The sequence below is a fragment of the Prochlorococcus marinus XMU1406 genome (genome assembly GCF_017696055.1).
In the GTDB taxonomy this organism is placed as follows: Bacteria; Cyanobacteriota; Cyanobacteriia; order PCC-6307; family Cyanobiaceae; genus Prochlorococcus_A; species Prochlorococcus_A marinus_W.
Window position 1 is genome coordinate 113,287 of record NZ_JAAORG010000003.1, and the last position, 115,343, is coordinate 228,629.

The 115,343-nt window shown below is 30.7% G+C and carries 121 protein-coding genes, 4 tRNA genes and 1 other RNA gene (2 of these 126 only partly in view); 60 read left to right on the plus strand and 66 right to left on the minus strand.

The window, feature by feature from the left end; translation table 11 throughout:
* From HA149_RS06935 to HA149_RS06960, 6 genes are all read right to left on the minus strand, one after another.
* On the minus strand, positions 1-255 hold the beginning of the coding sequence (locus HA149_RS06935; RefSeq protein ID WP_209114291.1) for a CotH kinase family protein. Its footprint begins 2,325 nt before the window's first position; 255 of the gene's 2,580 nt are visible here — the first part of the coding sequence; it begins with the start codon at positions 253-255; its stop codon lies beyond the left edge, outside the window.
* An 11-nt stretch (positions 256-266) separates the two neighbouring features.
* A complete protein-coding gene (locus HA149_RS06940; protein ID WP_209114293.1) occupies positions 267-971 on the minus strand; it encodes a DUF4956 domain-containing protein in 705 nt (234 codons plus the stop codon).
* A 114-nt stretch (positions 972-1,085) separates the two neighbouring features.
* The gene (locus tag HA149_RS06945) at positions 1,086-1,880 is read right to left on the minus strand and encodes a hypothetical protein (RefSeq protein WP_209114296.1); all 795 of its coding nucleotides are present in this window, start codon (positions 1,878-1,880) and stop codon (positions 1,086-1,088) included.
* 68 nt (positions 1,881-1,948) lie between these two features.
* Positions 1,949-3,103 carry a hypothetical protein gene (locus HA149_RS06950; RefSeq protein ID WP_209114298.1) on the minus strand — a complete coding sequence of 385 codons (1,155 nt, stop codon included), beginning with the start codon at positions 3,101-3,103 and terminating at the stop codon, positions 1,949-1,951.
* A gap of 77 nt (positions 3,104-3,180) precedes the next feature.
* Complete coding sequence (locus HA149_RS06955) at positions 3,181-3,714, minus strand: D-glycero-alpha-D-manno-heptose-1,7-bisphosphate 7-phosphatase (RefSeq protein ID WP_209114300.1); 534 nt, start codon at positions 3,712-3,714, stop codon at positions 3,181-3,183.
* A 151-nt stretch (positions 3,715-3,865) separates the two neighbouring features.
* A complete protein-coding gene (locus tag HA149_RS06960; protein ID WP_209114302.1) occupies positions 3,866-4,066 on the minus strand; it encodes a hypothetical protein in 201 nt (66 codons plus the stop codon).
* A gap of 320 nt (positions 4,067-4,386) precedes the next feature.
* On the opposite strand from HA149_RS06960, the gene HA149_RS06965 reads away from it, so the two are divergent.
* Positions 4,387-5,403: an NAD-dependent epimerase/dehydratase family protein gene (locus tag HA149_RS06965; RefSeq protein WP_209114304.1), complete on the plus strand. Its 1,017-nt coding sequence runs from the start codon at positions 4,387-4,389 to the stop codon at positions 5,401-5,403.
* A 189-nt stretch (positions 5,404-5,592) separates the two neighbouring features.
* On the opposite strand, the gene HA149_RS06970 is transcribed toward HA149_RS06965, so the two are convergent.
* The 5 genes from HA149_RS06970 to HA149_RS06990 form a co-directional block, all read right to left on the minus strand.
* The gene (locus tag HA149_RS06970) at positions 5,593-6,492 is read right to left on the minus strand and encodes an NAD-dependent epimerase/dehydratase family protein (RefSeq protein WP_209114306.1); all 900 of its coding nucleotides are present in this window, start codon (positions 6,490-6,492) and stop codon (positions 5,593-5,595) included.
* Between the two features lie 46 nt (positions 6,493-6,538).
* Positions 6,539-7,282 (minus strand): adenylyltransferase/cytidyltransferase family protein, encoded by a 744-nt coding sequence (locus tag HA149_RS06975; RefSeq protein ID WP_209114308.1) that lies wholly within the window; start codon positions 7,280-7,282, stop codon positions 6,539-6,541.
* Positions 7,246-7,755, minus strand: coding sequence for a hypothetical protein (locus HA149_RS06980; RefSeq protein WP_209114310.1), 510 nt, complete (start codon positions 7,753-7,755; stop codon positions 7,246-7,248). The genes HA149_RS06975 and HA149_RS06980 overlap by 37 nt, the downstream gene beginning before the upstream one ends.
* A complete protein-coding gene (locus tag HA149_RS06985) occupies positions 7,752-8,699 on the minus strand; it encodes a hypothetical protein (protein ID WP_209114312.1) in 948 nt (315 codons plus the stop codon). Before HA149_RS06985 ends, HA149_RS06980 begins: the two co-directional genes overlap by 4 nt.
* A gap of 81 nt (positions 8,700-8,780) precedes the next feature.
* Positions 8,781-9,602 (minus strand): glycosyltransferase family 2 protein, encoded by an 822-nt coding sequence (locus tag HA149_RS06990; protein WP_209114314.1) that lies wholly within the window; start codon positions 9,600-9,602, stop codon positions 8,781-8,783.
* Positions 9,603-9,789: 187 nt separating this feature from the next.
* Here HA149_RS06990 and gmd point away from each other — a divergent pair, with 187 nt between their 5' ends.
* The 5 genes from gmd to HA149_RS07015 all read left to right on the plus strand — a co-directional run bounded on the left by gmd (position 9,790) and on the right by HA149_RS07015 (position 15,391).
* Entirely contained in the window at positions 9,790-10,911 is a 1,122-nt protein-coding gene (gene gmd / locus HA149_RS06995; protein ID WP_209114316.1) for a GDP-mannose 4,6-dehydratase, read from the plus strand.
* Positions 10,912-10,918: 7 nt separating this feature from the next.
* The gene (locus tag HA149_RS07000; protein ID WP_209114318.1) at positions 10,919-11,740 is read left to right on the plus strand and encodes a glycosyltransferase; all 822 of its coding nucleotides are present in this window, start codon (positions 10,919-10,921) and stop codon (positions 11,738-11,740) included.
* A 180-nt stretch (positions 11,741-11,920) separates the two neighbouring features.
* Entirely contained in the window at positions 11,921-12,802 is an 882-nt protein-coding gene (gene rfbA, locus HA149_RS07005; protein WP_209114320.1) for a glucose-1-phosphate thymidylyltransferase RfbA, read from the plus strand.
* Between the two features lie 107 nt (positions 12,803-12,909).
* Positions 12,910-13,932 carry a dTDP-glucose 4,6-dehydratase gene (rfbB, locus tag HA149_RS07010; protein ID WP_209114322.1) on the plus strand — a complete coding sequence of 341 codons (1,023 nt, stop codon included), beginning with the start codon at positions 12,910-12,912 and terminating at the stop codon, positions 13,930-13,932.
* A gap of 130 nt (positions 13,933-14,062) precedes the next feature.
* Complete coding sequence (locus HA149_RS07015) at positions 14,063-15,391, plus strand: exopolysaccharide biosynthesis polyprenyl glycosylphosphotransferase (protein WP_209114324.1); 1,329 nt, start codon at positions 14,063-14,065, stop codon at positions 15,389-15,391.
* Positions 15,392-15,396: 5 nt separating this feature from the next.
* Here HA149_RS07015 and HA149_RS07020 read toward each other — a convergent pair whose 3' ends face one another.
* The 3 genes from HA149_RS07020 to HA149_RS07030 all read right to left on the minus strand — a co-directional run bounded on the left by HA149_RS07020 (position 15,397) and on the right by HA149_RS07030 (position 18,417).
* Positions 15,397-16,470 (minus strand): alpha-1,2-fucosyltransferase, encoded by a 1,074-nt coding sequence (locus tag HA149_RS07020; protein ID WP_209114327.1) that lies wholly within the window; start codon positions 16,468-16,470, stop codon positions 15,397-15,399.
* Positions 16,467-17,279 carry a glycosyltransferase gene (locus tag HA149_RS07025; protein ID WP_209114329.1) on the minus strand — a complete coding sequence of 271 codons (813 nt, stop codon included), beginning with the start codon at positions 17,277-17,279 and terminating at the stop codon, positions 16,467-16,469. The genes HA149_RS07020 and HA149_RS07025 overlap by 4 nt, the downstream gene beginning before the upstream one ends.
* Before the next feature lie 277 nt (positions 17,280-17,556).
* Positions 17,557-18,417: an NAD-dependent epimerase/dehydratase family protein gene (locus HA149_RS07030; protein WP_209114331.1), complete on the minus strand. Its 861-nt coding sequence runs from the start codon at positions 18,415-18,417 to the stop codon at positions 17,557-17,559.
* A gap of 106 nt (positions 18,418-18,523) precedes the next feature.
* Between HA149_RS07030 and HA149_RS07035 the strand changes: the two genes are divergently transcribed.
* The 4 genes from HA149_RS07035 (at position 18,524) to HA149_RS07050 (ending at position 22,223) form a co-directional block, all read left to right on the plus strand.
* Positions 18,524-19,192 carry a hypothetical protein gene (locus tag HA149_RS07035; RefSeq protein ID WP_209114333.1) on the plus strand — a complete coding sequence of 223 codons (669 nt, stop codon included), beginning with the start codon at positions 18,524-18,526 and terminating at the stop codon, positions 19,190-19,192.
* Positions 19,193-19,583: 391 nt separating this feature from the next.
* Positions 19,584-20,408 (plus strand): glycosyltransferase, encoded by an 825-nt coding sequence (locus HA149_RS07040; protein WP_209114335.1) that lies wholly within the window; start codon positions 19,584-19,586, stop codon positions 20,406-20,408.
* 162 nt (positions 20,409-20,570) lie between these two features.
* The gene (locus tag HA149_RS07045) at positions 20,571-21,401 is read left to right on the plus strand and encodes a class I SAM-dependent methyltransferase (protein ID WP_209114337.1); all 831 of its coding nucleotides are present in this window, start codon (positions 20,571-20,573) and stop codon (positions 21,399-21,401) included.
* A gap of 93 nt (positions 21,402-21,494) precedes the next feature.
* Entirely contained in the window at positions 21,495-22,223 is a 729-nt protein-coding gene (locus HA149_RS07050; RefSeq protein WP_209114339.1) for a DUF5672 family protein, read from the plus strand.
* 98 nt (positions 22,224-22,321) lie between these two features.
* Here HA149_RS07050 and HA149_RS07055 read toward each other — a convergent pair.
* Positions 22,322-22,394, minus strand: a tRNA-Ala gene (locus tag HA149_RS07055).
* A 647-nt stretch (positions 22,395-23,041) separates the two neighbouring features.
* Between HA149_RS07055 and HA149_RS07060 the strand changes: the two genes are divergently transcribed.
* Complete coding sequence (locus HA149_RS07060; RefSeq protein WP_209114341.1) at positions 23,042-23,809, plus strand: class I SAM-dependent methyltransferase; 768 nt, start codon at positions 23,042-23,044, stop codon at positions 23,807-23,809.
* A gap of 54 nt (positions 23,810-23,863) precedes the next feature.
* Here HA149_RS07060 and HA149_RS07065 read toward each other — a convergent pair whose 3' ends face one another.
* Entirely contained in the window at positions 23,864-25,027 is a 1,164-nt protein-coding gene (locus HA149_RS07065) for a DegT/DnrJ/EryC1/StrS family aminotransferase (RefSeq protein WP_209114343.1), read from the minus strand.
* A 234-nt stretch (positions 25,028-25,261) separates the two neighbouring features.
* On the opposite strand from HA149_RS07065, the gene HA149_RS07070 reads away from it, so the two are divergent.
* The 3 genes from HA149_RS07070 to HA149_RS07080 all read left to right on the plus strand — a co-directional run bounded on the left by HA149_RS07070 (position 25,262) and on the right by HA149_RS07080 (position 28,879).
* On the plus strand, positions 25,262-26,278 hold the full coding sequence (locus HA149_RS07070) for a GDP-L-fucose synthase family protein (RefSeq protein WP_209114345.1): 1,017 nt from the start codon (positions 25,262-25,264) through the stop codon (positions 26,276-26,278).
* A 167-nt stretch (positions 26,279-26,445) separates the two neighbouring features.
* Positions 26,446-28,101 (plus strand): ABC transporter ATP-binding protein, encoded by a 1,656-nt coding sequence (locus HA149_RS07075; protein WP_209114348.1) that lies wholly within the window; start codon positions 26,446-26,448, stop codon positions 28,099-28,101.
* Positions 28,102-28,111: 10 nt separating this feature from the next.
* Positions 28,112-28,879: a hypothetical protein gene (locus tag HA149_RS07080; protein ID WP_209114350.1), complete on the plus strand. Its 768-nt coding sequence runs from the start codon at positions 28,112-28,114 to the stop codon at positions 28,877-28,879.
* Between the two features lie 9 nt (positions 28,880-28,888).
* On the opposite strand, the gene HA149_RS07085 is transcribed toward HA149_RS07080, so the two are convergent.
* Both HA149_RS07085 and HA149_RS07090 read right to left on the minus strand, forming a co-directional pair.
* Entirely contained in the window at positions 28,889-29,866 is a 978-nt protein-coding gene (locus HA149_RS07085; protein ID WP_209114352.1) for a hypothetical protein, read from the minus strand.
* Between the two features lie 2 nt (positions 29,867-29,868).
* Positions 29,869-31,314 (minus strand): hypothetical protein, encoded by a 1,446-nt coding sequence (locus tag HA149_RS07090; RefSeq protein ID WP_209114354.1) that lies wholly within the window; start codon positions 31,312-31,314, stop codon positions 29,869-29,871.
* Between the two features lie 342 nt (positions 31,315-31,656).
* Between HA149_RS07090 and HA149_RS07095 the strand changes: the two genes are divergently transcribed.
* Positions 31,657-33,231: a GumC family protein gene (locus HA149_RS07095; protein ID WP_209114356.1), complete on the plus strand. Its 1,575-nt coding sequence runs from the start codon at positions 31,657-31,659 to the stop codon at positions 33,229-33,231.
* A 197-nt stretch (positions 33,232-33,428) separates the two neighbouring features.
* On the opposite strand, the gene lexA is transcribed toward HA149_RS07095, so the two are convergent.
* From lexA to HA149_RS07125, 6 genes are all read right to left on the minus strand, one after another.
* Complete coding sequence (lexA, locus tag HA149_RS07100) at positions 33,429-34,046, minus strand: transcriptional repressor LexA (RefSeq protein ID WP_209114358.1); 618 nt, start codon at positions 34,044-34,046, stop codon at positions 33,429-33,431.
* Positions 34,047-34,103: 57 nt separating this feature from the next.
* Positions 34,104-35,030 (minus strand): ornithine carbamoyltransferase, encoded by a 927-nt coding sequence (gene argF, locus HA149_RS07105; RefSeq protein ID WP_209114360.1) that lies wholly within the window; start codon positions 35,028-35,030, stop codon positions 34,104-34,106.
* A gap of 28 nt (positions 35,031-35,058) precedes the next feature.
* Positions 35,059-36,921: an ATP-dependent zinc metalloprotease FtsH gene (ftsH, locus tag HA149_RS07110; protein ID WP_209114362.1), complete on the minus strand. Its 1,863-nt coding sequence runs from the start codon at positions 36,919-36,921 to the stop codon at positions 35,059-35,061.
* A 102-nt stretch (positions 36,922-37,023) separates the two neighbouring features.
* Positions 37,024-38,130, minus strand: a complete 1,107-nt coding sequence (gene ribD, locus HA149_RS07115; protein ID WP_209114364.1) for a bifunctional diaminohydroxyphosphoribosylaminopyrimidine deaminase/5-amino-6-(5-phosphoribosylamino)uracil reductase RibD — start codon at positions 38,128-38,130, stop codon at positions 37,024-37,026.
* A 15-nt stretch (positions 38,131-38,145) separates the two neighbouring features.
* The gene (locus tag HA149_RS07120) at positions 38,146-38,646 is read right to left on the minus strand and encodes a DUF3122 domain-containing protein (protein WP_209114366.1); all 501 of its coding nucleotides are present in this window, start codon (positions 38,644-38,646) and stop codon (positions 38,146-38,148) included.
* Complete coding sequence (locus tag HA149_RS07125; RefSeq protein ID WP_011863384.1) at positions 38,621-38,872, minus strand: hypothetical protein; 252 nt, start codon at positions 38,870-38,872, stop codon at positions 38,621-38,623. The genes HA149_RS07120 and HA149_RS07125 overlap by 26 nt, the downstream gene beginning before the upstream one ends.
* Positions 38,873-38,955: 83 nt before the next feature.
* Here HA149_RS07125 and cbiT point away from each other — a divergent pair, with 83 nt between their 5' ends.
* Positions 38,956-40,230 carry a precorrin-6Y C5,15-methyltransferase (decarboxylating) subunit CbiT gene (gene cbiT / locus HA149_RS07130; protein WP_209114368.1) on the plus strand — a complete coding sequence of 425 codons (1,275 nt, stop codon included), beginning with the start codon at positions 38,956-38,958 and terminating at the stop codon, positions 40,228-40,230.
* Positions 40,231-40,243: 13 nt separating this feature from the next.
* Here cbiT and HA149_RS07135 read toward each other — a convergent pair whose 3' ends face one another.
* On the minus strand, positions 40,244-41,152 hold the full coding sequence (locus tag HA149_RS07135; protein WP_209114370.1) for an NAD(+) kinase: 909 nt from the start codon (positions 41,150-41,152) through the stop codon (positions 40,244-40,246).
* Between the two features lie 71 nt (positions 41,153-41,223).
* Positions 41,224-42,231 (minus strand): phenylalanine--tRNA ligase subunit alpha, encoded by a 1,008-nt coding sequence (gene pheS / locus HA149_RS07140; protein ID WP_209114372.1) that lies wholly within the window; start codon positions 42,229-42,231, stop codon positions 41,224-41,226.
* 68 nt (positions 42,232-42,299) lie between these two features.
* On the opposite strand from pheS, the gene surE reads away from it, so the two are divergent.
* Positions 42,300-43,109 (plus strand): 5'/3'-nucleotidase SurE, encoded by an 810-nt coding sequence (gene surE, locus HA149_RS07145; RefSeq protein WP_209114374.1) that lies wholly within the window; start codon positions 42,300-42,302, stop codon positions 43,107-43,109.
* Here the strand turns inward: surE and HA149_RS07150 are convergent.
* Complete coding sequence (locus HA149_RS07150) at positions 43,089-43,622, minus strand: DUF3611 family protein (protein WP_209114376.1); 534 nt, start codon at positions 43,620-43,622, stop codon at positions 43,089-43,091. The genes surE and HA149_RS07150 overlap by 21 nt on opposite strands.
* Positions 43,623-43,690: 68 nt before the next feature.
* Here HA149_RS07150 and HA149_RS07155 point away from each other — a divergent pair, with 68 nt between their 5' ends.
* The 5 genes from HA149_RS07155 (at position 43,691) to HA149_RS09610 (ending at position 46,354) form a co-directional block, all read left to right on the plus strand.
* Complete coding sequence (locus HA149_RS07155) at positions 43,691-44,614, plus strand: bifunctional riboflavin kinase/FAD synthetase (RefSeq protein ID WP_209114378.1); 924 nt, start codon at positions 43,691-43,693, stop codon at positions 44,612-44,614.
* Between the two features lie 7 nt (positions 44,615-44,621).
* A complete protein-coding gene (locus HA149_RS07160) occupies positions 44,622-45,677 on the plus strand; it encodes a thiamine phosphate synthase (RefSeq protein ID WP_209114380.1) in 1,056 nt (351 codons plus the stop codon).
* Positions 45,667-45,876, plus strand: coding sequence for a sulfur carrier protein ThiS (gene thiS, locus HA149_RS07165; RefSeq protein WP_209114382.1), 210 nt, complete (start codon positions 45,667-45,669; stop codon positions 45,874-45,876). Before HA149_RS07160 ends, thiS begins: the two co-directional genes overlap by 11 nt.
* 111 nt (positions 45,877-45,987) lie before the next feature.
* Positions 45,988-46,155 carry a hypothetical protein gene (locus HA149_RS07170; RefSeq protein ID WP_209114384.1) on the plus strand — a complete coding sequence of 56 codons (168 nt, stop codon included), beginning with the start codon at positions 45,988-45,990 and terminating at the stop codon, positions 46,153-46,155.
* Between the two features lie 67 nt (positions 46,156-46,222).
* Positions 46,223-46,354, plus strand: coding sequence for a hypothetical protein (locus tag HA149_RS09610; protein WP_280634154.1), 132 nt, complete (start codon positions 46,223-46,225; stop codon positions 46,352-46,354).
* A gap of 4 nt (positions 46,355-46,358) precedes the next feature.
* On the opposite strand, the gene larB is transcribed toward HA149_RS09610, so the two are convergent.
* From larB to era, 4 genes are read right to left on the minus strand one after another with little or no spacing between them, the layout of a single operon-like run.
* A complete protein-coding gene (larB, locus tag HA149_RS07175; RefSeq protein WP_209114386.1) occupies positions 46,359-47,015 on the minus strand; it encodes a nickel pincer cofactor biosynthesis protein LarB in 657 nt (218 codons plus the stop codon).
* Positions 47,012-47,458 carry a TIGR03792 family protein gene (locus HA149_RS07180; protein ID WP_209114388.1) on the minus strand — a complete coding sequence of 149 codons (447 nt, stop codon included), beginning with the start codon at positions 47,456-47,458 and terminating at the stop codon, positions 47,012-47,014. The genes larB and HA149_RS07180 overlap by 4 nt, the downstream gene beginning before the upstream one ends.
* The gene (gene trmD, locus HA149_RS07185; protein WP_209114390.1) at positions 47,455-48,675 is read right to left on the minus strand and encodes a tRNA (guanosine(37)-N1)-methyltransferase TrmD; all 1,221 of its coding nucleotides are present in this window, start codon (positions 48,673-48,675) and stop codon (positions 47,455-47,457) included. Before trmD ends, HA149_RS07180 begins: the two co-directional genes overlap by 4 nt.
* Positions 48,676-49,587 carry a GTPase Era gene (era, locus tag HA149_RS07190; RefSeq protein WP_209114392.1) on the minus strand — a complete coding sequence of 304 codons (912 nt, stop codon included), beginning with the start codon at positions 49,585-49,587 and terminating at the stop codon, positions 48,676-48,678.
* Positions 49,588-49,625: 38 nt separating this feature from the next.
* Between era and HA149_RS07195 the strand changes: the two genes are divergently transcribed.
* On the plus strand, positions 49,626-50,153 hold the full coding sequence (locus HA149_RS07195) for a hypothetical protein (RefSeq protein WP_209114394.1): 528 nt from the start codon (positions 49,626-49,628) through the stop codon (positions 50,151-50,153).
* A 54-nt stretch (positions 50,154-50,207) separates the two neighbouring features.
* Here the strand turns inward: HA149_RS07195 and HA149_RS07200 are convergent, their stop codons facing one another.
* The 5 genes from HA149_RS07200 to HA149_RS07220 all read right to left on the minus strand — a co-directional run bounded on the left by HA149_RS07200 (position 50,208) and on the right by HA149_RS07220 (position 56,037).
* Entirely contained in the window at positions 50,208-50,945 is a 738-nt protein-coding gene (locus HA149_RS07200; protein WP_209114396.1) for a Bax inhibitor-1/YccA family protein, read from the minus strand.
* Between the two features lie 74 nt (positions 50,946-51,019).
* Positions 51,020-51,976: a PhoH family protein gene (locus HA149_RS07205; protein WP_209114398.1), complete on the minus strand. Its 957-nt coding sequence runs from the start codon at positions 51,974-51,976 to the stop codon at positions 51,020-51,022.
* 36 nt (positions 51,977-52,012) lie between these two features.
* Positions 52,013-52,378: a 30S ribosomal protein S16 gene (gene rpsP / locus HA149_RS07210; protein WP_209114400.1), complete on the minus strand. Its 366-nt coding sequence runs from the start codon at positions 52,376-52,378 to the stop codon at positions 52,013-52,015.
* Positions 52,379-52,432: 54 nt separating this feature from the next.
* Positions 52,433-53,884 carry a signal recognition particle protein gene (ffh, locus tag HA149_RS07215; RefSeq protein WP_209114402.1) on the minus strand — a complete coding sequence of 484 codons (1,452 nt, stop codon included), beginning with the start codon at positions 53,882-53,884 and terminating at the stop codon, positions 52,433-52,435.
* Positions 53,885-53,931: 47 nt separating this feature from the next.
* Complete coding sequence (locus HA149_RS07220; protein WP_209114404.1) at positions 53,932-56,037, minus strand: IMS domain-containing protein; 2,106 nt, start codon at positions 56,035-56,037, stop codon at positions 53,932-53,934.
* Positions 56,038-56,150: 113 nt separating this feature from the next.
* Here HA149_RS07220 and pdhA point away from each other — a divergent pair, with 113 nt between their 5' ends.
* Positions 56,151-57,224: a pyruvate dehydrogenase (acetyl-transferring) E1 component subunit alpha gene (pdhA, locus tag HA149_RS07225; RefSeq protein WP_209114406.1), complete on the plus strand. Its 1,074-nt coding sequence runs from the start codon at positions 56,151-56,153 to the stop codon at positions 57,222-57,224.
* A 1-nt stretch (position 57,225) separates the two neighbouring features.
* On the opposite strand, the gene HA149_RS07230 is transcribed toward pdhA, so the two are convergent.
* Together HA149_RS07230 and HA149_RS07235 are read right to left on the minus strand one after the other, a co-directional pair.
* Positions 57,226-58,167: an RpoD/SigA family RNA polymerase sigma factor gene (locus HA149_RS07230; RefSeq protein ID WP_209114408.1), complete on the minus strand. Its 942-nt coding sequence runs from the start codon at positions 58,165-58,167 to the stop codon at positions 57,226-57,228.
* Positions 58,168-58,307: 140 nt separating this feature from the next.
* Complete coding sequence (locus tag HA149_RS07235; protein ID WP_209114410.1) at positions 58,308-59,873, minus strand: NAD(P)H-hydrate epimerase; 1,566 nt, start codon at positions 59,871-59,873, stop codon at positions 58,308-58,310.
* Between the two features lie 48 nt (positions 59,874-59,921).
* On the opposite strand from HA149_RS07235, the gene mnmA reads away from it, so the two are divergent.
* Positions 59,922-61,076, plus strand: a complete 1,155-nt coding sequence (gene mnmA / locus HA149_RS07240; protein WP_209114413.1) for a tRNA 2-thiouridine(34) synthase MnmA — start codon at positions 59,922-59,924, stop codon at positions 61,074-61,076.
* Here the strand turns inward: mnmA and HA149_RS07245 are convergent.
* Positions 61,069-62,556 carry an acyltransferase gene (locus HA149_RS07245; protein ID WP_209114415.1) on the minus strand — a complete coding sequence of 496 codons (1,488 nt, stop codon included), beginning with the start codon at positions 62,554-62,556 and terminating at the stop codon, positions 61,069-61,071. The genes mnmA and HA149_RS07245 overlap by 8 nt on opposite strands.
* Before the next feature lie 86 nt (positions 62,557-62,642).
* On the opposite strand from HA149_RS07245, the gene HA149_RS07250 reads away from it, so the two are divergent.
* The 3 genes from HA149_RS07250 to sodX all read left to right on the plus strand — a co-directional run bounded on the left by HA149_RS07250 (position 62,643) and on the right by sodX (position 64,129).
* Positions 62,643-63,215 (plus strand): FKBP-type peptidyl-prolyl cis-trans isomerase, encoded by a 573-nt coding sequence (locus HA149_RS07250; protein WP_209114417.1) that lies wholly within the window; start codon positions 62,643-62,645, stop codon positions 63,213-63,215.
* Positions 63,216-63,293: 78 nt separating this feature from the next.
* The gene (gene sodN / locus HA149_RS07255) at positions 63,294-63,767 is read left to right on the plus strand and encodes a superoxide dismutase, Ni (protein WP_209114420.1); all 474 of its coding nucleotides are present in this window, start codon (positions 63,294-63,296) and stop codon (positions 63,765-63,767) included.
* Positions 63,768-63,799: 32 nt separating this feature from the next.
* Positions 63,800-64,129, plus strand: a complete 330-nt coding sequence (gene sodX, locus HA149_RS07260) for a nickel-type superoxide dismutase maturation protease (protein WP_348535646.1) — start codon at positions 63,800-63,802, stop codon at positions 64,127-64,129.
* Here sodX and HA149_RS07265 read toward each other — a convergent pair.
* From HA149_RS07265 to HA149_RS07280, 4 genes are read right to left on the minus strand one after another with little or no spacing between them, the layout of a single operon-like run.
* The gene (locus tag HA149_RS07265; RefSeq protein WP_209114423.1) at positions 64,126-64,797 is read right to left on the minus strand and encodes a hydantoin utilization protein A; all 672 of its coding nucleotides are present in this window, start codon (positions 64,795-64,797) and stop codon (positions 64,126-64,128) included. The two genes, sodX and HA149_RS07265, sit on opposite strands and share 4 nt — an antisense overlap.
* Before the next feature lie 55 nt (positions 64,798-64,852).
* Positions 64,853-65,740 (minus strand): indole-3-glycerol phosphate synthase TrpC, encoded by an 888-nt coding sequence (trpC, locus tag HA149_RS07270; protein ID WP_209114426.1) that lies wholly within the window; start codon positions 65,738-65,740, stop codon positions 64,853-64,855.
* A 5-nt stretch (positions 65,741-65,745) separates the two neighbouring features.
* On the minus strand, positions 65,746-67,191 hold the full coding sequence (lpdA, locus tag HA149_RS07275) for a dihydrolipoyl dehydrogenase (protein ID WP_209114428.1): 1,446 nt from the start codon (positions 67,189-67,191) through the stop codon (positions 65,746-65,748).
* A gap of 11 nt (positions 67,192-67,202) precedes the next feature.
* On the minus strand, positions 67,203-68,060 hold the full coding sequence (locus tag HA149_RS07280) for a TrmH family RNA methyltransferase (protein WP_432421772.1): 858 nt from the start codon (positions 68,058-68,060) through the stop codon (positions 67,203-67,205).
* A 174-nt stretch (positions 68,061-68,234) separates the two neighbouring features.
* On the opposite strand from HA149_RS07280, the gene murA reads away from it, so the two are divergent.
* The 4 genes from murA (at position 68,235) to HA149_RS07300 (ending at position 72,650) form a co-directional block, all read left to right on the plus strand.
* A complete protein-coding gene (murA, locus tag HA149_RS07285; protein ID WP_209114430.1) occupies positions 68,235-69,599 on the plus strand; it encodes a UDP-N-acetylglucosamine 1-carboxyvinyltransferase in 1,365 nt (454 codons plus the stop codon).
* 538 nt (positions 69,600-70,137) lie between these two features.
* A tRNA-Leu gene (locus HA149_RS07290) sits at positions 70,138-70,219 on the plus strand.
* A gap of 5 nt (positions 70,220-70,224) precedes the next feature.
* Positions 70,225-71,400: an aspartate aminotransferase family protein gene (locus HA149_RS07295; protein ID WP_209114432.1), complete on the plus strand. Its 1,176-nt coding sequence runs from the start codon at positions 70,225-70,227 to the stop codon at positions 71,398-71,400.
* Between the two features lie 11 nt (positions 71,401-71,411).
* Positions 71,412-72,650 carry a bifunctional folylpolyglutamate synthase/dihydrofolate synthase gene (locus tag HA149_RS07300; RefSeq protein ID WP_209114434.1) on the plus strand — a complete coding sequence of 413 codons (1,239 nt, stop codon included), beginning with the start codon at positions 71,412-71,414 and terminating at the stop codon, positions 72,648-72,650.
* Here the strand turns inward: HA149_RS07300 and HA149_RS07305 are convergent.
* A complete protein-coding gene (locus HA149_RS07305; RefSeq protein WP_209114436.1) occupies positions 72,640-73,986 on the minus strand; it encodes an FAD-binding oxidoreductase in 1,347 nt (448 codons plus the stop codon). The two genes, HA149_RS07300 and HA149_RS07305, sit on opposite strands and share 11 nt — an antisense overlap.
* 38 nt (positions 73,987-74,024) lie before the next feature.
* Positions 74,025-75,260: an amidohydrolase family protein gene (locus HA149_RS07310; protein ID WP_209114438.1), complete on the minus strand. Its 1,236-nt coding sequence runs from the start codon at positions 75,258-75,260 to the stop codon at positions 74,025-74,027.
* 129 nt (positions 75,261-75,389) lie between these two features.
* Between HA149_RS07310 and HA149_RS07315 the strand changes: the two genes are divergently transcribed.
* From HA149_RS07315 to ftsZ, 6 genes are all read left to right on the plus strand, one after another.
* Positions 75,390-75,462, plus strand: a tRNA-His gene (locus HA149_RS07315).
* 71 nt (positions 75,463-75,533) lie between these two features.
* Complete coding sequence (miaB, locus tag HA149_RS07320; protein WP_209114441.1) at positions 75,534-76,928, plus strand: tRNA (N6-isopentenyl adenosine(37)-C2)-methylthiotransferase MiaB; 1,395 nt, start codon at positions 75,534-75,536, stop codon at positions 76,926-76,928.
* 11 nt (positions 76,929-76,939) lie between these two features.
* Positions 76,940-78,007: a D-alanine--D-alanine ligase family protein gene (locus HA149_RS07325; protein WP_209114443.1), complete on the plus strand. Its 1,068-nt coding sequence runs from the start codon at positions 76,940-76,942 to the stop codon at positions 78,005-78,007.
* A 10-nt stretch (positions 78,008-78,017) separates the two neighbouring features.
* Positions 78,018-78,428 (plus strand): hypothetical protein, encoded by a 411-nt coding sequence (locus HA149_RS07330; protein ID WP_209114445.1) that lies wholly within the window; start codon positions 78,018-78,020, stop codon positions 78,426-78,428.
* The gene (locus HA149_RS07335; protein ID WP_209114447.1) at positions 78,425-79,150 is read left to right on the plus strand and encodes a cell division protein FtsQ/DivIB; all 726 of its coding nucleotides are present in this window, start codon (positions 78,425-78,427) and stop codon (positions 79,148-79,150) included. The genes HA149_RS07330 and HA149_RS07335 overlap by 4 nt, the downstream gene beginning before the upstream one ends.
* Before the next feature lie 179 nt (positions 79,151-79,329).
* Positions 79,330-80,445, plus strand: coding sequence for a cell division protein FtsZ (gene ftsZ / locus HA149_RS07340; RefSeq protein WP_209114449.1), 1,116 nt, complete (start codon positions 79,330-79,332; stop codon positions 80,443-80,445).
* Positions 80,446-80,457: 12 nt separating this feature from the next.
* On the opposite strand, the gene ffs is transcribed toward ftsZ, so the two are convergent.
* An RNA gene (ffs, locus tag HA149_RS07345) (signal recognition particle sRNA small type) lies at positions 80,458-80,554 on the minus strand.
* A 47-nt stretch (positions 80,555-80,601) separates the two neighbouring features.
* Between ffs and panB the strand changes: the two genes are divergently transcribed.
* Complete coding sequence (gene panB / locus HA149_RS07350; RefSeq protein ID WP_209114451.1) at positions 80,602-81,375, plus strand: 3-methyl-2-oxobutanoate hydroxymethyltransferase; 774 nt, start codon at positions 80,602-80,604, stop codon at positions 81,373-81,375.
* Positions 81,376-81,677: 302 nt separating this feature from the next.
* Positions 81,678-81,890, plus strand: coding sequence for a DUF3721 domain-containing protein (locus tag HA149_RS07355; RefSeq protein WP_245154715.1), 213 nt, complete (start codon positions 81,678-81,680; stop codon positions 81,888-81,890).
* A 165-nt stretch (positions 81,891-82,055) separates the two neighbouring features.
* On the opposite strand, the gene hemW is transcribed toward HA149_RS07355, so the two are convergent.
* Complete coding sequence (hemW, locus tag HA149_RS07360) at positions 82,056-83,285, minus strand: radical SAM family heme chaperone HemW (RefSeq protein WP_209114453.1); 1,230 nt, start codon at positions 83,283-83,285, stop codon at positions 82,056-82,058.
* A gap of 96 nt (positions 83,286-83,381) precedes the next feature.
* Here hemW and HA149_RS07365 point away from each other — a divergent pair, with 96 nt between their 5' ends.
* The 7 genes from HA149_RS07365 to HA149_RS07395 all read left to right on the plus strand — a co-directional run bounded on the left by HA149_RS07365 (position 83,382) and on the right by HA149_RS07395 (position 88,448).
* Entirely contained in the window at positions 83,382-84,491 is a 1,110-nt protein-coding gene (locus HA149_RS07365) for a PIN/TRAM domain-containing protein (protein WP_209114455.1), read from the plus strand.
* A gap of 40 nt (positions 84,492-84,531) precedes the next feature.
* The gene (locus HA149_RS07370; protein WP_011376956.1) at positions 84,532-85,194 is read left to right on the plus strand and encodes an ATP-dependent Clp protease proteolytic subunit; all 663 of its coding nucleotides are present in this window, start codon (positions 84,532-84,534) and stop codon (positions 85,192-85,194) included.
* A gap of 24 nt (positions 85,195-85,218) precedes the next feature.
* Positions 85,219-85,830 (plus strand): ATP-dependent Clp protease proteolytic subunit, encoded by a 612-nt coding sequence (locus HA149_RS07375; protein ID WP_209114457.1) that lies wholly within the window; start codon positions 85,219-85,221, stop codon positions 85,828-85,830.
* Between the two features lie 110 nt (positions 85,831-85,940).
* The gene (ilvC, locus tag HA149_RS07380) at positions 85,941-86,930 is read left to right on the plus strand and encodes a ketol-acid reductoisomerase (RefSeq protein WP_209114460.1); all 990 of its coding nucleotides are present in this window, start codon (positions 85,941-85,943) and stop codon (positions 86,928-86,930) included.
* Positions 86,918-87,946 (plus strand): adenosylcobinamide-phosphate synthase CbiB, encoded by a 1,029-nt coding sequence (cbiB, locus tag HA149_RS07385; protein ID WP_209114463.1) that lies wholly within the window; start codon positions 86,918-86,920, stop codon positions 87,944-87,946. The genes ilvC and cbiB overlap by 13 nt, the downstream gene beginning before the upstream one ends.
* Positions 87,947-87,987: 41 nt before the next feature.
* Positions 87,988-88,233: a chlorophyll a/b-binding protein gene (locus tag HA149_RS07390; RefSeq protein WP_209114465.1), complete on the plus strand. Its 246-nt coding sequence runs from the start codon at positions 87,988-87,990 to the stop codon at positions 88,231-88,233.
* Between the two features lie 2 nt (positions 88,234-88,235).
* The gene (locus HA149_RS07395) at positions 88,236-88,448 is read left to right on the plus strand and encodes a hypothetical protein (RefSeq protein ID WP_079292620.1); all 213 of its coding nucleotides are present in this window, start codon (positions 88,236-88,238) and stop codon (positions 88,446-88,448) included.
* Here the strand turns inward: HA149_RS07395 and HA149_RS07400 are convergent.
* The 4 genes from HA149_RS07400 to HA149_RS07415 all read right to left on the minus strand — a co-directional run bounded on the left by HA149_RS07400 (position 88,443) and on the right by HA149_RS07415 (position 89,779).
* Positions 88,443-88,700 (minus strand): hypothetical protein, encoded by a 258-nt coding sequence (locus HA149_RS07400; protein WP_209114467.1) that lies wholly within the window; start codon positions 88,698-88,700, stop codon positions 88,443-88,445. The genes HA149_RS07395 and HA149_RS07400 overlap by 6 nt on opposite strands.
* Positions 88,701-88,758: 58 nt before the next feature.
* The gene (locus HA149_RS07405; protein WP_209114469.1) at positions 88,759-89,001 is read right to left on the minus strand and encodes a hypothetical protein; all 243 of its coding nucleotides are present in this window, start codon (positions 88,999-89,001) and stop codon (positions 88,759-88,761) included.
* Between the two features lie 54 nt (positions 89,002-89,055).
* Positions 89,056-89,313, minus strand: a complete 258-nt coding sequence (locus HA149_RS07410) for a hypothetical protein (RefSeq protein WP_245154716.1) — start codon at positions 89,311-89,313, stop codon at positions 89,056-89,058.
* A 190-nt stretch (positions 89,314-89,503) separates the two neighbouring features.
* Entirely contained in the window at positions 89,504-89,779 is a 276-nt protein-coding gene (locus HA149_RS07415) for an HU family DNA-binding protein (protein ID WP_002806330.1), read from the minus strand.
* A 73-nt stretch (positions 89,780-89,852) separates the two neighbouring features.
* Between HA149_RS07415 and HA149_RS07420 the strand changes: the two genes are divergently transcribed.
* Entirely contained in the window at positions 89,853-90,092 is a 240-nt protein-coding gene (locus tag HA149_RS07420; RefSeq protein ID WP_209114473.1) for a hypothetical protein, read from the plus strand.
* Positions 90,093-90,404: 312 nt separating this feature from the next.
* Entirely contained in the window at positions 90,405-92,438 is a 2,034-nt protein-coding gene (locus tag HA149_RS07425; RefSeq protein ID WP_209114475.1) for a glycogen debranching protein, read from the plus strand.
* Position 92,439: 1 nt separating this feature from the next.
* On the opposite strand, the gene HA149_RS07430 is transcribed toward HA149_RS07425, so the two are convergent.
* Positions 92,440-92,510: transfer RNA gene (locus tag HA149_RS07430), tRNA-Gly, on the minus strand.
* Between the two features lie 112 nt (positions 92,511-92,622).
* Here HA149_RS07430 and HA149_RS07435 point away from each other — a divergent pair.
* From HA149_RS07435 to plsY, 5 genes are read left to right on the plus strand one after another with little or no spacing between them, the layout of a single operon-like run.
* A complete protein-coding gene (locus HA149_RS07435) occupies positions 92,623-93,969 on the plus strand; it encodes an MFS transporter (protein ID WP_209115347.1) in 1,347 nt (448 codons plus the stop codon).
* Positions 93,970-93,978: 9 nt separating this feature from the next.
* Positions 93,979-94,734: an MlaE family ABC transporter permease gene (locus HA149_RS07440; RefSeq protein ID WP_209114477.1), complete on the plus strand. Its 756-nt coding sequence runs from the start codon at positions 93,979-93,981 to the stop codon at positions 94,732-94,734.
* Between the two features lie 4 nt (positions 94,735-94,738).
* Complete coding sequence (locus HA149_RS07445; RefSeq protein WP_209114479.1) at positions 94,739-95,143, plus strand: DUF3119 family protein; 405 nt, start codon at positions 94,739-94,741, stop codon at positions 95,141-95,143.
* 35 nt (positions 95,144-95,178) lie between these two features.
* Positions 95,179-96,189 carry a DUF3086 domain-containing protein gene (locus tag HA149_RS07450; RefSeq protein WP_209114481.1) on the plus strand — a complete coding sequence of 337 codons (1,011 nt, stop codon included), beginning with the start codon at positions 95,179-95,181 and terminating at the stop codon, positions 96,187-96,189.
* Between the two features lie 5 nt (positions 96,190-96,194).
* Entirely contained in the window at positions 96,195-96,788 is a 594-nt protein-coding gene (gene plsY, locus HA149_RS07455; RefSeq protein ID WP_209114483.1) for a glycerol-3-phosphate 1-O-acyltransferase PlsY, read from the plus strand.
* Here the strand turns inward: plsY and pyrF are convergent.
* From pyrF to HA149_RS07475, 4 genes are all read right to left on the minus strand, one after another.
* Entirely contained in the window at positions 96,772-97,500 is a 729-nt protein-coding gene (pyrF, locus tag HA149_RS07460) for an orotidine-5'-phosphate decarboxylase (RefSeq protein ID WP_209114485.1), read from the minus strand. The genes plsY and pyrF overlap by 17 nt on opposite strands.
* A gap of 6 nt (positions 97,501-97,506) precedes the next feature.
* Entirely contained in the window at positions 97,507-98,745 is a 1,239-nt protein-coding gene (gene tyrS, locus HA149_RS07465; RefSeq protein WP_209114487.1) for a tyrosine--tRNA ligase, read from the minus strand.
* A 19-nt stretch (positions 98,746-98,764) separates the two neighbouring features.
* Complete coding sequence (locus HA149_RS07470; RefSeq protein ID WP_002807348.1) at positions 98,765-99,088, minus strand: DUF1825 family protein; 324 nt, start codon at positions 99,086-99,088, stop codon at positions 98,765-98,767.
* A 259-nt stretch (positions 99,089-99,347) separates the two neighbouring features.
* On the minus strand, positions 99,348-99,758 hold the full coding sequence (locus HA149_RS07475) for a hypothetical protein (RefSeq protein WP_209114489.1): 411 nt from the start codon (positions 99,756-99,758) through the stop codon (positions 99,348-99,350).
* Between the two features lie 189 nt (positions 99,759-99,947).
* On the opposite strand from HA149_RS07475, the gene HA149_RS07480 reads away from it, so the two are divergent.
* Together HA149_RS07480 and HA149_RS07485 are read left to right on the plus strand one after the other, a co-directional pair.
* The gene (locus HA149_RS07480) at positions 99,948-100,559 is read left to right on the plus strand and encodes a hypothetical protein (protein WP_209114492.1); all 612 of its coding nucleotides are present in this window, start codon (positions 99,948-99,950) and stop codon (positions 100,557-100,559) included.
* Positions 100,560-100,583: 24 nt separating this feature from the next.
* Complete coding sequence (locus HA149_RS07485; RefSeq protein ID WP_209114494.1) at positions 100,584-102,056, plus strand: leucyl aminopeptidase; 1,473 nt, start codon at positions 100,584-100,586, stop codon at positions 102,054-102,056.
* Between the two features lie 11 nt (positions 102,057-102,067).
* Here HA149_RS07485 and msrA read toward each other — a convergent pair whose 3' ends face one another.
* From msrA to purC, 7 genes are read right to left on the minus strand one after another with little or no spacing between them, the layout of a single operon-like run.
* Entirely contained in the window at positions 102,068-102,670 is a 603-nt protein-coding gene (gene msrA / locus HA149_RS07490; RefSeq protein WP_209114497.1) for a peptide-methionine (S)-S-oxide reductase MsrA, read from the minus strand.
* A gap of 12 nt (positions 102,671-102,682) precedes the next feature.
* Entirely contained in the window at positions 102,683-103,861 is a 1,179-nt protein-coding gene (gene lpxB / locus HA149_RS07495) for a lipid-A-disaccharide synthase (RefSeq protein WP_209114500.1), read from the minus strand.
* Positions 103,858-104,700, minus strand: a complete 843-nt coding sequence (lpxA, locus tag HA149_RS07500; RefSeq protein WP_209114503.1) for an acyl-ACP--UDP-N-acetylglucosamine O-acyltransferase — start codon at positions 104,698-104,700, stop codon at positions 103,858-103,860. The genes lpxB and lpxA overlap by 4 nt, the downstream gene beginning before the upstream one ends.
* Before the next feature lie 4 nt (positions 104,701-104,704).
* Positions 104,705-105,163: a 3-hydroxyacyl-ACP dehydratase FabZ gene (gene fabZ / locus HA149_RS07505; protein ID WP_209114506.1), complete on the minus strand. Its 459-nt coding sequence runs from the start codon at positions 105,161-105,163 to the stop codon at positions 104,705-104,707.
* Between the two features lie 17 nt (positions 105,164-105,180).
* Complete coding sequence (gene lpxC / locus HA149_RS07510) at positions 105,181-106,017, minus strand: UDP-3-O-acyl-N-acetylglucosamine deacetylase (RefSeq protein WP_209114510.1); 837 nt, start codon at positions 106,015-106,017, stop codon at positions 105,181-105,183.
* On the minus strand, positions 106,018-108,150 hold the full coding sequence (locus HA149_RS07515; protein ID WP_209114512.1) for a BamA/TamA family outer membrane protein: 2,133 nt from the start codon (positions 108,148-108,150) through the stop codon (positions 106,018-106,020).
* A gap of 45 nt (positions 108,151-108,195) precedes the next feature.
* Positions 108,196-108,924 carry a phosphoribosylaminoimidazolesuccinocarboxamide synthase gene (purC, locus tag HA149_RS07520; protein ID WP_209114514.1) on the minus strand — a complete coding sequence of 243 codons (729 nt, stop codon included), beginning with the start codon at positions 108,922-108,924 and terminating at the stop codon, positions 108,196-108,198.
* A gap of 133 nt (positions 108,925-109,057) precedes the next feature.
* Here purC and purD point away from each other — a divergent pair, with 133 nt between their 5' ends.
* Both purD and HA149_RS07530 read left to right on the plus strand, forming a co-directional pair.
* Positions 109,058-110,389 carry a phosphoribosylamine--glycine ligase gene (gene purD / locus HA149_RS07525; RefSeq protein ID WP_209114516.1) on the plus strand — a complete coding sequence of 444 codons (1,332 nt, stop codon included), beginning with the start codon at positions 109,058-109,060 and terminating at the stop codon, positions 110,387-110,389.
* A 4-nt stretch (positions 110,390-110,393) separates the two neighbouring features.
* Positions 110,394-112,460, plus strand: coding sequence for a HAMP domain-containing sensor histidine kinase (locus tag HA149_RS07530; protein ID WP_209114518.1), 2,067 nt, complete (start codon positions 110,394-110,396; stop codon positions 112,458-112,460).
* Here the strand turns inward: HA149_RS07530 and kaiC are convergent.
* The gene (gene kaiC / locus HA149_RS07535; RefSeq protein WP_209114521.1) at positions 112,457-113,986 is read right to left on the minus strand and encodes a circadian clock protein KaiC; all 1,530 of its coding nucleotides are present in this window, start codon (positions 113,984-113,986) and stop codon (positions 112,457-112,459) included. The genes HA149_RS07530 and kaiC overlap by 4 nt on opposite strands.
* A gap of 60 nt (positions 113,987-114,046) precedes the next feature.
* Positions 114,047-114,364, minus strand: a complete 318-nt coding sequence (kaiB, locus tag HA149_RS07540; RefSeq protein ID WP_025913788.1) for a circadian clock protein KaiB — start codon at positions 114,362-114,364, stop codon at positions 114,047-114,049.
* Positions 114,365-114,509: 145 nt separating this feature from the next.
* On the opposite strand from kaiB, the gene rplU reads away from it, so the two are divergent.
* Both rplU and rpmA read left to right on the plus strand, forming a co-directional pair.
* Complete coding sequence (gene rplU, locus HA149_RS07545; RefSeq protein WP_209114523.1) at positions 114,510-114,950, plus strand: 50S ribosomal protein L21; 441 nt, start codon at positions 114,510-114,512, stop codon at positions 114,948-114,950.
* A 9-nt stretch (positions 114,951-114,959) separates the two neighbouring features.
* Positions 114,960-115,220 carry a 50S ribosomal protein L27 gene (gene rpmA, locus HA149_RS07550; protein ID WP_011863458.1) on the plus strand — a complete coding sequence of 87 codons (261 nt, stop codon included), beginning with the start codon at positions 114,960-114,962 and terminating at the stop codon, positions 115,218-115,220.
* Here the strand turns inward: rpmA and HA149_RS07555 are convergent.
* A protein-coding gene (locus tag HA149_RS07555) for a class I SAM-dependent methyltransferase (RefSeq protein WP_209114525.1) crosses the window boundary here: on the minus strand, positions 115,213-115,343 show its 3' portion. Its footprint extends 544 nt past the window's final position; the window shows 131 of its 675 coding nt (coding positions 545-675); the start codon falls outside the window, past its right edge — the gene reads right to left on this strand; it ends in the stop codon at positions 115,213-115,215. The two genes, rpmA and HA149_RS07555, sit on opposite strands and share 8 nt — an antisense overlap.

A 115,343-nucleotide genomic window follows, 5' to 3' on the forward strand; every position in this document is an offset into this window, starting at 1 on the left:
GAAAGTATCAAAAAAGTAACTTGTAAAATCACTTAAATATAAGTCTTCATATCGCTTATCGAATTTTGAATATATTTCACTAATCTTTAGTTTTACATAGCCTCTATTATCTATTACTAATCCAATAAATATTGTTCCTTGTAATACAACCAAAATAAAAGATGCATTTTTTAATAATGGTAAAAAAGATAATAGTTTTTTTTTAACGATTTTAAATCTATTTTTATTATTTGATTTGCGCCTTGAAGATTTCATTTATAATTATTTTAACTCTCAGGCCTATTATAAAAAGTAATTGATGCATCTTTAAATTCTTCCCTTATTTTGAATAAAATTTCATTTAGGTTTTTATGATCATCAATATGTATTGAAATATTTAATACTAAATTATCTTGTGAATAAGAACTTAGATTTTTTATAGAATAGACTTCTGTATATTTATCAAGCAAACTGCACAATTTAGGTAGATCTTTCGTTGAAGATAAAGTTAGCGATATGCTATCTAAGAAATTAGAGGATGAGCTTGAATTTTTACTTTTATTATTTATTTTAAAAGCATAAATTGCTACTACTGAACCAGTAATTGCAATTAAAACTGCAAATAAATATTGTGAAGCTCCTATCGCTATACCAATGCAGATAGATAATAGAACGAATGCAAGGTTATATGGTTCTTTTATAGCAGTTCTAAACCTAACTACAGATAATGCACCTACCAATCCAAGAGATAAAGCTAATGAAGATTTAACTACAGCTATTAAAGAGGCTACAGAAATAGTTACCATTAATAAAGTATTTCCAAAAGCAGATGTTGAAGAGTATGAATTTGAATATTTTTTAAAAATAAATCTAATATAAAAACCAGCCAGAACTGAAAGGCCTAATATTAACAAAGAGTCTGAAAACCCCACTACAATAGATTCAGTAATAGCTTTGTTTCTTATCAAAGTTTCACTAAATTCTGTATTCATTCAAAAACTTAAAACTAATAGATATCCTAATTGATTAGTTGTTAGTAAAACACTTATTAATTTAAAATTTTAATAATCCCAGATTTCAATTTAATTAAATACATAAAAAAAATATTAAAAAATTTCATTTCTTTTTAAAACATGCTTAATATTTTTATTAAAAGCTCTTTTATTAATTTTCAAACCTTTTGATATGTCAACGATACCTGTACCAAGATAATGACCAAAAGATGAAATATCTATTTTAGGAGACTCAATATATCTCCACAATTTGACCATATTTAAAAATTTTATATCATCAAGAATTAAATATCTCTTTTTATTTTCTAAATTAGAATTACTTATATTTTTACATAGTTCGTATTCAAACTTACCATCCTTAGGGCCATCAGCATAAATTATTTCTGAATCATTAAAAAGATTTAGATATTTATCAAATATAAATTTAGATGAAAGATCAACAAGATCTTGTGAAAATTTTCTATTCTCAAAATCTTCAATTGAAAGATGAGTGTCCTTAAATTTATTCCATTTAATCAAATCAAATGTTTTGATTTCCGTTAATTGATCTGAATAGTCCAGCATTACTCTTGAAGACATACCGGTAAAGGTTCCAATATCTAAAAGAGATTTTGGTTTAATAGTATTTACGATCCCAGATAGTATTCTATATGGCTCTCCAGGAAAAATATTAAAATAAAAACTATTTTTAATTCCTTTTTCTTCTATTTCATTTTTAAAAGCAAAATCTAAAGCTTTAGATATGAGAGGAATCAAACTTTTACCCTCTAAAGCAGCACGATCATCATCAATTGAAAAATTTAAAGTATGAATAAAAGAATCTTTATCAAAACTTCTAATATCTCTATAGTAAGAATAATATCTTTTTAAATTTTTAAAAATATCCATGATTATTTTATTTAGTCAATATTACTATAATTTAAAATAAATTTTAAAAATATTTAATTTTTTAAATGTTAATCTATTTGTTTGAAAGTCTTTTTCTTAAAATCATTCACTAAAGTATTAGTCTTATCATTCTTTAAAGAACATATCAAGGCAAAACAAATCGGGAAAGTTGGGATGATTTTGCGATCACTATTATAATTACCTAATCCAAATAACATAAGAACCATTATTAAGCAAAATAATAAGTTCTTGGTTAGAGGAGAATAAGGAAATTTTGAAATTTTAAAATCTTTAATGTTAAACAGATTGAAAAAAATAAATGAAATCAAAATCACAAAGATTAATCTTATAAATGCAAATAAATTGCTGCCATCAAATAAACCTAAAATTCTTGATGGATATAATATTCCAAAAATTGCAACAAAAACTCTTCCAAAAATTTGTATTACAAAAGTAAATGGTTGATCAAAATATTTTTCAAGTAATAAAGTTATAACTTGTGAATCTTGGTTAAGTAATCTATCAGAACCCGTATAAAATTCAGGTCTTATAAAATAAAATATTATTGTACTTAAGTATAGAATTGAATATCTAATAACATCTTTATTAAATAAAAGAAATACTATAGCAAATAAAGATATAGCTAAATAAATATCTCTAATAAAAACAGAAAAAATAAGAATTAAAAGATAAATAATAATTTCATTTCTATTTTTTAAAGCACTTTTTGACAAAGATTTCAAAAAAGATAATCTTACAAGAATACAACTTGCTAGAAAAGTGAAAATTTCTTTATTCGGGCCAATTAAATAAATTAAAATAGATGGGAATATATAATTTAAAATTAGAGCATTACTTTTAAATCTTTGAAGTTGATAATTATAAGATTTATCCAGAATATAATAAGAAAAATAAACGATAATAAGATTAAATAAAATTGATCCATATAACGCCCACCCCCCAAAAAAATCGTTCAAAAATAGGCTTATAAAAGTTATTCCATAAGTTCCAAATAACGATCCCAATCCACTCTCAAGATATCCAAGATACACATCTTCAAAAGTCTGGATTTCATACTTCAAATTTAAATAGTTTACTGAGTCGCCACCAAAAAATGTAGAAATAGCATCATTATAAAAAACATCATATGCAAATAACGCCGCCAGAAAAAATGATAAAAATGTAATAAGAGTTAATACGAATAATAATTTTGATATTTTCATTTCACAGAATATTTATCCTAACATTACAAGAATATTTTATTTTTAAAAACATATTTTGATTTTAATATTAGTTAAAATTAATAATTTATTAGATATTTTTTAGCTTCAGCCAATTTTCTTATATTAATTCCAAATTTGTTTTTAAAAAGAGTTCCTAAGCATATAATTTTACCTACTCCTGCTCTATTAGCTGCTACTAAATCTTTTTCATTGTCGCCAATCATAATAGAATTTTTAATATCCAATTTAAAATCTTTCTTGGCATTTAAAAACATACCAGGTTTTGGTTTTCTTAGATCAGAATCAATCTTATATTTTCCAATCCCATAAATAGGATGATAGGGAGAGTAATAAAAGTAATCAATTCTTGAATTATTAATTAAAAATTGCTCTTTCATCCAATTTGATAATTCTAGAAAATCATTTTCTTTATAAAATCCTCTTGCTATGCCTGCCTGATTAGTAACCACAAGCACATAATAATTTTTGTGATTTGCTTCTCTAACTAAATCAAAAATTCCATCTATAAAATCAATATCTTCTTTTTTATAGACATAATTATAGTCTTTATTAATTACCCCATCCCTATCTAGAAAGAGTGCTCTTTTCATAATGTATAAATCTTTTTATGGAGTTTGTGCTTTTTCATAATCTTCAGAAGTTCTAATATCAATAAATTCATCGCTTGCTGAATATAATACGAAATTCTCTTTTTTAATTAGAGAAGGGAGCACCTCATTTTCTAATGAAAAACTATCTAGGTCAGGTAATTACTTTAATAATATCATTTTTAAATAAATAACAACCTTCATTTGTAATTCCATGAAAAGATGATTTTTCTTGATTAAATTTCTTAATTTCTCTTTTATCAGAAACTATTAATCTGATCTGGGCAAAAGCATATTTATCGATTCTACCATTGAGGAGAATGCCAACTAATATCACAAAATGGAAAAATATCATTGCCTAGCCTGCCAAAACCAATCTAAAAGGAGCTCTTGAAATTGATTTAATTATTATTAACCATATTATTTTTTTGGTCGAGAAATTAAGCAAAGTAAATTCTTTTTTTTGGATTGAATTAATAAATCTTAAAACATTTTTGATTATTCACTAAATTAAGAATTTCACAAGTAAAAGAAACTAATTTAAAAAACTTTTTAAAAAGTTTTTAAAAGTTGTATTTTCACAATAAATTAATGTAAGATTATTTAATTGTAATTTTTAAATATTACTAAAACTACAAGATTAAATTTATAATAGAATAATAAAAACTTTATAATATGAAAAAAGTATTTATTACAGGAATAGCAGGTTTTTTAGGTTCTCATGTAGCAGATGAGTTCATTCATCAAGGTTATGAGGTTGCTGGGAATGATAATTTAATTGGCGGATATGAGGATAATGTTCCAAAAGATGCTTCTTTTTATCCATTTGATTGTAGAAGTGAGCAATTAACAAGAATTTTACATGACTTCAAGCCTGAACTTCTTATTCATACAGCTGCGACTGCTTATGAAGGATTAAGTGTTTTTTCCCCTAGTTTCGTAACTTCAAATATTTACGAAGCATCGGTATCTGTCTTTAGTGCAGCCATATCAAGCGGTGTTGAGAAAATAATAAACTGTTCATCGATGGCAAGATATGGGGCTATTAAAATACCCTTTACAGAAGAAATGGAGCCAAAGCCTCAAGATCCTTATGGAATTGCAAAGTATGCCGCGGAAAAAACATTAGAGTGCTTAGCAGATGTTCATTCGATTAAATATGTAACGTTAGTTCCACACAACATTATTGGGCCAAGACAAAAATATGATGATCCATACAGAAACGTTGCTTCAATAATGATAAATAGATGCCTTCAAGGTTTACCTCCTATTATTTATGGAGACGGTAACCAAACTCGATGTTTTTCATTTATTCAAGATGTTCTAAACTGCCTTATGACTGCATGCACTGATGATACGTCAGTGGGAGAAGTTATAAATGTTGGGCCAGATGAAGAAGTCGTTACGATAAATGAGTTAGCCACTAAAATCTGTGAGATAACAGGTTTTAATAAAAATCCTGTATATCTTGCCGCTAGGCCTCAAGAAGTAAAGCACGCAATTTGTTCATCCAACAAAGCTAGAAAATTTTTAGATTATGGAACAAAAGTATCGTTAGAGGATGGATTAGTTTCAATGGTAGATTACATTAAAAAAAGAGGTGTTTCTAAGTTTAATCGTCATATCCCTGTAGAAATCATTTCAGATCTTACTCCAAAAACATGGATATCAGATCGAATGAATCTCAAATAATAAAAAACCTTTTTCAACTGCAATAACCTTTTAGTTTAAAAATAATGTATTACTATAAAACAAAAATATGTATAAATTCTATTAGAAATAAAACTTTCACAGATCATGAAATTGTTATAAGTGCTCAAAATTACGGAAAATGAAGCTACCTTTGATTAATTTTTTTTAGGAAATAAAATTCTGATAAATTCAAATCAAGTAAGGTTTTACCCAATCTTTTAAATTCATTTTTGGTGACCAATCAAATAAATTTCTTATTTTTTCAATATTAGCTAATGTAATTCTTGCCTCCCCCTCTCTTGGAGGGATATGTTCTATATTATTATCAATCATTTGGGCAATCTCATTTATCGAAATATTTTCACCAGAGCCTACATTAAATACTTCTCCAAAAAACTTTTTATCTATATCTTTTGTTGCCGCTTTAATATTTGCTTCAACCACATCCCCGACATAAATAAAATCTCTTCTTTGCTCGCCATCGCCCACAACAGTCAATTTCTGACCAGCTTTTTTTTGTCTTAAGAATATTCCTATAACCGGAGCATATTGGCCTCTAGAAGGAGCTCGTTCTCCATAAACATTAAAATATCTAAAGATTATTGTGGGCAATTTATACATATCAGAGTACATTTTACAAATCTTTTCTGCAGATATCTTCGAAACTGAATAAGGATTTAGGCAGTCATCAGGTTGAGTCTCGACGTTTGGTATAGGATTTGAACCATATCCCGAAGATGTAGATGAATATATCACTCTTTTTACGTTACTCTCCCTAGAACATTGCAATACTATATTTGTTCCTAAAATATTAATTTCAGCTGCTTTTATTGGGTTTAATATTGCAGGACCAATTCTTGATTCAGCAGCCATATGAAATACATAATCAACAGAATTAAAAAGATTTTTAATCTCTTCATAATTAGTTATGTCTGCTTTTACATTTATTGCATCTGGGTTCCAATAAAACATCTCATTATCAGCGAATTCATTATCTACACACACTACTGAATGACCTATTGACAAAAGTTTATCTACTAAATTTGAACCAATGAATCCAGCCCCTCCTGTAACAAGTGATTTGATCATATGATCTTCTTTCTCAAATTAATTTACTTTAGTTTTATTATATAACCTATATTTTTGATAAAGATTTAAATATCATTTTTTTTAATCTAGTTGTTGAAAAGTTATGTTTTCTATTCAGCCAAATTATTTCTATTGGATTATCCTTACCGGTGTAACCTCCATCCTTATAGTCTTCCCCTAAAAACCTAACATCGTAATTCTTTAACATCTCAAGAAATTCATTTTCTAAATTATAAATTTCAATATTATCTATATATCTTATAGACATTAAAATTTCCATTCTTTCTTTTACTGTTTGCACAGGTTTTAACTTATTTGGTCTTTCAAGAGAAGGATCCTGATGTAAGGCTACAGTCAAATGATTACAATTTTGCTTTGCCTCTTTAAACATTCTTATATAACCAGGATGAAGAATATCAAAAGCTCCTGCAATGATCCCTTTTCTTTGGGGCATGAAATCATTAATCCAATCTTTAGCTTTTATATATTGGTCACCCACAAAATAATCTGATTGGATAGCTTTTGCAAACGTTAATTCATCATATTTACATTCAAATTTATCCAATTGATAAAGTGTTAGTTTTTTTAAATCATCAGAAGAAAATCTTCTCAGTATTATTTGGTTACCTTCATTATGTAATTTATTAATTGCCTCTATCATAAATTTGCAAGGCCTACTTTTATTAAATTGATATTGCCTATTATTATTTAAAGGTGTTTTAAAAATTGACTCATCAATATCAAAACAATATTTCATACGACTCCATGAAGAAATATCTGATGAATACATTCAACTATTCCATAGTCAAAGCTATCTACATGAAAGTCCCATAATGCATTTTTAGATATAGATCTTAGGGTATTTTCCTTACTAAAACCAGTTAATATTCCATAAGGGAGGTTATTATCTTCGCAATAATTTACACAATTCAAAATATTTTTAGATTCTCCTCCTGAACTAATTAATATTGATAAAGTTTTATCATCAGAATGATATTCTAGGAATTTTTGATATGCCTTTTCCATCCCAAAATCATTGATGAAACATGTAAGCATAGAAGGATCAGAAAATACAAGTGATTTTTTATTATGGAACTTAATATAGTCTTGCGAAATATGAGATGCGACTGCGTTACTTCCACCGTTTCCTAATATTATTATTTTAGAGAACTTTTCCCATACAATATTGAAATCATGGAATTCTTTATTAAAATCAATTTTATTAAGCGCTGAGATATAAGCTTTAAAAGGATTTTTTTTCATAAGGTATGACCTCTTACTCCATCAGTTGCTACTGAAATTTTTACTTTATCAAAAGGAATATTTAATTTATTCTTTTCTGAAAAAACAAGGAAAAATCCTCCATTACCAGCTCCACATAACTTATGGGCAATAATTGAGTTATTATTAGTGATTTCTTTATCCATTTCTTTGATAATATCATTAGAAGATATTATTTCAGAAGTATTTTTTTTCTGAATCCAACTCACGTTAAGAAGTTCTAGAAATTTATCAAAATTCTCTTTTTTAAATTCACTATATGCTTGTTCCAGCGTATCTAGCAAAGGTTTTGATTTCTCAATATTCTCACTTATATCTTTAAGAACATTTCTTGAATTCCTTGTTACACCTGTAAAAATCAGATGGGCATCATAATAATTAAAAAAATTGGTTTCAAGGAATTCATATTTTATTGATTTGTCATTAAAAAACTCTATCCTCTTTAATCCTCCAATACCGCATCCATATGGATCTTGATATCCGCAATAAGGATTAATTTGTAACTCTAATTTATAGGCTAAGTCACAAATTTCCATTGGAGTCATTTTTATTTTTTTATATAGAGATATAGCTTTGATAAGACTAATAATATAAGAGGAAGAAGATGCTAATCCACTTCCCTGGGAATATGAATCACTATTTAGAGAAACAGTTAATGGTTCAATATTAAAATATTCAAAGACTAATCTAACTGGATCATTTATGATTTTTGAGATAGAATCTATTTCCTCTCTTTTGGAATAATTAACTATAAACTTTCCTCCATAAACGTTATATCCCAGCATATCCTTATGCAGAGATATATAAGTTTTTAAATTAGAGGCGAAACTAATAACAGAGCCATAACCATATTTTTTCACAAAAAAAGGATTGTCAGTTGATCCTCCGAACAAAGATATTCTCAAAGGACAAGAAGCTACATACATTCGAAAATATTCTTCATAATGAAATCGTATATTATTTAGTAATCTTTAACAATCAAAGAGTGTTTAATGAGAATAATCTTATTAAAAAAGTTTAATTTTGGAAAGCAAATTAATTAATGAAAAACGTAATCTTGGATTGGTATTACACCTGAAAAGATCATATAAATTTGGAGGATACTCTTTTTTAGACCATGCACTATATTCTGCAGAATAAAGATCTTTATATTTTAATCTAAAATATTTACATGCCTTTTTATAATTAATAAAATTCTTGCTAGTTAAATTATTTTCTTGTTCCCTATGATGAAAACCAAAATAATCAATATGATGAAGCGAGATTCCCCCGCAAATTAGTCTTATCCATAAATCCCAATCTTCAAAACCAAAGCTCATTTTTGAATCATATTTATTTTCTGAAATTATTTTTGTAGGGATGAGTGCACAAACAGGCAAATAGTTTGCATATCTAATTGTATAAGGCGTTGGTTTTCTTACAACTAATTTCCTATCATAATTGCCAAATGATTTCCAATTAGTATAGAAAAGACAATTTTCGAGTTCTTTTTTATTAAATTTAGAATAAAAATTTGCAATAAATAAGGGATCAATAAGGTCATCTGCATCTAGAGGAAGGATATAATCACTTTCAATGCTTTCGATACCAGTATTCCTTGCCCCAGGCAACCCCATATTTTCTTGATTAATAATTTTTACATCATATTTTTTATCAATAAACTCTAGAGATAAAAGACTATTTTCATTGTTAGAGCCATCATTTACTATCGTATGAATTACCTCAACTTTATTAACATCAAATTGCTGATTTTTAACTGACCTTATTGTCTCCATAAGATATTTATGAGCATCATTATAAGTAGTAGTAATAATATTTATTCGTTTCATTTATTAAATATCCTCATTAATATTTTTAAAAAGTTTTTTCCTATAAAAAAATATACACCATAGTAATTATCTATAAATAAAAACTTTAAAAAGTTATGAGTTTTTACAAAATTTTTTCTATATTTCTTGATTTAGTACTGTTGAACAATATAGGATTAATTTATCATGCTCCTGGAACAGTTTTATAATGAAAAAAGCTTTAATTACTGGGATAACGGGCCAAGACGGTAGTTATCTTGCTGAGCTTTTGCTAAATAAAAATTATGAGGTTCATGGAATAAAAAGGAGAAGTTCTTCTTTTAATACAGGACGCATTGATCACTTATACCAAGACCCACATCAGGTAAATCCAAGTTTAGTATTACACTATGGTGACTTGACAGATAGCACTAATTTATTAAAAATTATTCAAAAAATCCAACCGGATGAGATTTATAATTTAGGTGCCCAAAGTCATGTATCAGTTAGCTTTGAAAGTCCTGAATATACTGCAAATAGTGATGCATTAGGTGCACTAAGATTATTAGAGTCTATAAGAATTCTGAACTTACAAGATAGAACAAAAATATATCAAGCCAGTACGAGTGAGCTATATGGGAAAGTTAGGGAAACTCCTCAAAGCGAAAAAACACCTTTCTATCCGAGAAGTCCCTATGCAGTTGCAAAACTATATGCATACTGGATTACAATAAATTATCGTGAAGCCTATGGGATTTACGCATGTAACGGAATCTTATTTAATCATGAGAGTCCAAGAAGAGGGGAAACATTTGTCACAAGAAAAATAACAAGAGGGTTGGCAAGAATTAATTATGGTTTAGATAATTGTATTTATATGGGTAATATTGATTCATTAAGAGATTGGGGTCACGCCAAAGATTATGTCTATATGCAATGGCTTATGTTACAGCAAGAATATCCTGATGATTATGTTATCGCGACAGGGAGGCAAGAAAGTGTGAGGACCTTTATAGAACTAACAGCGAAAAAAATTGGATGGTCTAATAATAAAAACTCTCCTGCAATTTTATGGGAAGGCGAGGGAATTAATGAAATTGGAAGAAGAGCTGATACTAATGAAATAGTAGTTAGAATCGACCCAAGATATTTTAGACCTGCAGAGGTTGAAACTTTATTAGGTGATGCATCAAAATCACGATCAAAGTTAGGTTGGAAATCAACAACTTCTCTAGAAGAACTAATTAAGGAAATGATAGATTTTGATTTAAAAGAAGCAGAAAAAGAATTCTTTTTAAAGAAAAAAGGATTTGATATTTACACCTCAAACGAGAATCCTCCAAACACCTAATTTTATAATGTATGACGTATCAATAATTATGGTGGTTTATGATGGCGACGATACAAACCACTTTGAGGAAGCTCTAGTTTCTCTTTACCCAAATAACAACTTTTACAATGAGATAGTTCTTGTTATAAATGGAGAAATTTCAAAAAAAAAGAAAAAAATAATTGAAAAATTAAAAGATGATTTGAAAATTAAACCAATTTTTTTAAAAACAAATATTGGTCTAGCGCAGGGTCTAAATATTGCTTTAAAAAACGTAAAAAATGAATGGATCGCAAGATTTGATAGTGATGATATAAATTCTCAAGATAGATTCTATAAGATTCAAAAATACATAAATAAATATGGAAGAGATTTTGATGTAATGGGTACATTTATAAGTGAGTTTGAATTTACTTTAAAAGATAATAAAAAATATATTAGAAAAGTCCCCTTATATTTGGATGAAATTAAGAAGAGATTAATTTACAGAAGTCCTATGAATCATGTTTCAGTATTTTTCAAAAAAGAAATTTTTGATAAAGGTAATTTTTACCCCTTAATTGACGGTTTTGAAGACTATGCATTATGGGCTAAATTAATTAGCAAAGGTTATAAATTTAAAAATTTCCCGGAAATAACTGTTTATGTTAGAACCGGTGCAAACATGGTCAAAAGAAGAGGAGGATTCAAATACATTTTAAAAGAATTTAAATTAAGATTTTTTCTCACGAAATATATAAATCTTGCTAATTGGCCAATAAATTTCCTTGTTTTGTTTCTACGAATATTTGCTTTTTCACTAAGTAAAGAAATTAAAAAATTTATTTATATATTTATTAGAAAATTCTAATAATTTTCAAAAAATGCTAAGACTTTTTCAGTTATTAAATTAGACGAATACATAATTAATTTTTTTAATTTAATTTTGAAGTCTTTGTAATAAACAATTTTTATTATCTTTAAATTTAATATAAAATAACAAGTATAATTCATGAATAATTTAAAAAAATAAAATATTTCTATTAAAAATATGACCATCAATAGAAAAGGTATAATACTAGCAGGTGGAAATGGGACGAGACTTAGCCCACTGACGAAAGCCGTAAGCAAACAACTTTTACCTATATATGACAAGCCAATGATTTTTTATCCACTTTGTACATTAATGCAAGGTGACATTAGAGAAATTTTAATAATTTGTAAGCCAGAAGATAAATCATCTTTTAAAAAAATACTTGGAGACGGTTCTAATTTTGGCTTAAATATAAAATATGCCCTCCAAAAGTATCCAGGAGGTCTTGCAGAAGCCTTCCTTATAGGTGAAAAATTTATTAGTGATCAACCAGTGACTTTAATCTTAGGCGATAATTTGTTTCACGGATCTTCATTATCTAAACAGATGAAAATCATAACCAAACAGAAAACTGGGGGGACGATTTTTGCTTATCAAGTAAAAGATCCTGAAAGATATGGAGTTGTTGAGTTTGATAACAATGAGAATGCTTTAGAAATAATTGAAAAGCCTTCGAACCCAAAAAGTAATTATGCTATTACTGGATTATATTTTTATGACGGCTCGGTTGTAAAAAAAGCCAAATCATTAAAACCATCAAAAAGAGGAGAGCTTGAAATTACTGATTTAAATATGCTCTATTTAAAAGAAAAATCTCTTAAAGTTGAAATTTTTGATAAGGGAGTTGCATGGCTTGATACAGGTAAGTATGATTCGCTTTATGAAGCCTCTGGATATATATATGCGCTTCAAGAAAGGCAAGGACTCAAAATATCTTGCCCAGAAGAAATCGCATGGAATAAAGGTTGGATTTCAGGTGAAAAGTTTTACGAAATTGCAAAAAATTATGGAGATAATGAATATGGTGAATATTTGATGGATTTATACAGAAAAATTTAAAACTCCAAAAAGCTTAGTAAACATGAATTTAGAAGTTGTTATTACATTTAAAAGAAACTTTTATAATATAAATAAAAATACCATATAATAAATTTTAAAATTTCAAAGTGGATATTTCATTACTTATTACTGGAGGAGCTGGATTCATAGGAAGTAATTTCGTGAAATATTTAAGTAATAACTTCCCTGAAGATAAAATTGTAGTAATTGATAAATTGACATATGCAGGACATAAAAAAAACATTAAAGAATTAATTGATAATAATAAAATTTCATTTTTTAAGGGAGATATTTCAAATACAAAGTTGATAACAAAAATATTGGAAGAATATAAAATCACTCATATAGCTAATCTTGCGGCAGAAAGTCATGTTGACAATTCTATAGAAAACCCCTCTGATTTTATAGAAACCAATATATTAGGCACCTATAATTTACTCAATGTTTTTAAAAATTATTGGAAAAAAAAAGGAAAACCAACTCATTATCGTTTTCTACAAATAAGTACCGACGAAGTTTTCGGAAGTCTCCAAAAAAATGAAAAGCCTTTTTGTGAAAGCACTCCATATAATCCTAGATCTCCTTATTCAGCAAGCAAGGCATCCTCTGATCATCTTGTAAAAGCCTGGTTTAACACATACAATCTTCCATGTATTGTAAGTAATTGTTCTAACAATTATGGACCTTTTCATTTCCCTGAGAAACTTATCCCTTTGACAATAATAAATATAATTAGAGGAAATTCTATTGAAATATACGGAGATGGTGAAAACATAAGAGATTGGCTTTATGTTAGTGATCATTGCAATGCCCTTTGCAAAATTTTAAAGCAAGGAATACCTGGTAAAAGTTATTGTATTGGAGGAAATAATGAAATAAGTAATTTAGATTTAGTTAATCACATCTGTAATATTTTTGATAGAAAGCAAAAAATCTCTATTAAAAATTCAAGTACTAAGCTAATTAAATTTATAAAGGACAGGCCTGGACATGACAAAAGATATGCAATTAATTCTTCATTATTAATGAAGGAACTAAATTGGGAACCAAAAATTGAATTAACTAAAGGATTAGAAAAAACAATTAATTGGTATTTAGAAAATGAAGATTGGTGGTCAACTTTTAAATAAATAAAATTTAAATAGAATGAAAAAATTTTTTTATTAAAAATTTTATAATTTTTGGCAAAAATAAAAATTTGGACTATAGTTAAGAGTTGAAAACAAAAACAAATTACCTATATTTCTAAAACTTTTAGGAATGATTTTAGGAAAATTAAGTTACCCCTGGCTTAGATATAGAAAGAAAATTATTTTTTCTTTTATATTTGATTTTTTTTTATATTTTTTATTTTTTGCGCATATTATTTTTGATGGGACAATAAATTCAGAATATAGGATCATACTATTTTTCAATTTATTTTTTTGGACATCTCTTAGTTATATTTTTGGAAGATATGATTTTATTAAAGAATCTATATTAAGAAGAATACTAATTCATATAGTATTATTGACATTTTGTTTTGCTTTTTACAATATATCAATTAATTACTCTTCAAATTTTTCTGAAATTTCTCTTATAAGGAAATTTACAATAACTTTTACAATTTATGTTTCCTTTTGTTTTCTCATAACAAATTTTTTAAATCAATATTTCCATAAATATATTTTCAAAAAAAATAATTTCTTTTTTATAGGTAATGAAGAGAAAGCAAAATTAGTAATAAAAGAATTTAAAAATCAGAGCTCGAATTATATTATCAAACCTATTAATGAAATAATGAAAATAGATAAAAAAAACGTTAATGGAATCATAGTTGATAATCCTGAAGAAGTTGTAAAAGAAATAACAAAAAAATTAATTTTTTTTCAAAATATAGGTATTGAAGTTATAACGACCTTAAATTGGTGTGAAATGTATCTTCAAAGAATACCTAGCTTTGCAATAACTAACTCAGATATAATTAAAGGACTTTTTAAAACTGAGTTTCAAAGTATAGAAATGAGGATAAAAAGATTAGGAGATATTCTTTTAGCTTTAATTTTATTAATTATAACTTTTCCAATAATCCTAACTTCTATGATCTTAATTTTTTTAGATGATAGAGGGCCAATTTTTTATACTCAAAAAAGAGTAGGCAAAAATGAAAAGATTTTTAGCATTATTAAATTAAGATCAATGAGAGTAGATGCAGAAAGAAAAGGGCCTCAATGGGCCAAAGAAAAAGATCTAAGGATTACTAAAATTGGTACTCTTTTAAGGAAATTAAGATTTGATGAATTGCCACAACTTATTTCAGTAATAAAAGGAGAGATGAGCTTAATTGGCCCAAGACCTGAAAGACCATCTATTGATAAAGAATTAAAAAAAAGTATACCTCATTATTCTCTTAGATATTCCATAAGGCCTGGATTGAGTGGTTGGGCTCAAGTTAATTATCCATATGGTGCATCAATAAAAGACTCAAAAAACAAATTAAGTTATGATCTTTTTTACATAAAAAATAGATCTTTTATTCTAGATATTCTTATTTTAATTAAAACTATAAAGCTTATATTAAATGCAAAAGGCTCAACACCAAAAAATTAAATTTTTTATTGAGAATATTTATTTGTAATTTGATAAAAATTTCTTCTCAAAAGCCAAATTTTCAAAGTTAAAAATCTTCTAATTTTATCTTTTAAAGTTGCCTTATCATCTTTTTTTATTCCAATTTTATTTCCAATCCATGTATTTTTTACATCTTTAATTTTTAAAAACTTCCTCTTAGAAAGCATTGGTTTTGAAGGCGGGATTAAATCTTTATTTGAGTTAAAAACAGTCTGATAGTAAGTTATATTTTTAATAATTTCTCCGTTATTATTAACAAAATTAAATTTTTCATAGAAATTACAAGGTCCCTGCCAAAAATGATTTTCAGTAATTCTTTTGGATGATCCCCAACCATATGGAGCTAAAACGAGATTTTTTGTATTAGATAAATAAGCAGGAAAAAAGGCGAAACTACTATGTGAAATTATTAAAAAGTTTGCATTTTGCAAATTCATAAAATCTTCAGCTATCCCACCTTTTATGATCTCAAAATCAGGTAAAATCAGTTTTGAGAATTCATAATCATCAGATATAATTTTAAATCTAATATTTGGATAATCTTTTTTTAGAGTAGATATACATCTGTAAAAATACTTTAGATGTACACAAGGCGTTTTAAAAAGACCCAAAGTATCTCCTCCTCTAACATTTATTAAACATAAATCAGCTGGTAAATTTTCTAATCTTAAGTTATTACTAAAATCAAAATAATCTTTAAGTATTTTTGGAGTATTAATAAGAGTAGTTGATTGATAGTTTCCTTCTATCTCAATATATTCATACATATCAAACAAATCTAGAAATTTCTCATTTTCTCTAAAGTATAGAAATTCATTAAATTTTGTATTTATAAAAGGGAAGGGATTAAACACATACCATTCTTTTTCTAAAAGACTAGGATCGAACATTTGCACTTCAGTAAAAAATTTATCTGTTAACAAATCTTTTGCAAAAAATTGATCAATATTTCTTATAACAAGTTGCCTTGATTTTTGTTTAGCAATAAAAATTCCCGAAGCAATAAGCCATAATTGGTTGCCTAAACCTTGGCCATCTTTTAAGTCAACTAAAATCATTTATTGTCCAAACTCAATTTAAAGTCATTAATAATTAATGAAATATTCATCTCAAGAAAATTAATAGATTTTTTAGAAAAAATATAGTTATTTTTTTCCAAAGAAACTTTTGAATAATATTTAGGATATTTTTTTTGGAAGTATTTCTTAAATTCTGAATTTTTGTTTAATTTATTCAATACATTATCATTGTAATTCCTATTGTAGAAACCAGTAAAATTTGAGAACAATCCAATACAATCATCGAGCATTAAACGTATTATTAAATCTGCATTTTCAAAACCTTCTAAAATAGTTTCATTATATTTATAATTAGATGCTAATTCCAAAGGCATAAGTAGGGTTTTAGGAATATATTCAAAAAATTTTTTATTAAATTTATTAAGGTTATTTAGTTTAAAAAATTTGTTAGATTTACCAAATTTAGCCCAGTTAGAATAAGCAAAAGCTTTATTAGATTTACTTTTAATTAATTCTGTAATAAGAACATTCACAAAACATGGATTAATCACATCTTCAGAATAAAGAGGTACAAAATAGTCACAATTAAGAAGATTAATGCCTCTATTCAATGCAGAAGAAAGTCCTTTTTTTTCTTGTCTAAAAAGTTTAATTGATTTAATTTTACTTATCCTATCTAAAAATTCCAAACTTTCTGGATTATTAGTACCGTCATCTATTATGAAATGATCAATTAGAATATTATCTTGATTTAGTACTTGTCTTTGTACAGATAAAATAGTATCAAGTAGATAAAGACTTGGATTATGGGTAGGAGTTATTACAGAAACCTTTTTATAATTTGACATAAGATTTTATTTTTTTTTAAATAATATAACCATATATATTATTGATAATAATTATTTACTCTATTTTAATAAGGTTATAACTATAGAAAAAATTAGAAATCCTTAATAAATTTTTTTATTTTCTTTTTAATAGTACTAACAATAATCACACAATAAAAAAATAAAAACTTCATAAAAAGAATCATAAAGAAATTAAATAAAATTGACTATAGATATTATGTTCTAAGAATTGCTAAATCTTTTTTAAAGATATTCGAAATACAGTAAAAATTTATTTTTAAGTAAAAATCGAATTATATTTATTACTGCACAAATCTTGAATAGTTTCTTGAAGAGAATAATTTTGCTTAAATCCAAGTTTTAATAGCTTTGAATTATCCATCCAAAAGTCTTTTATATTTGAGGCACTATTTAATCTTGGAACTTCTCTATTAATAATTATAGAATTTGAATTTAATAAATCTCTACCTAAATAAATAATTTCTTTGATTTTTGTAGGTTTTCCACTGCTAATATTATAAATCTCATTGTAATTACCTTTATCACAAATTAATTGAATAGCATCGCAAACGTCATCTACATGCATAACATCTCTTAATTGATTTCCATTGTGGTATAAAAAAACATCCTTATTATTTTTTAATAGATTAATCATATATGTAATGGCATTTTTCTTGAGTGAATTTTTCTTATCGCCTCCGCCAAGTACATTACACAAACGTATTATCCTATATTTTAAATTATATGTTTCGCAAAATGTAATTAATAAATCTTCAGCTGTCTTTTTTGTAATTGAATAAAAACCTTTTGGTTTGCAAAAAGTCTCCTCAGTTGCAGGTAATGCACAATCGCCATATACAAACCAAGAACTTATGAAATTAAATACTATATTTTCATCTCTGCAATTATCAAGAACCTCACAAAGAATAGACAAATTTGTTTCTACATCTAATTTTATATCCTCAAAAATATTAAAATTATGGACTGTACTTATTAAGTAAAGAATATTATTAGTCTTAGGTATCCTTTCATCTCTTGTTTGTAAAATTATATTTTTATTGAATTTTCTGCAAAAATTGCTGCCAACAAATCCTGTACCACCAAACACACTATATTTTGAATTTATTTTTTTTTCCAAAATTAAATTTTACTTTTATGATAAGATTTAAAATACGTTTTACATTTTTTGAATAAAAATCTATATATTTTGATAATCTTTATTTATTTCCTTAATTTTTCATATAATGACTTATTGGTCTAAGTATAATCAAGAACTTAAAGAACTTGCAAATAAACTAATAGTTCATAATGAAAAAAATAAATTTAATTTTATAGAAGAAGGTTTTTATAATCATGTTCATGATATTTTGTTATTAGCAATATTAAAGTTTGATGATAACTCTGAAATAAAAGTTTTAGACTATGGCTCAAACATTTTGCCTTGGAGTAATGTAATAAACAAAATAAATACTAGTCAATTAAAAATAACTATATTTGATCCTTTTATAAAGAGTAAGAACAAAATAGATATTTCAAATAATTTTGACTTAACAATAACAAACGAAGAAAAAGATTTTAAAAAAGAAAAATTTGATCTACAAATTTTTGGATCATCATCTCAATATATTGATAATTTTTTTGATAATTTAAATCTTTATCTTTATTCAAGTAGATTTATTTTTTTTACTCATACCCCTTTATCAATAAATAAAACTTTTGTTTCTAATCAATATACTGGTTTCAAGGGCAAACAAATAATTAGATCTTATGATGAGTTAATTAGTTTTATGAAAGAAAATAAATATGAGATCATCTTTAAATCAATCTTACCTTCTCAATATGCAAGTGTAGATAAAGATAAAATAAACCAAACGATATATGCAAATTTATTATTTAAAAAATTGGATAATTAATTTTTTATTTTTCTCTTATTAGTGATTTGAATTCTTTATGAATTTAGGGTACCTAAATTTCATTAATTAATTAAATGTTCTCAATATGACTTAAAAAAATAATTAAGAGATTTAGAGGATGTTCAAATTTTTTTTCAAGAACATAAATTATGAAATTAGATAATTTATTTCTTATAGCTCAATAATAATAAGTTTTGATGATAAGGTAAATTATGGAAATCTTATTAAAATCATTTTCTGATGGATAATCAAATAAAATTTAGTTATTAATCAACCATAAAAATGAAATTATCATAATAATTTCTTACCAAAAGCATTTTTTGTATTTCGTTAGAAATTTATCAAGAAATTAAAAATATACAAATGATATAGTTTTACAAAGCATTAAAACATGAATTCAAAATATTTTTTTTCAATAGCAATTCCCTTTTACTATAGGAATGAATATTCTTTATATCAACTTGTTAGATGTGTTCAATCTATAAAGAATCAAAACTTTGAAGATTATGAGATAATTATAAGTACACAGAATAATTTTAATATCTTAAAGGAAGATCTCAAGTTAAAGGGTACAACCATAATAAATGCAGAGAAAATAGGAGGTTCTATCCAAGAGAATGTTAACAATGCAATTAGATTCTGTAATGGGAAGTGGATTAAAATATTATTTTCTGATGATTATTTTTTTGATCAATATTGCCTAGATAAATTACACGACTCTCTGATAATCAATAAATGTGCTTGGGCGATAAATAATGCACTACATGTTAATGAGTCTTCGAATAAAATTTACAGGCCAATAAAAGCTTATTATCAAAAAAATATATTAACTTTAAACACTATTGGATCTCCAAGCTCATTAACAATATTAAACAAGGATGTACCACTATTCGACCCGATGACTTGGATGCATTTAGATGCTGATTACTATCAAACACTTTTCAACAAATTTGGCAGTCCATTAAGTATATCCAATGTCTTCGTAGTAAATGAGATTCATTCCGATCAGTTCAGTAGTTTACTTAGAGGGAAAAGATCTGATGAAACAAAAAAGCTAATAAGAAAAGAATACAAATATGTGTATAAAAAACATTCTTATACTCAACCTCCTTTTATTGTTGTACTTTATTTACATTTAAAGATGAGGGTTGAGCAAAGATTTTACAATTTCATATTTAAGATCAGGCGATATTCTTGGTTTTTAGAAATTGATTAGCTTTGTGATCTAAACGACTGCTCATTATACTTTTTACATTTTTTAAATAAAAAACAGCTTCTAGATTCTAAATTGATTCAAATTTAGTAGTAAATATTTAAAAATGGCGTTGATATGATTAAATTTTGATGATACTATAATCAATTATTATAATTAAAACTTTTGGAACCCTGGGTACATGAAATTCTAGCTTGTCCTGTAACTAAAAATAAAGAGAATAAATCTTATTTTTCAGTTTTAAATGGCGTAATAGATGCTAGAGTTTTGATGAAGAATACAATTGGCTATTCAACTTGGAAGTATGGTCAAAATATCTATGAAGACGATGTAAATAACGAAGACCTTAAAAATGAACACTATCTCACTGAAATAAGAAATGATAGAGTGATCTATGAGAAATTTAAATTATCAGGCCGCATTCTTGATGTAGGAGGAGGTATTGGTACACTTAGAGAGTTTTTAGATGAAACCGACGAATATATTTCAACAGATCCTTTTATTAACATAAAAGATATTCAGCCTAAGGCAAAATTAGAATCCTATAAATGTCTCTCCAAAAATTTAAACTTAATATATGCAAATGCAGAGTTTCAACCATTCATTTCTAATTCATTTGATTGGCTACATTTAAGATCGATGCTTGATCATGTACATTCTCCAGACTTAGCATTAATGGAAGCATGGAGACTTTTAAAGCCAGGAGGACATTTGCTAATTGGGATATCCATTGAAGGGAGTAAAGAAGGCAATAACAAAATTATAAGTGAAGTGATTCATGAGTCTAAGCAAATAATAAAAGTACTTCTAAATCTAGTTGGTATAAATAAATGGAAGAAGGATGTGCACGTATTTCACCCTACTTTTAAAGGGTTAATGAAAATTATCAAAGACAATGGTTTTATTGTTGAAGAAGAATATGCCCAGCCTTGCTGGGGGGGTAGAGTTTGGTATATCTCTGCAAGGAAAGGATCCAGAATACCAGGTAACTTTTAATTTAGCTTTTATTTGTGCACATTATTTATCTATTTGAATACACCCTTTTACTCATAGTAATCAGTAAAATAGAAGACTTAGGATTATTTGAAAATGAGTAAAAATAAAATTCCTCTTCAAATTATTGCGATAAGTGATCTTAGACTAAAGAAAACTTTAACGTCTATTAACAGGACATTAAAAGCTCTTAATGCATCTTCTGCAATGCTTTTAACCTCAAAAGTAGATAGCTTTGATTTCTCTTGTAAAGAGTATAGTCAAATTCAGTTAGTAAAGATTAAACCTATTAATAGTCATGATGATTACAATTATTTTGTAATATATGAACTTTATAAATATATTAAAGAAGACAAGTGCTTAATAGTGCAGTGGGACGGTTCGGTAATGTGTAAATGGATGTGGAGTGACTCTTTCCTTTTGTATGATTATATTGGTGCACCATTTATACAAGTAAAAAAAGATCCTTCCTATTGTTTAGACAAGTATGGAGTATTTCAAAATGTAGGAAATGGGGGATTTAGTCTTCGATCAAAAAGGTTATTAGAAGCGCCCACAAGATTAGGACTAAAGGATGATAAAGATTTTACAAATGCGCACGAAGACGGTTTTTTTTCTGTTTTACATAGAGAGACACTTGAAGCTCAAGGATATCAATGGTCACCAGTTAATGTGGCTAGAAGATTTTCGCAGGAAAAGCCTAGAAACTTCCTTGATTTTCTAAGGCCCTCCTTTGGATTTCACGGAAAAATTTATTCAATACCTGCTAAGTTTTGGTTTTTTGCTTCAACAATTCTAGATTTTTTTTCTAGTAAGTTTAATTAATTCTAATATTTCCTTGATTTTATTTATACACTAAAATACATGGCATATTCTTATGTATTATGGTTCAAACTAATAGGTATAACGACTGAAATATCTGATGGAGCCAAGCGGACTCGAACCGCTGACCCCCTGCATGCCATGCAGGTGCTCTACCAGCTGAGCTATGGCCCCAAATCGTAAAACGTCAGTTATATCAATCTATTTAAAGATTTATTTAGTAACTTCCGTAATTCCTATAGTACTTTATAGAGTTTGATTCTTGAAATCTGCACCTTAAAAATGTACCTAGAGATTTACAAGTTGTAGCATGCTTTCTGGTTCTGTTTTAAAGAAATTCCGCATTTACTTTAAAAATCAGATCAGTCATAAGGAAAGAATCCAAAGAAAAATCAATCACTAAAGTAACCCCCGATACTCAGAAAATCAAGGTAGGACTGATGCAAATATGAACCTACCTTTGAATGCTAAAAATATAATTAAATGTATAACTGCTATAAAACAATTCAATAATTTAATGAACCAACAAGAATTATTTCTAAAAAATATTTTGAGGTATCATTCTCTCTGAAACTTTATTATTTAATAATGGATACAAAGGTCAAATTGATTGCAAAAATATTTCCTACCTTTAAATTATTTTATGACCTAATAATTCGTTGGCACTTTTAAAATAATTACAAAACTTATTAGCCTTTAAATTCTTTAAAAACAAATTTTTAATTATCAACAAAATCTAATAATTATTAATTTTGTTTTAATGTGCTTTAGAAGTTTAGTACTGTGGTTAATAGCAAAATAAAAGCCCTAAACATTTACGAATGGGAAATTATCTAAAAATTCTCTCAATGGGGGGGGCAATCTCTAAAAGAAAAAAAAGATCAAAATTTGCGAAAATATTTCTTAGAGGTGTCTCACCTCAATTTGAATTTGATTCTCTTTATCTAGTAAAAATTATTAATTTATTTATTAAAAATAATAATAATTCAAGTTATTTAAATAAAAAACCAAAAGCCATTAATATTTATGATATTGGATGTGGACCATGTAATTATTTTTTTTCTAATACATACAAAGGTGTTAAATTAAACTATACAGGTATTGATATAAATTACACTTTTAAAGATCATATAGAGAAACTTGGAGGTTCAATTATTAAAGCAAATCTTGAGAATAAACTCTCAATGATCGAATCAAATTCAGCGAATATTATCATATGCTCTCACGTTATTGAACATATTAAAAATACAGAAAGTTTCATTTCAGAGATGTATAGAATATTAAGTCCTGAGGGCTTAATATTTATTAGAACTCCTGATATTGAAAAAGTTAAATTTGAATTTTATGATGACTATACACATGTGAGGCCTTATACTCCCAATTCATTAAAAAATTGTTTATTAAGTAATAATTTTGAAGTAATTTATTCCAAATCAATAACACCATTAAAAAGTGTTTCTGAAATTATAATAAAAAATTTACCTATTAAAATAGAACGAATATTACTATATTTTTTGGGTTTTTTATCATTATTTATATTTAGAAAAAGAAGAGAAGTTGAATTACTAGCAACTAAAAATTTTGAGTAATTGATCTCATTTCAATTTATAAAAAAGAAAAATAAAAAAAATTTAAAGTAAATATTAATACTGCCATTCATTTATATATTGACATATTTCCATAGCTTGATTAATAGAAACCTTGTGATGTATTGGTAAAACCAAATACTTATCCTCTAAATAATCCATATTAGGTAAATCTTTTTTTCTACTCCCAAATACAGAATAACGATCATTTCTATAATGAACCTGTGCAGTCTCCACTCCTTTTTCCCTTAGTTTATTCATGAGATCAATTCTTCCATTTTCTACAATTATTGTGCATAACCATGGACATATTGAAGTTCCATTTTTATCAGGTGTATTAATTAAATTTATTTGCTTATTAGAGATATTTTCTAAATAAATTTCAAAAATACTTTTTCTATGATTAACAAGTTTTTCAAAATATTTCAAAGAAGATATCCCAAGGCATGCTGCAATATCTGTCATCTGGTATTTATAACCTATCTCAAAAACATCATTTTCCCATATACCTTTTTGTTTCTCGCTTCTATCTATACCGAACCAGCGCAATCTTTTTGCTAGAGGTAAATCCCCATAATTTTTCAAAACAAGCATTCCTCCATCAGAAGTACTAATTGTTTTAATGGCTTGAAATGAAAAAACGGTAAAATCACAATATTCTGAAATGGGTCTGCCTTTGTATAAAGTTCCAATCGATTGAGCGCAATCTCCTATTAATTTAAGTTGATATTTTTCGCAAATTTTATTCAATTTTTCATAATCTGCAGGTACTCCACCGTAATCGACAGCTACAATAGCTTTAGTTTTCTCTGTAATTCTATGCTCAATATCATCAACATTTATATTCATTGTTAGTGGATTTATGTCTGCAAAAACAGGTTTTGCTTTGATGTAGAGAAGAGGCAAATTAGTTGCAGTACATGTAAAAACTGGAGTTATAACTTCATCTCCTTCTTTGATTCCAGACAAAATATAAGCCAAATGCAAGCCATCAGTACCACTTCCAACTGCAACAGGAAAATTATTTGGTACAATTTTTTTCTGAAACTGTTTTTCGAATAAATCAACTTTGGGTCCCTGGCCAATCCACCTTGAATTAAGTGAATCCTCAACTTCCTTAAATGCTTCGGGAGCAACAAATGGATAAAATAAAGGTATTCCTTCTTCCGGATTAAGTATTGGGAATTCATTCATTGGTTGATTTTTTGCTTCAAAACCCATTTCTCTTATTTTTATTTAAAATTTAATTAAGTATTACCTTTAAAATATTATACAAACTAACATAATATTAAAAGATAATTAAGCCAAAGTAAAAAGATAATTATTTAAAAAACTTTCTACTTATCTTTGTATTTTTATTTACTTAAAGAAATTATTAATAATTAATTCAGATTTTAAAAGAATAATTTTCATATCAATTACAATCACATCAATCCAGATTATTCAAATACTTATATGAATCTAATAAATAAGTCAGAAAAGATATTTGTTGCTGGACATAATGGAATGGCAGGTAAAGCAATTTGTAGGGCTTTAATTAAAAAGGGGTATGGGCAAAAAGAATTAAATGGCGAATTAATTACTGAGACTCGGAAATCTCTAAATTTATTGGATCAACTAGAAGTCTCTTCATGGTTTGAACAAAAAAAACCAACTATAGTAATTCTTGCTGCAGCAAAAGTGGGTGGGATAGGAGCAAATAATAATTATCCTGCTGATTTTCTACTTGAAAATATTAAAATTCAAACAAATGTTATTGAATCAGCTTTTAAAACAGGAGTTAAAAGACTTTTATTTCTTGGTAGCAGCTGCATCTATCCAAAATTTTGCAATCAACCTATTTCAGAGGAAGAACTTTTATCGGGTACACTTGAACCAACTAATGATTCATATGCCATAGCAAAGATTGCAGGCATAAAACTCTGTGAGGGATTAAGAGAACAATATGGTTTCGATACTATAACTTTAATGCCTACAAATCTATACGGTCCTGGAGATAATTATAGTTTTAATAGTAGCCATGTTTTTGCAGCGCTAATAAGACGTTTCTATGAAGCCAAAATAAAAAACGAAAAAACTGTAAATTGTTGGGGTACAGGCTCACCAATGAGAGAATTTCTTCATGTAGATGATTTAGGCGAAGCAGTATTATTTGCTCTAGAGAAATGGGATCCAGATCATTTTAACTCGCCTAAAAAAGAAAACGGTGACAAACTATATTATTTAAATGTTGGCACAGGTAAAGATATTTCAATCAAAGATCTTGCCGAGAGTATTTCATCAAAATTTGGATTTAATGGGGAAATTTATTGGGAAAAGAATAAACCTGATGGTACTCCAAGAAAATTACTAAATGTTGAAAAGATGAAAAAAATAGGGTGGGAATCAAAAATTGAATTAGAAGATGGAATCAAAAAAACCTGCAAAATATTTTCTGATAACTATACCAATGGTTCCTTGAAGCTAGATTAGTGTTATTATTTATTGGTTATTATGAAATTCAAATTAAATATTACTAATTTTATAGATAAATGAAAAATATACTTTTTATTTTATCGAAATTAAAAAAACAAACGTTTATTAAACTTTTATATTTTCTATTTATTTTAATAATAACAGCCTTATTTGAGACCTTCAGCGTGAGTTCAATTTCTCCTCTCCTAAAAGATCTTTCAAGCAGCAATGCATTAAATACACAATCCTCATTAGAAATATATCTGGCAAATAACATATTAATCAACTTTGACTCAATAACCATAAAGCTCTTCATTTTCGTTTCAGCAGTAATTCTAGCTGGGGTAACAAGATTACATAATTTATGGATAATGACGCGTGTATCAGCTCAGATTTGCCATGAAATTGCAATGAATTTATATAAAAAAAATATTTTCCAGAGTTATGAAAATCATATTAAAAAGTCAAGTGATTATTTAATTAATGTATGTACAAGGGAAATGGAGAGAGTTAGGGAAAGTATTGATGGAATATTTAACATAACCACTTCGATAACAATTTCAGCTTCTTTGTTATTTACTATTTATAAAATAAACGGGAGTATTATTTGGATAATAATGTTTATATTTTTAATAATATATTTAGTTTATTATTTTTTTTCTATAAGATTTACAAATAAATATGGCAAAATAATTACAAGATCGGGTACTAAACAAATAAATATTTTACAAGAAACTTCTTTTGGATTTCTTGATATTATTTTATACGGATTAAAAAACAAATATATTGATAAATATAATAATAATGAAAAATTATTAAGGGAAACATATGGAAATATTAATTTCATAGGTCTTTCTCCAAAATTTATAGTAGAGCCAATTGTAATTGTTAGCTGTCTTTTAATATCTTTTATATTTGCAAAAAAATTAGATTCAGGATATGAAAATTTCTTACCCTCACTTGGCGTATTTGCAATTGGCGGTCAAAAGTTATTACCTTCAATAAACCAATTTTTTGCATCATATGCTGCCATACAAGCAAATAATTCAGCTTTCAATTCAGTTATTGCAAATTATAAAAAAATATCTCAACCTAAAAATATTTCAGTATCTTCAAAGAATCAATTTGAGTTCAATAAGAATATACAAATAAAAAACTTAAGTTACTTTTATGGCAATCATAATGAAATTACCATAATTGATGATATTACATTTGAAATAAACAAAGGTGAGAAAATTGGAATTGTAGGCAATACAGGTTGCGGTAAATCAACACTAATTAAAATCATGATGGGCATATTAAATCCATCAGGAGGAGAAATCTATATTGATAATAAATTACTATTTCCTTATGATAAATCTGAGATTGATATCGAAGAATGGTATAGAAAAATAGCTCATGTCCCACAAGATATTTTTCTAATGGATGCAAGTATTATGGAAAATATTACTTTTAAGAATGATCTAAGAATAGAAGATTTAAAAAAGCTTAGAAAAATCATAAAGGTAGTTAATTTAGAAAATTTTATAAACGAATTAAACGATGGAATATATACAAAAGTTGGGGAAAGAGGTATCAGATTAAGCGGAGGTCAGAAACAAAGAATTGGTATAGCTCGTGCCTTATTTAAAACCAAAAGTATTATTTTCTTGGATGAGGCAACAAGTGCTCTAGATACAAAAACAGAAAAAAAAATTATAAAAAATATTGAAGAAAACTATCCTGACTTAACAATTCTATCTATTGCGCATAGATTAACTACACTTAATAATTATGATCAAATATTTGAATTGAGATCAGGGAAAATTGAAAAATTTAATCTTAGAAAGAATTTAGATTAAAAAATTTAAAATGAATTTAAAAAATAAAAATCTTTCTATCAAATTAAATTATTTACCAGAGGTTTTCTTAATGGGAGGATTGGGAAACCAATTATGGATAATTTCATATGCTTATCAATTAACTATAAATTATGAAAAAGTTTTAATTAATGAATCTTGGTATAAGAATTATTCCATATTTTTTTTTAGTAGAAAAAGAGTCAGAAGAAATGGATATTGCCATATTTTCAAAAATCTTTCTCAAAATTTGAGTTTTTTTAATTCTCCATTTTCTCTTTTGAAATATAGATTTTTTAAGTCATTTAATTCTAAATCCTTTAAAAAGAAATTTGATTACTTTCAAGATCATAAAAATATAAGTTTAGATTTTAAAAAAAAGATTTCTAAATTATTAATATCTTCTTTAAGTGAAAAACAGAAAAACAAAATAATCCTCCAATTTAAATCAATAAATAAAATGAAATCTATTCATTTCAGAATTGGCGACAAAGGTCTTCCAAAAGAATCTGAAATAAAATATATTAAATCTCTACTAAAAAAAATAAATCAAAAAGACAAATTTTTATTATTTTCAGATTCCCAAAAAACTGCGATAGACTTTTTAGTAAGGTTTATCAATAATCAACTAATCATAATTGATTGTGAAGATGAAGTATATGATCTAATAATATTAGCTCTATGTAATGAATGTATTATTCTAAGGGAAAGCACATTTTCTTATTGGGCAAGAATATTATCGAACGAAATAAGAAAAGAGATTAACTTTTTAAGTAATTAAATATTTAATTTACCTAAAAAAATTAAAAAATTTAAGAATAACTTTATTAAGAAATTTCTTAAATTTATTTGAACTTTTTTCTTTCAATAATTTAGCCTTAGGCAATGAACTATTTATTATGGCAATTTTATATTTATCTGAATAAAACTCCTCAAACTTTATTAATTTTGTAACCGTGCCAGTAGATCTCATAAATATATCTTCTCCTGAAATAATTTTCTCTTCGAGCGAAAGCATTATATGAAAATTATTATATTCTTGATGAGTCCAATTTTTTATTTTCTCTTTTAGTTTTTCTACTCCACCCATATTAGTTAGATGGTAGCCATTAATTGTTGGAAGAGTAATAGTATTTATTCTTTTTGATTTATCTTTTATCCTAAACCAATTTAATGATTTAATTTTCAAATCTTTTGAATAACCTGCTATGGATCCCTCCCAATTTGAATCATGAAAAATATTCGGATAGTACCAAAATTCATGCTGTTTCAAAGATATTGGTTTTAATTTATTACCTGAAAAATAATTATGAACTTCATTTAAGTTATCGGGAAGTTCATCAGCATCAGAAAAAATTATTAAATCATTTGAATCTGTGTATCTATCAATGTAAATAGAGCAAGCTTCTCTTTGAAAAGAATCTAAAAGAAGATTTATTTTAGACTTGTCATAGTGGTTATGATCGATCATGATCTTCTTCAAGTAACTTGATTCTTTCTTTGAAAAATTATTATTTTTTTTAGAAAGATTATCTAGTAAGTGATCATAGTTTAAAAAATTTTCATCTCTAGAAATTATTTTTAATTTGTCTCCATATCTTTTTTTTAAATTAGAAAGCTCTGGCAAAATATGTTTCTTATATTTTCCGCTAAATGTTTGATTTGATTCAATAACAATAAATTGATCAATATAGTCCACAAGTGCTTCGAGTCTAATTTCTAATAAATTAATCTCATTAAAAAACATACTGACATCAACTATTCGCATAATTAGATACTAGATAATATTATTTTATGAAATTCTAGATAGTTAAGAGATTCTTTTTCGTCAATAACATTATCAATTTCATTCTGAAGAACATCGGAAGGATTTATTAGAGCTAGTAACCCTTCTGGAGTATGTGATCCAGAATGATGATCTTCAACAGCAAAAAACTTTATTCCATATTTTTCATAATTTTTATTTGCTTCATTTAGGTTGAATTTATTTTGTAAATTCGAATCCTTAGAAGGATCAAGAGTTAAAACAATAGAGTTGGAAATTCTATCAACCTTATTTTTCAAGCCTATTTCTGTAACGAATTGGCATAAATGGGACTTGACCAAGTCTAAATCCAAGTTTTCGTTACCTTGAAAATTAAAGCCATATTGTGGTGCCATATTCCTTTCAATATTGAATTTAAATGTAAAATCAAGAGTATTGTTTAAATAGGTTGATAGACTCTCTAAAAAAATCTCCATATTAACTATTTTTCCATCATATTTTGATAAATATTTATTGTCAAAGTCTGGATTAGGCTCTTGGCCCATAGATGAAGTAATACAAATAGTAAAATCTTGAAAAACTTTTCTTTTAATTATTAATCCTAAAAAGTCATCAAGCAAATCAATTGAAATATTAATTGCATCTGCATTTTTCCTGATCCAGTTTTTAGGATATTTGTTTTTATCAAGGAAAGAAGAAGTATCATGAGCATACCAATACCTATGCATATTCCCAGCTATGTGATTACTAAAGATAGCTGAATAATCAGGTTTAAATTTTTTAATTAAGTCAAAATAAATAGAAGCAATTAATGGGAACTGAGCCATTCTTAAAAATTCTTTATTCTTATTTTTTATTGCATAATATAATATTTTTATAATTAATTTTATACTAAAAAAAGAGATCCCAAAAGAGCTAGGGGATTTAAGAATAAAAAAAATATTTTTGAATAAACTTTTATAAATAGCTTTAAGACCAGTTATTCTTGCTGATTTTCCTACAAGTGAATTATTAAAGGAGTTAAATTCTTTATATTTAATTGGTTTAGTAATTTCCTTATCTCCAAAGCAATCAGGTAAATAAAACTTTAAATTTTTATTTTCAATTAAATCATTTGGGACTTTTGAAGAATGAATAGAGCTTATTATTCCAACACTTTTATTTTTAGAGGCTAATTTATCCCAAATTAGATAATTGCTTTCCAGAGAATCTGAATACCAATAACATTTATGTTCACTGAAAGGTTTTCCTGTATGAAATGAAGCCCAAGTTTGAGAAGGATACAATTTTTTTTTCTCAACATCAAGAGCCTTTGTTGTATAAATTTTTAATAATTTATTTTTATAAAGTTTAGAAATAACTTTGTTAATATTTCTTTTGCTTGAGATGTAGTTTTTTAATATTTCCGGAGATATTTCATTAATTTCCAAATTTATTATTTTTCTTTTCATTTTTTAATTAATTTAATAATTATCTTATAAATAATTCTTTAATATTTAATTTTAAAATGTCAACTTTTATAAAAATACCATAATTTTTTTTATTGGTAAAGTAAAAGTATTTATAGTATAATTTAAAAATATTTAAGTAGGTTGTACTAATATAAATTAACATGATAGAAATAATAGATAAAAATGCTCAAATAAATTATTATAAAAATCCCCTTCTTATGAAGAGAGATTTTATTAATCTAAAAAGATCTTTATTATGCAAAACAAGCTCATTATTAAATGAAATAAGTAATCTAAAATTTTCAGGATATAGTCACTACAAAATATTTACAGATTAAATTTATGTATTCAAATTCTAAGGATAATCTCAATCAAAATTTCGAAAATAATGGAAATGATTTAATAGATCTCAAAAAAATTTTTAATAGAATTACAAGACAGAAAAATTTAATTATTTCATTAACTTCAATAGCAACATCTTTTTCTATATTTTATTCATTAACTAGAACTCCTGTATGGAAAGGGGAATTTCAAATAGTTGTTGAACAAAATAGAAATAATAATAACTCTACAAAAATAAATGCTCTGAATTCAATAAGTGGACTTCCAAAGATTGCTATGACAGGAGTATCAGAAACAAAATCACAAGAAGCCATATTAAGCAGTCCTTCAGTTTTAGAATCAGTCTATAATTTTGTTAAAAAAGAGAAAAAGAATACCTCTAATAATATTGATAATTTAAGTTTTAAAGAATGGAGAAAAACTTTTCTTGTCGTACAATTTAAAAAAAATACAAATATCCTTAATATTAGCTATGTCGACACCGATAAAGAATTAATTCTCAAAACCCTTAAAATCATATCTTCAAAATATCAAAATTACTCAAAAAAGGATCGACAAACGAGTTTGGTTAATGGCATAAAATACTTAAAGGTTCAAGAAGAGCAACTTAAGAAAAAATCAAATGAATCATTAAAAAGATTAAATGAATTTATTATTACTAATGGCTTAGGAGCTATCGATGGTTTCGTTAAACTAGATACAACTTTTAATGACAAAAATATTTCTTCTCAAACGCAAAATATTATTTCTAATAAGGATGAAATTAGTAATTCAGGAGCTGGTCAAAGATACTCTTCTCTATTTTTAATGCTTGAAAAACTTGAATCTGAATATATTGATCTTTCAACAGTTCTAAAAAGTAACTCTAAAACATTATCGACCTTAAAAACTAATATAGATAATTTAAAAGAGTTTCTTAAAAGACCAAATGAAATACTTTTAGAATTTAGAGTTCTGAAAAGAACAGCAAGTAGAGATGAAAGTTTTCTCAAGGATATTGAGGGCAGACTTCTGGCATTAGAATTAGAAAAAGTAAGAAAAGAATCTCCATGGGAACTTATTTCGGAACCTACTTTATTAGATCAAAGAGTTTCACCTCAAAGAAAATCGATAGTTTTATCAACTTTTATAATCTCTTTAATTGCAAGTTTTTTGATTGCCAAATTTAAGGAATTTAAAAGTGATTCAATTCATGATAATGATTTTTTGAAGGATTATTTAAAATTTAAATATCTCGGTAAAATTTATGAAAATAGCCAAACTTTAAACGAATTGATATTAAAAAAATTAATTGAAGTTTCAAACACACAAGCATGCAATATTATTTATTTAAATAAAGATTCATTTTTTAATAATGAAATCAAATCTACATATAATTTATTTCCAAAAAATTTTAAATTAAATATAGTAAATTCAAATTCTTTAGGTAATTTAAATAGCTCATCAAAAATTATTTTAATAAGTGATCCCAGCAATTTAAGCAAAAAATCAATATCAGAAATAAGCAAATTTTTGGATGTTTATGAAAACCTAATTATTGGTTGGCTAAATATTGAAAAACAATATAAAAGTTAATAGAATATAAATCTTTTCAAAAAATATATATATGAGGTTTGTAAATCGGTTCACTAAATTAATTTATCTTCTTGGTATTTCAGTATTTCTCTAAAAATTTTGAACTGCAAGAAGCGAAGTAGATAAATATAAATTACAAAATGGTTCTGAAATAAATTAAGTCTTTAACTTAAGTCTAGGATTTTAAAAAATAATTATTAAACTTTTCTCCAAACGGCTAACAATTTACCTTGAAAAACAACTTCTTCAACATTTAACTCAATTGGTTCATAAGCTGGATTTGCTGCTTCAAGAAATATTTTTCCTCCTCTCTTAACAAAATATTTTAATGTTGTTCCTAAGCCAGGAACCATCGCACTAACAATCGTTCCATTCCTGAGAGAGTAGAAATCAGTAATTGGCTGCATCAACACCATGTCTCCATCTGCGATACATGCATTTATCATAGAATCCCCGTTAACTGTAAGAGCAAAAACATTTTTCTTTTTTAAAACTTCAGAAATATCTAAATTCTCTTGAACATCAGAATAAGTTTCAATTAAACCTCCAGCTGCGACTGCGCCCATAATTGGGACTCCTTCAATAATTTCATCTACTATTTGCAGTGTTCTTGCTTTACCTTCTTGCCATGAGATATATCCCTTTTCTTGTAAATGCTTTAAACGACTTTGAATTGGAGCGGGAGATTTTAATCCCATAGCTTGCATCATCTGCCTGATGGATGGGCTATGTTGAAAGGCTTTCATATATTCTTTTATCCATCCATAAAGCTCATTTTGAGCTTGGGTAAGATCATCCCCCGAAAAATCTTCCATAAAACAAATGTACTCTAATACATTTGTACCCTTTTATTAAGTATTTTGCAAGTAATCCTAGTTTAGAAGGCAAGATAAAAGTGCTTGTTGAGCATGCAATCTATTTTCTGCTTGATCAAAAATTCTATTTTTTTTACTTTCAAAAACCTCATCAGTTATCTCTTTAGATCTGTATGCAGGGAGGCAATGAAGAATAATTGCATCTTTTTCAGCATTTCTTACTAAATTATGATCAATGGTAAATCCAATAAAGTCTTTATCTTTCTCTTCTTTATGATTTTCTTCCCCCATAGATGACCAAACATCTGTATATAAAACATTTGCTCCCTTTGCAGCAGCAATAGGATCATTAGTGATTTTTAATAAATCCTTATTATTATATATTTCGTATGCTTTTTTAATGACCAAAGAGTTAGGTTCATAACCTTTAGGGCTCGCAATCCTAACTTCTACTCCTAATAATGCACCACATAAAATAAGAGAATTTGCAACATTATTACCATCACCTATAAAGGTTAAAATTACGTCTTTAAAATCATGAAATTCATCTTGAATTGTCAAGAAATCAGCTAAGGCCTGACATGGATGTTCCAAATCTGTAAGAGCATTAATAACTGGCTTTGTGGACCACTTTGCATATTCTTCCAAATCTGAATGATCAAATGTTCTAATTGCGATAGCATCACAATATCTACTTAAAACTCTTGCAGTATCTTTAATTGGCTCTCCTCTCTTTATTTGTGATGTTGTAGGATTAAGGTCAATAGTGGTACCACCCAGCCTAGTCATTGCAACCTGAAAACTAACTCTTGTACGAGTTGATGACTTATCAAAAATTAATCCTAAAACTTTATTGTTAAGATCAATATTTATCTTTTTATTTTTGAAATTATTTGCAAGTTCTAGAATATGAAAAACCTCATCGGTTGATAAATCCAAGCTTGATAGGAAATTGTTATTAGCAAGCTTATTTGGTTTTATCATGGATATTTCTAGTTGTATCTAGATTTTACTATGCTGGCATTTTACTCTCTGCCAAGAGTGATTTAAGGTCATCCCCTTCTATAACTTCTTCTTTAAGAATTTTTTGAGAAATCGATTCAAGAAGTGGTAAATTATTTCTCAAAATATTGAGTGCAGTTTCATGGGCATCATCGACCAAATCTCTTACCTCTTTGTCGATTGCTTGAGCAGTAGCATCACTAACAGACCTTCTAGGGTTATTACCATTTCCAAGAAACTGGCCTCCGCCTTGTTTATCATACGCAAGCGGACCAAGAATATCACTCATTCCGAATGTTCCTACCATTTGTTCGGCTATATCAGTTGCTCTTTGTAAGTCGTTTGATGCTCCGGTTGTAATCTTTCCGAAAACAACCTCTTCAGCAGATCTTCCTCCAAGAAGTGTAGCTATTTGTCCTTTTAGTTCTTCTTTAGAATTTAAAAATCTTTCTTCTGTTGGCAATTGAAGAGTATAACCAAGTGCACTCATACCTCTTGGTACAATCGAAATCTTTGCGACTTTAGAACCTCCAGGCATAAGATGACCCACAATTGCATGACCAACTTCGTGATAAGCAACCACTTTCTTTTCATCATCTTGCAAAACTCGACTTTTCTTTTCTAAACCAGCCACAACTCTCTCTATTGCTTCACTTAAATCTTGTTGTTCTACACTTTTTCTTTTGGCCCTAGCAGCAAGTAAAGCAGCTTCATTCACCATGTTAGCTAAATCAGCTCCTGCGAATCCGCTCGTAGCTTGAGCAATTGAATCTAAATCTATTGAATCTGCGAGTTTAACTTTTTTTGTATAAATCTCTAAAATAGTTTTTCTACCTGATAGATCTGGTCTGTCAACTAAAACTTGTCTGTCGAATCTTCCTGGTCGCAGAAGAGCCGCATCAAGTACTTCTGGCTGGTTAGTAGCAGCAAGAACTATAACTGGCTTATCCGCTGAGGCGAACCCATCCATTTCTGTAAGTAGTTGGTTTAATGTTTGTTCCCTCTCATCATTCCCACCAACTACTCCCATTGACCCTGAACGACTTTTACCAATAGCATCTAATTCGTCAATAAAGATAATGCAAGGAGCTTTTTTCTTAGCTTGCTCAAATAAATCTCTGACTCTTGCTGCACCTGCACCAACAAAAAGTTCAACAAACTCAGAACCAGAAATAATGAAGAAAGGAACTTCTGCTTCTCCAGCAACAGCTTTTGAAAGTAGAGTTTTTCCTGTTCCTGGAGGTCCCACTAGAAGTACACCTTTAGGTATTCTCGCACCGATATCTGTGTATCTCTCAGGTTTTTTTAGAAAATCAACTATCTCCGTTAGTTCATCCTTGGCTTCATCAACTCCCGCAACATCAGCAAATGTCACCTTTGATTCATCATCAGGTACATAAACTTTAGCTTTACTTTTGGTAAAACTTAAAGCTCCTTGGGCACCACCACCTCCCATACTTCTTCTTGCAAAAAATTGTAAAACAAGGATGAAAATTAAAGGAGGAACAACCCAGCTCAAAATGGTAGAGAAGAAATTAGGTTTTTTTGGAGGAGCAGCTGCGAATTCAACCCCTTTACTTTCTAACCTTTGTGGAAGATCCATATCAAAAATTGGGGTTGTTGCTAAAACTGAAGGTGCCCCTTCTTCAGCTCCGTTTAATTCATATCTAATTTGTTCTTGAGTAATGTATGCACGCTTAACTTCCCCATCATTAACCTGATCTATAAATAAAGAATAAGGAACCCTGGGGATTTGCATGTTTTGATTAGGGAAAAGGCTGCTAAATAGAAGTAATGCTCCAACTCCTATCAAAATGATATTTACAATTCCAAATCTTCTATTAGGTTGATTATCATCTTGTCTTATTGGCATAGTTATGATCAATTTTGAACTTATTATAAACTAAACGAAGAGTTTCCGTATCTGTAATCTTTTTTTTGGGTAAGAACCGTACGGTACTTTGACCCATAAAAATTAAGTATAAAAGTGATTTTTAAGTGAACTCTTAACACATATATCATTTCCGATCAAACTAAACTGAGAATCACTTAATTTGATGATTTCGTGCATTTCCCTAAATTCAAAATCACTTAGGGGATTCATACTATTTTCTCCACCTAAAATTTTTGGAGCAATAAAAGTAATAAGTTCCTGAATACAATTAGATTTAATAGCGGCAGTAGCTAATCCAGGGCCACATTCCCAAAGAACCTTATTACAGCCTCTTTTTGCAAGTATTTTTGAAATTAACACTGGATTATCTGATAATACCTTTTCAACCTCCACACATTTCGGAATCCTTGAGAGATAGCTTTCATTTGCTGTAGAAGAATCATAAATAACTAAAGTTTTTGCCTTACTGCAATCCCAGACATTAGATTTTGAAGGGAGATCTAGACTTTTTGTGAAAACAACTCGCAAAGGCTCAGGATTTTTGAAACCTCTAGTAGTCAAAAGTGGGTTATCTCTTCTTAATGTGTTTCCCCCAATAATTATTGCATCAAATTCTGCTCTAAAAGAATGAACTAATGACCTTGATTCATCATTGGTAATCCATTTACTATTTCCATTTTTTAAAGCTATTCTTCCATCTATACTCATTGCCCATTTAAGAACACCAAATGCCTTTTTTGTAATATTCCTATGAATGAAAGCCTTATTTAGATCTAAGGATTCTTTTTTACATAATCCTAAGTGAACTTGTATTCCAGCTTCTTTTAGAAGCTTAATCCCTTTACCAGAGACTCTTTTATCAGGGTCTTCAATAGATATGTATACCTTTTTTAACCCAGAGGATATCACTTTATCTACACATGGAGGTGTTTTACCTTGATGGCAACAAGGTTCAAGATTGACATACATTGTTCCACCTTTAGCATCCTTTTTTAAATTATTAAAAGCCATTGCCTCTGCATGAGGCATACCTGCCTTGAAATGAAACCCTTCTGAAATAAGGCTTCCATTCTTATCAAGTATCACCGCTCCCACCCTAGGGTTAGGAGTTGTTGTATTTTTGCCTAAAGAAGCCAAAAAAATTGCTCTTTTCATCCATTTTGTATGGCTTACATTTTTTTCAGACATCTGCAAAAATCAAATTCAGTTTATTGACCTCCACTCTTTGACAACGAAAGGAGGTACAGGCAACTCAGAAAAAACTCCTGACAAAGATAATCTTAATGGTCTATTTTTATCTAAATTTTTAATCAATGCATCAAGATCAAATTCTGCAGCAGCTTGTCTTCTATCATTTGCTAATTCCACATTAAGTAATGTTTTATCATCTAAAAGCCACTGTTTTCTCCCTGATTCCACCCTTAAGTCAGTGGGATGATCAATCCTTAGATTTCCTGGATATCCTATTACTCTCAAGATCAATTTATCTTCAAAAAGAGGTGATTTATATGCTACTAATTGCCAAGTTTCAAAGTCTAAGTCCCTTAAAAACTCACTGCTAGCATTAATTAATTTTCCATTTATTTCTGTTTCTGCAACTTCTGCAGATACTTTTAATGGGTTAAAAATGAAGGATAGCAGTAAAAATAAAGTAAATATACCTTTTAAAAAATTTTTTTTATTTGATTTTGTAATTTTCTTCATTTTCAGAATCCATCAGAGCATCTAGAGTTACAGCTGTTCTTACAATAGCTTGATATCTTTTGATTATTTTACGATTTTTTTCTATAACTCGAGATAAATTCAAAGTGTCTTTTTCAGAATAGCTAGATGTTAAATCGCTAGAATCTTCTTCAATAAACTCAAATTCACTATCTTTATTAATTAGAGTTAACAATAAATCATGTAATCTCTTTCTCCTTTCAGACAATTAATTTACTATGGTAACTCAAATAATAATAAGATAATTTAATAAAACATTCAAACAATTTAGTCCCATTTCATTAAATATTGATGACTGAAGTTAATAGAAAAATTCATATAATTGGAATTAATTCTTATAAATTTGAGGATCTATCTTTCAAATTACAAAATCTATTTTTAGACACAGAAAATGTTGCAGTTCCAAATTCATATTTTGAAGAAATAAAATCATGGAGCGAAAATGGTTTAGAAAAAAAGAAATTATTTTTTTCAAGCGAAAGTAATTACGAACTTGTTAACTGGCTTAGATCTCAAAAAAATGATGTTATTTTGATTTCGAGAGGAGATCCACTTTGGTTTGGCATTGGGAGAATACTACTAGAAAATTTTTCAAAAGATGAATTAAGTTTCTACCCTTCAAATACTTGCATTCAATTAGCATTTAGTAAGTTAAAGATCTCATGGCAAGATACTGTTAATGTGAGTATTCACGGCAGAGATTCGACTAGGTTAGTAGAGGCTCTTAAAACAAGGCCTTCAAGTTTGGCTATTATTACAGATTCAAATAACAAAAGTTTAGAAATAATCAAAAAAAATTTATCAGAATTAAATCTTATTGACTTCTATGATTTTTGGCTATGTGAGGAGATTGGCTTCGACAATGAAAAGATAAGAAAATTAAATCTTAAAGAGTCATTACCATCTGATATATCAAGTTTGAACATTGTTGTTCTTACAAAAACAAAGAAAAATTATTCAAATAATAATCTCCCTCTTTTCGGAATCAGTGACCACATTTTTAAGACTTTTGATGATAGACCAAACTTATTAACTAAAAGGGAGGTTCGCGTTCAAATATTAGCTGCTTTAGAGCTCCCAACAAATGGTGTCATCTGGGATATAGGAGCAGGTTGTGGGTCAATTGGTTTAGAGGCACTAAAGTTAAGGCCTAATTTAGATTTGTTTTGTATCGATAAAAGGATTGGCTCAAAAGAATTAATATTAGAAAACTCGAAGAGGCTTGACGTCAAACCAAAATTTATTTTTGAGGAAGACATAAATTACACCTTGAATATGAATAATTTAAGTTCTCTTGTAAAACCTAATAGATTAATAATTGGAGGATGTGATAAAAAAACTAAACTCCAGATTATTAATAAACTAGCTCAAGGTATGGATATTGGAGACATTATCGTTATCCCAATAATTGATATTCAAACTATTAAAGAATTGAAAGAGGAATTAGAAGATAAAAATTTCAAAACAAATTTAAATTTAATTCAGACCTATAAAAGTTTAAGTATTGCGGAGGGAATTAGACTAGAACCAAATAATCCTGTTTTTCTATTAAAAGGGAAAAAATAAATTCTAATAATTGTTATTTGTCAGGCTTAGCTACATGGGGCAAACCCCAACCTAGTTTATTTCTTAAAACTTGGAAAAATTCGTGATCTTCAAGTCTGATAAATTTTACTGAGTGTTTACTTTTTCTTATTAAAACCCTATCTTCAGGCCAAACATAACAACCGGCATTTCCATCAACAACCATTACTAACCTTTCAGGAGTTGCAGGGAAAACAGTTACTGGCTCTGAATCATTAAAAACCAATGCCCTAGATGCCAATGAATGTGGAGCAATTGGAGTTAATTGCACGACTGGACAATCAGGCGTGATAACTGGTCCTCCAGCACTTAGAGAATAGGCGGTAGAACCAGTTGGAGTAGATAAGATTACTCCATCAGCTGAAATATCCACAGGAGCATGTCGCCCTATAGAAATTTCAAAGTGACACATACTTGTTAGAGGTTCTCTATGAAGAGCCATCTCATTAAGGCAAAGAGACTCCCATCTCCTCTGATCATTCCTCATTACACTAATGATAAAGCAAGTTCTTTCTTCAATATCCCAATTCCCAGCAACTATTTTATCTATAGCCTCATCTAGGTTAGATAAATAAGCTTCCGCAAGAAATCCTAAATGACCAGTATTTATTGTAAGAATTGGGATTTTAGCAGGTGCCGTTTGCCTTGCAGCAGAAAGCACAGTGCCATCTCCACCAAGAACAATTGCAAATTCCATTGATGAATCAAACCCCTCGGGGACACAATTCGTATATCCCAAAGGACGAACATGTTGATCAGGATTTGCGAAACCAACCATCCCTCCAGAGCTACTAACTCTTACAACTTCAAAATTAGATTTTTCCAATTTTTTTTGAACAGAAGTTGCAGTTTGAACAGCCAGTTCCTTTCCATCATTAACGATTAGTCCTGCTTTACGTACCAATCAAAAAATTAAAAACTAGGACTATCTTAAACTAATTTGTTGGACAATCCTAATTTAAGAATTAAATACTATTAGAACTGTTCTAAGAATCTAATATCATTTGTATAAAATTTTCTGATGTCGTCGATCTGATGTCTCACCATACAAAATCTCTCAACTCCTAATCCTGCTGCAAAACCAGTCCATTTCTCAGAATCTATTCCTAATTTTTCTAAGACCTTTGGATCAACCATTCCGCAACCCATTACTTCTAACCATTTACCTTTCCACTGGACGTCAACTTCTGCTGAAGGTTCAGTAAATGGGAAATAACTAGCTCTAAATCTTACAGGAATGTCTCCAAAAAAGGCCTTTAAAAATGTAAGAACTGTTCCTCTTAAATGACTAAAATTAATATCTTGATCGAGACATAAAACCTCAACCTGATTAAATACAGGGGAATGAGTAGCATCTACTGCATCTCTCCTATATACTCTCCCAGGAGCAATAATTCTTACTGGAGGAGGATTTTTCTCTAAGTATCTTATCTGAACAGGAGAAGTATGGGTCCTTAAAAGTCGATTTTCATCTAAGTAGAAAGTATCCTGCATATCTCTTGCGGGATGATTTTTGGGTATGTTGAGAGACTCAAAATTATAAAAATCAGTTTCTATTTCAGGACCACTTTCAACTGAGTATCCTAAACCACAAAAAATATCTATTATTTCGTCTTGAGTTGAAATCAAAGGATGTTTATTCCCAGGGGGTGTCCCAATTGAAGGGATAGTTACATCAATTTTTTCTTTTTTAATCTTTTTATCTAAGGCTTCGCTGTTTAGTTTATTTTTTCTTTCAGTTATTAGTTCTTGCAAATTTGTCTTTATTATATTTGCCTTCTGGCCAATAATTGGTCTATCAGTAGCAGATAATTGACCCATTGTTTTCAAAATAATTGATAAATCACCTTTTTTTCCTAGCAAGGAAACTCTCAATTGATCCAGTTCTTCATGAGTATTAGAATTATTTATATTATTTTTTGCTGTTAGAGAAAGATTATTTAGTTTTTCCTCAATTTGACTTAATGATTCAATTTGACTCACTGATATAGTAAAAATAAGTATTGCCTTATCTTACTTAAATATCGTCCATAAATAAAATGTCTTGATTAATGAAACCGTTAAATATATTAATTAGCAATGATGATGGTGTTTTCGCAGCTGGGATAAGAGCCTTAGCAAAATCAGCCAAAAAAAGAGGACATAAGGTAAAAGTAGTATGTCCTGACCAAGAAAGATCAGCTACTGGTCATGGTCTTACTTTACAATCCCCATTACGAGTGGAAAAAGCTGACGAGTTATTTGGAGAAGGAATTGAAGCTTGGGGATGTTCCGGCACACCTGCTGATTGTGTCAAATTAGCACTATCTGAACTCTTGGATCATAAACCTGACCTGGTACTATCAGGAATAAATCACGGGCCCAATTTAGGGACAGATATTTTTTGTTCTGGCACAGTCGCTGCAGCTATGGAAGGCACTTTAGAAAATGTTCCTTCCATGGCAATAAGTGTTGCTAGTTATAAATGGAAGAATTTTGAATTTGCTGGAGAAATTGCAATGAATATTGCCGAACAAGCAATTAACGATATTTGGCCAGCTTCACTTTTATTAAATTTGAATATCCCTCCCTGCGAAAAAAACAAAATAAAAGAATTATCCTGGACAAGATTATCGGTAAGAAAATATAAAAATCAATTTTCCAAAAGGGAAGACCCAAGGGGTGATGATTATTATTGGTTAGCAGGTGAAGTTGTTTTAGATCTTAAATCGAAAGGTTACGGTCCTAAGAATTGGCCTAGCGATGTATCTCAAATACAAGAAAATAAAATATCTCTTACACCTGTAGAACCAGATTTATTTTGGAGAGGTAATTTAGACAACTTACCTAAAATTAATAATTCATTTGTAAATCCTTCTTAAAAGCCATAAAGAAAAGCAAAGTCCAAAAAAATGAGCAGCAATAACTTGTGTGTTACTAAGAACTGATAATATTTCAAGACCCGTAATTGGGATATCAGATGTCGCTGTTATCAATTGTCCAGTTGTTTGAGAGGATGCTTGTATAAATAAGGCTCCCATAAGAGCTTGATATCCAATTAATCCAAATAAAATTCCAAATAAATCAACTATTAGTCCTCTTTTTATCAATTTACCGGTTTCTCCTCTTGAGGGTCTTGCGTTGCTTGCGATTGCTCTTCCTGTTCTAACTATTAACCAACCTTGCCAAAGACTAAAAAGTAGTAAAATCAGGGATATTGTAGTAAGTGATAGACCAGGCGCTAAGCCAAGCTGTCCTTCGCTGTTATTTACAACATTTGAAAAAAGCAAAACAGCTGCAACAACAACACCTAAAATGGACTGAACCCAAAAGCGTATCCATCCGATGCGCCGCATTCCAAATGAAAGGGACTGAAAATCCATTTTGTCAGACATTCATTTGATTGAATAAACTGTAATCAATCCAAATTTGCCACTAAAATCATAAAATTGCACGTAATCTTTTGATCTCTTTAATATCGCCATCTGAAGTTAAGAGTCCTACCTCAATAGCTATTGGAAGTTTTGATGGCCTTCATGCTGGCCACAGACAATTAATAAAAAGTGTGGTTCAAGAAAATCAATATACCCCAACAATTGCAAGCTTCTGGCCTCATCCCCGAGAAGTTCTTTACAAAGAGACGCGTCTTAGACTTGATCTCCCTTATGAAAAACTATCTATTCTTGAAGATCTCGGCATTGAACAATTAGTTCTGATTCCTTTTGATACGGAACTATCCAAATTAAGTGCAGAAAGATTCGTAAGAGATATTTTGATAAATCAATTAAAAGCAAAAAACATTTCTGTAGGTGCTAATTTTAAGTTTGGTTTCAGAAGAAGTGGAGATATAAATACAATAAAAAATATGATTAAGGATACAGATATTAATCTAAAAATTACTCCAATTTTAGAAGACAAAGAAGGTAGAATCAGCAGCAGCAGAATAAGAAATTTATTAGAGAAAAGTGATCTGAAAAATGCTTTCAAAATTCTTAATAGGCCTTATAGTTTTAATGGAAAGGTTGTTAAAGGTAAAGGAATTGGAAAAAGTATAGGATGGCCTACCGCAAATCTTGAAATAGATGGTAGAAAATTTTTACCTGGAGAAGGAGTTTACGCATCTTGGACAACCATAGAAAATTCCAACAAAAAAATTGAATCTGTTATGAATCTTGGCTCTCAACCAACAATAAATCCTTTATTGCCATCTGCAGTTGAAGTTCATTTAATAAATAAAGATATCGATCTGTATGGTTTAAATCTATCTGTTGAACCAGTTGAAAAACTTAGATCTCAAATCAAGTTCAAAAATATAGATCAACTTTCTAATCAAATTAAAAAAGATAGAGATAATGCTCTGAAAATTTTTAAAAACTACAAAAAATAAATTACAAATGCTGAATTTCAATACTAAAGACGCTGAAGATTTAAGAATTTATCAAATTATTGACGCTAATCTAGATAGAGCTAGAGAAGGACTAAGAGTATTAGAGGATTGGGCTAGATTTGGCATAGGCAATGAAAAATACGTTGAAAAGATTAAAAATTTTAGACAAATTTTAGGAAAAAATCATTTAGAAGTTTATAAACAATCTAGAAATCACATTGAGGACAAATGTAAAGGATTGACTCATCAAGAGCAAATCAACAGAAAAACTTCTGAGCAAATTATAAGTTCTAATTCAGCCAGAGTTCAAGAAGCATTACGAGTCATAGAAGAATTCTCAAGGCTGCAGAATCATGAGCTTTCAAAAATAGCATCGGAAATTAGATATGAAATTTATACTATTGAAATTGACTTATTAAGTTATAGCAAGTGTAAGAAGTCGGAGAAAATTTTAAAAGAAAATGACTTATATGTAATCACAGATCAAAAGGACAATTTATTAGAAATAATAGAAGAGATTTTAATTGCGGGAGTAAGAATTATTCAGCATAGATTTAAAACGGGAACTGATAAAGATCATCTACAAAAAGCAATTCAAATTAAGAATCTATGTAAAAGATATAATTCTTTATTTATCGTTAACGATAGACTTGATATAGCTCTAGCATCTAACGCGGATGGAATTCATCTTGGACAAGACGATTTAAACTTAAAAACCGCAAGAAAACTATTAGGATATTCAAAAATTATCGGTATAAGTGCAAATAATGCAATTGATATTTCAAAAGCCCTTAAGGAAGGTTGTGATTACATAGGCATAGGACCAGTATTTGAAACTACAACAAAAAAGAATAAAAAACCCTTAGGTATTGAAAATATCAAAACATTAACAAAGGATTTAAATATTCCTTGGTTTGCTATTGGAGGAATCAAGTCAAATAATATTTCATATTTAAAAAGAAATGGGTTTAAAAAAGTTGCCTTAGTTTCGCAATTAATGAATTCTGAAGATCCTAAAGAAGACGCTATTATGATTCTAAAAGAGTTATCTCATGAAAATTAGGGTAAATGGAGAAGAAAAAAAAATAGAATTGGATCAAGAAAATGCTCTACTATCTAAAGCTCTTAACCATATGGGATATAAACCAAACACAATTGTAGTTGAGTTAAATAATCTAATCATAAATTCAATGAAATGGGAAAAAGTGAAGCTTAAAGATGGTGATAATTTGGAAATCGTTTCAATTGTTGGTGGTGGTTAAAGATAAATTCTTAATATATTAAAAATCTTCATAATTTTTTAAGTTTAGGCTTGCAACAATAACCAAAATTCTCCTTTTTTCGTTATATATTTTTAATACTTAAGTTTAACAATGAAAGAAAAAATTGATATTAACTCAAGATCTCTTAAATGGGAACAAAATGGTGAGTTAGCACATAAAGATCTCTCTGAGCTAATTGAAAGATTAAAAAATGTAGAAAGTGAACATACCTCATCTGAGCTGTCTAGATTAGGTACAAAATCAAACAAAAAAGATTAAATTTGTTACCTTGATCTTGTTTTTATAAAAATTTGTACCAAATTAAAATTACTGAATATAAAAATAAATGCCGAAAAGATTTCCAGAGTGGGTAAACACGCAAGTCGTGATAAAAGCAATCAAAATGAGAGAAGAAGGGATGCTATCAAAACAACTTAATTTATGGATAGAAAACCTATTAGAAATAGAAAAAAAGTAATTTTTTAAGAAATACTTTTAATAATTCTGAGTGCCGCCATTGCTGCGCCGTAACCATTATCTATATTCATAACTGAAATACCTGGAGAACAACTTGACAACATACTATTTAAAGCAGTTTCTCCATCCTTACTAACACCGTAGCCGACTGAAACAGGTACTGCTATTATCGGTTGTGCCAACAATCCGCCCACAACTGTTGCCAAAGCTCCTTCCATTCCAGCACAAACTATTAATACATCATATTTATTAATTTCTTCTAACTGACTCATCAATCGATGAAGTCCAGCTACTCCAACATCTATAAAAGATTGACAATTCACTCCATAAATTCGAAGCGCTAATTGTGCTTCAAGTGTTACGGCCAAATCGCTTGAGCCGCCCGAAATTATGGCAACTTTTTTATTCGTATTTATTTTATTCAGATTTTTCCCAATTATTAGGCAATTTGCTTCTTCATAGAATCGTGCATCATCATACAAATCTAAAAGATGTTTAGCCTTTTCACTATTAATCCTAGTAATAAAAACAACCTCATTTTTACTTAATACATTTTCAGATAATCTCTCTAATTGGTCGATACTCTTATCTTGTCCCCAAATAGCCTCAATGATTCCAAGTCTATCTCTTCTTTGAAAATCAAACTTAATATCAAAATTCATCTTTGCTTATCTAATTCTCCCTCATAAATTAATTCAAAAGGATTTTCGCCTATATTTAGAGCAGCTTTAACGTTATCTTCAAATTTTTGTTGAACTACATTTACTTCTGACATTGGTATGCTTTTCCATAATTTCTTACTTTTCCAATTTACCAATATTAAAGCTTCTTCTTTTTCTTTATCCCAATATAATTGTCTTCCCAAAAAACCATCTTGAGAAGATAACCATGGCTCCCATATTTCTTTTTCAGCATTTAACCAAGCTGCTTTTACATCGGCAGGTACTTTAAGTCTTAATTCCTCTATGATCATTTCACTTTGATAGTTATCCATTGTAAGAGCTTTTAAATTGGGAATATCAGATTGAAAAATTACAAATACTAAACAGATTAATAGTAAACAAAATTTTTGAAATTTTTTTTTCAAATTTAAATTAAATCTCATTTTTTCTCAAGTAGAACTACTGAATGGCAACTTATACCCTCTTCTCTCCCTTCTGGACCCAATTTCTCATTCGTAGTTGCTTTAATTCCAATTAGATTTTCATCAATATTCAATATTTCAGAAATATTTTTTTTCATTAGTTTTATATGTGGCATGATTTTTGGCCTTTCGGCAACGAGAACACTATCAATATTATTTATTTCCCAACCATCTTGTCTTATCAAGTCAATTACTTTTGATAACAAAAACAAGCTATTAGCATTTTTCCATTTTTCATCAGATGGGGGGAAATACTTTCCTATGTCGCCGAGCGAAAGTGCTCCCAATAATGCATCCATTATTGAGTGACTTAAAACATCAGCATCACTATGACCATCCAATCCTAAATTTTCAGGATGATGCAATTTTACACCTCCAATAATTAAATCTCTATCCTCTACCAGTCTGTGAATATCGTATCCATTACCTATTCTAAATTTCATGAATTGATTATATTCTTTTATTATTCTCTTACTTTGCGGGGATTTTTTGTAGTTTTCATTTGAAATTAAGTCACTTCTTCTCTCCAATGTTCTTTCAAAACTTTTTTGTCTTCTCCACGATTTAATCTCTTCATGATTACCGCTCACTAGAATATCTGGCACTTTCATATCTTTAAAAGTTAACGGCCTCGTGTATTGAGGATATTCTAATAAAGAAGAATTATGACTCTCATCGACTAAGGAGTCTGGATCACCAAGAGTTCCTGGTAATAATCTAGTCAAACCGTTAATTATTGATATAGCAGGTATTTCACCTCCAGAAAGTACATAATCGCCTATCGAAATCTCTTCATCAGCTAAACATCTAATCCTTTCATCAAAACCTTCATATTGACCACAAATTATTATGATTTGATCCAAAGTGGACCATCTCGCAAGATCCTTTTGCTTTAGGACTTTACCCTGTGGGGTCATCAGCAAAGTTTTACTTTTAGGTGATTTTCTAATTGATTCATATGCCTTATAAATAGGTTCAGGTTTTAAAACCATACCTGCTCCTCCTCCATAAGGCTTATCGTCTACTTGCCTGTAAGAACCTTCTCCATATTCTCTTAAATCATGTAAATTTACATCGATCAAATTCTTATCTAGAGCTCTTGTGATGACCCCTAAATTATTTATTAATTCAAAAGCTTTAGGGAACAATGTAATTACATCAAAATTAAAACCACTCATTTAGAAATCTTCCTCATAACCAAACTCAATTAACCTTGATTCTTTTTTTCTCCAACTTGGAACAACTTTCACAAACAACTCTAGGTGAACTGGACCATCAATTAATTTTGACATATTTGATCTTGCTGACTGACCAATCATTTTTAACATTGAACCTTTCTTTCCAATAAGAATGCCTTTTTGAGTTGATCTTTCAACAATAATAGTAGCCAAAATAGCTGTAAAAACTTTGCCATTTTTTCTTTTCATTTCCTCTCTCTTTTCTATCTTTACTGCGACACTATGTGGTACCTCTTCTCTTGTATTTATTAATACCTGCTCTCTTACTAAATCAGATAATAAGTTATCTAATGGTTGATCGCAAATAGTCTCTTCGCCATAAAGTTTTGGTCCCTCTGGAAGAAAATTAAGTGCCATATCAACTAGTTCAGAACATCCTTCTCCTTGAGAAGCACTTACAATTTGAAAGTTTCTATTAATTCCAAAAAATCTTCTATATTGATCCAATCGTAAACTCCTAAATTCTTTATTAACCAAATCCCACTTATTTAAGGCAACAATAAACTCAGTTTTATTTGCGATTAAAAAGTTCAAAATATATTCATCACCTCTACCAGGTTCTTCACTTGAATCAATTACAAAAATTACCATATCAACTCCATTAATTGCAGATTTTGCATTTTTTACTAATATCTCTCCAAGTCGATGATGAGGTTTATGAACACCTGGCGTATCAACAAAAATTATTTGCCCATTGTCTGTAGTAAGTATTCCTTTTAATTTATTTCTAGTAGTTTGCGCTATTGGAGAAGTAATTGTTATTTTTTCTCCAATCAATTTATTTATTAAAGTAGATTTACCGACATTTGGCCTTCCTAGTAAAGTTACAAACCCAGATCTATAATTGGACAAAGACTTTTAATGCATCAATAATAAAATTCTGATCAAAAATGGAAAAAAAAACCATAAATTTAAATGAAGCTTCGTTCACTCAAGCAATAAACATATCCGCGCAATGGTGCAAAGAGTGGGGTGAAGATTTACTCAGCGAAGAGGTTTTAGCAGATAGAATCGCAGAGCTAACTAAAACAAGAAATGGACTCAGAGGATTTTTTGCATACGCTTTATCAGATAAAGATTGTTTTTTGTTAGATAAACTTCCTTTTTCACTAATTTACAAACTGAACGAAGGTGGCGATGCTATAACAGAAATAGTAGTAAAAAATTTAATAATGAGTTCCGCTCAAATTATCATTCATCGAAGAGATAATAATCATGAATATGAAATAACATCGGAAAATATTTCAGATAGATGTAAGGCTATTTTGAGACTGCTAGAAACTAAGTCAGTTACAAAGTCTGTCAATCAAGTCATTAGAGACTTAGATAATATGGGAAATAGTTTTAATAATTCAGTCAAATATGACTCAGAGCAAAAGGAATTTATAAAAAAACAAATTCTTGATATCGCCCAATAAAAAAGCGTAGAAATAAATCTACGCTTTGGGTTAGTTGTTTAATTAATTAATTTGTTAGTCTCTTCTTCCGCCGCCTTGAAGTGCAATCATTAGTCTTAATATAAAAACAAAGAGATTTATATAAGTTAAATACATACCTAAAGCACCTGCGAGGTATTGATCATCATTATATCTTCTTGGCATTGTATAGAAATCCACGAAAGACATAGCAACAAATAAGACAGTTCCAAACCCTGCAATTATCAATTCAAGTCCTGAACCTCCAAAAACACCTGGAGCAAAAAATCCTCCAATTAATTGGACAAACATCGCTATGAGTAGTCCTATCAACCCAAGACCAACTACTCCACTTAGTGCTTGACCAACACTATCACTCATTCTTTGGCCAGTGTAGGATGCAATAACGAAAGTTATACCTGTAGCTAAAGCAGCTGTTCCAACCGAACCAATACCGATTGTTCCTATAGCTAAAGCTACAATTCCACTTAAAGTGAATCCAGTTAACAAACTAAATGCCGTTAGTAAAGGCAAGGCTTTTGCATTATTTGCATTATTTGCAGCGCTTGTGGCTATAAAAAACAATATCAATTCTGCAATTAAAGCAACTATTGAGAGAGGCTGGAAAAGTCCAGGATTTGTTGCTATCAGTGAGATACCTGCCAAAACGCCTAAGGAAGTTAGCACCATTCCTCCGCCTACGTAAGGTAAAGCTTTTTGAACAACATTAGGTCCAACTATTGAACTGGTTTGCGCTTCACGAATAGCTTGATTAAAATTACTACTTGCTGGCATTTTTATAAAATAAATATGAGTATATTCTACTTGATTTTTAAAATTTCAGGGTACGGATCACCAGAGTAATTAATTTATTGATAAGCCTCAATGATTTTCTGCACTAAAGGATGACGAACTACATCTTCAACATTTAAATAGCAAAATTTTATACCTGGAGTTTCAGAGAAAATTCTCGATGCTTCGATAAGGCCGCTTTCCTGATCTTTTTTTAAATCAATTTGCGTAATATCACCGTTTACAACCATTTTAGATCTTTCACCTAATCTGGTTAAAAACATTCTCATTTGAGAGCAAGTTGTGTTTTGTGCTTCATCCAAGATAATCAATGAATTATCTAAGGTTCTTCCTCTCATAAATGCTAAAGGAGCAACTTCAATAATTCCTTTATCGATTAAAGAATTCGTTCTATCAAACCCGAAAATACTATGTAAAGAATCAAATAGGGGTCTTAAATATGGATCTACTTTTTGTTGCAAATCACCAGGCAGAAATCCTAAACTTTCGCCGGCTTCTACAGCTGGTCTGGTTAAGATGATTTTTTCAATTTTTTTCTCGTTCAATAATCTTGCTGCGCAAACAGTTGCTAAAAATGTCTTGCCAGTTCCAGCTGGACCAATTGCGAACGTAAGATCAAAGTTTTCAATTGATTCAACATATTCTTTTTGCCTTATAGTTCTTGGTCTTAAATATCTTCCTTCTTTGGAACGCGCAAGAACTTTTTTTCCAAGTTCAGCATGCGAAGACGACTCTCCCATATTTAGAGAACTTAAAGCCGCTTTAAGATCTACTTCTGGGACTTCTAACCCTTGTTCCCAAATTGGTCTTGTCAGCTCTACTAATGCTGACGCTCTCTCAATGTTAGATATGACACCGTTCATCTCAAGTTGTAAACCTCTTATAGTTAAAGAAACTCCTGTAAGAGATTCAAACTTTTTTAAAAAAGAATTACCCGGTCCAGATAATGCTGTAGCGGCATCAGAGCTTGGCAAATCTATAGTGAAGTGACCAGTTTTGGAAACTTCCTTCATCTAGTTATTTTATAAGAATAAAAATTAATCAAACCACTAGCTTTCAGCTTCATTACTATCGCTTACAGCTTCATTACTATCATTTTCTTCGTCTTTAGTTTTGGCTTTAGCAACTTTTTCCTGCTCTATCTTAGCCTTACCAATAGCGATAGAGGGCCTCTCTTTTTTTTCTAATAAACCGCCTTTTTCCAATAAAGATCTTACAACATCAGTTGGCTGAGCACCCTGAATAAGTCTTGTTCTTAAAGCTTCTGTATCAAGCCTAGTTTCTTTAGTTCTTGGGTTATAAAAACCTAGTTCTTGTAGAGGTCTACCATCTCTTCTGGAAGTACTATTGCATGCAACAATTCTGAAACTTGCCTCTTTTTTCTTTCCAAAGCGCTTAAGGCGCAATTTAATCATTTTAAATTAATACGTTTTTAATAATAATATCATTTAAAGGTAAAAATTTAGAAACTACAAATCTGCAAAACCTTTTTTCTTTTTATTATTTTTTTGTTTTTTCATTTGTTTATTACCTCCCATTCCTGGCATTCCTCCCATTCCTGGCATTCCTCCCATTCCTGGCATTCCTCCCATTCCTGGCATTCCTCCCATTCCTGGCATTCCTCCGTTCGACATTTGTTTCATAAAGCCTCTCATTCTTTGAAAATCAGCTAATACTTTATCTACATCTTTTGCTTCATAGCCACTACCCTGAGCAATTCTTTGTCTTCTTGAAGGCTGAGCAGCAAGAACCTCAGGTTTTTGTTTCTCTTCAAGAGTCATTGAAGAGATCATAGATTCTATTTTCTTGAGTTGATCTTCTCCATCTTTTATCATCCCATCATCAATTTTATTCATACCAGGTATTAATTTTATTAATCCACCAAGTGATCCCATCCTTTTAATTAATCTCATTTGCTTAACAAAATCATTAAAATCAAAAGTTGCTTCTTGAAGTTTCTTTTGCATAGCTTCTGCATCAGCGAGCTCAACTTCCTTTTGGGCTTTTTCAACAAGTGTCAATACATCACCCATACCTAAAATTCTGCTAGCCATTCTCTCTGGATGGAATGGTTGTAGTGCCTCTATTTTTTCGCCTACACCAATAAATTTAATAGGTTTACCACTTATTTTTCTTATTGATAAAGCAGCTCCTCCTCTTGAATCGCCATCCAACTTGGTTAGTATCGCCCCTGAAATGCCCACTTTTTCATGAAATGACTTTGTCAAGTCAGCAGCTTCTTGTCCAATCATAGAATCAACAACAAGTAAAACTTCATCAGGATTAGAAACTTCTTTTATCCGAACCATTTCACTCATCATTGAATCATCAATTTGCAATCTTCCTGCAGTGTCAATAATGATCGAATTAAAATTATTTTTATTCGCATAATTCAATGCATCCTTCGTTATCTCTTCTGGTTTGCTATTTTTTTCTTTAGCTGAAAAAACTTCTAATTCATATTGACTTCCTAATGTTTTAAGTTGTTCTACAGCTGCTGGTCGATAAATATCTGCAGCCACTAAAAGAACCTTTTTTTCTTTTTCCTTTAAATAAAGGCCTAATTTCCCTGTTGCAGTTGTTTTACCAGCTCCCTGAAGTCCTGCCATTAAAATAACAGTGGGGCTATTTTCATTTTCGTTTAATGGAGAATTCTCATTCCCCATGATGCTAATCAATTCTTTATTTACAACCTCAATAAATTTTTGACCTGGGTTTACGCCCCTAACAACTTCTTCTCCGATAGCTTTATCTTTAACATCTGATATAAAATCTTTTACTACAGATAAACTAACATCTGCATCAAGAAGTGCTCTTTTTACCTGATTCAAGGCATCATTGATATTGTTTTCACTAATTTTTGCTTCGCCTCTTAAACCTTTTACTGCGTCTTCAAAGCGTGATGATAGTTCATCAAACATTATTAAAAAGAATTTTTAAATATTATAGATGATCTCGAAGTTTATACTTACAAACCACTAACGAAATCAACCAATTTCCATGATTTATTTGAAAAACCCAAAATATATTTAACTTTAAGAGGAATCAATGATGTTTCATTAACAAATTCTCCAGAATTCTTTACTATTCTCTCTAGATAATTTAATTCCACTAAAACAACTATCCGAGATGACGTTTGCGAGTCCAAATCAATCTTACGAATTTGGGAATTAATTTCTTTATAAATACCCTTCTTGATATCGTTCTGTCTTTCTTCGATTGTACGATCAATTAGACCTTTACTAACAAACTTAGAGAGATTAATTTCACTCTTTCCCGATAAGTAATTACTTTTACTTAGAAGCCATCCATTAATTAAATTCCTTATATCTTCCAAAGAAGGTGAAGGGGTATTAAGTTCTTTGAATTCATAGGAAATGACTGAAGTAGACTTCTCAGGAATAGAATCCAATTTGCTTGAGGGATTTTTTTTTATTTCTTTAGCAATATCTTTCTCACTAAGCTTTTGCTTTTTATCTATGGCAATTAAAGTTTTTTCAGCAATAGCTCCTTCCTGAATTGACTTTTTTAAATTATTTCTTAAAAATCCAATACCAATGCCAAATGCAAATAAGAAGAAAAACGCATAAATATAAATCAAATAAGGTGACCGATTGATAATCTCTTTATCCTTCAAGAATTCGCCAAAATTAAACTTTAATTCAGCAATTTTTTCAATTAAAAAATTATAAAACTCTATTGGTTTTTTCTTAAAGTATTCCTCGTTGAATTCGTTTTCTTTGATCTCTACCTGTTCATAATCTTGTTTTATGCCACCAGGCCAAGGTAATCTCCTTTCATCATTATTAACTAATGTATTATCAAAATCTTCAGTCGTTTTTGTAGAAAATTCCTTCTCAATTTGTTGGTTTTGAAAATTTGATCTAATTGCAATTTTATTTGATTTGATTTCTAATTTTTCAATAAATTCTTGAATTTCCCTATCTTCAAACCAAGAATCTAAATCCACCTCTTTTGAGTCAATATCTCTATAACCAACTAAAACATCATTCTCTAACCAATTTTTACAGAAAAGACATATCGCCTCTAATTTATTTCCAGGAAAATTATTAAGCCAATCTCGTAAATTTTCATCAGAACTACTTGAAAACCTTGCAGAAGCCTGGTCAATATCAGCTAAAAGCAAGTCTAAACAACCAATTAAAGGCATTGAATCAAGACCGGATAAATTTAGTTTCTTTAAAATTCTCCTAGCTTCAAATAATTTTTCCGGCTTTCTTCTAGAGAAACCAATAGCTGTTAAGGATAGAAAAGCTAAAAATCCAGCTTCTAATGATCCTCTTTTTTGTAATACAAGAAACAAATCAATCTGTTCTTGCACTGTCAAAAATGGCTTAATTTGTTGAAAAAAAGCTTCAAACTCTTGCTGATTTAAATAATCTTTATATTCAGATTTATTATTACCTTCCAAACCGCCTCTTTTGGTTATTAAATTTTCCAACATACCTAAGCCTTTTTTATGCGATTCTTGATCATTTAGATCCCTACTAAGTAGATCTAGGATTCTATAGGGAAGAAGAGCAACCAAATCTTCTTCGAGTTCTTTTCTTATATCTCCAAGCTTTCCCATTCTTTGTAGAAGTTGTATACCCTCATGTAAAAAGTCAGCCGCGTTCGAATAGGATCTAAGCTGTTGTTCTTGAATTGCAGAATCTCTAGCTGTTAAAGCAGCCAATAATGTTAGATCAGCTTCTCTACTACTTCCTAAAGCTGGAGTTTGTGGGGGCTGCAATGCTTTTCTCGTAATTTTAAAAGCTTCTTTTGGTGAACCCGATTCCCAAAGAAGTATTAATCCTGCTACTTCTCTATTTGAGGAAAACTCTAATCCAGATTTTCCATTTAACATTAAATTTTCGTACTCTCTTCTGCTTTCTGGATCTGTAAGTAGATCGGCAGTAAGGCGCAGCAACTCAGATCTTTGGGTTAAAACTTCATAAGTAAAACCTTCATCTGGTGTTTTATCTAACCGCAATTGAAACGCCCTTAATATTTCCTCAGAAGTTGCAGAGGGGCTTACGCCAATTAAACGAAAATGGTCTAAAGGAAGTTCCAAACAAATATCCTATTGAAATTTCTTAGACAAATTTTATCAAGTTAATTTTTTTTTTCACAGGGTCTTACAGAGTTATTAAAAAAAATCATGAAAATTGCCCTTCACATCTTAGAATGTTAACAAATCAAAACTTCGTTAAGGTATTTTTCTTGGAAACACACGTAGAGAGAATCTCAAATCTTCAAGACATTAAAAAAGCCAAATTAGATCGAGAAACCGGATTATTTCTTTATGAAGACATGACGCTTGGTCGTAGGTTCGAAGATAAGTGTGCAGAAATGTATTACAGAGGAAAAATGTTTGGTTTTGTTCATTTATATAACGGTCAAGAGGCTATAAGCACGGGAGTAATTGGCGCCATGAAAAAGAAACATGATTGGTTTTGTAGTACCTATCGCGATCATGTTCATGCACTAAGTGCGGGTGTTCCCTCATTTGAAGTTATGAGTGAACTTTTTGGTAAAGCTACTGGTTGTAGCAAAGGGCGAGGTGGATCCATGCACTTATTTTCAAGAGAGCATCACTTACTCGGAGGATATGCATTTATTGGAGAGGGAATTCCAGTTGCTTTAGGGTCAGCCTTTTCAAGTAAATACAAAAAAGAAGTTGCTGGTAATAGTACTAGTGATGCAGTAACTGCAGCATTCTTTGGAGATGGGACTTGCAATAATGGGCAGTTTTTTGAATGTTTAAATATGGCCCAGTTATGGAAATTACCCATAATTTTTGTTGTTGAAAATAATAAATGGGCTATTGGTATGGCTCACGATAGAGCTACTAGCAATCCTGAAATCTGGAGAAAAGCATCTGCTTTTGGTATGCACGGCGAAGAAGTTGATGGTATGGATGTATTAGCAGTTCGAGGGGCCGCACAAAGAGCAATTGAACGAGCTAGAGCAGGAGAAGGGCCCACACTTCTAGAATGTCTGACCTATAGATACAGAGGGCATTCACTTGCAGATCCAGATGAATTAAGGTCTGAAAAAGAGAAGGAGTTTTGGGGGAAAAGAGATCCTATTAAGAAATTAGCTCAAGAAATTATTGATGGTAAATTCGCAACGGAAGAAGAATTAAAAATTATTGAAAAGAAAATTGATGCAGAGATATCTGATTCTGTTAAAAATGCTATCGAAGCACCTGAACCTCCTTCAAAAGAATTAACTAAATATATTTGGGCAGAAGATTAGATTAAATACCACTAGGTAATTTTCTAGTTAAATTTCTTAATTTTCTTAGTGCCTTAAGTTCAACTTGTCTTACTCTTTCTCTCGAGACTTCTAATAATCTTCCAATTTCAGCAAGCGTATGTCTCTCATTTGCATCAAGTCCAAACCTTAATTTGAGAACATGTTGCTCTTGCTCACTCAAATGACTTAACCACTTCCCAAGTTGCTCTTGATGCATTTTTTGTTCAACTTGATCTAAAGGTTCTTCATTATTAGTATCTGCAATCAAATCACCTAAAAAGCTCCTTCCATCATCACCATTTACTGGAGCATCTAAACTACTTGTAGATAAGGCTTGTCTTAAAACAGAATCCAATTCTTCAACATCAATTTCCATCGCCTCCGCAATTTCAATTCTGCTTGGCATAGCACCAAGTTTATGAGCCAAATCTCTACTAACTTTTCGAATGGAAGCCAACCTTTCACTTAGGTGAACAGGTAATCGAATTGTTCTTGATTGACATGCAATTGCTCTTGTCATACTCTGTCTAATCCACCAAAAAGCGTAAGTAGAAAACTTATATCCTCTTGTCGGATCAAATTTTTCAACAGCCCTCTCTAACCCAAGAGAACCTTCTTGTACTAGGTCAAGAAGTTCTAGTCCTTTACCTTGATATTTTTTTGCCACACTGACAACTAATCTTAAATTAGCTTTCATCATTCTTTCTTTGGCTCTTCTGCCAATTTTTATTATTCTTTTTTGCTGAGTTGTAAATTCATTAATCTTTTCATTTAGTTGTCCATCTTCTGTAAGAATCATCATTTTCTGGACTTGATTACCCAATTCAATCTCCTCTGCAGGTGTTAATAACGGAACTCTCCCAATATTTTGCAGATACCAACTTATTGGATCATTACTTCTTCTCTTGGGTGCTTCTTCTTGAATTGGTAACGATGAAACCATTTATTGACCTGAATTAGGTATTAAAACTTTCCTACACTTTTTAAGAAATAGCCAAATATTTAATGCGCGCTTCAGATTTCAAGTAATATTTGTACACTTATGTGTTTAAAACTAAAAATAACTCTATAAAATTGTTTCTTTCAAGATATTTGTCTCATTTTTCTATTTCTCATTAATTTCGACAATTCGTCTCCAATAGCAGAAGCATTTGACCCTTTTTTGCACTTTGATGCAGAAAATGAATGCAAAAGTACGTATCTAGCAAAAAAATCTGTTGTTATATTTCTACAAAAGGTTAAATCAATCGCAGAACTGCCAGCTATAAATCCAGATAAAAGATCACCCAATCCTGCTCTAGCGGTCTGAGAATCGGTTCCAAAAAGTTGCCATACTTTTTTATTATCTGCAACTATGCTGTTAGCTCCCTTTAATAAAATACTAATGTTAAATTCTTTTGCTGCTTCAAAAGCTAGCCCAACATTTGTATCTGATTTGATATCAGGGAATAGCCTTCTAAATTCTTTCCTATGTGGTGTGATCCATGTTTTAAATTTCCTTTCTAAAAAGAAATTTGCCCCTAACTTAGATTCCGAAATTCTATTAAGTGCATCTGCATCCAAGATCAATAATCCTCCAAAACCTAAAAGATAATCTTCTGATTTTTGCCAATCATCATTATCAATTCCTATTCCTGGGCCAACTGCTAATGAATCAAATGCACTTAAATCAATATTCTTTAATGCACTAAATAAAGATGCATTTCCGTTATGGTTAGATTGCATAGCTTCTTTTAAAACTATTTCTGGGGCAACTTGCCAAAAAGATTCAGCAACTGTCCGAGGCAAGACCGCAGAGATAAAGCCTGCTCCACTTGATATAGCCCCTTTTAATGCTAAGTATGCAGCGCCAGGATATTTTTCACTTCCGGCTATTAGTAATGTTCTACCTCTTTTATATTTGTTGAAATTTTTTGGTAAAGAAGGTAAATCAATATTTTTTAAATCTTTATAAGTAACCTTAAAAATCTTTTTATCAACTTTGGACAATTTACTAATAGGTAAACCAATATCTATATGGTTCAGTTCTCCAATATAAGGTAAAGCAGAATCTTGTGTTAACCCAATTTTATTAAGACCTATAGCTAAGGTGTAGTCTGCCTTTACTGCATTATCTAAAAAAGGCTTTCCTTTATCAGGACATAATCCTGTTGGAATATCAATGCTTATTATCTTTCCATATTTGTTATGAAATTTTTGATTAAATAGCTTAATTAATTTATTATCAACTTTTCTTGTTTGATTATTACCAAAAACCGCATCGATCCAGAGTTCTTTGCCATTTGCATCAGGGGGGGCTACTAATTTTGTGACACCAATAGATGTAAGATAATTAAGGTGGTTATTTGTTAAAGTTTTTCTAATCGGAAATGGACTCCATACCTGAACTAAAAAACCTTTCAAAAAAAGCTCTCTAGCTATTACAGCACCATCACCACCATTATGACCAGGCCCTATCAAAACAGTTATTCCATGTTTTAGGAGAGATTTCCTTTTCATGAGCCATCTACTAATTTGGATACCAGCTTTTTCCATCAATGCTTCTTGTGGCATTCCATCAGAAAACATTTCTTTCTCTAATATCAACATTTGCTTTGAATCAACAATTAAATTTTTTGAATCAATTGTTGGCCATCCAATTTCATTCATAATTAATACAAAGCAATCGAAGTACTTTTCAAAAAATTTTAAACTTCCATGTTAAAGACACAAAAGGATAAAAAATTAGAGAACTATCTTTCTACTAATAATAAAACTAAAAAGAAGAAAAATATTATTGTAGGTCTTTCTGGTGGAGTAGATAGTTCCCTTTCAGCTGCTCTTCTTGTTGAAAGAGGCTGGAATGTTGAGGGACTAACTCTTTGGCTAATGAAAGGACAAGGCTCCTGTTGTTCTGAAGGATTAGTAGATGCTGCCGGCCTTTGTGAAGATTTAGGAATTAATCATAAAATAATAGATTCAAGAGAAATTTTCGAAAGAGAGGTAATTAAAAAAACTACTGAAAGCTACGAGAAAGGATTTACTCCACTTCCATGTTCGATGTGCAATAAGAATGTGAAGTTCGAAGAGATGCTTAATTACGCAATAAACAAAAAAGACTTTACTCATATTGCAACAGGACATTATGCAAGGATAAAAAAATCAACTTATGCTGAAAAACTTGATTGCAAGAGCTTAGTATTTAAGGACTTCCTTCTTCTTAGAGGTGCTGACCAAAACAAAGACCAAAGTTATTTTCTTTATTCTATTTCACAAGAAGTACTAAGCAGATTAAAATTTCCTCTTGGTGAAATGAAAAAAGAAGAAACAAGAAAGGAAGCCCTTAGATTAGGCCTTAGAACTGCTCAAAAACCAGAAAGTCAAGATTTATGTTTAGTTGAGCATTATGGATCAATGCAGAAATTTATCGACAAACACATTGAACCCAAAGAAGGAGAAATTGTGCATGTAAATGGGAAAGTCCTAGGAAATCATAATGGTATTCAGCACTTTACGATAGGTCAAAGAAAAGGTTTGGGCATTGCTTGGCCGGATCCATTATATGTAAAAAGTTTAGACAGGGTAAAAAACATAGTTTATGTAGCGGATAAAAGTGATCTTCTTAATAAAGAAGCAATAATTAGTAAGGTTAACTGGGTTTCAATCGAAGAACCTAAGCAAGAGATAGAAGTAGAAGCACAAATCAGATATAGAAGTCATCCAGTAAAAGGAACTTTAATACCCTTGAAAAATTTAGATAATCCAAAAACATTTAAATTAATTTTTGATGAAAGTCAAAATTCGGTAACACCTGGACAAGCTGCGGTTTTTTATAAAGGAGAAATTTTATTAGGTGGCGGATTAATTAATTAATTTTCCAAAAAAAATTTAATCCCATTAAAAATATAAACAATAACAAAATAGGTTTATCTCCAAATTTTGTATACAAAGTCTTTTCGGATGAGAAATTAGGGAAAACTATTTTATTTTGTTCCACATTTAAATCTAGAAGTTGAATTATTTTTCCATCATTTTGAACTAAACCCGATGGGCCGGTGTTTGATACAAGTAGATTATCTGTTTTATTTTCAATACTCCTTAATCTAGCCAAAGATAGTAATTGATTATAAAGCTTAGCTGGATAGGGATCTAAATTTGCTGCAGTTATTATTAGTTTTGCACCGTTATTAATAGCCTTTCTTATTTTCAATCCATCACTAATTTCATAACAGATAGCTACTGCTAATGGGGGTGTAAATTTAGGATCAAAAAATCTTGAAGCAGAGCCTGGTTGAATTCCTCCTACTGCAGATAATCCGCTTGAAAAACTATCTAGAAATCTAGGTATTTTTTCACCTAATGGAACAAGTCTATTTTTATCTATAAATGAGGTAAAAGATTTATCTGCAATTTGAAATCCGAGTAAAGAACTTCTTAACTCATTATTAGAATTTCTGAAACCTCCTGCCAACATGTTAACCCTACTACTTTTATCAAGATAAAAATTATTAGGTAGAGTTCCTTCAGGAGCAACAAGAAGTTTCGCTTTGTTTGATAAAGCATATTTTTGAGCGATAGATTGTTTTTCTTTAATAAATTCATCATCTATTTTTAATTTTTCTCTTGTTGGTATATTAGTTTGCCAAATAGCTACTGGATATTCATAATTTCTTTTTATTGGAGTTATTAAGCCTCCAAATAAATGTAAGAAAAAAATAACCAAAAGTCCTAAAAGAAATATTTTTTTAAAATAAAGTTTTCTTCTCCATCTACCGTGACTAAAAAAAATCCAAAATCCTATCAATATTTGTAATACGCATAAACCACTTGCGCCAATCCATCTTGCCAAACCAGCAAGATAAATATCACCTGGGATAAGACTCTCTCCTAAACCTATCCAAAAAAAAGGTGTTTGAGAAAGTATCAATTCACCAATTCCCCAAGTCAAAGATAAAAAAAATACTTTTACTGATAAAGGTAATATTTTCATTTTAAAAACATCCTCTTTCCAGAGAATACTTTCAACTAACAATCCCCATAAATAAACTAATATCCCACCCAAAAAAGCGCAAAATAATAATATTGAAATGGCGATTATTAAACTTGAAAGCCATGAAAACCCAAGCCATGTTAATGGATGAAGATCATATAACCATGAATGACTTATCAAAATGAAGAAAAAACCCCACCAAAAATTTGCTATTCGTCTCTCACTTCCCTTCCACAAAATAAATAAAGATATCGGCATAAAAATCAGCCAAAAGTTAGTTGAAACAGAAATTCCTCCCAGAATTCCTCCTAAACAAGGATAAAAATATTGTCTTAGACTTTTAATTTGAGTTGGGATTAACAATCTAAAATTACGAAATTAAATTTATAACCACCCATTTATTGTACCTTCATTCTGTAAACTAAGTTTTAGTAACTTTCAAAATTTAAGTGAAAGAAGTCTTTATTAGTTTTGCAGTTTTTGTTTTTTGTGTTTCATTAACTCTTTTCAGTCAATTTAATTCACCACAAGTTGTTAATGCTGCCGAATCAGAAACTCAGTCAGTACAAAAAACAACTGTTGCAAAATCATCAAATGTCTCAAATAATAATTTATTTGAACTAGACCCATCAGATCCAAATCCTATACTTTTCGCTATGGCAGAAGAAACACCATCAGACAGCAATTCAAGGACTACAGAAAGTGGTCTAATTATTGCAGATATTGTAAATGGGGAAGGAGATGAAGCCAGCGCTGGACAAACAGTTACAGTAAATTACACAGGGACTCTAGAAGACGGAACCCAATTCGACACAAGTATCGGTAGAGCTCCATTCAGCTTTCCTTTGGGTGCTGGACGAGTAATAAAAGGCTGGGACGAGGGTGTAGCAGGTATGAAGGTTGGAGGGAAAAGAATATTAACAATCCCTCCGGAACTTGGATACGGATCAAGAGGAGCAGGAAATGTAATTCCCGCCAATGCAACTTTGATATTTGAAGTTGAATTATTAAAAGTCAATTAAATTAAGTAAGAAAAATATCTAAGACTTTTCAATTTACTTAATCTCCAAGTAATATATATACAACACCAAATATTTGAAATGTTAAGTAAATTAATCAATTCTTTCCTAGATAAAAAAACTCCAATGACAGTCCATGCTCACTGTGATGGACCTTGTGGTGTTTATGATCCAGCATCTACGAGAGTTGCTGCTGAAGCAGTTTTATCAATGACAAAAAAACTTATTGCACTAGAAGCCCCCTCTAGCACTGATTCAGCAGAGTGGGCTACTTACAGTAATACATTTTCTAGATATGTTGCAGTTAAAGAAGATCAAGCAAAAGAAACGAAGAAAGAAATTCTAATTTTGTGGACAGATTACTTTAAACCAGTTCACTTAGAAACTTATCCAGACTTACATGAAACCATTTGGAAGGCGGCCAAATTATGCAGTGCATGCAAAGTTAATATTGATTTAGCACAAGCAGAAGAACTCATAAGTTATGTAGAAAAGATTCATAATATTTTCTGGGCTTCAAAAGGAAGATCAGACGCTTTTGTAAAAGCTAGTTAATCAGAATTATTTTCAAAAGTTTTTTTGATTTTATTTTATTCTTTTTAGGTTTAAGACAAACCGCAATTATTAGTGGTGAATCAATGTTACCTTACCTAAAAGAAGGGGACATTGTATTTTTTAAAAAATATAAAAAGAATAAATCAATACTAAAAAATCGCCAAATAGTTATTTTTTATCATCCACTTAAAAATAAAAATCTAATAAAAAGGATAAATTCAGTGAATCAAAATAATATTGAGGTTTTTGGCGACAATATTGAATTTAGCGAAGATAGTAATAAATTTGGATTAATCAATAAAGAAAAAATAATTGGGATTGTTACCTCTAAATTAATTATTCCTAAATTAAAAATTTTTTAATTCAAAAAAACAGAAGCACTTCTTTGAATCCAAAATAATCCCATAGAAAAGGAAAGCCCACCTGCTAAAGCTATTAATCTTTTAATAAATTTTTGATTTGCTTTAAAGGTGGTAAAAGATATTAAACAAGTAAAAAGATTCATACTTATTAGTGAACCAATCAAATATGAAATCAAATATAAGAAAGCACTTGTTAAAGGTAGTGCTAAAGCAGGAAGAACTGCAAGAAAATGTGAACCTCCAGCTATACCGTGAAGCAAGCCTAAACCTGTCAAAGCATGTGAATGCTTATTATTATTTTTTTGTTCTTTAACATGAAAGTGAAAGTGACGATGGGCAATTCCATTCTCATGCTTATGTGAATGCGAGTGGATACTTAATTGAAAAGAATTTTTTATAGCAAATACTCCCACAATTAGAAGAGAAATTCCCACTAAGAATTCGGCAATATTGGAAAATTTGTTTAATGGAGTAATATCTTTAACAAAAATCGCTAGAAAAGCTAAAAGGAGGACTCCCGAAGAGTGTCCTAAGCCCCATGAGAAACTATTTTTAAGAGCTTTTTGGGGATAATTAATCGCTGCTGGTGCCATTGCAACTAGATGATCAGCGCCACTAATAACATGCACAAATCCTGCAACTATACCTGTAAAAATTACAGCCTGCATATATATTCAGTACAATTCTGTTTATTCAATTTTATAGCACGATTTGAAGGCAAAATTAAAGTGAGTTAAATAATCTCTTGAAAGTTTGTTCAATATCACTTTCTCTCATAAAAGTTTCACCAATTAATACTCCCTTGATTCCAAAAGATCTAAGCGATTCTAAATCTTCGGCACAATTAATTCCGGATTCACTAATGGGAAGAATATTTTGTTTTAAAAATATATCAGCATATGTATGCATCAATTCTATTGATGTTTTTAAATCCGTTTTAAAAGTCTTTAGGTCCCTATTATTTATTCCAATAAGATTAAAAGATTTTAACTTTAGAATCCTTTCTAATTCATTATCGTTATGAACTTCAACAAGGACACTCATCTTTAAATTATCAGCTATTTTCTTTAGATAAATTAAATCGTCATCACTTAAAATCGCAGCAATTAATAATATTGCATCAGCACCAGATACCCTTGCTTTATAAATCTGATAAGCAGAAATAATAAAATCTTTGCAGAGTAGAGGGAGATTAGTTGATTTCCTTACAGTTTCGAGTATTTCATAACTACCTTGAAAAAACCTTTTATCAGTAAGTACTGAGATACATGATGCACCTAATCCTTCATAACAAACTGCTATATCTTCAGGATTAAAATCTTTTCTAATAACTCCTTTACTCGGACTAGCTTTTTTTATTTCAGCAATTACTCCTGGTTTTATTTTTGACTCCAAGATATTTTTATAAAAATCTTTGGGAGCAGGAAGGTTTTCAATCTTTTTGATTAGATCTTCTAAAGAAACTATTTTTTTAAAATTCTTAATTTCAATGTCCTTGTGCCATACAATTTCTTCAAGAATATTTTTTGCTTGTGCTTCTCTATGAGGTACAGCATATTCTAATTTTTCAACCCTTACTGTCGGATTTGGTGGCCTACGTCTTATCTCCATTAATTTTAGATATTATTTATTTGATAAGCCGCTTGTTTATATGCGACCTCCACTACTTCACTAAGAGTGGGATGAGTATGAACTTCTTTAGATAATTCAATTACATCTTGGTTCCTTGAAATAGCGTTCGAAATTTCTTGTATTAAATCAGCTGCATGTAACCCAAAAATATGAGCACCTAATACTTTCCCATTATCTTTATTAAAAATCAACTTTAGCAATCCATCACTCTCCAATTCAGCTAATGCTTTTGAATTAGCCTTAAAAAAACTTTTGACAACACCCATAGTAAAATTTTCTTTTTCAGATTTCTCTTTAGCTTCAGCTTCAGAGAGACCAACTGAACTTATCTCAGGGTGAGTAAAGGTTGCTGCAGGGATACTTTGATAGTTAATTTCGACATTTTCACCGCAAATATTATCAACAGCAATAGTACCCTGCGCTGCAGCTGTATGGGCAAGCATTAGTTTGCCTGTTACATCTCCAACAGCCCAAATATTAGGTATTATTTCATCACCATTTTTAACTCTCATTTGATCATCTACAGGAATGAAACCTTTTATTGTTTCAATACCAACCGACTCTAGATTTAAGTTATTACTATTAGGACTTCTACCAGTTGCAACTAGTACAGCGTCAACTTCTAAAGTTTCAACAACTTCTTTAGATTTTGGATCTGTCAGCTCAATTTTTACAGGGCATCCAGGTGTTATTTTTGTCGCAAAAACATTTGATTTTGTGTCTATATCTCTTGCTTGAATAAGTTTCTTCTTAGCGATTTTAGTGATGTCTGGATCAAATGTTGGCATAATATTTTCCAAAGCCTCGATCATGGTAACTTCACAACCAAGCGCGGTATAAACATCAGCAAATTCTAGTCCTATATATCCACTTCCAATAATTGCTATCCATCTTGGAAGCCACTCAAGTTTAACAGCATCATCACTAGTAAATACAGTCCTATTATCCAAAGTTATTCCACGGGGTACAAAAGGAGAAGAACCAGTTGCTAAAACAATATTCTTACATGTGAAAATTTTATCAATTCCGTTTTTATCTCTTACACCTACTTTTTGATTTCCTTCAATTCTGCCAATACCCAAAATAATTTCAACTCCACTCCTTTTAAGAGTTTTTGTTAAATTTTCTCTAACATTTAAAACTAAATTATTTGCATGATCTGCAATTTTTGATCTCTCGAACCTTACTGGAGAAGAATGAATACCAAATTTAGCTAAATGTTCATAATCAGCTATTTCTCTAACTTTTCCACTTGCAGCCAAAAGAGCTTTAGATGGAACGCAACCCTTGTTAACACAAGTGCCCCCCATATCTGAAGATTCTACTATTGCGACTTTCAGTCCCTTACCAGCAGCATGTTTAGCGGCATCAAAACCTCCATATCCTGCTCCTATTACGATTAAATCAAAATCAAAATTTGAATCAGTCACTTTTTATTCATTTAATTAGAAGTGTATGCGACTCTTTTTCGTTCTAGTAATAACGGAACTGCAACACAAGCCACATTCAATGATTCTACAAGCTCACTATGCGGAATTGTAATTGTTTCATTAAAAGCTTCTTGAATTTTTTTATGAATACCTTGTCCTTCATTACCCAAAATTAATGCGGTACGTCTAGACCAATCAACTTCCCAATAAGGTTTTGGAGATTTTTTTGAACTTTTATTATGGCTACTAGTAGATAAAATCTTAAATCCTTCATTTGATAATTCAGACAAAGACTTAAGTAAAGAATTTAATATTTCTTCTTCAGTTCCATCAAATCTTAAAAATGGCAGATGAAAAACTGCACCAGAGGATGCCCTTAATACCTTTTGGCCTAATGGATGCGCACCTCCAGCTAAAAAAATTGAATCAACCTCTGCAGCTAAAGCAGTTCTAAAAAGATTACCCATATTCCCAGGATCTTGAATCTTGTCGAGAACAAGAACAAAATCATCTTTTTTATTAAATTGATAATTAGGTATTGCTGAAATCTCTACCAAAGCTGCTATACCATCTGGATTAATTGTTGAAATCGCAGATGCCAAGACTTCCTCTGAGACAATATTTATTAATGAGTGATGAAATTTTTTGCTTAGATTTTGATTTTTTCTTAGCCATTTTTCGGTAACTAAAATCTTAGAGGGATTTTTTCCAGACTTCAGTAATTCTTCAATAAGATGTGTACCCTCTATGCAAAAAAAGTCTTGATCTTTTGGAGATGATCTTCTTTTAAATGATCTAAATCTTTTAACTAGATTATTGTTTTTACTAGTTATTTTTAAAAAAGTATTTTCTATGAGTAATTTGAAAATTTGTTATCAACTATATTTTAATTACATAAATATTTTGATCAATTATTTATTAAATTTTTATTTCCCAAGAAATCAAAAAAATACATTTTCACTTTTAATTAATATTCATGACGTTACATAGGGTGGACTTAATATTATTAGTTTGTCATGATGAACCTAATAAATTAAGTCTTAATGATTTGCGGAAGCAAAAAGAAGTCATATCTTAAATCTCAAAATTTAAAGATTCTTGGCCAAGGCAAGTTAAATGGAATAGTTAAGATAAGTGGGGCGAAGAATTCGGCCTTAGTTTTGTTAGCCTCATCATTGCTTACTAATGAAAAAATAATTCTTGAAAATGTACCTTTTCTCACTGATATTGAAAAAATGGGAAATATCCTAAAAAATTTAGGAGTGAATTTAGTTCATAAAAAAAACCAACTAGAAATTGATCCAACAACTATTTCCATTAAAGAACTTCCATATGAACTTGTTAAAGGATTAAGAGCTAGTTTCTTTTGTATAGGTGCACTTTTAACTAAATTTGGAGAAGCTCAAGTACCCTTACCAGGTGGGTGCAATATTGGCTCAAGACCAATAGACGAGCACATTAATGGATTAATCGCATTAGGAGCAGACATTATTATTGAAGAGGGAATTGTCAAGGCAAAAATAAGGGGAAACAAAAATAGACTTCATGGCACTCATATTAAATTAAAGTGTCCAAGTGTAGGTGCGACTGAAACTTTAATAATGGCAGCTTCTTTAGCTAAAGGAAGAACTACTATTGAAAATGCTGCTAGAGAGCCTGAAGTTCAAGATTTATGCCAAATGCTTAATAAAATGGGGGCAAAAATTTATGACTCCGGTAAAGAAACAATAATTATTGATGGTGTTAATAAGCTAGGCGGTTGCACCCATAAAGTAATTCCAGACCGAATAGAAGCCGGAACTTTTCTAATAGCTGCTGCTGCAACTTCCTCTTCAATAACAATTTCTCCAGTAATCCCTCATCATCTTGAAGCTGTTACTAATAAGCTTAAAGAGAGTGGGAGTAAAATTACGATTAAAGGTAATTCGATTTCAATCAAGAGTAAAGAGATTAAGGGAGTAGATATTGAAACAGCTCCTTTTCCAGGCTTTCCTACTGATTTGCAGGCACCATTTACAGCTCTAATGACAATCGCAAATGGTGAATCAAAGATAACCGAAACAATTTTCGAAAACAGAATGAATCATATTTATTTACTTAATAAAATGGGTGCCCATATAAAACTAAACAAAAACGTAGCTCACATCAAAGGTGTTAAAACAATTAATGGGATGAATCTAGTTGGCTCAGATTTAAGGTCATCAGCTGCATTAATAATTGCAGGAATCATCGCAAAAGGTAGTAGTAAGATCTATGGATTAGAACATTTAGATAGAGGTTATGAAAATTTTGAATTAAAACTAAAAAATTTAGGTATTAAAATAATCAGAGAGATCAGTACTATTGGGGAGAATGGATATAAATTTAAACCTAAATCTGAGAATCTTTCAGAACTGAAAGTAGCTTAGTTTTTACTTAGAGATTCTTAAACTAATCGAGTCATTTAGTTAATTCAAACGTAAGCAATATTGATTAGTGAGATACAACCCAAAAATAATAACAACACTACTAAAAAGCGATTAGACCAAATTTTATTCAAACCATTAAAATTAAATTCATTCATGCCCAGGTTCCACTATTTGATCCGAATGCTGTCAATATAGTCACTGCAACAAAGAGATAAGGAACGAATTTAAAAGATAATTTTTTTGCTTGAGTTTTGGACATTTGTTTTTTATCAAATATAACACAATATTACTAATTATGAAGCTATCCCCCTCAAAAAAGACTTTAACTCGGATATAAGCGCAATAATGTGTCATAACTGTTTAAATTTTCATTTTTTACCTTATTTCTTGTCAGCAAATTCAATAAATATAATTATATGTTTTTATCGAAAAGATTAACAATTAACAAACTTTATCTTGATCACTTTTCCTTGACCAAAATAATAGTCAATAAGGTGATTTTTGTTATAATAAAAAAGTTGATTTTTTCAAAAGCCTTGGGAGCGTGGTGGAATTGGTAGACGCACCGCACTCAAAATGCGGCACCTTCGGGTATGTCGGTTCAAGTCCGACCGCTCCCACTTTAATGAACACTTATAGTCGGTTCGATATATCTTTCAAAAAAGGAAAAGGTTGTTGGCTTTGGGACAAAACAGGTAAAAAGTATCTTGATGCAGTCGCTGGTATAGCTACTTGTAGTCTTGGACATAGCGATAGAGTTTTAAGAAGAAAGCTATCAACTCAACTTAAAAAGATTCAGCACATTTCAAATCTCTACAACATTGAAGAACAAGAACAATTAAGCAGAACTTTAACGAATATGAGTTGTGCCGATAGTGTCTTTTTCTGCAATAGTGGTGCTGAAGCGAATGAATCAGCAATTAAATTAATTAAAAAATATGGAAATACAACAAATAAAGGTAAAGAATCATTTATTCTCGCTGCAGAATCCAGCTTTCATGGAAGGACGCTGGCAGCCTTGAGCGCTACTGGTCAGCCCAAATATCAAAAAGGTTTCGAACCCATGATTAAAGGATTCAAATTTTTTAAATTTAACAATTTTGATTCGGTAAAAAAATTATTTGAAGAGTGTGAAAATAATGATCAAAAAATTTCTGGCGTTTTAGTTGAACCAATACAAGGAGAAGGAGGCGTAATTCCCGGAAGTAAAATATTTTTTAAAAGCCTAAAAGGTATATGTGACAAATATAATTCTCTTCTTATTTTAGATGAGGTCCAAAGTGGAGTAGGTCGAACTGGGAAAATGTGGGGTTATGAGAATTTAGGAATTGAACCTGATGGATTCACCCTTGCTAAAGGATTAGGCGGAGGTCATGCAATTGGAGCATTATTAGTAAAAGAAAAAGCTAACATTTTTTCTCCAGGAGATCATGCAAGCACTTTCGGAGGGAACCCATTTGCTTGTAAGGCTGCCCTAACTGTATTAGAAGAAATAAATAGAAGAAATCTTATCAATAATGTTTATCTAAGAGGGGAACAACTAAGTGCTGGGTTTAAAGAATTGTCAAAAAAATTTCCAAATATTATTAGTGGGCAAAGAGGTTTAGGTCTAATACAAGGTCTTGTGATCAATGATGATTATGCTGATGCAAAAGAAATTACATTAAAAGCTTTTGATAAAGGATTACTCGTAGTTCCTGCAGGAGGAAACGTTGTGAGGATTGTCCCACCATTGGTTATATCTCGAAGAGAAATTAATATTCTTTTGGATAAGCTAAATTCAATTTTTGAAGAGTTATAGCAATTTAAATTTTGAAAAATGCAAATTTAAAAATTTTTGAATTACTATCACCCGAATATGAAAGGGATAAAATCAAGTTAGGTTTATCAAGAATTAAAAAAGCACTTCAAGAACTTGGTAATCCTTGCAAAAATATCCCTGCAATACAAATTATTGGGACCAATGGTAAAGGATCAATCGCGGCATATTTAGAAAGTGTACTTTTTGAAGCTAAAAAGAGTTTTGGTGTAACGACATCTCCTCATCTTTTTGACATATGCGAGAGGATTAGAGTTAATAAAAAAAATATTGACAAAACTGATTTTGAAAAAATCTATAGATCAATAGAAAAGAAATTTTCAACATTTGAATTAACTCCTTTTGAAAAAATCATTTGCTGCGCACTGAATTTTTTTGACAATGAAAAAGTTGAATTGCTTATTCTTGAAGCTGGCTTAGGGGGCAGATTAGACGCTACAACAGCCCATAAATATAGGCCAATAATTGCTATTGGGAATATTGGCTTAGACCATAAAGAATTTCTTGGAGATACGATTGAAAAAATTGCTAAAGAAAAGTTAGCAGTTATTGAAAAAAACTCAATTGTCATTTCCTGCAAACAAAATAGTCAAGTTGAAAATTTAATAACCAAAAAAGTTGAAGAGGTTGGAGCAACAATTATTTGGAAAGATTCAATTTCAACTAGCTATGAGCTCGGTTTAAAAGGAATTTTCCAAAAGCAAAATGCTTCAGTAGCCGTTGGAGCAATTGAAGCGCTGAATAATTTAGGATTCAATATTAAAGAAAAACACATTTCTGAAGGCCTTAAAAAGACAACTTGGAAAGGAAGGCTTGAAATAATAAATTATTTCAACAAAAAAATTCTTGTAGATTGTGCGCACAATTATCCTGCTGCAAAAGCACTCTCTAATGAGCGAAGTAATTGGGAGAATGAAGATGAAGGAATTTATTGGATTTTAGGTGTCCAAAGACAAAAAGATATTTACGCAATTTTAAAAACACTTCTAAAGAAAAATGATCACTTATTACTTGTCCCAGTTCCAAACCAACCTAGTTGGCAACTAAAAGATCTCTATCAAATTAAAGAAATTGACTTTCAAAAAACTATTGAATTTAAAACATTTGAGCTTGCCATTGAGTATTTATTTTCCCTAGAAAAATGGCCACATAATCATCCTGTTCTAACAGGTTCTATTTTCTTAGTTGCTGAATTTATTAAATTTGCAAAAAACAGAGCTGTTAAATATTAAATTGTTCCTTTATTTTCCAACCTTCCAATTTCCCTGGATTTAGTAGCCCTTTAGGATCAAATTTTAATTTTGCTTTTACTTGATTTGCATCCACCACTCCGAGACCTCCTCCTTCGACAGTTAAAACATGGGGATTAAAAATAAACGCCCCAAGTTTCTTACAATCCTCCATTATTTCATTTAATTCTTCAACCCCATTCCACTTTAATACAGGCAAAGCCGCTAACCGCGGTGATCCTTGCTGAGCAACTGCCTCTAAATGCCAAAGAATTTTTTTACCCCATTTTTTTCTCAAAAAATTAATTAATTCTATTTCATTATTAAGTGGCAAAAGCATCTGTAAATATGTCCAATTTTTATCCCTAGACCTCATATGAAGAGTTGTATGATTCCATACGACTTCGGAAATTCCATTGACGAGTTTTTCTTCCTCCCCTAGGAGGGAAGATTTAACATTGAATTTTTCACAAATCAGCTTGATCGTTTTTGTCCCTCCAAGAGTGGATTGAACTAATATTTTGTGGCTTCTATATTTACTTTTAAACCATTTTGGCATTTGATCTACAATTTCTTCTTCAAGAATTGCGCCGAGTTTCAGATCAATTGCGGCGCTGGTAAGAGTTTTTAATATTTCTATTGTTTTTTCAAATTCAATACAGTGGATAACTATTGAATACCACTTACGTTTGATATCTGTAGCAAGTAATAAAGAGGTAATTATTCCATTAGTTCCATAAGCATGATTTAGAGGTTCGGATTCTTCAGCATCAAATTTGTATAATTTAGGTTTTTGATTCATCGTTATTGCTTCTAAACCAATAAGATTTCCTGGATCCCTCAAAAATCCCCACCTAATAGACCCAATACCCCCTGATCCACCTGCAATAAAGCCCCCAATTGTAGCGGTTTTCCAAGTACTAGGGAGCAACCTCAATTCCCTCCCATATTTCTCTAATTGTTTATTCAAATCTCCCATGACACATCCAGATTGTACTTTCACAAAACCTGTATCTGGATCAAATTCTTCTAACTTATTAAAGTAACTCATCTGCATTACAACTCCTTTAAACAATGGGACAGCTTGTCCATAATTACCTGTACCTGAACCCCTTAAAGTGAGAGGGATAGAAAATTCCCAACAAATTTCTGCTACTTTCTTCACTGCGTTATGATCACTAGGTCTTACCACCAAATCAGCAATACATTCATCTAATTTTTCAGTAAGGATTGGCGAGTAGTTATAAAAATCTTTTGAAAGTCTTTTTACGTCTGATTGGCTTTCGATAATCTCTAAGTCTTTGATTTCCCTAAATTTGTCTATAAATTTAAACGTCATTGATAAAGTTTCTTATGTTTTGTATATAAATTAGCCAATTAGCAATATAAATCGCCTCTTATAAATACTTTTCTATTTAAAGTGCTCGAAAAAACATCTGCCCATCTTTGTGCATCTAAAATTACAAAGTCAGCAGGGCAACCCTTTTTAATTAAGCCATCCCATTTTAAGTTTAATAATCTACTGGGAGCTAAAAAAATAGAAGATAGAGTCGTTCTCTCCCAGGGATTTAGTTGAAGCATAGGTATCGAACAAGACAACATATAAAAAGGGTCAAAATTACCAAATGGGTACCAAGGATCTTGAACGTTATCACTACCTAGAGATACATCCACGTGTGATTTTTGTAATTGTTTTATTGGCGCAACTGGTCTTTTTAATGAGGTAGTTTTATTACTTCGATTGAGCAGCCAAAAATTTGTTAGGGGTAAAGCAATGACCTTAATATTTCTCTCAGCCATTTTTTCTCCTAAATTTAAAATCTCTCTTTGACTTAGAGAAATGAGACTACTTAAATGACTACAGGTAATCGGAATACTATTAATTTTTAAATTGTCTATTGTCTCCAATAAAACTTTTATTCCTGCTCCAGGCTCAATAATTGATTCATCTATATGTAAATCAATTTCTAATTTATATTTACTCGCTAGAAGAAGCATCTTTGAGAGAAATTTACTTGTATCTTTTTTATTAAAAGGGGGAACAATAACACTCCCTAAAATTCCGCCATGAGTGGAAAATTTTTTTGCTAAATCTTCTCCTTTAGAAGTATCCCAGAAATCCAATGGAGCTAAAGCAACGAATTGCAATGTCAATTCAGAAGAAAATTTTTTTTGTAATTGAAAAAGTTCAATCCAAACATCAATCGATTGACTTTTGTACGTATCAATATGACTTCTTATAGCTCGGTATCCATTTTGTATGGCAAGGTTTAATGATTTCTCAACTCTCTCAAGAACCTTATCTGTAGTTCTATTTCTATGTTCTTTAAGATTTTCTGATAATGCTCCTTGATAGTTTGATTCCAGATTAGGAAATTTTTCCCATGTAAAAGATTTATCAAAATGCGAATGCGTTTCAACAAATCTTGGGAATAAAATATTTTTTGGCTTTGAAACTTTATTTTTTAAAGGCTTTAATTCAGAAACAAATCCATCCTCCCAACTGATGCGTACTGAACATAAATCCTCAACATCAATAATAAGGTTTTCAAAATCTTCTATTAAACAAAGGATTCTGGGAATTAGAACCTCAGCTGTGCCGGAATTACTCAAATTTTTTAATTTTCTTTTATTTTAAAACATAAGAAAACTTTACTGAATTAGAAAATAATTCAAATTTCGCTAAAAGATAAAAATAACTATGAAAAATTACCCTTGAGTTGTTAAATTTATAAATGTGAGGCGGGCGTCGCCAAGTGGTTAAGGCAGCGGCTTGTGGCGCCGCTATTCGGGGGTTCGAATCCCCTCGCTCGCCCTCAAAAAAATTGCAGCAAAATTATTTAACTTGTAATTTTGAATTAAAGAATCATAAAAATTAATAGTAAAGTGCTAACAAAAACAAAACCAGACAAAAAATTTTTTGAAAAGAATTCATCTACTGGCAGTTATTGGATAACCACTTTTGGATGCCAAATGAACAAGGCTGATTCTGAGAGAATGGCTGGGACGTTAGAGAAAATGGGATACACCAGAGCAGATAATGAATTAAAGGCCGATTTGGTCTTGTACAATACATGCACTATTAGAGATAATGCAGAGCAAAAAGTGTATAGCTTTCTAGGAAGACAAGCAAAAAGAAAGCACAAAACACCTAGCCTCAAACTTGTTGTTGCAGGTTGCCTTGCTCAGCAAGAGGGAGAATCCTTATTAAGAAGAGTCCCAGAACTTGATCTAGTAATGGGGCCTCAACATGTAAACAACCTTGAGAATCTTCTGGGGAAAGTTGACTTAGGGAATCAAGTTGCTGCTACAGAGGAAACCTTCATTTCTGAAGACATAACAAGCGCCAGAAGAGAAAGCTCTATTTGTGGCTGGGTAAATATAATTTATGGATGTAATGAAAGATGTTCATATTGTGTAGTTCCCTCTGTTAGAGGGAAAGAGCAATCAAGATATCCAAATGCGATAAAAAGTGAGATACAAAAATTAGCTGATGATAATTTTAAAGAAATTACTCTTTTGGGTCAGAATATTGATGCTTATGGTAGAGATCTTCCAGGAACTACAAAAGAGGGAAGAAAAGAAAATACTCTAACTGATCTTTTATATTTTATTCATGATGTTAAAGGAATTCGCAGAATAAGATTTGCTACAAGTCATCCAAGATATTTTTCAAAAAGGTTGATTCAAGCATGTTTCGAACTTGATAAAGTTTGCGAACATTTCCATATTCCCTTCCAAAGTGGAAATGATGAAATTTTAAAGCAAATGTCCAGAGGATATACTGTCAAAAAGTATAAAAATATTATCGATAATATAAGATCATTAATGCCAGATGCATCGATCACAGCCGATGCAATAGTTGCTTTCCCAGGAGAAACCGAGCAACAATATCAAGATACATTAAAGCTAATTTCAGAAATTGGCTTTGATCAAGTAAATACAGCTGCATACTCTCCACGGCCAAACACTCCTGCAGCAGTCTGGACTAATCAACTTTCTGAAGAGGTTAAAAAAGCTAGATTGCAAGAAATTAATGATTTGGTCGAGAAAACTGCTAGGAGAAGAAACCAAAGATACATCAATAATATCGAAAGTGTTTTAATTGAGGGTTTAAATCCAAAAAATTCCTCGCAAATTATGGGTAGAACAAGAACAAATAGATTAACTTTCGTAGAAATTCCCAAAAACATTAACTTTAATTTTTCATTGGGAGATGAGATAGATGTCAGAATAAATGAAGCAAGACCTTTTTCTTTAACAGGCGCACTTTATTTATAATTTTTTTCTAAATGATCTGGGAAAAGAAAAAATGTATTGGGTTAATATTTGGTGGGCATTCCAATGAACATGAAGTATCGATATCCTCTGCAAAAACAGTGTTTCAAGCATTTAATTCGGAAATAAACAAAGAACGCTTTGAAGTTAAAGCCTTTTACATAAACAAATATGGCGATTGGCTTGATAGTGATAATTCAAAAAAAATACTAATTGGTGAAATTGAAAATAATAAAACAAAAAAGCAAGAGATTTTTAATCAAGAAAAAATTAACTTCTTGGAAGGAATTGAATTTCAAAATGTTGATGTTTGGTTTCCTCTTTTACATGGATTTAATGGCGAAGACGGTTCAATTCATGGCTTACTGAGATTCACAAAGAAACCTTTAGTCGGATGTGGAATTATAGGATCTGCACTTGGAATGGATAAAATATTGATGAAAACAATTTTCTCAAATCTTAAACTTCCACAAGTTAATTATCTAGTTTTTCAAAATGAAGATTTCAAAGATAAAGAAGTAAAAAATAATTTAATAAGTGAAATTTTAAAAAAATTAAATTTTCCTGTTTTTGTTAAACCTTCTAACTCTGGATCATCTCTTGGCATCTCAAAAGTCAAAGATGAATCAGAAATATTACAAGCATTAGAAAAAGCTTGGGAAATAGATCCAAGAATCTTAATTGAGGAAGGTTTAGAGGTAAGGGAGATTGAATGCGGAATAATTGGAAATTCAAAACTTTTAAGCTCTGAGATAGGCGAAGTAAATTACGAAAGTGAATGGTATGATTACGATTCAAAATATTACTCAAATAATAAAATAATTATCCCAGCCGAAATAGATTCTAAGATCACAAAAGAAATTAAAGAAATTGCTATTAAAAGTTGTAGAGCACTAAATATTTTCGGTTTTGCAAGAGTAGATTTCTTTTTAGAAAAATCTACTAATAAAATTTTTTTAAATGAAATAAATACAATTCCCGGATTTACAAGACAGAGTATGTTTCCAATGCTTTGGAAAGCTTCAGGTTTAAAAATTGAACAACTTGTGGCTAAACTGGTAGATATATCTTTAGATTTGTAATTTAACTCAAATGTTGCATGGACTTCTTTGGTTACCATTACTTTTAATCTTCATTTTATTAACTGCACTTGGATGGTTAGAAAGAAGAAGGCAAAATCTTTTCAGAAGCTGGGCGAGTGATTCTGAACTGTGCAAGTTAGATAGTTCAGGCGCAGCGTCTTTAAAAGATGGGGAATTAAAGTGGAGCGCATTTGAAGCTGGTAAATTTGAAGAAAAAGATAGTTTTACAATCAAGAAACTAGAGTTAGTTGAATTAATGGCACTAACTTCAGGAGAAGCTCCTCTAACAATTGAATCTCAAGGCAAGTGCAGGTTAAGATTAGTAGGCGATGGGAAAGAGATGGATGTACCATTTTCAGATGCAGAGCAGGCGAGAAAATGGATGGACCAATTGATGGAAAAAGCTCGATGTGATTTGTGAAAAACAAAAAACCAGTCAAAAATAGAAGCTTTTTTTTTCTAATTTCATTTTTATTTTTAACAACCTTATTAAGCATAAAAACTCTTAAAAAAGTTGATATTCAAGATATTAGGATTTATGGCAGTCAATTATTTTCGCAGAATGATTTAGTAAATAATTCATCTTTAGAATTACCCATCCGATTAATTTTTATTAAAACTAATTTATTAGAAAAAGAATTAAAACAAAATTTATCTCTCAAGAATGTTTCGCTAAACAGAGAATTATTTCCTTTTGGTTTGAAAGTTATTATCAATACAACAACTCCAATAGCTTACGGCGAAAGAATATTTAACGATGAAAAAATATTAGGCTTCATTGATAAAGATGGAATTTTTATAAATAAACAAAATGTGGAAGAAAACAATTTGAAAAAATTAACCATACAAGTTTTTGGATGGAAAGAAGAATTTAAAAAAATATTATCTGAAATTTTCATTGCTCTTGAGGATTATGAATTTGAGATTGTTAAAATAACTTTTTCTGCCGATGGATTTCTAACTGTTGAGGAAAAACATTTAAAAACAATATTTTTAGGATCTAAACCAAATTTAATTAACTATCAATTGCAAATAATGAATAACCTAAAAAATGAATTTAAGAAAAATAGCTTTTCAAATAAAATTGATAATATTGACTTGACTAATCCAAATAAACCAAAAATAAAAGTGTTCAAACCCTAATATTTGAAAAAGAATTTTGAAGAATTTTTTTTAATTATTGTAGTGTTGATATGGGTTTTGCATTCAAAACAAAATATTTAATAAATAAATATTTTTAGGATTTTCGTCAACAAATTCCTACAGATGAGCTCAGTAAGTTCATAATGCAGCCAATACTAGTATTAGATTCCTATTAAGAGATGAGCTTCGGTAACAATCCAAACTTTGATCAATCGAAAGAAATCCTTCCAAGCCAAAACGCCAAAATAGAAGTTATTGGTGTAGGTGGTGGTGGCAGTAATGCAGTCAATAGAATGATAAATAGTGACTTAGAAGGAGTTTCATTTCGAGTCCTCAATACCGACGCACAAGCCCTATTACAGTCTTCTGCAGAGCGTAGGGTCCAACTTGGACAAAATCTTACTAGAGGTTTAGGTGCAGGGGGGAATCCAAGTATTGGGCAAAAAGCTGCAGAAGAATCTAAAGAAGAGCTTCAACAAGCTTTAGAGGGATCCGATCTAGTTTTTATAGCCGCTGGAATGGGTGGAGGAACCGGTACGGGAGCAGCTCCGGTAGTTGCAGAAGTAGCTAAACAAAGTGGTGCTTTAACAGTAGGGATAGTAACCAAACCTTTTTCTTTTGAAGGGAAAAGAAGAATGCGTCAAGCAGAAGAAGGAATTGCAAGACTAGCGGAAAATGTTGATACTCTTATAGTTATTCCAAATGACCGATTAAAAGACGTTATTGCTGGCGCTCCCCTTCAAGAAGCATTTAGGAATGCTGATGATGTTTTAAGAATGGGCGTCAAAGGTATCAGTGACATAATTACTTGCCCAGGATTAGTTAATGTTGATTTCGCAGATGTAAGATCAGTCATGACGGAAGCAGGCACTGCTCTTCTCGGAATAGGCATTGGTTCAGGAAGGTCGAGAGCTTTAGAAGCAGCACAGGCAGCAATGAATAGTCCTTTACTAGAAGCAGCTAGAATTGATGGAGCTAAAGGCTGTGTTATAAATATTACCGGTGGCAAAGACATGACTTTAGAAGATATGACCTCCGCATCTGAAATTATTTATGATGTTGTTGATCAAGAAGCAAATATTATTGTTGGTGCAGTGGTTGATGAGGCAATGGAAGGGGAGATTCAAGTTACTGTAATTGCTACAGGATTTGAAACATCCCAACCATTAAATCAGCAAAGAATAAAAAATAGATTATCTAATCAACCCTTATATAATTTTTCAGACAATAAAGAATCGGGAGCCAGTATTCCTGAGTTCTTGAGATTAAGGCAGAATAAAAAAGATATAGGTTAAAAGGTAAAATAGAGTGACTCGGTTATCTCGCCTGCCTCAAGCATCCCTTGTGGCTGCTACCTTCCGGTCCTGACCAGGTTTAGGCGTTAAAACCGCGAAAGGCCGAGTCAAAAACATATTAGCAATTCTTGATTAAAAAAGATACATAAATTTATTATGTTACCTTCAGACCTAGTTAATTATAAAAAAAAATCTCGCAAAATCATTGCACTAACTGCATGGGACTCCATATCAGGATCTATCGCAGAACAAGCAAATGTTGATCTCGTACTAGTAGGAGATTCATTAGCAATGGTCTGCTTAGGATATAAATCGACATTGCCATTAACTTTAGAAAACATAATTTACCACACGAATGCTGTTTCAAGAGGATTTAAGAAGAAAATTGAGGAACAACCTTTAGTCGTTTCAGATATGCCTTTTCTGACTTACCAATGTGGTGAGGATAAAGCTGTTGAGTATGCAGGGAAAATCATACAAAGCACTTATGCAAAAGCTGTAAAAATAGAAGGAGCTGAACCAGAAATACAGAAAGTTATTTCTAGATTAATAAGAATGGGAATCCCTGTTATGGGTCATATAGGTCTTACACCACAAAGCTATCTAAATATTGGATTAAAAAAACAAGGAGAAAGCTTAGCAAGCCAAGAAAAAATTAAGAAAGAGGCTTCAATTCTTGAAGAATTAGGGTGTTTTTCAATAGTTCTTGAACATATTCCTGATTTGCTTGCTAAAGAAATACAAAATTCTTTAACAATTCCCATAATAGGTATCGGTGCAGGTAATTATTGCGATGGCCAAGTAAGAGTTACTGCAGATTTATTAGGCCTCAATGATGATCAACCACCATTTTGCCAACCGATTATCCAAGGAAAGAAATTATTTAAGGATAAATTAAAAGAATGGGTAGACTCTGAAAGGCTTAACTAATAAACCCCATTTTGTCATAAAGTCTAATTCCTTAGGAACATTGTATTTCCATAGGTTTAGTAGGATATATATTATCTTTTAATCATTTCATTTTTTTCTATTTTTAATATTTAAAAATAAGTTTGTATAGTTTGCAATAACTAATAAAAGCAAAAGGAATGTATTAATAGACATTTAAAAAGAGAGTCGTTATAACCTGTAATTTAGATCTACTGTCAATCGATGGATTTTGTTTCAAAATTTATTTTTTACAAATTTCAAAAGATATTTAAGACTATATTCCTTTGATTAATAATTTGATTTTGAAAAACTCTATTTCTCTTATTCCTTTTCTTTCGATGATAATTCTTACATTGGGATGTTCAAATAAACCAGCAGAAAAAGAAATGAAAATGCCAATGTTATTTGATACCAGAGAACAGGCAGAAAAAGAAGCCTATAAATTTGGTTGCGAAGGAGCTCATCAAATGGGAAATAAATGGATGCCATGTAGTATGCAAAAACATAACCATTAAAACGAGTGCTTAATCTCTCCAATTTTTATCAACTTAGAATTAATTTTTTGCCGAAATTTGCTTCACCTTTTGTTAAAGAAGTTTTTGAGGGAATTTATTTTATTATCTGTAATTCCCATAAAACAAGTGATGGCAATAGTTTTAGCCATGACAAAATGGGCATTGTTAATCTAAATTAATGTCATCCCACCACTTAAACAATGCAACAAGAACTTGATTGCTTAGTTCCATTCCATTAGGCTCACTTAAAAAGAATCTATTCCCCTTTCTTACTAATAGTCCACTTTCAAGAAATCTTTGCCATTCTTCAAGCAATTTACTAAAGTTGCTTTCAAATTTTTTGTTTTCCCAGTTTTGTTCTTTAAAAACTTCTTTGATATCTACACCCTCTTTGAGTCTTAATCCCAACATTATTTTCTCATCAAGTTCTTTATAGACAAACTCCTTATTAGTCAAGGATGAATCTAAATTAAATTCGTATTGTCTAGTTACCCATTCTTTATATTCTCTACTAACTCTTGGTCTAGTTAACTTTTCCCCCCATGGCGAACTAGTGGAACCTTGACCAAAACTCCACCAGCCTAAACCACTCCAATAAACTCTATTATGTCTCGATTGATGTCGCGGAAGGCAATAGTTTGAGATTTCATATCTTGAATACCCTGCGTTTTTCATGATTAAATGGGTTGATTCACTATTTTTAAAAGCTTCTTCATCACTTGGGAGTTTTAATTTTCCTAAATTAACTAATTTTTTAAAAACAGTGCCATTTTCAATATTTAAATCGTAAATAGATAGATGCGGTGGTGAAAATGTTATTGCTTTTTTTAAGTCATCTTGCCATTCTTTAAATCCACAAAGTGGCAAGTTTTGAATTAAATCTAAACTCCAGCTTTTTATTAACCCAGAATCATATTCTCTCTTCAACCATAAACAAGATTTTTCTGCATCTTCTTTCAAGTGACGCCTTCCCGACTTTTGAAGTATCTGATTATTAAAACTTTGTACTCCGAGACTAAATCTATTTATCCCAGCATTTATGAATCCAAAAAGATCATCTTGAGTAAAACTAGCTGGATCAACCTCCATAGTGATTTCAGCACCATAATCAATTCCATAATTTTCTTTAAAAAGATCAATTAATTCTTTGATTTGGGTTGGATCTAAAATTGATGGTGTACCACCTCCTACATAAATTGTCGATAGAGGTGATTTATGCTTAATTGATAATATTTCTTTATATAAAAATTGCAAATACTCTTGAACAGTTTTGCTTCCGTAACCTTTTAAAGTTTCAACCTTGTTTCCTAATGGAATAACTGCAAAATCACAATAAAAACACCTTCTGTGGCAAAAAGGAATGTGTACATAAGCACTTCTTGGAAACTTATTCATAATCTAAATTAATTTTTATACTCCAAAAAAGTTTTAAGGATTGAAAAAAATAAAATCCTTATTTACTCAATTAATAAATCCTAGTAGATTATAGATATGACAGATATCTTAGTATTAATTTTATTTGTTTTGTCTGGGGCTGCTTCAGGATGGCTTGGTGTTGATTTATTGCCAGTAGACGTACTCAAACAGGTATCTAATGTAGAGGGTTTTAGAATTGTTTTAGCAATAATTGGTTTTTTTGTAGGATTAGCAGCTGGTTTTGTATTTCTTCAACTTAGAAAAACTTTTCTTGATCAAATAAGAACAATGCCAACGGACTTACTAATAAGTAGGTCCGTCGGTCTAATTTTAGGATTACTTGTTGCGAATCTTTTACTTGCTCCAATACTATTAATCCCCTTTCCTAGAGAGGTTTTTTTCGCAAAACCTTTAGCAGCGATATTAAGCAACATTTTCTTTGGTGTTCTTGGTTATAAGTTGGCAGATACCCATGGAAGGACATTATTGAGATTATTCAATCCCAATAATACTGATGCATATCTAGTCAATGAAGGAATCCTCCCTGCTGCAAGTCCAAAAATTCTAGATACTAGCGTAATTATTGATGGAAGAATCAATGGCCTACTAAGTTGCGGCTTATTGGAAGGGCAATTAATTGTTGCTCAAAGTGTAATTGATGAATTACAAACTTTAGCTGACTCAAGCAGTAATGAAAAAAGGTCGAAAGGAAGAAGAGGTCTCAAGTTATTAAAAGAATTAAGAGATCTATATGGGAGAAGACTTGTAATAAACCCAACAAAGTATGAAGGTAATGGGGTAGATGAAAAACTCTTGAAAATTACTGAGGATATGACAGGAACTTTAATTACGGCAGATTATAATCTTTCTCAGATTGCTGAAGTTAAAGAATTAAAAGTTATGAATTTGAGTGATTTGGTTATTGCCTTAAGGCCAGAAGTACAACCAGGAGAATCACTTAATATAAAAATCGTTAGAGAAGGCAAAGAAAAAATGCAGGGTATTGGATATTTAGATGACGGCACAATGGTTGTTATTGATGAGGCAAAGAATTTTGTAGGAAGCAGATTAGATATTGTTATCACAGGAGCATTACAAACTCCCACTGGAAGAATGGTCTTTGGAAAACTAATAAATGATCCTGAGTCAAACAAATCTTTTAAATCACCAGCGACACAGGGCTAAATCTAGCTAGAATCAGTTCAATCTTAATTTTGTGATACAAATGACTGTATCTGCTCCTTATTACGGAGAAAACACCGTGATGAGGACCCCGCCCCCTGATCTTCCCTCTCTTTTACTGAAAGAGCGAATTGTTTATCTTGGTTTACCATTATTTTCAGATGATGATGCGAAAAGACAACTAGGAATGGATGTTACTGAGCTAATCATTGCTCAACTTCTTTATCTAGAGTTTGAGGATCCTGAAAAACCAATCTATTTCTATATAAATTCAACTGGAACAAGTTGGTACACTGGTGACGCAGTTGGTTTTGAAACAGAAGCTTTCGCTATCTGCGATACAATAAGCTACATTAAGCCTCCAGTACACACAATATGTATCGGACAAGCAATGGGGACAGCTGCAGTTATCCTTTCATCTGGCACTAAGGGGCAAAGAGCCGCTCTTCCACATGCCTCTATTGTTTTGCATCAACCTATAAGCGGAGCGAGAGGCCAAGCAACGGATATCCAAATTAGAGCTGAGGAAGTTTTGAAAAATAAAAAATCAATGCTGGAGATTTTATCTCGTAATACTGGAAAGACTATTGAAGAACTCTCAAAAGACTCTGACAGGATGAGTTATCTCAACCCCCAAGAAGCACTAGATTATGGAGTTATCGATAGAATACTCACAAGTCAAAAAGATCTACCAAATAAAATTTAACACTCACAAAACTATTTTAAAATCATGCCAATAGGAACTCCAAGCGTGCCTTACAGACTTCCAGGAAGTCAATACGAAAGATGGGTTGATATTTATACAAGACTAGGTGTTGAAAGAATTCTTTTTCTTGGACAAGAAGTAAATGATGGTATTGCTAATAGCCTTGTTGCACAAATGCTTTATTTAGATTCTGATGATAATTCCAAACCTATCTATCTGTATATAAATAGCCCAGGAGGATCAGTAACTGCTGGCTTGGCTATATATGACACTATTAAATATGTAAAAAGTGATGTAGTAACCATATGCGTAGGCCTCGCAGCCTCCATGGGAGCGTTCCTATTGGCCGCTGGCACAAAAGGGAAAAGAGTTGCTTTGCCTCACAGCAGAATAATGATTCATCAACCCTTAGGAGGGACATCTCAACGTCAAGCAAGTGATATTGAAATAGAAGCTAAGGAAATTTTAAGAATTAAAGATATGTTAAATATGTCTATGGCAGATATGACAGGCCAATCATTTGAGAAAATTGAAAAGGATACTGATAGAGATTATTTCCTAAGTGCGGAAGAAGCAAAAAACTATGGCTTAATTGATAGAGTAATTTCACATCCAAGCGAAGCAAATCAGTCTTAAATTTTCTAAATAAATATTTTAATTTTAATTTTTAAATTAATAATTTTTTGGTTTATTTACACCTTTAATGTCTAAAATATTAATTATCAAATGCAAAGAAGCTACAACTAATGACCCAACTCTTTTACGACACAGATGCAGATCTAAGTCTTTTAAATAATAAAACAATAGCGATTATTGGATATGGTTCACAAGGACATGCACATGCCCTAAACCTTAAAGATAGCGGAATGGATGTAATTGTTGGATTATATAAAGGAAGTAAGTCTGAAAGCAAAGCTATTAACGATGGTCTACAAGTATTTAGCGTTTCTGAAGCTTGCGAAAAAGCAGACTGGATTATGATTCTCCTCCCAGATGAGTTTCAGAAAGATGTTTACCTTAAAGAAATAGAACCAAACTTAAAAGAAGGAAAGATATTAAGTTTTGCTCATGGCTTCAATATAAGATTCGGACTTATCAAACCTCCTAGTTTTGTGGATGTTGTAATGATTGCCCCAAAAGGACCTGGACACACTGTTCGTTGGGAATATCAGAATGGTCAAGGAGTTCCAGCATTGTTTGCTGTAGATCAGGATTCTTCCGGAAATGCAAGATCATTGGCGATGGCTTACGCTAAAGGGATTGGCGGAACAAGAGCTGGGATTCTTGAAACAAACTTCAAAGAAGAAACAGAAACTGATTTGTTTGGAGAACAAGCGGTTTTGTGCGGAGGATTATCAGAACTCGTCAAATCAGGCTTCGAAACTCTTGTAGAGGCAGGCTATCAGCCCGAACTTGCTTACTTCGAATGCTTACATGAAGTCAAACTTATTGTTGATTTAATGGTGAAGGGAGGTTTATCTCAAATGAGAGATTCAATTTCAAATACTGCAGAATATGGAGATTATGTAAGTGGTAAAAGACTTATCAATAGTGATACAAAGAGAGAAATGCAGAAAATTCTAAAAGATATTCAAGATGGAACTTTCGCTAAGAATTTTGTGGAAGAATGCGATAAAAACAAGCCCTTAATGACAAAATTAAGAGAAGAGAACTCAAAACATGAAATTGAGAAAGTAGGTAAAGGTCTGCGCTCGATGTTCAGTTGGCTGAAATAAATTTATTTTTAATATTCCTCGGATCGATTGGTTTTGATTTATTGATCGGCGATCCAAGATTCTTAATCCACCCAGTCCAAGTAATTGGCTTTTACATAAAAAAAATATCTGATTACCTCATAAATAATTTTGGGGAAAATAAAAATATATTATTTTGGGGAGGTTTAATCGTAGCTATATCAACCATTGGGATGAGTTTTGGTTTAGGTAAATTGATAGAACTCAGTTATGTGCAATCAAGAAATAATTTTTTTGGTGGATTGCTAATTTTTTTTGGACTTTCAAGTTGTATTGCAACTAAGGGACTTATTTCAAGTGTGAAAGAGATTGCAGAGCTAATAGAACGCGAAGAAATTAATGACCAAAATAAGAGAATAATCAAAGAGAAGGTACAAAGGATAGTAAGTAGGGATGTAAGTTCATCTTCTTTAGAACATCTTTTGAGATCAAGTACAGAGAGTCTTACCGAAAATTCTGTTGATGGAATATTTGGGCCATTATTTTGGATTTTTATTGGAATTTTTTTTATGAAATTTTCAAATTTTCTGCCAGGTCCTTTATCACTTGGTTTTTCTTATAAAGCCATAAGTACTTTAGATTCAATGATAGGTTACAAATATGATTATTTTAGATATTTAGGTTTTTTCAGTGCAAAAGTCGAAGATATTTTTACTTTTGTTCCTTCAAGATTAGTTTTAATCACATTACCTTTAGTTAGTCCCAAAATTAATGAGTATGGATCAATCATAAAAAAAAGCTATCTTGATGGTAAAAAATATGATTCGCCTAATGCTGGGATTTCAGAAGCTATATTTGCTTATATTTCTGGTATTAAATTGGGTGGAAAAAGTAAATATAAAAATGAGATTATTGAAAAGCCAATGATCAATGAGAATGGAGATAATTGCACTGGAGAGAAAATTAAATTAATTTGTCAATTAATTTTGAGATTACAATTTTTATGGATAATAATTTTTGTCTTAATTTTTTTTATAATTTCAACTTTAATTAAATAATAAAATAGTTTTAAAATTACTAGTATAATCATTAAAAGTCTATGCAAGAAAACGGCTCTCCAATAGAAAATCAAAATGATGATTTTACTAATACATCATCAACTGATAATGAATACTCAAAATGGGTAGACAATCAGGGAGATGAAGTAAAGAATGTTTTTGGATTTAATAGAAGTGCTGAACTTGTAAATGGTAGAGCAGCAATGATCGGATTCTTAATGCTCATATTAACCGAGTTAGTTTTTAGCGGCAGACCTGTTACTTCTTCAATTTTTGGTATTAATTAAAAATGGAAGCAAAAAAATCTAATCCAATAAAAGTTTTCTTATACATATCTGTATGGGTAATTATTTGGGGCACTATAGGATCTCTAGTCGATTTTCCTCTATATAAAAATAAAATCTACTTAGAAGGAAGCATATATCAATATCTTACTTTCACAGTTACAGCGATTATTTCTATTATATCTGCAAAGTTTTTTTATAAGAAAATTGATTTATAAAAACTTGTACCTAAATTTCTTAATAATTTTTGCTGGTTCTTTACTTTCATTGGACTCGTAAAGTATCCACTGATGTGTCTCAGTATCATGATCACAACCATAATTTCCAGATGGGTTATCGTAACTTGAAAGATATGAATGACAATTTTGGTCTGCCTCAAAAGCGGAGTCATAACCTGTTAGAAAATATATCAAAAATAGAACAGTTATAAACAAAAAAAATACTTGAGAAACTAAATTAACTACCTTCATAAGATATTCTAAAATTTAAATATATCATCTAATAAAATTTTTCGATCTAAAAATATAGCTAACGACCAACATTAAATACAAAGTCATGGAATGCTTGATTCTTTAAATACAGGATGACCAGCAATACTAAAATCATATTTAAGCCTATTACTATTGATCCAAAAATATTAATTTGTTTTTTACCTGGCAAAGTGTAAGTAAATTTCTTGCCTTTAAGAAAACCAGCTAAGCCTTTTTTTTCTTTTATTTGAGTATTTTGAGTATTATTCTTAACTTCATTATCAGAAAAACCTTTTACCATTACAAATTAAATAACAAATTTATAATATTCCAAAAAAATAAATAATTTTAATAATTAACAATTTTTAATCACATATGGGATCATTAATGAAATTCTCTCATTTGAGAAATTATTAAAAAAATAAGCTTCAATAATTTCCGTTTGCAGCCCCAATAAACTTGATTGACATTTAAATCTATTTTGGTCAAATACTACTAATTGAAATTTTTCTATTTCAGAAATTAATTCTTTACATAATTGGGTTCGAGAATCTTTAAAACAATCACTAGATTGTTTTAAAATCTTAGACTTTGTTGGTATTGTTTCAGCCATAACAAAATTAGATAACAACAAAAATTTCAAGAATAAAATAGTTAAACATTTCATTACTTCTTAAAATTTTAAAATTTTGGATGCCTTGTTAAGAGTGTTGGACATTGAGCTAATTGCATTTTATTGCGATAAAAAAAAGATGCCCTACAAAGAGCACCTTTTTATTAAAGAGAGAAATAGATTTAAAAGATTACCCTTGAACTCTATCCTTAAAAAGTTTACCTGCAGAGAATGTTGGAACTCTTTTAGCGGGTATTGCTATTTTTTCGCCTGTCTTAGGGTTTAATCCCTGTCTTGCAGAACGATCTCTTGGTTCAAAAGAACCAAATCCTAGTAAAGAGACTTTTTTGCCTTCCACTACTGAATCAACAATAGTTTCAATAGCTGCATCAACAACTAAAGAAACATCCGTTTTTGTGAGCTCTGTACGAGCTGCAACAAGATTTACTAAATCAGCTTTGTTCATTGAAATTTAAATTAAAGCTAAGGGTTAAAAAAAAAGATTTAAATCAGTTTTAAACCTTGAACTTTCATATCATATGGAGCAAATACAAATACGGCAACCGAAAATGCCGGCGGCGCAAAGCTTTATACAAATTTTAGGGACATTTTTAGCAAAATTATTTATTTTTTATAGCCGTGCTTTTTCATTTATAAAAAATAGCCTCTTCATTTATAGAACAGCAAAAAGCATTGGTAGCACTGAATTTAGCATTAAAAATCTAACTACATTTAGCAAAGAGGGAAAATATCAAAGGGGGGTGAATTTAAGAATTTGAGCTATTTATTATGTTTTATTAATTTTCAGATATATTTCCTTCTCATCACATGAAAAAACACAATTTGTATTTTGAAATCAAGAAAAATCTGGTTTTCTCATTATTAAACTTTCTCTATAAATCGTTTTATGCACTGAGCAGATGGATGAAGAAATTGTAATTAATTAGAAAATTAATACTCTCCAAGATCTAATAAAGTTGATTAGTGAAGCCTTAAATTTGAGTTTTTTTTTTAATTTTGCATCTATTATTCAAATATCAATAATTTAAATAAATTACCTCAATATTTAACTAATCAATGATAGAGAGAAAGTGATTCATCTCAATAAAGGTAACCCATTTCCTTTAGGGAGTTCTCTAACTTCACAAGGGGTTAATTTTTCCTTAATAGCCACAAATGCAGAATATGTAGAAATCTTACTGTTTGAGAAAGAGGACTCTATTTCCCCAAAAAGCATATTCAAATTAGATCAGACTCATAATAAGGGTCCTTACTGGCATGCGGAAATAAAAAATCTATATGAAGGTTGTATTTATGCTTTTAGAGTGAAACAAAAAAATAATGAAATTAATAATAACTATGAAAAAAAAGTATTACTTGATCCATGTTCAAGGGGTATTACCGGATGGGAAAGTTATAAAAGAGAAAATGCATTAAATACGCAAGAAAACACTAATTCTTGTCTTAAAAGTGTTGTTTGCGATAGAAAATTATTTAATTTTAAGGATTATCCAAGACCGAAACATTCTTGGGAAGAAACAATTATTTATGAACTCCATATCAAAGCTTTCACTGAAACAACTGATAAAGATGAAAGTTGTTTTAAGAAATTTTTAAAAAAAATTCCGTATCTCAAAGAACTGGGTATAACAACAATTGAATTACTTCCAATTTTTTGTTTTGATCCTAATGATGCCCCAAATGGTCTAAAAAATTTTTGGGGTTATAGTCCAATTAATTGGTTTACTCCACATTTTGAATATCTTTCGAATGAATCAGCTGAAAAGAATAGAGAGGAATTTAGAAGATTTGTAGAGGAATGTCATAAATCAGAAATTGAAGTCATCTTAGATGTTGTATACAATCACACTTCCGAAGGTGATTCAAAAGGACCAGCAATATCCTGGAAAGGTATAGATGAAAATCTTTATTACTTTATTGGAAAAGATAAAAATTATCAGGACGTCTCCGGATGTGGTAATACTATTGCAGCAAACAGAGGATTAGTTAGAAAACTAATAATTGAATCATTAAAATGTTGGGCGAGTGAATTAGGAGTTGATGGTTTTAGATTTGATTTAGGAATTGCCCTATCAAGAGGAGAAAATCTTTCACCGCTTGATAATCCTCCAATTTTTGAAGATATAGAATGTGAACCAGAACTTATCGATATCAAGTTCATAAGTGAGCCATGGGATTGTGGTGGTTTATATAAATTAGGTGATTTCCCATCTAAGAATACTTTCACTTGGAATGGTCATTTTAGAGATGACTTGAGGAGATTTTGGAAGGGGGATAAAGATACAGCTTGGAATATGAGCGATAAAATAAAAGGTACTCCATCTATTTATAAAGAAGATAATATTTTCCCAAAATCAATAAACTTTATTACTTCACATGATGGATTCACTCTAAAAGATTTAGTAACTTTCAATAGAAAACATAATTTTGCCAATAGAGAACAAAACAGAGATGGTGATAACCATAACAATTCTTGGAATCATGGTACAGAGGGACCAACTACAAACTTATTAATTAATGATTTAAGAAAAAGACAACAAAAAAATCTTATTCTTAGTTTACTTATCTCTAAAGGTGTTCCAATGATACTTATGGGTGATGAGATAGGAAGATCACAAGGCGGTAACAATAATTCTTGGTGCCAAAATAATTTATTGGGTTGGATGAATTGGGAACATGGTCAACAAGATTTGGAATTATTAGAATATTTTAAATACGTTATAAAAATCCGAAAAAAACTTATAAACATTTTTAATCCATCATTCTTCCCTAATAATCAAACCAATGAAAATATGCCAACATATCATTGGCATGGAACAAAGTTAGATAGCCCCGATTGGAGTAGTTGGTCTCACACAGTTGCCTTTAGCATTAACAAAGGCATCACTAACCCGCTGGTCTGGATAGGTTTAAATGCATATTCAAAAAGAATCGATTTCCCTTTGCCGAAATGTAAATATAATTGGTTAAAAGTTATTGATACTAGCATGTCTGAGATTTTTGAACCCTTAACTATTAATGAAAAATCTGTTTCAATAAAGAGCAGAAGCTCTTTATTAATAATTTCAGAAGAAGTATTTGGTGCAAAAAATAATTTACTCTAAAAGCGGGCGGCGGGAATCGAACCCGCATCTTCAGCTTGGAAGGCTGAGGTTTTACCACTAAACCACGCCCGCATTAAGTAATAGAATTACCTTTGCAATAATACATTATCAAACAATCAACAAAGTAAAAAGATTGGAAAATTCACACTCGAAAAAAAATATTACTAAATCAACAACAAGATTAATGTTCTCTTATGGGCTAGGAGATGCAGGTACAGGTTTAGTCGCTACGCAATTTGGTTTTTTTCTGTTCAAATTCTTTATTTCTGCTGGTTTACCAGTAATAATTGCAGGTTCATTATTGATGTTAATAAAGATATGGGATGCAGTAAATGATCCGTTAATTGGATGGTTAAGTGATCGTACTAAATCAAGATGGGGGCCTAGAATCCCTTGGATGGTAGCAGCATCTGTTCCTCTTGGTTTCTCTTTAGCTGCGATATGGTGGACACCCACTGGTTCCGTGCTTACCAAGACTATTTACTATGCCATAATTTCTATAATCGTAATGACTGCTTATACAAGTATTAATCTTCCTTTCGCGGCTCTATCTACTGAAATTTCTGAAAAAACAGCAATAAGAACAAGACTAAACGCATCTAGATTTACCGGCTCAATTATTGCAGGACTAACTGGTTTGATAATTGCTGGAGTTGTATTGGGTTCTGAAGGATCAGCAAATAATGAATATTTTTTAATGGGTAAAATAAGCGGATGTATTGCAGTTGCTGCGACATTAATTTCTTGTTGGGGATTGGCTCCATTCGCAAAAAAAGCAAGAAGGCCTTCAGGAAAAGTTGAAGCCATAACACTTCAATTCAAAAGGATCTTCAGAAATAAAAAATTTCTAAAAGTTATTACTCTTTATATTCTTCTCTGGTGCGCCTTACAATTGATGCAAACAGTAGCGTTAATTTATGTAGAGGATGTACTGAATGTACCAGCATACATTGCGAAGTGGATCCCAATACCTTTCCAAATTAGCGCTTTAGTGGGTTTACAAATATGGACCAGAGTATCAAATAAATTGAACAGGATTTCAGCTTTAAACTATGGAGCGATTTTGTGGATTATTTCATGTACGGCCGCTTTATTTTTACCTTCATTATCAAAAATTTCAGGAGTTGGAGATAGTTTATTCCTTAATGCCGGCAACATATTTCTTTTTATTCTTTTAATTTTCATAATCTGTCTTATTGGCATTGGAGCTTCAACCGCTTTTCTTATCCCTTGGTCACTACTTCCTGATGCAATAGACGAAGACCCAGAGAAACCAGCAGGATTATATACTGCTTGGATGGTACTTATTCAGAAGATTGGTATCGCTTTTAGTGTTCAATTATTAGGATTTTTATTGTATTTATCTGGTTATCAATCATGCTTTGTTGATAAAAATGGTTTAAATATTATTGAACAATGCTACTCAGCACAATTAACTATTAGATTATGTATTGGGTTTATACCCTCAATTTTGGTAATAATTGGTATTTTAATCATGAGAAAATGGGATCGACAATTAATTACAAACTAATATAAATATATGTATTACCCAAATTTTTTCAAAAGACTTCTAAGCAGCTTAATCATTGGCGGGCAAGCAATTAATTTTATCTTTAAGGGTAAAATTTCCAAAAATGATCTTTTTGATCAACTTATGGAGTCAGGTCCTGGCAGTTTATTAATTGTATTAATTACAGGAATTGCCGCAGGTACAGTTTTTAATATTCAAGTTGCATCACAACTTACAAGTATGGGGGTTTCAAGTGAAATTGGAGGTTTATTAGCAGTAGGCATGGCAAGAGAAATGGCTCCTCTTCTAACTGCTACTTTAATGACTGGAAAGGTTGCCACTGCCTATGCTGCTCAACTTGGCACTATGAAAGTCACAGAACAAATTGAGGCAATAACCATGTTAAGGACTGAACCAGTCCAATATTTGGTAGTCCCAAGGTTACTATCGATGGTAATAATGTCTCCAATACAGTGTCTTTTGTTTTTATCAGTAGCTTTATGGAGTGGACAAATTTGGAGCACAGTTTTTTATAAAGTTCCTCCAATAGTTTTTTGGACATCTGTAAGATCAGGTAATGTGAGTTTAACCAGTACAGACTTAACTTCAATGTTAATAAAATCTGTAGTGTTCGGATTACTTATTTCAATCATTGCTTGTGGATATGGACTCACAACTCAAGGAGGTCCAAAAGAAGTTGGAACAAGTACAACAGGTGCAGTTGTAATGACTCTCGTTACTGTATCTTTAATGGATGTATTACTAACGCAAATTTTATTTGGATGATTCTATGTTTAATACTAAATCAAAAAAAGAGGACCCAGTAATAATATCTCCTTCATTTCAGTTGCCAATCATTCTAATAGTTTTAAGTTTTATGCTTTTGTTTTTGAATATTGGTTCTTTGCCAACAATAGTTTTTGCTTCTTTTAGCTTTTTTTTATTACTGCAGTCATTCACCTTAAGAATAAAAATAACAAATGATGATTTTATCGTTTTACAATTAGGGAAAGAGATAAGAACTTTTCCATTCAAGAACTGGATATCATGGAAATTCTTTTTCCCTATAATCCCAGGTATTTTTTATTTTAGAGAAAAGTCCAGTCCTCATTTATTACCAATTTTATTTAATCCAAAGCAACTAAAAGATGAGCTCATAAAAAAAGTTGACTCCCTGGAAATTAAAAATTCTTAAAATTCAGACTTTGCCTAATTATCAAAATTATTTAAATGACCAATACAGAAATTTCCGACAATAATCCTGAAAAGGAATTAATTATAGATAAGTCAATTTCAGATGATAAAACCAAACAAATTAGTAATAGAAATACAATGCAAAATAAAAAAATTACACCAAAAAAAGACAAATCAAATAAATCTTTTGATGAAATCTCTAATGAAATTTTTAGAGATCTAGTTATAAAAAAAGACTCTTTAGTAAAAGAAATAAAAGAGTTAGAAACAAAAAAAAATGAAATAGAAAAAGATATTGAGTCAAATTTTAAAGGACAGTCAGATAATATTGCTAAAAGAGTTAAAGGCTTTCAAGAGTACTTAACTGGAGCTTTGCAGAATCTTTCACAAAACGTAGAAAAACTTGAATTAGTTTCTCAACCAATAATCGTAAAGCCTTCTCCCCTTGATGAGAAAAAACAAAACAATATCACAAATAATGTAGTTAATGTTCCTGCTCTTTCTGAAACATTTAAGCCAGATCAAGAGATTATAAAAAGTTGCTTTTCAAGTTTCATAGAACAACCTGACTTTTATGCAGAATCTTGGAAATTAAGAAGGAGTCTTGATTCATCAGATATAGAAATTATGGATGATTGGTTCTTCAACATGGGCGGAAGAGGTTCTCTAGAAAGTAGAGGATCTCGACAAAAAAATGCCTTGTTATCAGCGGGGTTAATATCTATTCTTGGCGAATTATATGGAGATCAGTTTCAGACTCTTATTTTAGCTTCACAGCCTGAACGACTAGGTGAATGGAGAAGGATTCTTCAAGATTCACTTGGTCTCACAAGGGATGACTTTGGACCTAATAGTGGGATTGTTCTTTTTGAAAGGCCTGAAGGTGTCATCGAAAGAGCTGATAGATTAGAAGCCAATGAAGAATTGCCATTTATTATCATTGATGCCGCAGAAACCTCTGTTGAAATTCCAATACTTCAATTCCCATTATGGGTTGCATTTGCTGGTTCAGATAATGAAATTTACGATGATCTTGAACTAAACTAACCTTTATGAATATCTTAATAATTTTTACAAGTTATCTTTTAGGATCACTTCCAACAGGTTTTTTAATTGGAAAATATCTCAAAAATATAGATCTAAGAACTAAAGGTTCTGGATCTACAGGTGCCACAAATGTCTTAAGAAATGTTGGGAAATGGCCAGCACTTTTTGTATTTATCATTGACGTTGGGAAAGGCCTTATTGCAGTAAAAATTGCTCAATATTACACAAATCAAGGATTAATAGAGGTAATAGCAGGGATATCCGCTATTTCAGGACATATTTGGCCAATATGGCTTAGAGGTAAAGGAGGGAAAGCTGTTGCGACTGGATTAGGTATGTTTTTAGCTCTTTCTTGGAAAGTTGGACTCGCATCTCTTGGCATTTTTTTAATAGTCCTAACAAACACTAAATATGTTTCTTTGTCCAGTATTTCAGCTGCAATCTTACTTCCTTTTTTTATGTTTTTTTACCTAGGTAAATTAATTCACTCATACTTTTTTATAAGTTTAATTGTGGCATTATTGGTAATCTGGAAACATAGAACAAACATAACAAGACTAATTAAGGGAGAAGAATCGAAAATTAATCAGAATCAATAGATTTAAAAATTTCTATAAGAGCTTTATTAGGATCTATAGCTTTTGATATTGATCTGCCAATGACTAACTTAGAAGCGCCATTATCTATAGCTTCATGGGCAGTCATAATTCTATTTTGATCATCTTTATTGTCAATATTTAATCTGATACCTGGTGTAATAAGTTCAAAATTATCCTTATAAATAGATCTCAACATTTTTACCTCCCAAGGGGAACAAACACATCCATCTAATCCGGCATCAAAAGACAACTTTGCAAGTCTCAATACATTTTCTTCAATTGAATTATTTCTATCAAGATCAGTTTGAAAATCTTTAAGAGAAAAGCTTGTTAAAACAGTAATTCCTACAACAGATGGAGGTTTTACACTAACTGAGTTAGCCCCTTCTAAAGATGCTTTTTTCGAATCCTTAAGAGCTTTTAGACCTGCTGAAGCATGAATAGAAATTATATCAATCCCTAATTTTGAAACTTGGAAACATGCTGCACGCATGGTATTTGGAATATCATGAAATTTTAAGTCTAAAAAAATTTTTTTATTTAAACCTTTTAATATTTCAATAACTCTTGGACCTTCTCTAACAAAAAGCTCTAAACCAACTTTTACCCACTTAATATTAGGACATTTTTCCAGAAGTAATTTTGCTTGAATTAAATCTAATCCATCAATTGCCAATATTATTTTATCTTCTGAATTAAATCTGTTATTCATCAATATTCAGTTTTCAAACCTCTTAATTATTTTTTTTCCAATTTGCAAAATTTTTCCTTCCAAATCATTTTTTGAATTAAAGACTAAATCAGGATTTATTACTTTCTGACTATCAATTTTTACACCCCCACCTTTAATAGATCTTTTGGATTCGCTGCTAGATTTGAAAAGTTTTAGAGCACTTAACAGATAAAAAAACTTTACTGGGAAAACTACTTCTTTTAAAGAAATCTCTGGTATTTCTCCAACTTTTTCTTTATGTCCAAGGAATAATTTTTCGCAGTTTGATTGCGCATTCAATGCTTCTTCAGCCCCATGGAATAAAGTAGTAACTTCTAAAGCCATTCTTCTCTGTAATTTACGAGGATTTGCGTTTTCAAGAAAACTTAAATCTAATTCAGTAAGTAATTCAAAATAGGTAGGTATTATATTATCGGGTACTTTTTCTAATTTTGAATACATTGAAAGAGGATCTTCAGTCAAGCCGACTGTGTTAAATTCAGATTTACTCATCTTCTTAATTCCATCTAAACCGGTCAAAATTGGTAGCAAAACACCAAATTGAGGGTCTTGTTTAAAATGCCTTTGAAGATCTCTTCCTATTGCAATATTAAATTTCTGATCTGTACCTCCAAGCTCAATATCTGATTGAACAACTACTGAATCGTAACCTTGTAATAGTGGATATAAGAATTCATGCAAAGCAATTGGAACTTGCGAAGTGTACCTTTTATTAAATTCCTCCTTAGCTAGCATTTGACTAACTGTTGCACTCCCCATTAATTCAATTATCGAATTGAGATTTAATCCTTTTAACCATTCACTGTTATATCTAATTTCTATTCTATCTTTTGAATCAAAATCTAAAATAGATTCGTTAGCTGGCTTTCCCATCCCTAGTTGGGTTAAGTATGTTTTTGCATTATCCTTAACTTGTTTTTCCGATAACTGAACTCTTGTTTTGTTTTTTCCGGTTGGGTCCCCAATTTGAGCAGTAAAATCTCCAATGATTAAAACTGCGATATGTCCATTATCTTGGAATGCCCTAAGTTTTTTAAACAATATGCTGTGACCAAGATGAATATCTGTTCCAGTTGGATCGATCCCGAGTTTAACCCTTAATTTTCTATTATTTTTTTTCGCATGATCTATTATCTCCGAAAAGGTTTGATCTGTTCCCTTAATTGGAAAATATTCTTCTATTCCTCTTGAGAGCCATGATGGCAATATTAAATTATCTGACATGAAGCTTTAACATTTAAATTTAAGAAGTTTTATCAAGTTCATCCTTCATTCTTATTAAAGTTTTATTCATTTGATCGAACATTTGATCAGGAGTAATCCCAAATTGACTTAACTGTGTCTTTAATTGTTCTACTGTCATTTTTGCTTGAAAATCTTCAGACAATTCAAATCTCTTCATAAAAACCTTATAACGATCCATAAGAGATTCCATTTTTTTTATAAACATTTTTTTCCCTTCTCTATCAAATTTTCCATAATCAGAACCAAGTTTCATAAGTTCTTGGTAATCTGTAAAAAGCTTTTTAGCTTCTTCTTGAACGATGTCTGACTCGAAGAATCCCATGATTATAATCCTCCGTCTAATCTCTGAGAACTATTATTATAACTGACTTGATGATTTTGCATCATTGAATAATAAAGTTGGTGCGGTACAACTTTTCTTGTTTTTCAGTTCCTGATACCAAAGGATTTGAAGTGAAGTTGCACTCATGTTGTCCTAAACTAATATATTTTACCAATAATTGAAAGGTAGAAAATACTACCTAAATTTTTTAAACACAAAGATTTATCTAAATTAATTTCTGAATTAGATTTTAGTTTTTTTATCTTCTAATTCCAAGAATTTCTTTTCTAACTAAGGAGTTGCAATTATAATTATCAGGATTTGTATCACTCTTGCATGAATATTTAACAAATTGATCCCCTTCAATTTTGTGTATTTCTATGCTCGGACTACCAGATAAAGGTATATATTTTATTTCTTTATTAACATTTCCTGTACTATAGACACTCCAATTATATTGCAAACGTGGGTTCCAATATTCAATAAATACACCAGCAGTGACACAAAATCTGCTGGGGAATTCTTTAGACCCACCTTTGAATTGCGCATTTTCAGAAGTACATTTAAATTTTTGTTGTTGTTTATATTGATCTTCTATACCACTAAATACTTCTTCAGAAAAATTAAATAATAATAATAAAAATATTATTTTATTTAATCTCAATCTCATTTTAATTCTTTAATTTTATCTGACTCAAAAAATCCCATTTCTATTTTTTTACTTCGCAAGATTAAGGCTCAATTACAAGATAACAAGAATCTTTTAAATTGATTAGAACATTAATAAATTTTAGTTTATAAATAATTCTTTGATTTATATTTTTTCAGAATTAAATTTAGTAGAGATGTTTCATAAATATTGGAAAAATTTAACGTAAATAATATTTCAAACCAAAATAGACAATTTGAATTATTTGGTTCGAATGTAAATACATCAATTAATTTTCAACACTCAAATAATCTAAAAATCAAAGGTGCAATCCTAACTGAATGGAGAAATAGAATATATAATCACCAATTCAAAATTTCAAAAGATAATCACAATAAATCTTTGCACCAAACAAGTCTTCCTATAAATAAAATTTCCAATGAAATAAAAATTGATCCATTTTCCCTGCAGCCATTATCTTTAAACTTTTGGAGAACCAACCAATATATACATAATGGTCCAGCAATGTATTTTGTAATTGACTCGATGGAGAGTTCTAAAATAATACTTTATATAGGAGAAACAAATTTAGCAAATAAAAGATGGAAGGGAGAACATGACTGTAAAAATTACCTCATGAACTATAAAGAAGCCCTAGCTCATAACAAACTCTCAAGTCACCAAGATATTCGTTTCTTCTTAGATGTACCTAAAGAAGTAAAATTAAGACGTAAATTAGAACAGCAACTGATATATTTATGGTTACCACCTTTCAATAAAGAAACTCGAGATAGGTGGGCAACTACTTTCACAAACAACTAAAAGTTAATTAAATCCATTTTAAAAATGCAATTTTCCACATTCCAAAAAAATCTAGATAACTGGCATGGTGCTTCATTAATTTTTGGAGTTTTAGAGGAAGAAATTGCAAGCCAACTTGAAAACATAAAATTTGTTATTGACCCAAAATTATTACTAAAAAAAGTTACTCAAAAACAATTTAAAGGAGAAAAAGGAAAAACTTTAAGCTTTGAATTTTTAGATCAAAAATTAGAAACTTTAATCTTAGTTGGTCTTGGCAAATCAAAAGACCTAAATAAAAGTGATATAGAAAATTCTATAGGAAATCTAGTTAGGAAAACTGTTGATAAAATTGAAAAAATCAGCATCTTGCTACCTTGGGAATTAATAAATTCACAACTAGAAATAAATCAATTAGCAGAGTCAGCCAGATTATCTGCCTATAAGGACAATAGATTCAATAAGAAAAAAGATGAAAAGAAAATTCTTAAAGAAATAGAGTTTTTGAATTTAAAGGAATTTGAGAATATTAGCTTTGGAGAGACCGCACAAATATGTGAAGGTGTAGAACTAGCTAGAAGACTTGTAGCCGCCCCTCCCAATAGTCTTACGCCTCAGGAAATGTCTATACAAGCTTCGCAAATAGCTAAAGATCATGGTTTGGAAGTAAAAATTTTAGAGGCAAAAGATTGTGAAGATTTAGGAATGGGTGCATATTTAGCTGTAGCAAAAGGTTCTGATCTAGATCCTAAATTTATACATCTTACTTTAAAGTCAGAGGGACCTATAAAAGAAAAGATTGCGCTTGTTGGGAAGGGTTTAACCTTTGATTCTGGAGGATACAATTTGAAAGTAGGAGCCTCTCAAATTGAAATGATGAAATATGATATGGGCGGCAGTGCTGCGGTTTTAGGAGCAGCAAAAGCACTTGGAGCAATAAAACCAAAGGGATTAGAAATTCATTTTATTGTGGCATCTTGCGAAAACATGATAAATGGATCTGCAGTACATCCTGGAGATGTAGTTAAGGCATCTAATAATAAGACAATTGAAATAAATAACACTGATGCAGAAGGTAGACTCACATTAGCTGATGCTTTAACTTACGCATCAAATTTAAAACCAGATTCAATAATTGATCTCGCAACTTTAACAGGAGCTATTGTCGTTGCATTAGGGAATGATGTAGCTGGATTCTGGAGCAATGATGATGATCTAGCAAATGACCTAAAAGCTGCATCAGCCCAAGCTGGAGAGGAATTATGGCAAATGCCTTTACAAAAATCTTATAAAGAAGGGTTAAAGTCTCATATAGCTGACATGAAAAATACAGGTCCTAGAGCAGGTGGGTCAATAACTGCTGCTTTGTTTTTAGAGGAATTCTTTGATAAAGAGATTAAATGGGCTCATATTGATATTGCTGGGACTTGTTGGACTGACAAGAATAAGGGAATTAACCCATCAGGTGCAACCGGTTTTGGAGTTAAAACTCTTGTTCAATGGATTAAAAATAAATAACTATATTTAAATCATTCATTCCAATGATTTGTTGATCTAGCGTTATCACCCCATAATTTATCCAACCTCTGATCTCTCCCACATGAGAATCTATAGAACTTATATTTTAATTCATTTCTCTCAGCAAAATCCTGATGATATTCTTCAGCCAACCAAAATTGACCTTTTGATTTTAGTTCTACAGATATTTTTTCTAATGGCACATGCAATTCATTTGAGGCGGAAACAATTGCATTTATGGAATCACTTTCCTCAGTTGTATCTTTGAAAAAGATCACTGGCCTATATGAATCTCCACGATCACAAAATTGACCCTTGCCGTCCAGAGGATCAATATTTCTGAAATAGAGCTTAAGTATCTCGGGTAAAGTTACCAATTGGGAATCATAGTCAACCAAAACCACTTCCTGATGTCCTTCATGATTTTCGTATGTAGGATTTTGCAAATCTCCACCTGAGTACCCACTTTGCACAAAATTCACCCCCTTTAATGACTCTAAATCATGCTCTAAACACCAAAAACAACCTCCTGCAAGAATCAACTCCTCTGCAAAAGTGTTTAGAGGGTTAATAAATATTGAAATAGCAATTATTAGAGGTAAAAAATATTTCATTTTTTTTAAAGTTCAAATAATAGAATTAATAATCTCTTTTGCAGCTCTCTGGACTACGCCCTCTTCACCTAATTCTTTTTTTAAAAAAGCATAACCTTTTTTTATTTTTATTTTTTCTGACTTTCCCTCAAGAATCCTACAAGATTTGTAGAAGATTTTCTTTTCATTAAACTCTCTCTGTATAAACTCAGGGATTATTAATTTATTAACTAACAAATTTACAGGGGAAATAAATCTTACTTTGAAATTGAGAATTTTTTTAGCAATAAAAGCTGTTATCCTACTTACTCTGTAACCAACAATCTGGGGGACTCCATATAAAGCTAATTCCATATTAACTGTCCCAGATTTACAAAAAGCAATTTTAGTGAGTGAATAAATATAAGGCTTTAATTTTGCACTATCTTTTTGAGAAATCACAAGTCCTTTAACTTGATATTTGCTTAAGCCTTTTTTAAATATTTCATCAAAAGCATCGCGACAGGAAGGTATATAGACAACTAAACTTGGATATTTTTGTTGTAATTTTTTTGCCGCTCTCATAAAAGTAGGTAATATGTATCGTAATTCTTGAGGTCTTGATGCGGGCATCAAAAGTAAGATGTTTTGATCAGAGCGTAGGTTCAAAATAGTTCTAGCATCTTTCTTTAGAGGAAGTTTTTTTGTCGAATCAATCATTGGATGTCCAACCCAAAAAACATTTCCGCCTCTCTTTTTGTAAAAAGCTGCTTCTCTCTTGAAAATCGCAAAAATTTTATCAGAGAATTTTATTAGATTTGTCGTAGTATTATTGCCAACCCTCCAAGCCCACTCTTGAGGAGCAATATAGTAAAAAATAGGAATTTTAGTCTTCGATCTTTTTAATTTAGTTCCAATTTTTATATTGGGTCCCATATAGTCAATCAAAATTAAGCAATCTGGAGGATATTTTTTTAGTAATTTAAAGAACCTTTTTTGAATTCTTATTGTTGGAAGAATAAGAGGTAAAGCCTCCCAAATCCCTATTGCACTTATTGATGTGGTATCTTGAAGAATTTTTACACCTTCTTTCTTCATCATTTCCCCACCTAATCCGCAAATTTCTAAATCTATGGATTCTTTTTCAGCTTCCTCTAATAATGCTTTTGATAACAAACTTCCGTGCAAATCACCAGAGACTTCTCCAGTGCTTATAAATATCTTTTTATTCATAAATTCACTATAGGCATTGGTCCCCGCCTTTCTTTAGATATTGACTCTTTTAAAAAATTACATAATTTTGAAGATGAAATATCTAATTCTCCTGTCATTACTTTTTCTAATGAATTTGAAATCGAATCATTAGATTTAAAAAGTAGATTCCAAGTACTTTGAAGTAATTTTAAGTCAAAATTTTTATTTTCCATTAAACCACTTCTCTTAATCCCAATCCTATTCAAACCTCTCAATCTTCCTGGATGCCCTTCGGCCAAACAAAAAGGAGGTACATCTCTATCTACTCTAGTCATTCCTCCAATCATTGCTAAATATCCAATATGTACAAATTGATGGATACCTAAACAACCACCAATAATAGCTTTATCTTCAATCTTTACATGGCCCGCAACTTGGACACTATTTGATAAAACTATCCTATTCCCAAGTTCACAATTATGGCCAATGTGAGTGTAAGCCATCAACAAATTATTATTACCAATAATAGTTTTTTCGCCTTCATCAGTTGCTTTATTAATAGTTACACATTCTCTGAAAGTATTATCGTCGCCAATAATAACTTCAGTAGGAGCCCCTTTATATTTTAGATCCTGGGGATCAAGACCTATAAAAACACTTGGGAAAACCTTGTTGTTTACACCAATTTGAGTTCTACCTGAAATAACAGCATTCGGTCCTATTTCGGTTCCCTTCCCAATTGTCACATCAGGACCTACAAAAGCCCCTTGAGAAATAATTACGCCATCATGTAATTCTGCACTTGGATCAACAAAAGCATTTGGGTGAACTTTTACACCACTAAAGCTTGAGTTTAATTCAGTATTTTTATTATCCATATCCCTAATCAACTAATGAAAACATTAACTCTCCAGCACAAACTAACTTCCCATCAACACGTGCCTCACCTTTAACCTTACCGAATCTTTGTCTTTTAATGGACAATAACTCACAAGAAATTATCAATTGATCTCCTGGCACAACTGGTTTTCTAAACTTTACATTATTGATTCCAGCAAAGACGAAAAGTCCTTTAGGAAGATCGGGCATTTGCGTTACAATTATGCCACCAACTTGAGCCATTGATTCAACAATGAGAACCCCAGGCATCAAAGGCCTCTCAGGAAAGTGTCCCTGAAATTGAGGTTCATTTATAGTTACATTTTTTACTGCAACAGCTCTCTCCCCAGGAATATGCTCTATGACTTTGTCCACAAGAGCAAAAGGATATCTGTGAGGTAACAAACCTAGTATGTGCTCAGAGGAAAGTTGATTATTTTCACTGGATAATTTCTTTTCCAAAACAAATAAAGATAAATTTAATTTTTTAGCGATTGGGCCAATAAAGCATTTAAAGAATGTGATCCTTTATAAACTAAAATTTGAGCCTTAGGTAACCCTACCAAAGCCAAGTCCCCAATTAGGTCTAAAATTTTATGTCTTATTGGTTCATTATCAAATCTTAATGGTGGATTAACCCATTTATCACCATCACAAACAAGTGCATTTTCCAAACTTCCGCCTTTTATTAATCCTAGTTCACTTAACTCTTGAAATTGATCTTTAAACCCAAATGTTCTTGCAGGAGCAATCATTTCAACAAAACTTTTTGGATTTAAATCAATCACAAAAGTTTGATTTCCGATTGCTTTATAGGAAAAACTTATAGTCGATATTATGGTAGTTCTTTCACAAGGCGTTGCTGCTATAACTGAGCCTTCTTTATTTAAAATTATTGATTTATTTATCTCTCGAAAGAAATTATCAGGTCTAGGTGCTTTTTTTATCCCAACTTTTTCAAAATCTCTAACCCACTGGATTGACGATCCATCTAAAAGAGGAATCTCTTTCCCATCAACTTGAATATGTATAAAACTTAACCCACACCCTGCCATCGAAGATAATAAATGTTCGATAGTATACAAATTTCTCCCCCCTAATTTAACAGCCGTACAAAGCATCGTACTTCCAATTAAATCTTGAGTTAACTTAAAAATCTCATTAGGTTTGTCCTTAAAAGAGACATAATATCCTTCTTTGTCATAAGGAGAAATAGTAACTTTTGTTTTTTCACCACTGTGTAGACCTATACCCTCTCTGGAGATATTACCAGCCAAGGTATAGCAAGAATCATAATTAGCAGGCCAAGAAAACACTTAAAACTTCCATCCAACTCCAAGTGTATATCTCCAATCTCCACTTAGGTCCTTGCTAGCAACATCTAATCTTAATGGACCTATTGGTGTTTTAACCCCAACTCCTCCTCCAAGGGAATAACCAGAACCTGATTTCTGCAATAATTTTCCTGGTTTTCCAGGAACTTCCTTTTGAGAGCCTAGATCAGTTCCTGCATCGACGAATAAAGCTCCTGATATCATTCTCCAAACAGGAAATCTATACTCTGCTGTGCCCTCAACAAAACTTTTACTTACAGCCAAATCACAAGATCCCCAACCTCTAACAGATGATGTTCCTCCCATACAAAATGCTTCGTAAGGAGGCAATTCCCCAATAATAGTTCCCGCCTTAAATTGAAATCCAATAGCTTGAGGACAGTCTTCACTTGTAGCATCGCTAGACTTGCATGCCTTAGTTAAATTTATTAATTTTGTTGGTATAAAAAAAGCATATGAGGCCTTCATTCTATTAAAAGTTGGAGAGTTTTTCCCCATTGAAACAAATTGTTCGGTACCAAAGCTAAATTTATTTCCTGAAGTTGGGTTGATGGAATTGTTCAAATTATTTCTAGAAGTACTCGCGATAAAACTCACTAGTGTATTTTCTACAGGGCATGAACCATCATTTGGAGTAAATCCAATACAGATAATATCATTGTCATTTGCTGTTGTTGGAGTCCTATCACCATAAGGTTTTTTGAGCCCATCACCATCAATCATCTTTACTTTCTTAAAATTCATTCCTGCAAGAACTCTCCACTTAGCAACCTTAAAAGGATCTCCACCATTTAATGGTCTTGAGAAGGAAAATCCACCTCCTGTTTTTTCTAAAACTATTGATGAAAAAGTATCAGAGCTTGTAGCACTAGTATCATCTACTGCATATATGCTACCATTATTTTCACTTTTAAATTCTTGTGGATAATCTCTACTTAAAAAAATATTTGTTCTAAAAGATGTTTTATGTTTATCTCCTTTAATCCATGGATCAGATAATGAAAAATTATAAGTAGTTGAATATTCTCCGAAATTAAGATTTAAATTTGTAGACCATGCTCTTCCTAGTGCATTTGTTTCCTGCAAACCAATTGAGGCGAAGATACCTGAACTATTGCTATAACCTAGTCCACCCGTTAATGATCCTGTTCTTTGCTCGCTCAAATCTAAAAAAATTATAACTTGACCAGGATTTAAATTGTCAGGACCAAGAGAAACCTTTACATCATCAAATAATGATGTGGCATAAAGTCTACCGATATCAGCTTCTAAAATTTTCCGATTAAATATTGAACCAGGTTGTGTTTTTAATTCTCTCTTTATAACCCAGTCTTTTGTTTTCCCTTTCCTAGGTTTTCCATCAATAACAAATTCACCATCAGAATCTGGGAATCTTATTTTTACGTCAGATATGATGCCTTCAGAAACTTTTAATGTTACTACTCCGTCATTAGATATTCTATCGGGGCCATTAATTCTAACTAAAGAATAACCCTCTTTTTCATAACGTTTTTTAATTACATCAATCTTATTTTGAAATTCATTTAAGTTAAGAGTTGTTCCATAATAATTATTAAAAATATCATCTACGTATTCATTAGATATTACAGAGTTTTTGGGTTTAATTTCAACTTTCTTCAAAATTGGATTAGGCACTACATTTACTATTAGCCTCACCCCTAGTGGCCCTTCTTGAGACTTTATTTTAACTCCTGAAAACCAACCACTAGCATATATTGCATTTAGGTCTCGATTTAAAATTCGATTATCAACAATACTTCCAGGCTTTATGGTCATAGAGTCATAAGCAGCCAATTCAAGTTTTCTACCCTCAGGATGATTTTCCCAACCTTCGATAATTATTTCTGAGATAAGAACACTTTCTTCATTAATATTATTATTATTTTCTGCAAGAATTAATTTCTTCTCTTTTTTTAAAACAATCCTTTGGGATAAATCAATATTAATTTTTGGTATTTCTAAGGTTGTTTTTGATTGATCAACGTCATTTGGCAAATACTTTGCAGCAAGTTCTGAATTATTTGATATCAAAATCAAGGGTGAACAGGCAACATTTGTGAAAACCTTTCCAAATTTTAAAAAATGTTTTTGCATAGTAATTTTGATCAAGATAAATAAGACATTATTTATTCAATTAGATTAATGAAAATCATTTATTCTCCTGTGAATTTCACTATAAGCTTCAATTAGACCACCTAAATCATTCCTAAATCTATCTTTATCTAGGCTTACAATTGTATCATTTTTTTGATTTAGATCCCACAATCTACAATTATCAGGACTTATTTCATCCCCGAGAAGAATGTTATTCCTATAATCATAACCAAATTCCAACTTGAAATCCACAAGTTGCAGTTTAATATCTTTAAAAAAACTTTTCAGGATTTCATTAATTTTTAAAGTTAAAGTTATTATTAACTCTAAATCATGAGAGCTTAATATATTCATTAATTCAATTCTATCTTTTGTAATAAGGGGATCATTAAGTTCATCATTCTTTAGATAAATATCAATTAATGGTTTCGACAGGAAAGTTCCAGGTTTAATAGTAGTTTGTTTACATAAAGAACCATAAGCAATATTTCTTAAAACAATTTCTAATGGAATTACGTTTATTTTTTTTGCAATCATTGTATTTTCATTTTCAAGATCAATAAAATGAGTAGGGATATTCTTCTTAATAAGAATCTCAAAAATTTTTGCACTTATTAAGCAATTAAGTTTGCCTTTGCCTTCAAATTTTTCTTTTTTTAACGCATTAAAAGCTGTAGCATCATCTTTAAATTCAATTTTTACTTTATGTACATCATCATGAGAAAATATTTTTTTTGCTTTGCCTTCATAAATCAATTCATATTTATTGTTCATTAATTTAAAACCTCTTTATAATTCCTAAAGTACTTTTTGTAATTAACATGATTATTAAAGATCAACTTCAAATGATTTTATTTTATTTTAACTGATTATTCATCGAAACCTCATAACCTTAAAAAACAAATATATGGGAATTCATTCACCAAGTTCCAGGAGCTTTATTAGATTAGAAAACGTCTTAATAATCGGAAATGGCGGGCGAGAAAACTCTTTGGCTTGGGCTATTCAAAAAAATGAATTAGTTAAGAAAGTTTATTTAATGCCTGGTAACGCTGGATCAGAAAGAATAAATAAATGCGAAAGAATAAAAATTGATATAGATAATAAAAATGAACTAATCCAAAAACTTCATTCCTTTAAGATAGATTTAGTTGTAATTGGACCAGAGATACCTCTAGCAAGTGGATTAGCTGATTTTCTTCGAGAAAAAGATTTTAAAGTATTTGGTCCTAATAAAGATGGAGCAAAATTAGAGTTTAGCAAATCTTGGGCAAAGGAATTTATGCAAGATGCAAATATTCCAACTGCAAACTTTTGGAAAGTCAATTCTCTTGAAGAAGCTAAAAAAATTATCAACGCATCACCGTTTCCACTGGTGGTAAAAGCTGATGGTCTAGCTTCAGGTAAGGGTGTTTTTATTCCTAATTCAAAAAATGAATGCTTTAAAGCCGCAGAGTTAATTTTCAATGGTAAATTTGGTAAATCTGGGGATGTAGTTGTTTTAGAAGAAAAAATTCAAGGGCCAGAAGTTTCAGTTTTTGCTTTATGCGATGGGAAGAGATACACATTACTTCCAACCGCCCAAGATCACAAAAGACTTAATGAAAAAGATAAAGGTCCAAATACAGGAGGTATGGGAGCTTATTCTCCTGCCCCATTATTAACAAAAGATTACCTTGATAGAATTATCGTCGAGATAATTGAACCTACAATAAATGAATTAAATAAAAGAAATATTGACTATAGAGGAGTAATTTACTTTGGGTTAATGATCACAGAATCAGGGCCCAAAGTTATAGAATATAATTGCAGATTTGGTGATCCAGAATGCCAAACAATAATGCCATTAATGGATCAAAATTTTGTATTTCTTTTAGAAAAATGCTCAATGGGAACTTTAACTGGTGATGAAAAAATTAATAATTCTGATAAGGTTAGTGGTTGCGTAATAGCTACCTCCAAAGGTTATCCTCACGAATATAAAGTTGGCTTTCAAATAAATATAGGTAATATTGACTCAAATGATTGCCAAATTTTCGACTCAGGTACTTCTTTAAGCGAAAATGGGAAATTATTAACTGATGGAGGAAGAGTCTTAAGTATTGTCTGTCAAGATAAAGATTTCGATATGGTTTTTGAAAAAGCATACAAAAATTTAAAAAAAATTCATTTTGAGGGTATTTATTTTAGAAATGATATAGGTCATCAAGTCAGAAAAAACTTTTCTAAGAAAAATTAAGCTTATGGTGGATACCAATAATCGAGGAAGTAGAAAACATAACATCACTGACGATGAAGATATGAATAATAACTATTGGATTAATGGACTTCTCGCATGGTGGAGTGGGTTCAGTTTAAGAACAAAGTTGTTAGCTATAGCCACTCTTGTCGTAAGCCTACTAATGACAGGAATAACTTTTTTTGCACTAAATAGTATTCAAAGAGATGCAGGAATGAACGATACAAGATATGCACGAGATCTTGGCTTATTGTTATCTGGGAATGTTACAGAATTAGTCGCTAATAACCAAAAGAAAGAAATTTCAAATGTAGCTGAAAAGTTTTGGAGATCAAGTCGAAACCTGCGTTATATATTCTTTACTGATGATGAAGATATTGTTCAACTTGGAATACCGATCAGTGCAACACCAACAAGCTCAGACAGTCAGTTTCAGCTCACTAGAAGACTAAAACTACCCTCAGAATTAAAGAAGAGGCCACAATTCCCATTAGTCAGGCAGCATGCGACACCTCAAGGTCAAGTAACAGATGTATTTGTCCCGATGTTATGGAAAGGCAAATATCTTGGAACTTTAGCTTTGGGAGTCACCCCTAATAAAAAAGCACTAGCCAGTGCTGCCTTAACTAGAGAAGTAACCATTGCAGTATTTATCTCTATTTGGGTTTTGGTAATACTTGGAGCTGTATTTAATGCACTTACTATTACAAGACCCGTCAGAGAGTTAGTAAGAGGTGTTAGAGAAATTTCGAGAGGAAATTTCAAATCCAGAATTTCTTTACCCATGACAGGAGATCTAGGAGAACTCTTAAATGGATTTAACCGAATGGCCACACAGCTAGAAAATTATGACGAAGCTAATATAGAAGAACTAAAAGCGGCGCAAATCAAGCAGCAATCCCTAATAGCTACCATGGCCGATGGTGCCATATTATTGGACTCACAAGGCAAGATTGTACTTACTAATCCAACAGCGAAGAGACTATTTCGTTGGGAAGGGAGATCCTTAGAGGGTAAAGATTTTTTAAATGAAATTCCCGAAATTTTATCTAACGACTTACATACGAATATTGAATGTATCTTAAACAGGGAAAAGGAAAAGGACGATTTAAGATTCAGTTTAGGAGAACCAGCAAGAACCTTGAGAATTGTCTTGCAATCAGTTTTAGACACAAACAAAGTTGAATTAAAAGGAATTGCAGTGACAATCCAAGATTTAACTAGAGAAGTTGAACTTAACGCGGCACAAAATAGATTTATTAGCAATGTTTCGCACGAATTAAGGACACCACTTTTTAATATCAAAAGTTATGTAGAGACTTTACATGATTTAAAAGATCAGCTTTCTGATGAAGAACAAATAGAATTTTTGGGAATTGCAAATTCAGAGACTGATAGATTAACAAGACTTGTAAATGATGTTTTAGATTTATCAAGATTGGAGTCTGGGAAAATTATTCAACTAGAGCAAATGGATATAAAACCTGCAATAGAACAAACTCTGAGAAATTATAGACTTAATGCTACAGAAAAAAATGTTTCATTAGCTCATGATATAGAGGAAACTATTCCCCTAATTCTTGGAAATTTTGATTTACTTCTACAGGTTTTTGATAATTTGCTTGGTAATGGATTGAAATTTAGTCCGAAAAACAGCTCCCTAATTATAAGAGCTTATACTTGGCCAGATTCCTGCCCTGCTTTTCCTCCAATTATTAAAAATGATGCAGCCCCTCAATGCGAATTGGTTTCACCACTTCCAAAAGTAAGAATTGAGATTGCTGATACTGGATCAGGAATATCTCAATCTGATCAAGAAAAGATATTTGATCGTTTTTATAGAGTAGAGAATTCGGTTCATACTGAGCAAGGTACCGGTTTAGGTTTATCTATAGTGAGAGGAATAATTGAAAAACATGGTGGGGAAATTCGTATGGCTAGTGAATTAGGAGTAGGAACAACTTTCTGGTTTGACTTAGCCTTAGCACAATCAGATAAAGATGAATTATTGACAAAATCTATTAATAATTCAGATGCGTTTTCAGGTTCTGAAATTGGAGAAGTTATCTAATTATTTTCTAATCCTTTAAAAACATTTTGAACATTTTGATCAGGTACAACTCTGTGAGGGGCACCACTAAATATTTGTTCAAAATTTGAAAAAGAATCTTTTATTTCTGGTCCACTATTCGTAATAATAAATTCTCTTATTCGTTTATCATGCCATGATCCCCGCATTTTAAAAACATTTAAAGCTCGCGCCATCTCACCTTTTATTTCTACATATTGAAGCAACAATATCGTGTCTGTAATTGTTGAAATATGAGAATCAGTTATAGAGTGGCTTCCCATAAATTCTTCTGCCGTATTGGTAAAAAAGCCTGCTATCTCTTCTTGCTTTGTATAACCAGTAACTGCAATTACAAACTGTCTAAATGCATTCAAACTTACGCCTCTGGCTAATGCAGATAAAGAATCAATTGCCATTCTTTTTGGTTTAAACTGATTAATTTGCGTTTTTATAATTTGTAAGTGATCTTCTAAACCAGTTGATTCAGGATATGCACAAATAATTTTCAATAACCCATCACTTTCCATTTTTTCAAAATCTATACCCCAACTAGTCGCATTCCTAAGCAACTGAGCCCTAGATTCTTCATATGCAAAAAGTATTGCTCTTTCATTATTGTTATAAGCATCTTCAACAAATTTTGATACAAGCATTGTTTTGCCTGTACCAGTAGCTCCAGTAGCGAGAATTATGGAATCTTGAAAATATCCTCCACCACACATATCATCGAGATCTTTAACTCCAGAGCTAATCCTAATATTTGATGATCTCTGCGTTAATCTCATTGCTCCTAGAGCAAAGACGCTTATTCCATCCATTCCCATAGTAAATGGATATTCACCTTTCATATGTACAGTACCTCTTAACTTCAGAACTTCTAGAGTTCTTCTTCTCTTCTCTGACTCAAGAACATTTCTTAATAAGACAACATTATCAGATACAAATTCTTCTACACCATATCTAGCAATTGGTCCGTAATCATCCACTCTTTCAGTAGTCATAACAGTTGTCACACCTATTTCTTTTAATCTTGCTATCAATCTAAATATTTCCCTTCTAACAACGTAAATAGCATCATACTGTTGAAAGACAGCAGTTATTGAATCTATTGCAACTCTTTTAGCTTTATATTTTCTAATTGCATAACTAATTCTCTCAATAAGACCGGACAAGTCAAAGTTCCCCGCCACATCCTGACCATCAGGATCAGGAGATGCGTCCAAAATAAAAAGTTTATTTTGATCAATTAATTCTTGTAAATCCCAACCAAAACTTGCAGCATTTCTAATAATATCTAAAGGTGATTCCTCAAATGTTATGAAGATTCCAGGCTCATCAAAATTACAAACTCCATGGTGTAAATATTGAAGAGAAAAAACAGTTTTACCAGTTCCTGAGGTACCACTAACGAGTGTGCTTCGAGATACAGGCAATCCACCCCGACAAACATCATCAAAACCTTCAATTCCAGTTGGTAATTTTTGTACTTGCATTTTATTTGATTTGCCAAATTTCTTATCATTCATAGTTTTGTGCTAATTAAAGAAAAATAAAATTAATTTTTAATTTTAAAAGTTTTATATATATTATTTATCTCCACTATATTCAGTTTCAGTTAATTCATCAAAAAGTAGATCTAAACCAATTAAAACTTTCTCTCTATCTGAAAGATCACCTATTATTTTTCTAACTGGTGGCGGTAAAATTTTAGCTAAAGTTGGAGTGGCTAAAATTTTATCTTCTTCTGCAAGTTGTGGTTGCTTAAGTACATCGATAACCTTCAAAGCATAAACTCCTTTGAATTCATTATCTAAAATTTCTCTTAAGGTATTTAAAGCTCTCATCGAATTAGGAGTATTTCCAGCAACATAGAGCTTTAAAATATATGTTTTCCTTGCTGCCATAGTTTTATAGTTCCTGAATTGATATAAAAGATTTAAAACAACCCTTGACTTATTACACTACAAAATAAGAAAATAAACAAACAATTATGATTGCTTATTAGGCTTAATCAAATTATTAATTTGAGCCTAGTAGCGTCTTTAAGATATGACAAATTCTAAAAAATCCTCAAACAATTCTTCTGAAAGTAATGAGTTGTATGCAATAGCGGAAACTTCAGGTCAACAATTTTGGTTCGAAGTTAATAGATACTATGACATAGATAGGTTAAATGCAAAAGAGAAAGATAAGATAACACTAGAAAAAGTTTTACTTTTAAAAGACAAAGATTCTATTACTGTTGGAAAACCTTACGTTAAGGATGCAAAAATTGAATTAGAAGTAGTCTCCCATAAAAGAGATAAGAAAATTCTTGTATACAAAATGCGTCCGAAAAAAAAGACAAGAAGAAAAATGGGACATAGACAAGAACTTACAAGAGTTATGGTAAGATCTATATCAATAGGTAAAGGCGCTCCTAAGTCTTCTTCAAAAAAAGAAACTGTCAAAAAGGAAACTAAACCAAAATCCGAAAAATCTACAAATTAAACATTTCTAATGGCACATAAAAAAGGAACAGGCTCTACTAGAAATGGTCGAGATTCAAACTCTAAAAGATTGGGTGTTAAAGCTTATGGAGGAGAAAAAGTAACTGCTGGATCAATTCTCATTCGCCAAAGAGGTACATCCTTTTTGCCTGGGATCAATGTCGGGAAAGGTAAAGACGATACTCTTTTTGCACTAAAAGAAGGAACGGTAAGTTTTGAAAGCATCAAAAGAAATTTAAGAAATAGAAAAAGAGTCAATATAGTTATCTAACTTTTTTATAAGCTCTTGTAGTTATAAGAATAGGATGAAATACTTCTAAAAAATTTAATTGAAGAGTCTCAAAAAACTTTTCAACAATTTGACTATCGTCGATATGAAACGGATATTCATTAT

Bases quoted from the DNA above. Each gene is read 5' to 3' on its own strand.
- HA149_RS06940 (WP_209114293.1), bottom strand. From the start codon at position 971: ATGAATACAGAATTTAGTGAAACTTTGATAAGAAACAAAGCTATTACT.
- HA149_RS06945 (WP_209114296.1), bottom strand. From the start codon at position 1,880: ATGGATATTTTTAAAAATTTAAAAAGATATTATTCTTACTATAGAGAT.
- HA149_RS06950 (WP_209114298.1), bottom strand. From the start codon at position 3,103: ATGAAAATATCAAAATTATTATTCGTATTAACTCTTATTACATTTTTA.
- HA149_RS06955 (WP_209114300.1), bottom strand. From the start codon at position 3,714: ATGAAAAGAGCACTCTTTCTAGATAGGGATGGGGTAATTAATAAAGAC.
- HA149_RS06960 (WP_209114302.1), bottom strand. From the start codon at position 4,066: ATGATATTTTTCCATTTTGTGATATTAGTTGGCATTCTCCTCAATGGT.
- HA149_RS06965 (WP_209114304.1), top strand. From the start codon at position 4,387: ATGAAAAAAGTATTTATTACAGGAATAGCAGGTTTTTTAGGTTCTCAT.
- HA149_RS06970 (WP_209114306.1), bottom strand. From the start codon at position 6,492: ATGATCAAATCACTTGTTACAGGAGGGGCTGGATTCATTGGTTCAAAT.
- HA149_RS06975 (WP_209114308.1), bottom strand. From the start codon at position 7,282: ATGTATTCATCAGATATTTCTTCATGGAGTCGTATGAAATATTGTTTT.
- HA149_RS06980 (WP_209114310.1), bottom strand. From the start codon at position 7,755: ATGAAAAAAAATCCTTTTAAAGCTTATATCTCAGCGCTTAATAAAATT.
- HA149_RS06985 (WP_209114312.1), bottom strand. From the start codon at position 8,699: ATGTATGTAGCTTCTTGTCCTTTGAGAATATCTTTGTTCGGAGGATCA.
- HA149_RS06990 (WP_209114314.1), bottom strand. From the start codon at position 9,602: ATGAAACGAATAAATATTATTACTACTACTTATAATGATGCTCATAAA.
- gmd (WP_209114316.1), top strand. From the start codon at position 9,790: ATGAAAAAAGCTTTAATTACTGGGATAACGGGCCAAGACGGTAGTTAT.
- HA149_RS07000 (WP_209114318.1), top strand. From the start codon at position 10,919: ATGTATGACGTATCAATAATTATGGTGGTTTATGATGGCGACGATACA.
- rfbA (WP_209114320.1), top strand. From the start codon at position 11,921: ATGACCATCAATAGAAAAGGTATAATACTAGCAGGTGGAAATGGGACG.
- HA149_RS07015 (WP_209114324.1), top strand. From the start codon at position 14,063: ATGATTTTAGGAAAATTAAGTTACCCCTGGCTTAGATATAGAAAGAAA.
- HA149_RS07020 (WP_209114327.1), bottom strand. From the start codon at position 16,470: ATGATTTTAGTTGACTTAAAAGATGGCCAAGGTTTAGGCAACCAATTA.
- HA149_RS07025 (WP_209114329.1), bottom strand. From the start codon at position 17,279: ATGTCAAATTATAAAAAGGTTTCTGTAATAACTCCTACCCATAATCCA.
- HA149_RS07035 (WP_209114333.1), top strand. From the start codon at position 18,524: ATGACTTATTGGTCTAAGTATAATCAAGAACTTAAAGAACTTGCAAAT.
- HA149_RS07040 (WP_209114335.1), top strand. From the start codon at position 19,584: ATGAATTCAAAATATTTTTTTTCAATAGCAATTCCCTTTTACTATAGG.
- HA149_RS07050 (WP_209114339.1), top strand. From the start codon at position 21,495: ATGAGTAAAAATAAAATTCCTCTTCAAATTATTGCGATAAGTGATCTT.
- HA149_RS07060 (WP_209114341.1), top strand. From the start codon at position 23,042: ATGGGAAATTATCTAAAAATTCTCTCAATGGGGGGGGCAATCTCTAAA.
- HA149_RS07065 (WP_209114343.1), bottom strand. From the start codon at position 25,027: ATGGGTTTTGAAGCAAAAAATCAACCAATGAATGAATTCCCAATACTT.
- HA149_RS07070 (WP_209114345.1), top strand. From the start codon at position 25,262: ATGAATCTAATAAATAAGTCAGAAAAGATATTTGTTGCTGGACATAAT.
- HA149_RS07080 (WP_209114350.1), top strand. From the start codon at position 28,112: ATGAATTTAAAAAATAAAAATCTTTCTATCAAATTAAATTATTTACCA.
- HA149_RS07085 (WP_209114352.1), bottom strand. From the start codon at position 29,866: ATGCGAATAGTTGATGTCAGTATGTTTTTTAATGAGATTAATTTATTA.
- HA149_RS07090 (WP_209114354.1), bottom strand. From the start codon at position 31,314: ATGAAAAGAAAAATAATAAATTTGGAAATTAATGAAATATCTCCGGAA.
- HA149_RS07095 (WP_209114356.1), top strand. From the start codon at position 31,657: ATGTATTCAAATTCTAAGGATAATCTCAATCAAAATTTCGAAAATAAT.
- lexA (WP_209114358.1), bottom strand. From the start codon at position 34,046: ATGGAAGATTTTTCGGGGGATGATCTTACCCAAGCTCAAAATGAGCTT.
- argF (WP_209114360.1), bottom strand. From the start codon at position 35,030: ATGATAAAACCAAATAAGCTTGCTAATAACAATTTCCTATCAAGCTTG.
- ftsH (WP_209114362.1), bottom strand. From the start codon at position 36,921: ATGCCAATAAGACAAGATGATAATCAACCTAATAGAAGATTTGGAATT.
- ribD (WP_209114364.1), bottom strand. From the start codon at position 38,130: ATGTCTGAAAAAAATGTAAGCCATACAAAATGGATGAAAAGAGCAATT.
- HA149_RS07120 (WP_209114366.1), bottom strand. From the start codon at position 38,646: ATGAAGAAAATTACAAAATCAAATAAAAAAAATTTTTTAAAAGGTATA.
- cbiT (WP_209114368.1), top strand. From the start codon at position 38,956: ATGACTGAAGTTAATAGAAAAATTCATATAATTGGAATTAATTCTTAT.
- surE (WP_209114374.1), top strand. From the start codon at position 42,300: ATGAAACCGTTAAATATATTAATTAGCAATGATGATGGTGTTTTCGCA.
- HA149_RS07150 (WP_209114376.1), bottom strand. From the start codon at position 43,622: ATGTCTGACAAAATGGATTTTCAGTCCCTTTCATTTGGAATGCGGCGC.
- HA149_RS07160 (WP_209114380.1), top strand. From the start codon at position 44,622: ATGCTGAATTTCAATACTAAAGACGCTGAAGATTTAAGAATTTATCAA.
- thiS (WP_209114382.1), top strand. From the start codon at position 45,667: ATGAAAATTAGGGTAAATGGAGAAGAAAAAAAAATAGAATTGGATCAA.
- HA149_RS07170 (WP_209114384.1), top strand. From the start codon at position 45,988: ATGAAAGAAAAAATTGATATTAACTCAAGATCTCTTAAATGGGAACAA.
- HA149_RS09610 (WP_280634154.1), top strand. From the start codon at position 46,223: ATGCCGAAAAGATTTCCAGAGTGGGTAAACACGCAAGTCGTGATAAAA.
- larB (WP_209114386.1), bottom strand. From the start codon at position 47,015: ATGAATTTTGATATTAAGTTTGATTTTCAAAGAAGAGATAGACTTGGA.
- HA149_RS07180 (WP_209114388.1), bottom strand. From the start codon at position 47,458: ATGAGATTTAATTTAAATTTGAAAAAAAAATTTCAAAAATTTTGTTTA.
- trmD (WP_209114390.1), bottom strand. From the start codon at position 48,675: ATGAGTGGTTTTAATTTTGATGTAATTACATTGTTCCCTAAAGCTTTT.
- HA149_RS07195 (WP_209114394.1), top strand. From the start codon at position 49,626: ATGGAAAAAAAAACCATAAATTTAAATGAAGCTTCGTTCACTCAAGCA.
- HA149_RS07200 (WP_209114396.1), bottom strand. From the start codon at position 50,945: ATGCCAGCAAGTAGTAATTTTAATCAAGCTATTCGTGAAGCGCAAACC.
- HA149_RS07205 (WP_209114398.1), bottom strand. From the start codon at position 51,976: ATGAAGGAAGTTTCCAAAACTGGTCACTTCACTATAGATTTGCCAAGC.
- rpsP (WP_209114400.1), bottom strand. From the start codon at position 52,378: ATGATTAAATTGCGCCTTAAGCGCTTTGGAAAGAAAAAAGAGGCAAGT.
- ffh (WP_209114402.1), bottom strand. From the start codon at position 53,884: ATGTTTGATGAACTATCATCACGCTTTGAAGACGCAGTAAAAGGTTTA.
- pdhA (WP_209114406.1), top strand. From the start codon at position 56,151: ATGTTAACAAATCAAAACTTCGTTAAGGTATTTTTCTTGGAAACACAC.
- HA149_RS07230 (WP_209114408.1), bottom strand. From the start codon at position 58,167: ATGGTTTCATCGTTACCAATTCAAGAAGAAGCACCCAAGAGAAGAAGT.
- HA149_RS07235 (WP_209114410.1), bottom strand. From the start codon at position 59,873: ATGAATGAAATTGGATGGCCAACAATTGATTCAAAAAATTTAATTGTT.
- mnmA (WP_209114413.1), top strand. From the start codon at position 59,922: ATGTTAAAGACACAAAAGGATAAAAAATTAGAGAACTATCTTTCTACT.
- sodN (WP_209114420.1), top strand. From the start codon at position 63,294: ATGTTAAGTAAATTAATCAATTCTTTCCTAGATAAAAAAACTCCAATG.
- HA149_RS07265 (WP_209114423.1), bottom strand. From the start codon at position 64,797: ATGCAGGCTGTAATTTTTACAGGTATAGTTGCAGGATTTGTGCATGTT.
- trpC (WP_209114426.1), bottom strand. From the start codon at position 65,740: ATGGAGATAAGACGTAGGCCACCAAATCCGACAGTAAGGGTTGAAAAA.
- murA (WP_209114430.1), top strand. From the start codon at position 68,235: ATGATTTGCGGAAGCAAAAAGAAGTCATATCTTAAATCTCAAAATTTA.
- HA149_RS07295 (WP_209114432.1), top strand. From the start codon at position 70,225: ATGAACACTTATAGTCGGTTCGATATATCTTTCAAAAAAGGAAAAGGT.
- HA149_RS07305 (WP_209114436.1), bottom strand. From the start codon at position 73,986: ATGACGTTTAAATTTATAGACAAATTTAGGGAAATCAAAGACTTAGAG.
- HA149_RS07325 (WP_209114443.1), top strand. From the start codon at position 76,940: ATGATCTGGGAAAAGAAAAAATGTATTGGGTTAATATTTGGTGGGCAT.
- HA149_RS07330 (WP_209114445.1), top strand. From the start codon at position 78,018: ATGTTGCATGGACTTCTTTGGTTACCATTACTTTTAATCTTCATTTTA.
- ftsZ (WP_209114449.1), top strand. From the start codon at position 79,330: ATGAGCTTCGGTAACAATCCAAACTTTGATCAATCGAAAGAAATCCTT.
- panB (WP_209114451.1), top strand. From the start codon at position 80,602: ATGTTACCTTCAGACCTAGTTAATTATAAAAAAAAATCTCGCAAAATC.
- hemW (WP_209114453.1), bottom strand. From the start codon at position 83,285: ATGAATAAGTTTCCAAGAAGTGCTTATGTACACATTCCTTTTTGCCAC.
- HA149_RS07365 (WP_209114455.1), top strand. From the start codon at position 83,382: ATGACAGATATCTTAGTATTAATTTTATTTGTTTTGTCTGGGGCTGCT.
- HA149_RS07370 (WP_011376956.1), top strand. From the start codon at position 84,532: ATGACTGTATCTGCTCCTTATTACGGAGAAAACACCGTGATGAGGACC.
- HA149_RS07375 (WP_209114457.1), top strand. From the start codon at position 85,219: ATGCCAATAGGAACTCCAAGCGTGCCTTACAGACTTCCAGGAAGTCAA.
- ilvC (WP_209114460.1), top strand. From the start codon at position 85,941: ATGACCCAACTCTTTTACGACACAGATGCAGATCTAAGTCTTTTAAAT.
- HA149_RS07390 (WP_209114465.1), top strand. From the start codon at position 87,988: ATGCAAGAAAACGGCTCTCCAATAGAAAATCAAAATGATGATTTTACT.
- HA149_RS07395 (WP_079292620.1), top strand. From the start codon at position 88,236: ATGGAAGCAAAAAAATCTAATCCAATAAAAGTTTTCTTATACATATCT.
- HA149_RS07400 (WP_209114467.1), bottom strand. From the start codon at position 88,700: ATGAAGGTAGTTAATTTAGTTTCTCAAGTATTTTTTTTGTTTATAACT.
- HA149_RS07405 (WP_209114469.1), bottom strand. From the start codon at position 89,001: ATGGTAAAAGGTTTTTCTGATAATGAAGTTAAGAATAATACTCAAAAT.
- HA149_RS07410 (WP_245154716.1), bottom strand. From the start codon at position 89,313: ATGGCTGAAACAATACCAACAAAGTCTAAGATTTTAAAACAATCTAGT.
- HA149_RS07415 (WP_002806330.1), bottom strand. From the start codon at position 89,779: ATGAACAAAGCTGATTTAGTAAATCTTGTTGCAGCTCGTACAGAGCTC.
- HA149_RS07420 (WP_209114473.1), top strand. From the start codon at position 89,853: ATGGAGCAAATACAAATACGGCAACCGAAAATGCCGGCGGCGCAAAGC.
- HA149_RS07435 (WP_209115347.1), top strand. From the start codon at position 92,623: ATGTTCTCTTATGGGCTAGGAGATGCAGGTACAGGTTTAGTCGCTACG.
- HA149_RS07440 (WP_209114477.1), top strand. From the start codon at position 93,979: ATGTATTACCCAAATTTTTTCAAAAGACTTCTAAGCAGCTTAATCATT.
- HA149_RS07445 (WP_209114479.1), top strand. From the start codon at position 94,739: ATGTTTAATACTAAATCAAAAAAAGAGGACCCAGTAATAATATCTCCT.
- HA149_RS07450 (WP_209114481.1), top strand. From the start codon at position 95,179: ATGACCAATACAGAAATTTCCGACAATAATCCTGAAAAGGAATTAATT.
- plsY (WP_209114483.1), top strand. From the start codon at position 96,195: ATGAATATCTTAATAATTTTTACAAGTTATCTTTTAGGATCACTTCCA.
- pyrF (WP_209114485.1), bottom strand. From the start codon at position 97,500: ATGAATAACAGATTTAATTCAGAAGATAAAATAATATTGGCAATTGAT.
- tyrS (WP_209114487.1), bottom strand. From the start codon at position 98,745: ATGTCAGATAATTTAATATTGCCATCATGGCTCTCAAGAGGAATAGAA.
- HA149_RS07470 (WP_002807348.1), bottom strand. From the start codon at position 99,088: ATGGGATTCTTCGAGTCAGACATCGTTCAAGAAGAAGCTAAAAAGCTT.
- HA149_RS07475 (WP_209114489.1), bottom strand. From the start codon at position 99,758: ATGAGATTGAGATTAAATAAAATAATATTTTTATTATTATTATTTAAT.
- HA149_RS07485 (WP_209114494.1), top strand. From the start codon at position 100,584: ATGCAATTTTCCACATTCCAAAAAAATCTAGATAACTGGCATGGTGCT.
- msrA (WP_209114497.1), bottom strand. From the start codon at position 102,670: ATGAAATATTTTTTACCTCTAATAATTGCTATTTCAATATTTATTAAC.
- lpxB (WP_209114500.1), bottom strand. From the start codon at position 103,861: ATGAATAAAAAGATATTTATAAGCACTGGAGAAGTCTCTGGTGATTTG.
- lpxA (WP_209114503.1), bottom strand. From the start codon at position 104,700: ATGGATAATAAAAATACTGAATTAAACTCAAGCTTTAGTGGTGTAAAA.
- HA149_RS07515 (WP_209114512.1), bottom strand. From the start codon at position 108,150: ATGCAAAAACATTTTTTAAAATTTGGAAAGGTTTTCACAAATGTTGCC.
- purC (WP_209114514.1), bottom strand. From the start codon at position 108,924: ATGAACAATAAATATGAATTGATTTATGAAGGCAAAGCAAAAAAAATA.
- purD (WP_209114516.1), top strand. From the start codon at position 109,058: ATGGGAATTCATTCACCAAGTTCCAGGAGCTTTATTAGATTAGAAAAC.
- HA149_RS07530 (WP_209114518.1), top strand. From the start codon at position 110,394: ATGGTGGATACCAATAATCGAGGAAGTAGAAAACATAACATCACTGAC.
- kaiC (WP_209114521.1), bottom strand. From the start codon at position 113,986: ATGAATGATAAGAAATTTGGCAAATCAAATAAAATGCAAGTACAAAAA.
- kaiB (WP_025913788.1), bottom strand. From the start codon at position 114,364: ATGGCAGCAAGGAAAACATATATTTTAAAGCTCTATGTTGCTGGAAAT.
- rplU (WP_209114523.1), top strand. From the start codon at position 114,510: ATGACAAATTCTAAAAAATCCTCAAACAATTCTTCTGAAAGTAATGAG.
- rpmA (WP_011863458.1), top strand. From the start codon at position 114,960: ATGGCACATAAAAAAGGAACAGGCTCTACTAGAAATGGTCGAGATTCA.